Origin of the sequence: Shewanella sp. Isolate13, assembly GCF_022398325.1 — a bacterium.
Taxonomy (GTDB): domain Bacteria; phylum Pseudomonadota; class Gammaproteobacteria; order Enterobacterales; family Shewanellaceae; genus Shewanella.
Window position 1 is genome coordinate 1 of the sequence record NZ_JAKEVD010000014.1, and the last position, 110,232, is coordinate 110,232.

A 110,232-nucleotide genomic window follows, 5' to 3' on the forward strand; every position below is an offset into this window, starting at 1 on the left:
TGCCAGTGAGCTGGTTGAGATCGCAGAAGACAGTCCGCTGCATAACGGCGATCTGTTAGAGGGCACCAGCAGTGTTGATGGCGAGGTATCCCTCACGAGCTTTACTGTTGATGGTGTAACTTACAGCTTCAGCGACAGCGTGACCAGCCACACCGTGACTCTCGATGCCGGWACCCTCATCATCAATCAAGATGGCACCTATAGCTTTGACTCGGCGGACAACTGGAACGGAACAGTTCCGACTGTTRACTACACCGTGTCTGATGGCGACAGCACTGACGACTCAAGCCTGAATATTACCGTGACGCCGGCAAACGATGCGTTCACTGATGCCAGTGAGCTGGTTGAGATYGCAGAAGACAGTCCGCTGCATAACGGCGAYCTGTTAGAGGGCACCAGCAGTGTTGATGGYGAGGTATCCCTCACGAGCTTTACTGTTGATGGTGTAACTTACAGCTTCAGCGACAGCGTGACCAGCCACACCGTGACTCTCGATGCCGGAACCCTCATCATCAATCAAGATGGCACCTATAGCTTTGACTCGGCGGACAACTGGAACGGAACAGTTCCGACTGTTGACTACACCGTGTCTGATGGCGACAGCAGTGTTGATGGCGAGGTATCCCTCACGAGCTTTACTGTTGATGGTGTAACTTACAGCTTCAGCGACAGCGTGACCAGCCACACCGTGACTCTCGATGCCGGWACCCTCATCATCAATCAAGATGGCACCTATAGCTTTGACTCGGCGGACAACTGGAACGGAACGGTTCCGACTGTTGACTACACCGTGTCTGATGGCGACAGCACTGACGACTCAAGCCTGAATATYACCGTGACGCCGGCAAACGATGCGTTCACTGATGCCAGTGAGCTGGTTGAGATCGCAGAAGACAGTCCGCTGCATAACGGCGATCTGTTAGAGGGCACCAGCAGTGTTGATGGYGAGGTATCCCTCACGAGCTTTACTGTTGATGGTGTAACTTACAGCTTCAGCGACAGCGTGACCAGCCACACCGTGACTCTCGATGCCGGAACCCTCATCATCAATCAAGATGGCACCTATAGCTTTGACTCGGCGGACAACTGGAACGGAACGGTTCCGACTGTTGACTACACCGTGTCTGATGGCGACAGCACTGACGACTCAAGCAGAAGACAGTCCGCTGCATAACGGCGACCTGTTAGAGGGCACCAGCAGTGTTGATGGTGAGGTATCCCTCACGAGCTTTACTGTTGATGGTGTAACTTACAGCTTCAGCGACAGCGTGACCAGCCACACCGTGACTCTCGATGCCGGAACCCTCATCATCAATCAAGATGGCACCTATAGCTTTGACTCGGCGGACAACTGGAACGGAACRGTTCCGACTGTTRACTACACCGTGTCTGATGGCGACAGCACTGACGACTCAAGCCTGAATATTACCGTGACGCCGGCAAACGATGCGTTCACTGATGCCAGTGAGCTGGTTGAGATYRCAGAAGACAGTCCGCTGCATAACGGCGATCTGTTAGAGGGCACCAGCAGTGTTGATGGCGAGGTATCCCTCACGAGCTTTACTGTTGATGGTGTAACTTACAGCTTCAGCGACAGCGTGACCAGCCACACCGTGACTCTCGATGCCGGWACCCTCATCATCAATCAAGATGGCACCTATAGCTTTGACTCGGCGGACAACTGGAACGGAACGGTTCCGACTGTTGACTACACCGTGTCTGATGGCGACAGCACTGACGACTCAAGCCTGAATATCACCGCAGCAGTGTTGATGGCGAGGTATCCCTCACGAGCTTTACTGTTGATGGTGTAACTTACAGCTTCAGCGACAGCGTGACCAGCCACACCGTGACTCTCGATGCCGGAACCCTCATCATCAATCAAGATGGCACCTATAGCTTTGACTCGGCGGACAACTGGAACGGAACGGTTCCGACTGTTGACTACACCGTGTCTGATGGCGACAGCACTGACGACTCAAGCCTGAATATCACCGTGACGCCGGCAAAAGACTCTCCAACCATCAAGTCTGTCACCAACTCTCGAGTATCAGAAGAAAGGCTTGCTGATGGCATAGCGGACACAACAGGTAATACTGATACCACTGACTCTGTAACGGCAAGTGGCTCCATCAATATCGAAGATATCGATGGCGATAGCCTATCAGTTTCGCTCTCCGGGCCAGCAACGGCTATGACCTCAGGGGGAGAGATTATTAACTGGTCTTGGGATGCCGACACTGGAACCTTAACAGGTTCTATTGGTGTTGCTGGTACTGACTCCTATCAAGAAGTGATGACAGTAAAACTCACTGCTCCTGAAGGTAATGGAACTGGTGAATGGAGCTATGATGTGACACTGCTTGCCCCTGTCGATCATTTAGATCCAACATCGGAAGACAACCTGTCTTTAGATTTCGGCATCTCTGTCGATGATGGCAATGGTGGGACAACTGATGGTAGCTTCAACGTTATTATCGAAGATGATGCGCCAGAAGCACAAGTTAATAACCTTATTGCAGATAATGTTGCCAATATAGATGGTTACACTGGCACCCTGACGGTTAAAGGTGCAGACAACAATTATTCAGCGGATCTAACCGGTAATATCACAGGCTGGAGTGATGAGGTTGGTAGCGAACTCTATTTCGCCGACTCAGGACTCACCACTGGCGGTGAGACCATCTATTACTTTATCGACCCAGCGAATCCTGATGTGATGATTGCCTATACCAGCAGCATCTCTGCCGTGTATGGCGATGAGGGGGCTGAGCAATCAGTGGTGTTTACCCTGTCCGTTGACCCGAACTCAGGGGAGTATGTTCTCAATCTTGAGCAGCCTATCACTGAAGTGGTTTCTACAAATGCAAATCTCACAGATATTCCTGGTGGTAACGATGGCAATCTATATATCTACCTAACAGGCGAAGTGGAATACGCTTCAGAGACACCTACAGGGATTTTATGCAGTGTAACTGCAACATCTAATGGTGTGACCGCTACCGTCAATAATAGTAACAACGGTGTGGGTGTGGGCTCAAAGGGCGGCGATGGCGCAGGACAAGATATTGGTGACGGTGATAAGCTTATTTTATCATTCCAACAGCCGGTAGAGAGTGATTTAAGCATCGTTTTGGGTGGCAACGGCACCTCTATTTATGATGGCGTAGCGACATTTTCCGTAACTGGAAAGGCTGCCGATGGAAGTAACATAACCACGAGCTTCGATTGTAAGAGTGCAGACTTGGCAAGTAAGCTATCTGAGTTAGGGATAGTAGAAGTGAGTCAACTGACACTTTCAAAATCCGCTGATGGCAATGATTTTGTCTTAAAGTCCGTACATACTGAGGTTGTTACAACTAACACATCAGGTACAACACTGGATTTCACTGTCGATATCATTGATGGTGATGGCGATGTTGATAGCGATAATGATTTTAGTGTCACTCTAAATGCACCATCTGCACTGACTGCTTTAACACCGTATGGGTTTGCAAGTTTAGACGAAGCGACCCTACTGTCTGATGCCGCTGACAATGACACTGAAACGTTATTGTTTAAAGCGGGTGATTCAGAGATCAACAGCTTTAGCTTTGGCGATACGAGCAACATTGAAGTAGAAGGCATTCGCCAACCTATGAGCTGGCGTATCGAAGACGGTAAATTAATTGGCTCAATGAATGGCCGGGGCGATCTACTAAAGCTAACGCTAGATTGGAATGCTATTGCAGCCGGAGAGCAAGGCGCCGCTGTTCTTGATGCCGAGTTACTTGGTAAAATGCCTCATAATATTGATGTCGATAATCTGTTGATTACAGGGATTGAGGTCATTGCAGCAGATGCATCTGGAAGCAATGCGACTTCGAGCGTGACAGTAAGTGTTGCAGACAATAATTCAGCCCCATTAGCGACCGACGACTATTTTGGTGTTGGATTAAACAGCCATTACTACAGCTACAACGACGATACTGATGGCGGAAACCTATCTTCAGTTTCACAAGTGAGAGACTTCATTAATAGTAATCAAGCCGATGCAACATTCATTGCGACCACTCTCAATTACGCTTTGGGCAACGGCAACTTAGGAACAGGTAAGAGCCTACAAAACTTCTTAGGTGATGATGCTGCAAGTTTGAGTAATGATCCTGAAAATAGCTCTGACGCTATCTTGCATATGCAAGGCTCAGTACAATTGGATGCAGGAACCTATGGCTTAAAAGTCACTGCCGATGATGGTTATTCAGTACTTATCGATGGCGTCGTTGTCGCTGAAGTATCTCGAAATCAGTCTTCAAGCACCCGCGTTCCCGGTGATGATGGACATATCTATTTTGATATTACCGACCCTGGCGCTCACTCAATTGAAGTTATCTATTGGGATCAAGGCGGGGCGTACCAGCTTAATATTGAGCTAGGGGTGTTCGATGAAAACAATCAACAAATTGGCGATTACACCCCACTAGGCGATCAGATCATTGCTAACGGTGTGGTCGTTCTTGAAGATACCCCATTCACCTTCAGTGCTGATTCTATTCTTGCAAATGATACCGATCCTGATGGTGACGTACTGTCAATCATCAGCGTTGGCAATGCTCAAAATGGTACCGTAGAGCTAGATGCAGACGGTAATGTGGTATTCACTCCTGACACAGGCTATAGCGGTTCTGCAAGCTACGAATATACTGTACAAGATGAAGACGGTTTAACCGATACAGCGACAGTCTATTTCGATGTCACACCGACCCGAGACTATGGTTTCGTCGGCGGAACAGATGGCGATAACACCCTTCGAGGCACTGACGATCATGATGTTATTGTCAGTGACACCACTGGTATTCAGATCGTTCAAGGTGAGAACTATAATTTCGCCTTTATCCTCGATTCATCAGGCAGCATGGGTGGGAATGCAGTTAACACGGCAAAGAGCCAATTAATTGAAGTCTTTAAGTCACTACAAGCTGCTACCTCCGGTGCACACTCTGGCACCGTTAATATCGCTGTCATTGACTTTAGTACATCAGCAACCACAAGTATTTCTGTCAATATTCAAGACCTAGATATTGAAGCACTAATAAAAGGTGACGATGATGCCTGGAATGCAATAACCAGCGGTGGTCAAACTGATTATATTGATGCATTCGATGCAGCAGTGGATTGGTTTAATAGCAGCTTAGTGACTAATAATGCTGGCAATAACCTCACGTATTTCATCACCGATGGCGAACACAATGAAGGGGGCGACCCTGAAGCCGCATTTGATCTGTTGGCCGGTCTCTCTGACGTCGAAGCTGTGGGAATAAAAACCAGCATCGATGCGGATGATATCCTCCCTTATGACACCGATGGTGTCGTTAAGGCAAAAATTAGCGTAGGTAATTTGGCCAGTGTCATCTTAGGTTCAGAGCAACAGCTTATTCAAGGTGATGACGCGGTTAATGCTGGCGAAGGCAACGATATCATCTTTGGCGACTTGGTTTCATTTGATGGTATCGATGGCCAAGGCTATAGCGCGCTACAAGCCTTCGTTGCACAAGAAACCAGCCAACAAGCAACTGACGTTACGGTACAAGATATACATGATTTCATATCTAATAATACGCACCTATTTGGCACAAATAATGCCGAAGACGGCGCCGATACGTTAGAAGGCGGTGAAGGTAACGACATCCTATTCGGCCAAGGCGGTGATGATACCTTAATAGGTGGTCTTGATAACGACACCATGATTGGTGGCCTAGGATCCGATACCTTTAAATGGACTACCGATTCTGTTGATGGCACCGATACCACTGACCATATTACCGACTTTAACTTAGCTGAAGATAAGCTAGATTTAAGCGATATCTTGCAAGGTGATACTGTCAGTGAGCTCGCTCAACATCTGAGCTTTACTGATGAGAATGGTTCTACCAGCATCAATATTGATACCGATGGCAATGGCAGTTTTGATCAACATATCGTATTGGATGGCGTCGATTTAATTGGTCAATTCGGTAGTAATGAGGCCGACATTATTTCCGGTCTATTGGGCAACAACGGAGAAGGGCCACTTATCGTCAGTACGTCAACAGGAGAGCCTGTGACTCAGTCGGTAAATAGCCCAGATCCACTGGATGATCAATTGAGTCCAAATGCCTTTGCGATGCTGCCATAAATAAAGAAGCAACATAGTGACCTGTGGAAAAACGGGTCACTATGATCGATACTGAATAAATAATAATAAAATCTTAAGGATAAGCTTCCAAGGTGTCTGCTTCAGATTCTAAGAAGACTGAGCAATGGACAATTTCAGCCTCTCAAAGGGTGATGGTCGATCCGCTGCTAGACAGTTTAGTGTTACTCACCGAATATTTCGGTAGCCCATGCTCTAGCGACTCGCTGGCGGCAGGCTTGCCTATGCAGGGACATGTATTAACTCCGGAACTGCTACCTCAAGCTGCTAGTCGTGCAGGGCTGGCGGCTAAGTTGTCCCGTAAGGGATTAAACGAAATATCACCTATCTTGCTACCGTGTATTTTACTCTTAAAAGATAAAAAGGCCTGCCTACTAAGAGAGTTCGATATTGAGCAAGATAAAGCCGTTATTCAACTACCTGAAACTGGTGGTGAAGAAACACTATCGATTGAAGAGCTTGAAGCACTCTATGTTGGCTATCTGTTTTTAGTGAAACAAGAGTATCGCGGAGATATGGGCTTAGATGTTCATCTTCACGAGAATAAAGCCCATTGGTTACTGCAAACCATTAAAGACTCCGCCCCTATTTATCGCGATGCCCTTATTGCCTCGGTACTGGTGAACCTATTTGCACTAGTGTCACCGCTGTTTATTATGAACGTGTATGACAAAGTCGTACCGAATCTGGCATTCGATTCACTATGGGTGCTCGCCATAGGTGCAGGTATCGCCTATATATTCGACCTAATTATGCGTCAGCTTCGAAGTTACCTTATCGATGTGGCTGGCAAGAAAGTCGACATCATAGTCTCTTCGCGATTATTTGCTAAAGCCATAGGTATTCCACTAGAGAAGCGCTCACCCAGTGTAGGCGGCATGGCCAAGCAACTCGGTGAATTTGACAGTATTCGCGATATTCTCACGTCGGCAACCATAACCACTTTGGTGGACCTGCCCTTTGCCCTCTTCTTCCTGATGATTATCTATATCGTTGCGGGAGATCTCGCAGTCATTCCGCTTTTAGGTAGCATCATTATTATCGGCTACACCTTGATTATGCAGCCAAAACTCAAGGCTGCGATTGACGAGAGTAATAAGTTTTCTGGCCTAAAACATGGTCACCTGATTGAGTCGCTGGCCTCCATTGAATCCATCAAGTCCAGTGGCGCAGAGGGAGTGGTTCAAAAGAGCTGGCAGCAGATGATTGGCCATACAGCCAACTGGCAGCTGAAATGCAAAAAGATCACTACTTCAGTGACCAATATGGCCACATTCGTGGTGCAGGTCTCGGTTATTTTTGTGGTGATTTTAGGGGTATACCGCGTATCTGAAAACGAGATCTCCATGGGGGGGATTATCGCTGCGGTAATCCTTTCTAGCCGTGCAATATCTCCTATGGCACAGCTAGCAGGATTGATGACTCGTGGTAATCAAACCGCCAGCGCACTGCGTCAGTTAGACGAGCTAATGACTCAAGAAGATGAGTTTGAAAACAAAGGCCATCTCGTTAGTCGTCAACGATTGCTAGGCCAGATCACCGCCCATCATATCGGTTTTAGCTATCCCGGTTCTGAGCGCCCAGTGCTGCATCCTCTGTCGCTGAACATAGCTCCAGGAGAACGTGTAGCGATTATTGGCCGTAACGGCTCCGGTAAGAGTACTCTAGCCAAGTTGTTGGTCGGCTTGTTTCAGCCCACCAAGGGCAGTTTAACCTATGATGGTATCGACTCGGCTCAGATCCACCCAAGTGATTTAAGACGAAACTTCGGTTATCTACCGCAAGATATCACCCTGTTTCACGGCACCATTCGCGACAATATCTTATTTGGCACCCGCCAAGTCACCGAGCATCAATTGATCCGTGCGGTACAGCTATCTGGTGTGAATTTGTTTACCAATTTAGAGGCCGAGGGGTTAGATCAGCAAGTCGGTGAAGGTGGACGCGAGCTTTCTCGTGGCCAGCGCCAAACCATCGCCCTCGCCCGTGCCACATTGAATGACCCGCCAGTACTGTTAATGGATGAGCCCACTGCCAGTCTCGATGCCCGGGCAGAAAAGCAGTTTATTCACGCTATGCATAATGTAAGCAAAGACAGAACCTTATTGCTTATCACCCATAAGATGCATCTACTCAATCTTGTCGACCGTATCATTGTCCTTGATCGCGGCCATATTGTAGCCGATGGTCCGAAAGCAGAAGTCCTCAAGAAGCTAAATGAGGGGTTATTAGCGGGAGCGGCAAAGAGATGAGTAAGCACTTAACCACACATGATTTAGAAATGGTTGATGACGTCTACGGTGCGATGATGACGGATGCCCCCGCAAGCCATCGATTAATCATTTGGGCGCTAGCGGCCTTAGCAATAACCTTTCTTATTTGGGCCTACTTTGCCGAACTCGATCAAGTTACCACAGGCATGGGTAAGGTAATTCCCTCCTCTCAAGTACAGGTTATTCAAAGCCTAGACGGTGGTATTTTACAAGAGATGTACGTCCAAGAAGGCTTAATCGTCACTAAAGGTCAGCCCCTTGCTCGTATCGATGCCACACGCTTTCAGTCAGATTTCGCCCAACAAGAGCAGGAAGTAAATAGCCTAGTCGCTAATGTGGTTCGCTTACAGGCTGAACTTAACAGTATCACAATCTCAAATATCACCAATGATTGGCGCGAACAGGTCAAGATATCACCTCAACCTATGGTGTTTCCGTCTGAGCTTGAACAAAACGAGCCAGAGCTAACGAAAAGACAACGTGAAGAATATGCCGGCCGATTAGATAACTTAAGTAACCAACTCGAGATCCAAGCGAGGCAGATTCAGCAGCGTAATCAAGAGATCCAAGAATTAGCTTCCAAGATTAAGACGCTAACGACTAGCTTTCAGCTAGTCTCTCGAGAACTTGAGCTCACTCGACCATTGGCAGAAAAAGGCATCGTACCCGAGGTAGAGCTACTCAAGCTACAGCGAGTCGTTAACGATATTCAGGGCGAGTTAGCGTCGCTTCGCCTGCTCAGACCAAAAGTTAAATCCACCATGGATGAAGCTATTCTCAAGCGCCGTGAGTCAGTGCTTATTTATGCTGCTGATAGCCGTGCCCAACTTAATGAAATGCAAACAAAACTATCTCGCATGAATGAAGCGCAAGTCGGTGCACAGGATAAGGTTAGCAAGGCTGAAATCGTCTCACCGGTGAATGGGACGATAAAAACCGTCCATATTAATACGCTAGGTGGCGTTGTTCAGCCAGGTGTAGACATTATTGAAATAGTACCATCAGAAGACAAACTTTTAATTGAAACTAAGATTACCCCAAAAGATATCGCTTTCTTGCATCCAGGCCTGCCTGCAATAGTCAAAGTCACCGCTTACGACTTTACCCGCTATGGTGGCCTAAATGGCGTGGTTGAGCATATTAGTGCCGATACCACCCAAGATGAAGAGGGTAACAGCTTCTACATAGTAAAAGTGAGAACTGAGTTTTCCAGCTTAACAAAAGACGATGGAACTAAAATGCCTATCATCCCGGGAATGTTAACTTCGGTCGATGTGATTACAGGGCAAAGATCCGTTTTAGAGTACATACTTAATCCGATATTACGGGCTAAAGACACGGCGCTGAGGGAGCGTTAAGCCCGGTATTAAAAAACAACCAGGAGGGGTTATACATGGATAGCAGCACAGTACGGCAGCTAAAACGCAGTGCATTAGCACTTGCCGTTAGCGCGCTGATGATACCAGTAACAGCATCTAGCCAAACGCTAGAGCAGGCTGTGGCACACACACTGGACACAAATCCCGAGATCCGAATTGCATTTAACCGTTTTAAAGCGCGTGAAGAGCAAGTAAATCAGGCTGTTGCTGGTTACATGCCAACGGTTGATATCAATGCAGGTTATGGTTGGGAGCAAACCAACAGCCCATCAACTCGCAGGCGCGCCGGACAAGGCGATGTCGATAGTGATGGTGTCATTGAGCTAGAGCGTGGTGAAGCTGGTTTTAGTATCAAGCAGATGCTATTTGATGGTTTCTACACGAGTAGCGAAGTCGATAGATATAGCTTCGAGGCCAGCGCCGAACAGTGGGCACTGTTCGCCGCAGCCGAAGATATGGCACTCGAGGTATCTAAGGTATATATCAACTATATCCGCAGTGAGCAGGTCCTCACCTTAGCAGAGAAAAATCTGCAAAGTCATAAAGATATCTACGAACAAATTAAGCAGCGTACTGACTCAGGCCTTGGTTCAACAGCAGACCTATCTCAAATCACAGGTCGCCTAGCACGTGCAAACGCCAATGTGATTTCTGCACGCAATAACTTTTACGATGCTAAATCGCAGTTTGTTCGCATCGTTGAGCAGCAGCCAGAAGACATGATAGTGCCCGTACCTGATGCCGATATGCTGCCTGCCGATCTCAACGCCAGTATTATGATGGCTCAAGATAATCATCCAATTCTAAAATCTGCAGCGAGTGATATCTATGCCGCGGAGAATGAAAAGGACTCCGCCCAGTCAAACTACTACCCTAAGATCACTCTAGAGCTAGATGGTAACTGGAATAATAATCTCGATGGTGAAGACGGCTACTCAATCTTGCCAAGCAATAGCGTTGGCGGACATAACAACGACCTCGTTGCTATGGTGCGTTTAAAGTACAACCTCTTCGCAGGTGGTCGCGATCTCGCTCGTGAAAAAGAAGCCGCGTATAAAGTCGGCGAAGCTAAAGAGATCCGCCAACGCGCCCACAGACAGGTAGTTGAAGGTGTCAACTTAGCTTGGAATGCTTATGAGCTTCTGACACCGCAGAAAATGTATATTCGTGACCATGTTATTGCTGCAAAAGATACCCAAGTTGCTTATAGCCAACAGTTCAACTTAGGCCAGCGGACTCTGTTGGATCTGCTAGACACTGAAAACGAGCTATTTGAAGCGAGAAAGGATTACTTAGAATCTGAATATGATGAGATTATCGCTCAATATCGTGTATTGAATGCAACAGGACAACTACTTGAGTCATTGCGTGTCACTAGACCGGATGTCTGGAGCGGAGAGAGAGATTACGAGGGAGGAGTTCCACAATGAAAATCATTATAGCTATATTGAGTCTAGCGATTTTAAGTGGCTGCTCTATGCGCGATATCGCCACCATGGATGAGCCAACGGTACAAGTTCATGACCTGAACGATATCGATCGTGACGGCGTAATCGTTGCCAGAGAACGTTGTACAGAAACAGCCTTAGGTGCAACGATCGACAACTATGGTTGCGGTAAGATTAAGCCCATCAATGAACGTCAGGAACTGAAAATCCTGTTCGCAAATGACTCTTACTATATAGACCCTATGTATTACCCACAGGTCGAAGTGATCGCAACCTTTATGCGCGATTTCCCTAACACCCAAGCGGTTATTGAGGGGCATTGTAGTAAAACAGGGAGTCATGAGCATAACCAAGTTTTATCGCAAAACCGAGCCAATGCCGTCAGTTCTTTACTTGCCGAGCGCTTTGGTATTGATTCCAATAGGCTCAGTGCAGTAGGTTATAGCTTCGATCGTCCTATCGATCCGACACATACTGCGGCGGCACATAAAGTTAACCGCCGAGTAATTGCCGAGTTAACAGGTGATGACACTACTGCGGATATGAAGTGGCACATCTACACGGTAGACGAAGAAGTTAAGTAATAGAAGTACCGGAGCAGTATGTTTGGCAGGCTTTATCAATTAAAGAAAATAACAAAAGTCTGCCAATTAAAATTGACGGTGTTAGCGCTGTCCGTCTCTTGTCTCTATGCAGCTCCTGTTCAAAAGTTAGACTCGGTCCATATAACCCAAACTATCGAATCGCACTATGGCGAACGCGCGGGTAAAAGGATTAGAGCTTGGTTTAAGATGTTGGATGAAGCCAAGGATTTACAAGATAAAGATAAGATATTGATGGTTAATAACTTTTTTAACCTCTTTCATTTTGTCGATGATATAAAGCTTTGGGGAAATAAGAATTATTGGGCAACGCCCATGGAGTTTATCGGGGTCAGTGGTGGCGACTGTGAGGATTTCTCAATCGCCAAATACTTTACCCTGCTTCAGCTCGGTGTTTCTGAAGATAAATTACGCATAACCATGGTTAAAGCAACCAGCGTAAATCAATATCACATGGTACTCGCCTACTATGAAACGCCCTCCTCTATTCCTCTTGTTTTAGACAACCTTGATAAACAAATTAAGCCAGCAACACAGAGAAAAGATCTATTACCTGTCTACAGCTTTAATGGTCGACAACTGTGGCTAAACAAAGAGAAAGGACGAGGTGTTCTAGCAGGTTCCTCGTCAAAGCTTGCTAAATGGAATGACTTGAAACATCGCTTGGGTGTCGAGCGCCTTAATCAGCCCAAGATAAAACTGGAGTAGTTAAAAGATGACACTGTTTCGACAGATATACACATTACTGTTTGTGTTGTTTTTGTTGGTTGTTGCGAGTTTAGGCTATGTGCAGTTTAGCGAAACTCAAAGCTTCCTAACCAAGCAAATGGAATCCGATCTCAATAATACTAGCCACTCACTCGGTATTATGTTGGTGCCCGATCTAGAAGCTGGCGACATTGTCGGTGCAGAAACCCTGATCAATGTGATTTTCGAGGGCGGCTACTATCAGCAGGTAAAACTTACTTGGCTGGTCGATGGCAAGCAGCAGGTATGGGAAAATCCAGTGACAATTGAGGGGGTTCCCCAGTGGTTTATCGACCTAGGCCTATTCAAAACGATTAAGCGAGAGAGCACCATCACCTCTGGTTGGATCCAGCTTGCTCGCTTAGAGATCACCGCCCATCCAGGTTTCGGTTATCACGAGCTTTGGCGCACAATGACCAACGCCATCATCGTTTTTTCAATCCTGTTTTTAATTGCGATAATCTCTGCCCGTGTAGGTTTAACTTGGATTTTAAAGCCATTACACGATATCGCCGAACACGCTAAAGAGATAGCTAACCGTAAGTTTGGCCCCGACATGCAAGTACCTAAAACTGTCGAACTTAAGTCTGTAGTACAGGCATTTAACAGCATGTCAGATCAACTCAAACAGATCTTTAACTCACTCGATGAAGAAGTTGGAGAACTGAGAAAGAAAAACCTTGTCGATCAGGTCTCAGGCCTCCCTAACCGTCAATACATGATGGGCCGTTTGAACAGCTGGCTAAGCGAGCCCAAGAGCGGCGCACTTATGATGGCAAAGTTTGACTGGTTAGAAGAGGTACACAGTAAATACGGCTACCAGGTTCGCGACGAAACCATCAAGCTATTATCAGATAAAATGAAGCAACACTTAGACGGTGTGGCCACCTCGGTGATCACACGAATAGCGGCCTATGAATTTGCCTTTCTCATTACCAGCTCCGAGCATGAACTGACCAGTAAATACCTGCAAACTCTCATTCGTACCATTAACCAAGAGATCTCTAAAGCAGGCTGTAAACCAAACGAGCACTTCGCTATTGGTATTGCCGAGCGAACGGGTCAAATGACAGTTACAGACATCCTAGCGCAGGCGGATAACGCACTACAAAAATCACTGCAGGAGAATAAAGTTTTCCACTGGTTTGAGACAAGCGAAAAACAATTATTTACCCGAGAACAGTGGCGAGAACATTTAAGTAATGCGATTACCGACGGTAAATTTAAGTTTAAATGGCAGCCCATTTTGCTTAACCAAACTGAGTCCATTTTACAGCGAGAGCTATATTGCCAGTTAGAGATAAACGGCAAGATGGTACACGCAGGACAATTTATGCCCTATGTTGAACTACTCTCGTTGGGCAGCCTATTAGATAGATGCTTAATTAAGACTATCCACAGTAAAAAACTATTAGATAGAAACTTTGAGCCAGTAGCAGCTAATTTAACCTTCCAGAGCATTAGCGATAGAGAGTTTCACCAATGGCTCGACAAATTCCTGCGAACTTCGACGCTACGGGAACGCTTCTGTTTCGATATCCCCGAGGCCGCCGTTTACAGCGATCCAGAAGCCTGTCAGGCGCTTTGTGCCATTATTCGAGATAATGGTGCCCACTTCGGTATCGATCACTTCGGACGCCAGTTCGGCTCGATGACTTATCTGCAAAACATACGCCCTAGCTATGTTAAGTTAGATCAATCCTTTGCTTATTACGACGATAATGCTCACAGCAGCGAGTTATGCCGAGCACTCATAAATGTTGCTAAGGGCTTAGATATCGAAGTCATCGCCACAGGTGTTGAGGAAGAGGCACAGCTAAAACGTTTCGCGCTACTAAAGACTAACGCCTATATGGGCTTTATCTCTCCGCCTATCGCAGTCGAATAGCATCGAAAGTTAAAGCTAGAATAGATAAAGGTCTCTCAGGAGGCCTTTGTTATTTTTAGCCTCTAGATGTAAGGGATAGGAAAAGCTAAGACGGAAAAGCAAAGAAGGACCTAGGTGCTAGAAAAAGCAGGTTCTAGAAAGAGCAAAGACGAAAAAAGCTCAGATGGAAAGCGAAGAAACGACAAAGGTAGTGTTATTTTGCTTCTACTCTTCCTAGCAGGGCTTTAGCCCGCCCTCGCAGCGAAGCGTCCTAGGAGCTAGTACCACTCTTGGCCTTTTAAAAACAAAAAAGCCTCCCAATTTCTCGAGAGGCTTCATGTAAAAGTGGTCGCATGAACGAAAGAGTGAGGATTAGAACTCTTTTTCACACTATAAAACGAAAAAAGCCCCTTGATTTCTCAAGGGGCTTTTCGAAAAGTAGTCGGCCATGGTTTCATAAAAAGAAAGGATTCGAATCCATGACTATATATTTCAGATACAAAAAAGCCTCTCGATTTCTCGAGAGGCTTCATGTAAAAGTGGTCGCATGAACGAAAGAGTGAGGATTCGAACTCTTTATCAAGTTGTAAAAACGAAAAAAGCCTCTTGATTTCTCAAGAGGCTTTTCGAAAAGTAGTCGGCCATGGTTTCATAAAAAGAGAGGATTCGAATCCATGACTATATATTTCAGATACAAAAAAGCCTCTCGATTTCTCGAGAGGCTTCATGTAAAAGTGGTCGGTGATAGAGGATTCGAACCTCTGACCCTCTGGTCCCAAACCAGATGCGCTACCGGGCTGCGCTAATCACCGAAAATCTTTTATCTTACTTAACTTGCTAAATATCGAGTAAACTCGCTATTTATAAATATGGTCGGTGATAGAGGATTCGAACCTCTGACCCTCTGGTCCCAAACCAGATGCGCTACCGGGCTGCGCTAATCACCGAACGTTGAGGTTTAAAGAGACTCAATCTCTGTTAGGAAAATGGGGTGACTGATGGGACTTGAACCCACGACAACCGGAATCACAATCCGGGGCTCTACCAACTGAGCTACAATCACCACTGATATTTCCTACTAACAAAACCGCCGTTTCCATTCTGGTGCACCCAGAAGGATTCGAACCCTCGGCCTCACCCTCCGGAGGGGTGCGCTCTATCCAGCTGAGCTATGGGTGCCTTGCCTTGTTAGCGGGGCATATAGTAGGTTCAAAATGCCCTGCCGTCTACACCTGTTTTGCTTTTTTTATGGATTTTACGTTCGTTCGCTCAAGATTTGAGTGATTTGTACGGTTTTTTACCACAGAGCGTCAAAATAATGACTTGGATAGAGCCCTTTTTCATGTTATCAATACGTATTAGCTCAAATCCTAATCAGATTAAAAATTGCGATTGGCGGAACGACATGTTTAGGGAAGAAACATCTCAGTCAAAAAAGACATTGAGATTAAATAAACGGATTACTCGTCTAAAAGCCCTGGCGCTGAAATACAAGCGTGCCGAGATCACTCAAAATGCCCTGCTAGAGATCTCTAACTCAGCCTCGAGTGTAACGACACCAGCAGAGTTCTACTCATCACTGCATAGAACGATCAATAGGCTGATCCCTGCCGATAATTTTTTCATCGCGACACTCAACGCCAATACAGGCAGAATTGAAGTCCCCTTCTTTCAAGATGAAAAAGATGTACATCCGCAGGAGTTCTATCCCGATGAAGATCTTTCAGACACCTTATTCAGTGGCTTAACAGGCTATGTACTCAAAACCGAGCAAACACTCATCTGCGATGACGAAACGTACCACCGGCTCCTGCAAGCAAATGCCATCACCCCAAGAGGAAGTCATTGCCATCAATGGGTGGGAACTCCGATTAAAAGTGTCGATAGCACCATAGGTGTATTAGTTTTTCAAAGCTACGACAGTGACACAGTTTATGACGAGATAGAAATTGAGCTAATGAACTTCATTAGTCACCATATTTCAGGCGTGATTCAACGACTACAGAATCAAGAGCAGCTAGAGCAAGCGATCAACACCCGCACGAAAGAATTAAGTATCGCTTATAACAAGCTTAAGCAAGAGGTGTACGAGAGGCGTCGTGCCGAGCGTCTACAGAAATCACTATTTGAGATTGCAGACTTAGCAAACTCAAATATCGATAACCAAGAGTTCTACAGCGAAATCCACCGCGTCATTAGCCACCTACTGCCAGTCAATAACTGCTTTATCTCATTGCTTAATGAAACGCGAGATGCACTTACCTTTCCCTATTTCGTTTCTCAGTACGATCTCCCCTCGCCTAAACCTAGGGCTTTAAGTGATGGGTTAACAGAATATATTCTACTGAACAATAAACCTAAGCTGCTCAACCGTTGTGATATTAAGAGGCTCATTGAATCCGGCGATCTCTATTACGAAGCCCCTGAACTCAATGACACCCAAGAGATCAACCAATGGATAGGGGTTCCATTATTTATTCACGGTCAAATCTGTGGAGCCCTGACAATATACAGCTATAGCCATATCCAAAACTATCAAGAGAAAGACTTAGAGCTACTGACTTTCGTCTCGCAACACATCGCCACGGCAATTGAAAAGAAACAATCAGAAGAGTCATTGAAGCTAAGCAACGAGCTGTTAGAAGAGAAAGTCAACGAGCGAACGAAAGCACTGGCAAGTGTCAATCAAGATCTTGAGAAAGAGATTAACCAGCGTAAGCGTATCGAGCGCCAATTGGTCCATGATGCTAAACATGACAATCTAACCGGACTTCCCAACCGCTCGATGTTTATGGAACGCTTAACCCAAGCGATAAAACATATCCGCCGCCATAGTCTTGAAAGATTCGCGGTCCTGTTTATCGATATGGATAGATTTAAACTTCTGAACGACACCTTAGGGCATTTAGAAGGCGATCGCTTCTTAATTGAAACCGCAAAGCGCCTCAAACAGTGCATCCGCAACAATGATATGCTTGCCCGCCTTGGCGGTGACGAATTTGTCATCCTCCTCGACAGTATCAGTGGTCAACAGGATGCCGAAGATATCGCGGAAAGGGTACTTGCCGAGCTATCTAAGCCTTACCAACTTGCCAACCAGCAGTTTAAGTCCAGTGCCAGCATTGGCCTTGCGATGAGCGGCCAAAGCCGCTCAGATACTAGCGAGTCAATACTGCGTGATGCCGATACCGCCATGTACCAAGCAAAATCACAGGGTAAAGGCTGCTATGCCATATTCAATCACGGCGTAAATCAGCAACAAGTCAAAAATCTCAAGCTTGAAAATGAGCTGAAGAACGCACTCATTAAGAATGAGCTGCAACTCAGTTATTTGCCAATCATGGCACTCGACTCCGAACAGATCATTGCCTTTGAGCCAAGGTTATTCTGGCATCACCCAAGTTTAGGTAAGCTTAAACAGGCACAGCTAAATAATATAGCCGAGCACTGCCATATGGTCATTGAGCTGGACAACTACTTGTTAGAACAGGTCAACCAGAGCTTTCACAGCATGCAGCAGCAATACGGCAATCAATTTCAGCTACAAGTACCAATCTCGAGCCAACACTTAAATCATAAGCATGCATTAAGAGCCCTTAAAAACAGAATTAAGCAGTGTCGTTTCAACATCAGTAAGCTGACCCTGTTTTTTAATGAGAAGCAATTCGTACAGAATACCGATAATCATATTAGCGCTTTCGATAGCCTCAATAAGCTCGATGTAAAATTAGGCATTGAAGCCTATGGCAGTGCCTATAGCGCTATCAGCAGTTTGATCTTCCTGCCAATTCAGACCCTAAAGCTCGATCCAAGCTATGTCGCTCACCTAGAAAGCAAGCAGCACGTTAAGCTGGTAAAGGCCTACTTTAAAGCGGCTCAAGCCCTTGGCTTAGAAGTCTTTGCAGCTGGGATCAGCGATAGTAAACAATGCGAAACACTGCAGGAGATCGGGTTTACTAATGGCCAGGGTAGCGCACTAGGAAATGTGATCGAGCTAGAGCAGGAAAAAGACAGAGTGTGTGCCTAGCATCAAGAGGCACACACTTAAAGTTTAATCTAGCTCAGTCGCAGTCGTTCTAGGACTACTTATTCTTAAACATATCTCTTAAGTTGGCGATATTGGCCCTGCCCGATTGCTGACGCTGCTCTACGGTTTGCACCGGTTTACGGTTCTCCCAGATCAGGTCATCTTGAGGCAACTCCATTAAGAAGCGGCTCGGCTCACAACGTATGGTCTCACCAAACTGACGTCGTTCCCTGCAGATAATAAACCACAACTCTTTTTGCGCCCGAGTGATCCCCACATACGCTAGGCGACGCTCCTCTTCGACATTATCTTCATCGATACTGCTTTGGTGCGGTAAGATCCGCTCCTCAGCACCAACCATAAACACATAGGGGAACTCCAGTCCCTTAGAAGCATGCAAGGTCATGAGTTGCACCTGATCGCCACCCTCATCTTCACTATTACGCTCCATCATGTCCCGCAGTGTAAGACGGTTTACCACCTCAGGCAGGGTCATGCCCTCGTCTAACTCATCACCTTCTAGCATCTCGGTGACCCAGCGATACAGTTCAGAAATATTCTTCATCCGCATCTCGGCGGCTTTTGCGCTGGTACTGGTCTCATAGAGGTAGTCTTCGTAGTTAATCTTTCTAATTAACTGCTTAACCGCCTCGACAGGATCGCCGCGCTCGGCACAGTCACCCGTTTCCACCACGAACCGTCCAAATTGATACAAGGTCGACATGGCTGCCGGGGGCAATTCGTGATTCAGGTCAGCCTCAAAGATGGCGGCAAACATCGAGATCTGCTTCTTGTTGGCAAAGTTCCCCAAACGCTCAAGAGTCGCAGGACCAATTCCGCGCTTTGGCAGGTTCACGATGCGTAAGAAGGCATTATCATCATCGGGATTCACCACTAAGCGCAGGTAAGCCATGATGTCTTTGATCTCGGCGCGACCGAAGAAGGAGGTACCACCACTGAGCTTATAGGGGATACGGTTAGTCATCAGTGCCCGTTCGAGTAGACGTGACTGATGGTTACCTCGATACAGAATTGCATAATCGCCATAAGAGGTTCTGCCCACGAACTTGTGACGGATCATCTCTGCAACGACCCGCTCGGCTTCCTGCTCCTCGTTAGCTGCAATCAGCACCCGAATAGGCTCGCCGTAAGCAAGTTCACTGAACAGGGTCTTATCGTAAACGTGAGGGTTGTTAGCGATAAGAATGTTAGCGGCACGCAAGATGCGCTGGCTAGAGCGGTAGTTTTGCTCCAACTTAATCAGTTTCAACTTGGGGAAGTCTTTACCCAAGAGCACCAAGTTTTGTGGCTTAGCCCCGCGCCAAGAGTAGATAGACTGATCGTCATCACCTACCACGGTAAAGCGTGCACGCTCGCCCACCAGCAGTTTAACCATCTCATACTGACTAGTGTTAGTATCTTGATACTCGTCCACCAGCATATATTGAATCCGCGTCTGCCAACGGGTTCTCACCTCTTCGTTCTGTCTCAATAACAGAGTAGGCAATAAAATCAGATCATCGAAATCGAGCGCGTTGTATGCCTTCATATGTTGGGCATAACGCTGATACAAGAGGGCAAATAACTGCTGCTGCTCATCTTTGGCAATTTTGCGCGCCTGCTCTGGAATAACTAAGTCGCCCTTCCAGTTTGAGATAGTCGTTGCCAGTAATCTCAGCAGATCTTTATCTTCATCTAGCTCATCTTGAGTCAGCTCTTTTAATAGCGCTAACGTATCTTGATCATCAAACAGCGAGAAGCCAGGTTTTAAGCCAACCACTTTATGCTCACGTTTAATGATCTCCAACCCCAAGGTGTGAAATGTTGAAATCCACAAGCCTCGCGCTTCTTTACGCCCCATAGACTGCGACACGCGCTCTTTCATCTCGCGCGCCGCTTTGTTGGTGAAAGTTACCGCGGCAATATTGCGCGCTTTATAGCCGCATTTTTCCACCAGATAAGCGATCTTATTAATGATCACTCTGGTCTTGCCACTGCCTGCGCCTGCAAGAACTAAGCAGGGACCACTAACATAGTGGACGGCATCATTTTGTCCGGGATTGAGCTTCATGGATACGTTATAACCAAGGTATTAAGGAAGGCATTAAAACAGGAATGATAGCAGAAAGGCCTTAGCAAGCGGAAAAGTTATCGACAATATCTCTCCTTTAGTAATTAGCGACTATATTTATCAATAACTAACTCATTAGCTTAATGGTAAAGCACTGAAATTTTTAGCACGCCCTATTGCCAACGACTAGGCTGAACATTAAACTAATGAATGAACGTTCATTCACTTTAGATTCTATTATGCACAATAAGCACGATCTTATTCTTCGCGCCGCAGAAAAAATTATCGCTGCTGGCGGCATACAAGGCTTGTCTATGCAGCAAGTTGCTAATGAGGCAGGCGTGGCTGCGGGCACGATTTATCGCTATTTCAAAGATAAGAATGAGCTCATCTTAGAGCTCAGAAGGGATGTACTGGCTCAAGTCGCCAGCGCCATATTGGCCGATCATGACAAAGGTACGCTCGAGCAGAGATTTAAGCGGATCTGGATGAAAATGCATGACTACGGCAAGCAGCGCTCTCCAACCAATTTAAGCTACGAGCAGTACGCACACCTCCCCGAGAGTAATACCGAAGAGATCCGTGCTATCGAAATGCAACTCTTTGAGCCGTTACACCGACTCTTCGAAGAAGGTAAAGAGCAAGGCGTAATTCAACCTCTGCACCCTCGCGCCCTGTATGCCATCTCCATGGAACCTTCTATGGCTATGGCACGAGCAATCAGGCGCGGCCTCATAGAATACGACGCAAAAGATATCACGCTTGCCTGCGATATATGCTGGCGAGCAATTCTCATTCCAACCACACCGACAAACTAAAGGAGTTATCAGGACATGAAAAAGTGGACCCTGGTGATGATCATCATTGTAGTGCTGGCCTTCGGCTCAGTCATTGGCTTCAATCTGTTTATTAAAGGAAAAATTGCCGATGCTATTGCCAATATGCCCGAGCCCGTTGCACCAGTCACAGCTATCGATGTCAAAGAGAGTAAGTGGCAGCCAACCATTAACGCCATTGGATTTGTCGAGCCTAATCAAGGCGTGACCATAGCAAACGAGCTAGCAGGGGTGGTTTCTGCTATTCGCTTTGATAATGGTAGCCCTGTTGAAGCAGGCCAGATGTTGGTGGAACTTGACTCAAAAGTAGAGAAAGCCAACCTTAAGAGTAAGCAGGTACAGCTTCCAGCCGCCGAAGCGGACTTTAAGCGCCTAAGCAAACTCTACAAGCAAAATTCTATCTCTAAGCAAGATCTCGATAATAGCCAGTCTAAGTATTTAGCCTTGATGGCTGACATTGAGAGCTTGAGTGCCACCATAGGTCGCCGTGAGATCAAAGCTCCATTTGCAGGTCTCGTTGGTATTCGTAACGTCAACTTAGGTGAGTATTTACAAACGGGCACAGATATCGTCCGACTCGAAGATATCAGCACCATGAAGATCCGCTTTACCATTCCACAAACCCAGCTTTCTCGAATAGAGACGGGGCAAGTGGTACATGTCTATGTTGACGCTTACCCTACAGAGCCATTTGAAGGGACAATTGCGGCAATTGAACCCGCCGTATTCTATCAAAGTGGTCTAATTCAGGTGCAAGCTCAGATCCCAAACTCCCATGGGAAACTGCGTAGCGGTATGTTCGCCAAGGTCGATATTATGCTGCCAGAGTTAACCCAGCAGGTGGTGATACCACAAACTGCAATAAGCTTTACCCTTTACGGTGACTCTGTCTATGTGATTGAAGAAAAAACTGAAAATGGTGAGCAAGTTAAACGAGTTAAGCAAGTGAACGTCAAAGTGCTTGAACGCGACGATATCAATGCATTAGTTAGCGGCGGCATTCGTGCTGGCGACGCTATCGTCACCTCGGGTCAGGTTCGCTTAAGTAACAACAGTAAAGTCAAAGTGACTGAGGATGATGCATTAACCCCTCCAGCCACATTGCCACAGTTGTAAGCGGAGGGTTAGGCAATGCGCTTTACTGATATATTCATACGTAGGCCGGTACTCGCGGCCTCCATTAGTTTTCTGATATTACTTCTCGGCTTCTACGCCCTAAAAAGCATGCAGGTGCGTGAATACCCTGAGATGACCAATACCGTGGTAACGGTAAGCACTAGCTACTACGGTGCCGACTCCAACTTAATTCAAGGCTTTATTACTCAGCCCTTAGAGCAAGCACTAGCGCAAGCCGATAACGTTGACTTTATGACATCGGAAAGCTTTCTAGGTAGTTCTAAAATCAGCGTCTACATGAAGCTTAATACCGACCCTAACGGCGCCTTAGCCGACATTTTGGCTAAGGTGAACTCGGTACGCTCTCAGCTGCCAAAAGAAGCAGAAGACCCGACCGTTGAGATGTCGACAGGCTCACAAACATCTGCCCTCTATATCTCTTTTTATAGTGATCAGATTAACTCAAGCCAGATCACCGATTACTTAGAGCGAGTGGTTAAGCCAGAGCTATTTACTATCGATGGTGTTGCTAAAGTTAACCTCTATGGTGGTATCAAGTATGCCATGCGCATATGGTTAGATCCGGCCCGTATGGGGGCATTTAACCTATCATCAACCGATGTTATGAACGTACTGCAAGCCAACAACTATCAGTCTGCCGTTGGCCAGACCAATAACACCTTTACCCTGCTTAATGGCACTGCAGACACCCAAGTTGCCACCGTTGCAGAGCTAGAGAAATTGGTTATTGGCAGCAAAGATGGCTTAGTGGTTCGCCTAGGCGACATTGCGACGGTCAACCTAGAAAAGAGCCATGATGTATACCGAGCCTTAGCAGATGGAAAAGAGGCCGTTGTCGTTGGTCTAGACGTGACACCAACCGCGAACCCACTAATTGTCGCTGCCGATGCTCGTGCCATGATGCCTCAGATTGAACGTAACCTGCCAGTTTCGATAAAGGCTCGCATTTTGTATGATTCATCGCTGGCAATCGATGAGTCGATTAACGAGGTGATTAAGACAATCGGTGAAGCGGCGCTTATTGTAATCGTGGTTATCACCCTGTTCTTAGGTTCATTCCGCGCCGTAATCATCCCAATTGTCACCATTCCACTGTCGTTAGTCGGTGTGGCTATCATCATGCAGATGTTCGGCTTCACCCTCAACCTGATGACGCTACTAGCTATGGTTCTCGCCATCGGTCTAGTGGTGGATGATGCCATCGTGGTGGTGGAAAACGTCGATAGACATATCAAACTTGGTGAGACGCCATTTAGGGCGGCGATTATCGGTACCCGAGAAATTGCGGTTCCGGTTATCTCGATGACCATTACCTTAGCTGCTGTATATGCCCCTATTGCCTTGATGGGGGGGATCACTGGCTCCTTGTTTAAAGAGTTTGCCCTTACCTTAGCCGGAGCGGTATTTATCTCAGGGATCGTAGCGCTGACACTGTCACCTATGATGTGCTCTAAAATTCTTAAAGCACACTCTGAACCTAACCGTTTTGAGCGCGGTGTAGAGAACTTCTTAAACAACCTAACCAATCGCTACAACCGCATGCTGACAGCCGTTCTCGACAAGCGCCCAGTGGTCATCGCCTTTGCCGTTATCGTGTTTGCCTCACTGCCCGTGATGTTTAGCTTTATTCCATCAGAACTCGCCCCCAGTGAAGATAAGAGCGTGGTGATGATGATGGGAACCGCCCCATCGAGTGCGAACCTAGACTATATCCAAGCTAACATGACAATAGTGACAGATATGATCAGCGCTCAACCAGAAGCGGCTGCATCACTGGCTTTCGTCGGTGTACCTAATGCCAACCAAGCCTTCGGTATCGCACCGCTAGTCCCTTGGAGTGAGCGTGATAAGAGCCAGAAACAGATGCAGGAGTTCTTTGGTAAGGAGGTGAAGAATGTACCAGGGATGGCAGTCACTACCTTCCAGATGCCTGAACTGCCTGGTGCATCCAGCGGACTGCCAATTCAGTTCGTTATCACCAGTTCAAGCTCTTTCGAAAGCTTATTCCAGATAGGTTCCAGCGTACTCGAGAAAGTGCAGCAGAGCCCACTGTTCGTCTACTCTGAGGTCAACCTAAAGTTTGATTCTGGCTCAATGAAGATCCATATCAAGCGCGATTTGGCAGGTTCTTACGGCATTACCATGCAAGATATCGGTCTAACGCTAACAACGATGATGAGCGATGGCTACGTTAACCGCATCAACTTAGATGGCCGCTCCTATGAGGTGATCCCACAGGTTGAGCGTAAACTACGTGCCAACCCTGAAGCACTTGCAGGTTACTACCTCACAGCTGCCGATGGCCGTTCTATTCCCTTGTCTAGCCTAGTCGATATCGAGATAGTGTCAGAGCCTCGCTCACTGCCACACTTTAACCAGATGAGCGCCATCACCGTTGGTGGTGTTGCAGCGCCAGGTGTGGCCATTGGTGATGCGATTGCCTTCTTGAAGAATATCGGCGATAACGACCTGCCTAAGGGTTATAGCTATGACTTCCTAGGCGAAGCCCGTCAGTATGTCACTGAAGGTTCTGCGCTCTATGCTACCTTTGGTTTGGCACTGGCGATCATCTTCCTCGTGTTGGCAAGCCAATTTGAGAGCCTTAAGGATCCTTTGGTTATCTTAGTCTCGGTGCCGTTGGCCATCAGCGGTGCCTTGGTCGCCTTGGGCTGGACCCATGTTTTCGGTCTGTCATCGATGAACATCTACACCCAGGTCGGTCTCATCACCTTGGTGGGGCTTATCACTAAGCACGGGATCTTGATGTGTGAGGTGGCCAAAGAGGAGCAACTACATAATGCTCTAAGTAAGGCCGATGCGATTAAACATGCGGCAACCATTCGTCTGCGCCCAATCCTAATGACAACCGCAGCGATGATCGCAGGTTTGATCCCGCTACTTTTTGCTTCAGGAGCAGGTGCTGTGGCTCGATTTAATATCGGTCTTGTGATTGTATCGGGGCTAGCTATTGGTACCGTGTTTACCCTGTTCGTACTACCAGTTATCTACACCTACCTGGCTGAAAAGCACGAACCACTGCCAGTGTTTGATGAAGCATTAAATACGCCTGAACAACCGACTTCCCACGCTTAAACTTTAACCCAACCAAAAAGCCTGCAGTTATGCAGGCTTTTTTATTACATAATCTCCTGATATCGGCAATCGCACTTAACGGCGATTATTTTGGCAATATCGATTGCCTCAGGTACAATCAGGCCATAAGTAACGGAGCGGATACTGACCATGATTAACCCGAAGAAAATAGAAGAAGTCGCTAAGCAGTTAAGCGAGAATCTTCCTGGCGGATTAAAGCAATTTGCCGGCGAATTTGAAGAACGCAGTAAGCAAATTTTGCAAAACCAGCTACAAAAGCTAGACGTTGTATCTCGTGAAGAGTTCGAAGTGCAGCAGCACGTTCTAATCAAGACCCGCGAGAAGCTTGAAGCACTACAGGCACAAGTTGACGCCCTAGAAGCTAAATTAAACGCAGCTGACTAATTAGCGTTTTCTGCTGCGAACCAAAATCGTCCAATAAAAAAGAGCCCTTAAAAGGTGCTCTTTTTTATTGGCTACTTTTCATTAATGAGTGAATTAAGTTTAATTTACACTTCATGCTAGTGCTCTAGTATAGCCCAGCGCTGGCAGGTAACCTTGCCTAAACCATCTGTTTGTTAATCACCGACGGGTAGCTATTCACATACTGTTTTGAGGCCTGCTTTGAACACATATTCCTTTCCACCTCATCACACAAAAAGAGCTTTGCTTGCTGCGTGGTGCCTATTGCTAACCATTCCCGCCATCATTTACCTTGGCTCAATAACCCTATTTCCGACTATCGCCTTAGACGCAAATCTGGCTCAGGCGCTATATTGGCTAACGAGCACAGGCACCGCCCCTTATGGCATCGCAACGGGAATAATTATTTTAATGTTCTGCTACCGCCGGTTAACCAAGCCACAGTTTATGCAGCTAGTGCTCGCCGTTTCTATCAGCATGGCTGCAACCCTCAGCCTCAATCACTTTCTCAAACCTTACTTTGCCGAGCCACGCCCTAACGCCATGCTGTTAGAGCAGGAATACCTGCTTAACACCCAAGAGTTCTACCAACATAACAAGGCTGATAAGCGTGAGCTGATCGGCAGTGCCATTAACCAGTTAGAGGTCGCCAGACCCGATTTAAGCTTAAGCCCACAGCTCAAACGCCACTGGCAACACGAAGTGGGCTACGCCTTTCCCTCTGGTCACACTCTCTTTGCCGTTACCTTGGCATTAGCGGTAAGTTTCTATCTTCTGCTGGCAGGCCAAGTCATGATGCCACTCATGCTTCTTGGTTGGGCGATTACCATGGGCTTTAGCCGCATGTTGCTCGGTATGCATTGGCCGCAAGATGTATTGGCGTCTACAGCAATTGGTGGCAGCATCGCCTTTAGCAGCATCTACCTGACCCAAGCACTGTGGCCTACCATCGATAACCAGTTTATCTCTCGCCTTAAAACAGTCTGAGAAGTCGATAAATTAGACCCTACTCCTGAGTGGGGTTTATTAAGCGCCTCACTTGCGCTTGATATCAATTGCGGTATTCTGCCTGCAAAGAAACCGATATCTTAAAGAGAAGCATGGCTGAACTGCAATTAGACAAAATCGATCTGCATATCCTCAAATTGATGCAGCAACATGGAAAACTGTCCAACCAAGAGCTTGCCGAAAAAGTGGGGTTATCTCCCTCTCCCTGTTCTAGACGAGTAAAGTCATTGGAAGAGGCAGGCTATATTGCAGGTTATGCCACCCTGCTCAGCGCCGAGCATTTCGATCTTGCACTTACAGCCTATATCCAAGTCAGGTTAGAGAAACACGCTACCGATATTCTGGATGCATTCGAGGATAAGGTCAGCAGCTACGATGAAGTACAGGAGTGCTGCCTACTCACTGGTAGTGACGCCGATTACCAACTCAAGGTGCTAGTCAGAGACATGAAACACTTCAAGGTCTTCCTTCTCGATAAGCTGACCACCAACGATCACATCGCAGGTGTACGTTCCAGCTTCGTACTGAAACAAGTTAAAAGCCAAACCAGTATTCCACTGCCGATCTAGCAAGATTCAAACTTCATTCTGCAGTCAAGTTACTCTTAGCGGCATAACATGCCGCTCGTGCCTACCAACTAAGTCATAGCGTCTATAATCTGTGCATTCGGTCGCATTTTTGGCTTTTATCGCTAAATGATTTTATTGCGCATAGCCATTGATAAAAACCAGCCAACGCAACAAAGCATCACAACTAACACCAAAAACGACAAAACAACTCAAAATACACTTAAAATTACAAATAAAACTTCAGCAAAGGATATTTGCGCGCAAGTTTAAGGCGTTGACCTATCATTTTAAAGCACTAATATGCGCGCTCTTAATTGACAAAGCAGTACAGAAAGAGAGCTCAAATGAGTACAGTAAAACAGGGGCACTTCAGCTCTAGAATTGGCTTTATTATGGCGGCAGCGGGTTCAGCTGTCGGCGTCGGTAATATTTGGGGATTCCCCACTCAAGCAGCCACTCACGGCGGCGGTGCCTTTCTGCTGGTTTACCTGTTTCTGATCTTAGTACTCGGTTACCCAATGCTACTGGCGGAGCTTATGATTGGTCGCCACGGCCAAACAAATCCAGCCGATGCCATGGCCAAGATTGCCGCTAAACCACTTGCGAAGAAGATAGGTAAGGCGATCGGCTTTATCTCCATCGTTACCGCAACCTTAATCTGTACGTTTTACAGTATTTTATCAGGTTGGTTTGTCAGCTTTGCCATCGCCCCCGTTGCCGAATTAACCGGCCAAACCGGTGTCGCATCTTGGTTGATGGATTTCTCGTTATCGCGCAACCTTGTGTTCACCCTTATTTTCATCGCCATGGTGATATTGGTGATCCGTCAAGGCGTGCAGAAGGGGATCGAGCGTTGGTCAAAGCGTTTAATGCCGATGTTACTCGTGATCTTAGTGGCTGGTGTGGCATATATCTTGACTCAGCCGGGAGCGATGCAGGGACTAGAAGTATTGTTAGTGCCTGACTTTTCGCGGGTATTCGAAGCAGATGTATTGATTGGTGCCTTAGGACAAACCTTCTTCTCTTTAACCATTGGTACCGCAGCCATGATGGTTTACGGCGCCTATTTGAGCCAGAAGGAAGACTTGAGCAAGCTAACAGCCTACGTCACCTTGACCGATACCAGTGTGGCATTTTTAGCCGCGCTTATGGTGCTACCGGCCATGTATGTCGCGCAGCACAACGGCGTGCATATTTTTGCCGAAGATGGCAGTCTATTAAACTCTGACACCTTAGTGTTCACCGTACTGCCCGCACTATTCGATACCATCGGCGGCATCAGCCAATACCTGTTGGCCATCACTTTCTTCATCTTGATGACCATTGCAGGCTTAACCTCAGCTATCTCGATTGTTGAAGTGCCCACCAGCTACCTAGTGGAAAAGACCAACCTGAGTCGTGACAAAGCAACCCTGCTCGTGGGTAGCGTCATTGCAGCCTTGTCGATGCTGGTTGTGTTTAACTTCGAGACGCTATTTGGCCTGATGATCACCATGACCACCGAGCGCGCTCAACCCCTTATCGCGTTAGGGATCGCTATCTATTTAGGTTGGATCTGGAATCGCAACCAACTTATCAGTGCTATTGCCGCACAAGATAACGTTAATACAGACAGCCTATTTTGGAAGCTATGGCCTTGGTATGTGAAATATGTCTGCCCAGTGCTGATTATCATGATTATTGTGCAGCTAATTAGCTAACACGACTCTTTTCTCAGGGGCGACTATTTCGCCCCTTTTTCACCCTTCAAACTCTCTTTACAACACTCTTAACAGCAGTCTCAACAACGCTGCTCACAATAGCTCCCACAACTGTTATCACTATCGTTTCCATCACAAACAGTGAGACGAGTCACACCTACCTGTGACCCTTTGTCGCACCTTGATACAAATTGGTTTATCGCAACCGTAAAGCTCTGTAAAACAGCCTAAAAATAAATAACGATAAGCGATACCATGATGAACAAAAAAAGCATATTGACCATTCCTGTGGTCACTCTGGGGCTGATCTCTGCCCCAACTTTTGCCGAAACCAGTCAAAAAGATGAAAAATCAGAGCCAGTGGAACGCATCATTGTCACTGGCGAACTGATGAAAGATCCAACTAAGACCTATACCGATCCAAAAAAACCAAGACTGCCCTTGCCAGCCTATGATGGCGCAGGATTTCTTAAGACCATCCCCGGTTTCAGTATCGGCCGAAAAGGCGGCGCAGGTGGTGACCCAAGCCTGCGTGGCCTAGGTGGCTCACGTTTAAGCATTGTCGACGATGGCCAGCATGTTTACGGTACTTGCGGTGGCCGCATGGATCCACCCACAGCCTATATCTACCCAGAAGCCTATGACAACATCACGGTCATCAAAGGACCACAAACCGTTAAATATGGCCCTGTGGGCAGTGCCGGTACCGTGTTGTTCGAAAAAGATCGCCACAATTTCGATGAGCCAGGTGTGGATGGCCGCGCCAGCATGACCGCGGGTAGCTTTGGCCGCACCGATTACTTAGTCGAACTAAAAGCTGGTGACGAAAAGCATTACTTCGATATGGATGTTAACCAATCAAAAAGCGATCATTATAAAGATGGTGACGGTAACAAGGTGCAGTCGAGCTATGACCGCTCCAACTATAACTTTGCGCTGGGCTGGACGCCCTCAGAGCAGACCGTACTTGAGCTAGCCTATGGCAGTTCATCAGGGGAAGCTGAGTACGCCGACCGCGCCAATAAAGCCCGCGAGATCGCCAATGAAAACCTCACCTTCCTGCTGCAACATGAGTTTGATAGTGAGTGGCTAAATAACATCGAACTACAAGCCTACACCAACGAAAACGACCATATCATGGATCAATTCGACCAAGGCATAAACTCAGGAACTAACGTCAGACGCGGCACCTATGGTGGTCACCTATGGGCTGACTTTACCTTAGCCACAGACTGGACCTTAACAGCAGGTGTTGACCACATGGATAGCACACACGAAGGTCGCAGTATCAACCCTGCCGTCGATAATGGTTTAGACGACCTACTCAACAAGCCATTTAAAGACAACATGCGTTATCAGGCGACAGGCCTATTCTTAGAGTCCACCTACAACCTTTCAAGCGGTAAGTTACTTGCCGGTGCCCGCTATGACCATTGGAACACTGAACTCATGGTCGGTCAGAAAGGCGAGCGCAGTGACGATCTATTTAGCGGTTACGGTCGCTACGAACTCACCTCTGGTAACAGCCAATACTATGCTGGCGTTGGCCATGCCCAGCGTATGCCTGACTACTGGGAGATCATGAAGTCAGACATCAACAACCCGAGTCAAAAAGCATTCGATTTAGCACCAGAAAAAACTACCCAACTAGATATTGGTTGGATCTACGAAGCCGATGTCGCCATCTCGACCTCTCTGTATTACGGTGAGATCCGCGACTATATCTTGATTGACGTTAACCAAGGACCTGCGGCTACAGCCTATAACATCGATGCCACCGTCTATGGCGGTGAGATCGCGGCAACGATCCCGTTAACTGAACATTTCTCAAGTCAGACCAGCGTCAGCTACAGCCATGGTGAGAATGACACGGCGGGAACACCATTAGGCCAAATTCCACCGCTTGAAGGACGTATCACCCTAGACTATCAGTACAACCAGTGGACCGCAGGCCTACTATGGCGCTTAGTTGCCGCTCAAGATAGAGTCGCGATTGGCGAAGGTAACATCTCAGGCCAAGACTTAGGTGAAAGCAGCGGCTTCGGCACCCTCGCCTTCAACGCTAGCTGGAAACACAATGAAGCACTACTAGTCAGCTTCGGTGTAGAAAACCTATTCGATATCACCTATGCCGAGCACATTAGCCGCTCAGGTGCAGGCAACGATATTCCGGGTAGCTCACCTATGTTCCAAGTTAACGAGCCTGGCCGTACCGCTTGGGTTAAAGTCGATTACACTTTCTAAGCCATAAACCATTTGCCCCATAAAAAAGCCGCTCAATGAGCGGCTTTTTATTAGCAAGTATGGCTAAGCCAATACTTCCTCTAATGCTTTAAGGCACAAGGCCACATTTTCACGGCGTGCACCAAAGCCCATCAAGCCGATACGCCAAGCTTTGCCCGCGAGTGCGCCAAGACCCGCACCAATCTCTAGATTATAGTTTTCCAACAACTGTTTTCTGATCTTAGCGTCATCGATCCCCTCTGGAATATAAACTGCGTTCAACTGAGGTAAACGACACGCTTCAGCTACCACAAATTTAAGCCCTAACCGCTGCAAACCATGACGCAGAACTTGGTGCATATCCGCATGGCGCTGCCAAGCAAGCTCCAGCCCTTCGGCTGCTAATAAACGCAGCGACTCATGTAGAGCATAGAGGGCATTTACCGGAGCAGTATGATGGTAGCTACGCTTGCCATCGCTAGAAGCATCCCAATAACCCATGACTAAGGTTTGATCGAGGAACCAGCTTTGTACCGGCGTCTTGCGCGCCTTTAGCTTGGCAACCGCTGCAGGAGAGAAGGAAACAGGAGATAAACCTGGCACACAAGATAAGCACTTCTGGCTACCGGAATAGATTGCATCTATGCCCCACTCGTCCACCCTTAACTCGACGCCGCCTAAAGAGGTCACCGCATCGACTATCGATAAGCAGTCATATTGCTTAGCCAGAGCACACAAAGCCTTAGCATCTGACAGCGCTCCGGTGGAGGTCTCGGCGTGGACAAACGCGAGGAACTTAGCATCTGGATTGGCCGCCAACGCACTGGCAACCGCATCGGTATCGACCGCTTCTCCCCACTCGTTATCAACGATCACGGCAACGCCGCCAACACGCTCAACGTTTTGGCGCATCCGCTCACCAAACACGCCGTTGCGACACACAATCACCTTCTCACCGGGCTCAACGAGATTCACAAAGCAGGTTTCCATACCAGCACTGCCTGGAGCAGAGACCGCCATGGTCATCTCATTCTTAGTCTGAAATGCGTATTGGATTAGCGCCTTAAGCTCATCCATCATTTCGACAAATAGCGGATCTAAATGGCCGATGGTTGGCTTAGCTTGCGCTGCAAGCACTTCAGGGTATACATCAGAGGGACCTGGACCCATAAGGATCCGGCGTGGTGGGCAAAAAGGCTCAATAAAGGGTGCGGGTAACATGATATTTCCTCTAAAACTGGTCGCTTGGTATTAGGTTTTAATTCGACTGCCGCCATACTGCTATAACGAAAAATAGCATCAAGCCCCTACGTATTAGTCAGTCTGTGGTGAAATATTATTATTGTTATTCTATCTATGGGTTAAGTTAGCCTAACAGTATAAAAAACCAACTTCAGGCCATACTACAAAAAAAGCTCTGGGACTATCAACCAGATAGCTGATAAATCTTGTATCGACTCTCGATTCCAAGCAACACGGCCGCCATAAAAAAGGCAGCATCGAAAATCTCTGCTGCCTACTCTTCTTGTTAGTTCAATTTTACCTACCGACTAAGGTTACCTAAAAACAGCTGATAAGCAGGGCTATCGGTCTCCTCTTGATAGACAAACCCCAGCTCAGTTAAGAACTGCTTAAAGGCTAGATTATCGCCTTCTGGCACTTCGAATCCTGCCAGCACTCGACCATAAGCCGCGCCGTGATTGCGGTAATGGAACAGACTGATATTCCACTTACTCTGCAAGGTGGTTAAAAACTTAAACAGTGCACCAGGATGCTCTGGAAACTCAAAGCTAAACAAACGCTCCTCTATCGGCTCAGGCGGCTGACCACCAACCATATAGCGCACATGCAGTTTAGCAGTCTCATCATTAGACAGGTCTTGTACCCCAAAGCCTTCCGACTCCAGCTTGGCAATAATCTCATCGAGCTCGATTTGCCCCTGTGTGAGTCGAATTCCCGCAAACACCACGGCTTTATCGCGGCTACTAAAACGATAGTTAAACTCGGTCATCGCACGCTTCTCTAACAGCTCACAGAAACGCAGAAATACACCTGGGCGCTCCGGTACTTTTACCGCCAAAATCGCTTCTTTCTGCTCTCCGAGCTCACAGCGCTCAGACACATACCGCAGGCTATGGAAGTTGACATTAGCCCCACTCAAGATAGCAGCAACCTTCTGGCCTTTACCGCTACTGCCGATATACTTTTTTAAGCCTGCCAGCGATAGTGCGCCCGACGGTTCGGCAATCGCCCGCGTATCTTCGAAGATATCTTTCACCGCCGCGCAGATCTCATCTGAGCTCACTGTGATGACATCATCAACATATTCGCGGGCCAGCCTAAACGGCTCGGCGCCAATCTGCTTAACCGCCACACCATCGGCAAACAAGCCAACTTGCGGCAGAACCACGCGCTCATCGGCCTCAAGCGCAGCCTTTAAACAGGCGGAATCCTCCGGCTCGACGCCGATAATCTTCACCTGGGGCATCACCGCCTTATAATAAGCCGCCACCCCCGCAATCAGGCCTCCGCCGCCAACGGGCACGAAGACCACTTCAAGATCACGCTGCTGTTGCAGCATCTCTTGAGCCACCGTACCTTGCCCGGCAATCACAGCTTCATCGTCGAAAGGGGCAACATAGACTCGCCCCTCATCGCGCGCCAGACTCTGCGCGTGGGCATTGGCCTGATCGAAGGCTTGACCATGGAGCACCACCTCGCCGCCTAAGCGCCTAACCGCATCCACCTTAATGTCGGGCGTTGTTTCTGGCATCACGATAACCGCACTGATACCGCGGGCCGAGGCTGACATAGCAACGCCTTGGGCGTGATTTCCCGCCGAGGCGCAAACCACGCCACACTCACACTCTTCGACACTTAGCTCGGCAATCTTATTGTAAGCGCCGCGCAGCTTAAATGAGTGCACAGGCTGCAGATCTTCACGCTTTAAAAACACCTGACAGCCCAAGCGCCCCGACAGTTTATTCAGGCTCGATAACGGTGTGACTTTAGCCACATCATAAACTGACGACAGCAAGGTTTTCTGCAGATAATAATGGGCCAAATCCAGTTGTGATTGTGATGCTAGAGCCAACATAAACTACCTCTTAATCCCGTTAAATCGCTTAAACTAGCTTGCTAGTATCACGTACCGCGCCTTTATCGGCACTGGTTGCTAATAGCGCGTAGGCTTTAAGCGCCATCGATACTTGTCTTACGCGACCTAGTGGCTTCCACGCATCTTTACCTAACGCTTCCATCGCTGTACGACGAGCCGCTAACTCAAGATCACTGATCGCCAGCTTGATGGAACGTGCAGGGATATCAATTTCGATGCGATCGCCCGTTTGCACCAGACCAATGGTGCCACCCGCTGCCGCTTCTGGCGAAATATGACCAATAGACAAGCCAGATGTCCCCCCCGAGAAACGACCATCTGTGATCAGTGCGCATTGCGTGCCTAAACCACGGGACTTCAAGTAGCTGGTTGGATAGAGCATCTCTTGCATGCCTGGGCCACCTTTCGGGCCTTCGTAACGAATAACCACCACGTCACCTGCAACCACTTCACCACCTAAAATGCCCGCGACAGCGTCATCTTGGCTTTCATAAACACGAGCACTGCCGATAAAGGTATGGTTTGCTTCATCCACGCCAGCAGTCTTAACGATACAACCATCGAGGGCGACATTGCCCGATAGCACAGCAAGACCGCCCTCTTGACTAAAGGCGAACTCACGACTGCGAATACAACCCTGTTTACGATCGTTGTCGACACTGTCCCAGCGGCAATCTTGGCTAAAGGCCTTAGTCGTAGGAATACCTGCAGGTCCCGCAGAGAAGAACTTATGCACCGAGGCGTCATCACTCTGCACGATATCGAATCTTGCTAGTACATCGGCGAGGTTGCTGCCGGCAACATGGTACACATCATTATGAAGTAAGTTAGCGCGGTCTAGCTCACCCAAAATCCCCATCACGCCACCCGCGCGGTGAACGTCTTCCATATGATATTTAGGGGTGGAAGGCGCCACCTTACAAAGGTGCGGTACAAGACGTGATAGACGGTCGATATCATCCATGGTGAAATCGACTTCGGCCTCTTGAGCTGCGGCAAGCAGATGCAGCACGGTATTACTCGAGCCACCCATGGCGATATCCAGCGTTATGGCATTTTCAAAGGCTTTAAAGTTCGCGATGTTGCGCGGCAGTGCTGACTCGTCATCCTGTTGGTAATAGCGAGTAGTTAAGTCCATGATGCGGCGACCCGCCTCAAGGAAGAGTTCGCGGCGATCGGCGTGGGTAGCCAGCATAGATCCGTTACCCGGCAGCGATAGGCCTAGCGCCTCGGTTAAACAGTTCATCGAGTTAGCGGTGAACATGCCCGAACATGAGCCACAAGTTGGACAGGCGCTACGCTCAATCTGTTCGCTATCGGCGTCGGATACGCGCTCATCGGCGCCTGCCACCATGGCATCGACTAAGTCCAACTTAATCAGCTTGTCTGAAAGCTTAGTTTTACCCGCCTCCATCGGCCCACCCGAGACAAAGATGACTGGGATATTGAGTCGCAAAGATGCCATCAACATGCCGGGAGTGATTTTGTCGCAGTTAGAAATACACACTAATGCATCGGCGCAGTGGGCATTGACCATATACTCTACGCTATCGGCAATAAGCTCGCGCGATGGTAGGCTGTAGAGCATACCGCCGTGGCCCATGGCGATACCGTCGTCTACTGCTATGGTATTAAATTCTTTAGCAATGCCACCAGCCTCTTCGATAGCACCAGCAACCAAGGAGCCCATATCTTTGAGGTGCACATGACCTGGCACAAATTGGGTGAAAGAGTTGGCGATAGCAATGATCGGCTTACCGAAGTCGTTATCTTTCACACCCGTTGCACGCCAAAGCGCACGCGCTCCCGCCATGTTACGGCCTTCGGTACTGGTTGCTGAACGTAGTTTTGGCATTGCTTTCATCCTTTGTTTTATAAAGAAGGCTCTAGGTTCTAGGTTCTAGGTTCTAGGTTCTAGGTTCTAGGTTCTAGGTTCTAGGTTCTAGGTTCTAGGTTCTAGGTTCTAGGTTCTAGGTTCTAGGTTCTAGGTTCTAGGTTCTAGCATCAAACTAGCCCCCCTAGCCTTCAATTTTCTAATTTTTAATCTGAGATATCGTTCTCAGCTTTGATGTTTCGTCTTAATCTGTTCCGTCTTAGCTCGTGATTTGCCTAGGAACTTTCTTAGCTTTTCCTAGAATCGAGAACCTGCCGTTAGCTTTCCAACGTCTCCAACCATCCCCACTTATCTTGGGTTTCGCCACTAAATAGGCCGAAGAAACTCTGCTGAATTTCTTTGGTGATCTCGCCGCGCTTGCCACTGCCGATCTCGATACGATCGACACTGCGTACCGGCACGATCTCGGCTGCGGTACCCGTCATAAAGATCTCATCGGCAAGATAGAGGAATTCACGTGACATCGGCTCTTCAACTACCTGATAACCTTTGTCTCGAGCAAGGGTAATAATCGTGTCTCGAGTCAGCCCCATCAGAATAGCGGCTGTTGCCGGAGGTGTGTAGATCTTGTTCTTTTTAATCACAAAAATATTGGCACCAGCGGCTTCACTGACTAAACCGTTAGTATCTAAGGCGATGCCCTCATCGAAGCCATTGCGCTTGGCTTCGGTGGAGATCTGTAGCGAAGAGAGGTAATTGCCCCCCGCTTTGGCTCCTGTTGGAATGGTATTCGGCGCGAGGCGATTCCAAGAGGTCACAGCCACGTCAACCCCTGCATCCATGCTCGTTTCACCTAAATAGGCTCCCCATGGAAATGCCGCGACTAACAGGTCACATTGCGCATCTTGTGGTGGCGTGATCCCCATCCCCACATCGCCATAAAAGGCCAAGGGGCGGATATAGGCACTCTTTAAGCTATTGGCTAATGTGGCATCACGACACGCCTGCATCACATCATCGAAGCTATACGGGATAGGCATACGGTAAATTTTGGCTGAATCAAACAGGCGCTGAACGTGCTCGGTTAAACGAAACCCCGCCGGGCCTCGGTGGGTGTCATAAACACGGATGCCTTCAAAAACGGACGTGCCATAGTGCAGCGCGTGAGACATGACATGAACCTTAGCATCACCCCAAGGCATCATTGCACCATTGAACCAAATTAACTCTGCTGTTTTAGCGGCCATATTCTCACCCTTTCTGTTGTACTAATTCTGCTGTGGGACTGCTGAGTAATAGTTGGCAGTCGATCACATCGATAAGCTTATTGATTTGATTGGTTAGCAAGCCGATTTCGCGCTCGCTCTGCACCAGCATGTCGATGCTAGTGCTGTTATTACTGTTGAGCTGCATGCTCAAGTTAGCGATCTTAAAACCACGATGACGAACAACGCGTAGCACTCGCTCTAGCACTTCAGGTCTTTGCTGCACGTTTAACGCTAATGAGTAATTGTTCATATCCTTGCTCTCCATCTCGTTTTATCGCTATTGCTCTAATGTTGTTTCTTAAACACGCAGGTGGGTGTGGTTAAGTTTGCTTGTCCATCTCTTCCATCATCTCTTGGTTCGATGCCCCTGGTGGTACGAGCGGCCAGACGTTATGGGCATCGTCAATCGATACATGTAGTAAAAACGGTCCTTCGCTATTGAGCAGCTCATCTAGGCCGGCCTCGACATCACAAGCCTTATAGATATTGCGTCCTGGGATATCGAACGCCGATGCCATCTTGACAAAATCTGGGTTGTCAGAAAGATCGGTTTCACTATAACGCTCTTCAAAAAACAGCTGTTGCCACTGCTTCACCATGCCCAGCTTTTGATTATCGATAAGCAGAATTTTAACCGGCAGACGCCTACGCTTAATGGTGGTCAGCTCCTGAACATTCATCATGAAAGAGCCATCGCCTGACACAGCCACAACTGTGGCATCTGGGCGTGCGACTTTAGCGCCAATTGCCGCCGGCAGACCGAACCCCATGGTGCCAAGCCCTGCGCTTGATAGATGATCTTCGGGGCGATTAAAAAACATATGTTGAGCAACCCACATCTGATGCTGGCCCACATCACAGGCCACAACGCTGTCTTGGGGCAGCTTATGAGCGAGACGATTTAACATAGCGGGGGCATAAATTAGCTCACCGGGACGGTCATAACGCCACTGATGCTGCTGTTTCATCTGGGCGACCTTGGCTTGCCATGGGGCAAATTGTTCACCTAAATTTTGATGTAAGGCCGGCAAGATCTGACGCAGATCGCCAGCGATAGCCACCTCAGGCAGGCGTAATTTACCTAACTCGGCAGCATCGATATCCAGATGAATCACCTTGGCATTCTCGGCAAAGCTAGTTAAGCGTCCAGTGACTCTATCGTCAAAACGTGCACCAACCACAATAAGCAGATCGCACTCTTGCACAGCTAAATTAGCCGCTTTTGAGCCGTGCATGCCTAGCATACCCAAGTAGCCTGGCGTATCGGGGGCGATAGAGCCTAACCCCTTGAGAGTGGCAACCGATGGAATACCTGAGACCTTGATGAAGTCACGTAACTGGTCAACGGCACTTGCCATGCCCACACCACCACCAACGTAGAGCATAGGCTGCTGAGATTGGCTAATAAGCTCGCGAGCAGCGTTTATCTGCTTGGGTGTATGCTCTGGCTCTGGCGTTACCGCTTGTAGTGGCGTCTTGTATTCGAGCATAGCGATCTGAACATCTTTAGGGATATCGACCAAAACAGGGCCAGGACGACCCGAGGCGGCGATCTCAAAGGCTTTGTAGAGCGTAGGAACAAGCTCATCGACATGGGTCACCATAAAACTGTGCTTAGTGCATGAGAGTGACATGCCCAAAACATCGATCTCTTGAAAGGCATCGGTACCGATAACGGCTGTAGAAACTTGGCCTGTAATCGCAACCACGGGCACAGAATCGAGCAGCGCATCGGCCAGTGATGTCACCAAATTTGTAGCGCCGGGGCCTGAGGTGGCAAAACACACTCCAGTTTGACCACTGGCTCTGGCATAACCGACTGCAGCAAATGCGGCGCCCTGCTCATGACGGCTTAGCAGGTGCTCTACTGAACTGCCATAGATCGCATCGTAGATAGGCATTATCGCACCGCCTGGGTAGCCAAATACGGTTGTCACGCCATGGGCAGCAATCGCTTTGATGACGGCGTCTGCACCTCGTATCATCTGCCCTGGTTCCATCTGCCCCTGCTCCATCTGCCCTTGTTCCATAAATCAGCGCTCCACTACAATTAACTTATTTCATAAGGACTTAGATTAGATTTCCACTATCTCTAGGCCCTTAAACGAAAAAACCCCCGTTCCTTTCGGAGCGGGGGTTTTTGCAATCTTAAACCTAGGTTAGGTGTGTCGATTCAATATGCGCAGCCCCCGCTGTGATTTAATAATCACGACGGTAATAATCACAATAATGAGCTGGGCAGCTTGGTTGAACATATTCGACTTGGTTCCTAATCAGATTCTTTGCTTAAATTCGGTATCGCCTAAAACACGACCATTAACAAGTACCACAAAGCCTATAAAAAACACAATAAAAACTTTCTAACATCAAAATTTATCATCTAGTCTATGCGGTTTAGGCCGTGACCAGTAGCAAAAATGTATGATGCTCTGCCTGACTTTATTACTGCTATTAAGGTGTTAATCCTTAATGGTTTATCGAAAGTGCTTTTTCTAAAAACGTGACTGTCTCAAATTTCAATTTATTTAGCCTAAGGCTTAAACAAAACCCTGTCTAAGCCCGGCTAACATAGATGTAAAAACTAAATTACTTCTCTTCTACGATGCGCTTCATTTCTGTCATATAACCACGTAGTTCGGCACCAATCTCTTCCACTGCTGTGCCGCGAATAGCCGCATTCACTTCGATTAAACGGACATTATCGACGCCATTACTCGCATCCTGTAAGCCACCGCCTAGGTACTCGGCAGACATGTTTGCTACATAGTCTTTCAGTAATGGCAGCGCTGCATGGTTAAACAGGTAACAGCCATACTCAGCGGTGTCTGAAATCACCACGTTCATCTCGTATAAGCGCTTACGTGCAATGGTGTTGGCAATAAGCGGCGTCTCGTGCAGAGACTCGTAGTAAGCCGACTCTTCGATGATGCCCGCGGCAACCATAGTATCGAAAGCAAGCTCTACACCCGCCTTAATCATAGCTACTAGGAAGATGCCCTTATCGAAGTAAGTTTGCTCATCGATATGCTCTTCGCAACCTGGCGCATTTTCAAAACCAGTGTCATTGGTTTCGCTGCGCCACTTGAGTAGGTTTGCATCGTCGTTAGCCCAGTCTTGCATCATGGTCTTAGAGAACTCGCCACCAATAATGTCATCCATATGCTTTTCGAACAGTGGCTTAAGGATAACCTTCAACTCTTCGGCCATATCAAACGCCTTGATCTTGGCTGGATTGGATAGGCGATCCATCATATGGGTGATACCGCCATGCTTAAGCGCTTCGGTCGTTGTCTCCCAGCCTTGCTGAATAAGCTTGGCCGCGTAGCCAGGTTCAATCCCATCGGCAACCATCTTCTCATAACCTAGGATGGCACCCGTTTGCAGCATGCCACAAAGGATGGTTTGCTCACCCATTAGATCTGACTTCACTTCGGCAATGAAAGAGGAATGCAGTACGCCGGCGCGATCGCCACCTGTGGCACTTGCATAAGCCTTAGCGATATCGAAACCTTCACCCTTAGGATCATTTTCTGGGTGAACTGCAATCAGTGTTGGTACACCGAAGCCACGCTTATACTCTTCACGGACTTCAGTACCCGGACACTTAGGTGCCACCATAATTACCGTAATATCAGGACGAACCTGCATGCCCTCTTCTACGATGTTGAAACCATGAGAGTAAGACAGAGTTGCACCTTGCTTCATTAACGGCATCACCGTGTTAACGGCATTGGTATGCTGCTTGTCAGGCGTTAGGTTTAGCACCAAATCTGCATCAGGGATCAGCTCTTCGATAGTGCCAACACGGAAACCATTTCCGGTTGCTTTCTGGTAAGAATCACGCTTTTCGCTAATCGCCTGTTCACGCAGTGCAAAAGAGATATTTAGACCCGAGTCACGCATATTCAAGCCTTGGTTAAGACCCTGAGCGCCACAGCCAAGAATGACGATGTTCCAGCCCTTGATGAAGTTACAGCCTTCGCTAAACTCACTACGATCCATGAAGCGGCATTGAGCCAGCTGTTGCAATTGTTGACGCAAATTCAGAGAGTTAAAATAGTTAGCCATCTGATATACCACCTTGATTCTGGACAGTTAAACGGGCTGACTCTTGGCCGAGTCACGCTGTGATTGAAATCACTATAGCGCAAGCTTTCTATTGCTTAAAATGATATATTCGAAACGTCACGTTGCATTTTTTGCGATATAAACTCAATAAGTCACGGCGACACGGAGAATGCGACTTGGATATTCGAACCATAAAACTCTACCTGCATTTGGCAGACAGTTTGCATTTTGCGAGAACCGCCCAGGCGATGCATGTCAGTCCCTCCACCTTGAGCCGAGCCATGCAGAGGCTAGAAGAGGAGGTAGGTGCCCAGCTGTTTCAACGTGACAACCGCAGCGTGAGCCTTACCAGCGCAGGGGTCGAGTACCGCCACTTTGCCGAGTCAACACTAGAGCAGTGGGGCAAGCTGAAAACCAAGATCGATCCCAAGCAGGACTTTCTCCGGGGAAGGCTAAATCTATATTGCTCGGTAACCGCAGCCTATAGTCATCTTCCAGGACTATTGGATCGCTTTAGACGTGAGCATCCGCTGGTTGAAATCGCCCTCACCACAGGGGACGCCGCCAATGCAGTCAATGAGGTGCGCAACAATCGCGCCGATATCGCCATCGCCGCGCTACCGGATCCGTTTCCCGACAACCTGCATTTCGCCAAAATCGATGACGTACCGCTGTCTATCATCGCGCCAACATTCAGATGTCAGGTGCAAGAGCTACTGACTGAGTCATATATTCCTTGGGATAGATTGCCCTTTATCGTGCCAGAGCACGGGCCCGGTCGAAAACGAATCGATAACTGGTTTAAGTCTTTGGGGTTGATCCCCAATATTTATGCTCAAGTTTCGGGACAAGAGGCGATCGCCTCTATGGTGGCGCTGGGCTGCGGTGTGAGTATTACCCCAGAAGTAGTGATCAACAACAGCCCGGTACGAGACCGAATTCAACTGCTGACCTCGCCTATCGAGATCCCGCCCTTTGAATTAGGCTGTTGCTGTAAAAGCAAACGAAGACAAGAACCCGTTATCGAAGCTTTTCTGCAGGCGATTTAATTAATCTTTGAAGCTCGCGTTTATACGATCGATATCCAGTTATATCGAACTAGGCTGGGTTCTTTTCTTTAAAAGCGATAAACCACGAAGCGCTCACTCCTCTGTGGTCCATTTTTATCTTTTGAAATCTGTTGTGGCTAGTCTTTTCGATTGTCACGCACGCCATCGATAATCAGGTTGCGTAGCCAGCTATGACTCGGATCCAGATTAAAGTGCTTATGCCAGACTAACACATAGGCTCCGGGCTCCACATGTACAGGCACATCGAGGCAGACCAAATCATAGTTAACCATCATCTGCTGGATATATTTTCGCGGCGCACACAGGATCAGATCACTGTTTTCACACAAGTCCATCGCGCAATTAAAGTCGGTCATATTGACCGCGATATCGCGCTGTAGGTGCTCTAAACGCAGTACGTCATCAAGCAGCCACTGCTCCAAACCACCAAAGGCCACCTGCAGATGACGATACTTTAGAAAAGTCTCTAAGTTCCATGGCTCCTTCAGCGCGGGGTGATCGCTTCTTAGAAGACACACAGGGTAATCACGAATAAGCTCTGTCGCACCAAGCTCTTCCGGTAAGTTGTTCATATGCAGTAAGGAGCGCTTATCCCACTCTCGACAGATGATGCCCATATCGATTTCACAGCGTAGTAGCATATCCATGCTGGTGTGTGACCAAGTGTGGCCGTTAATGCTCACCTGAGGCGCAGCTTTTAACAGCTTAGGCATAAAATGTGGGTAAGTGAGCGAGTAGGCCGTTTCGACAATATGCATGCGAAAACGACGCTGACTCTCGGCAGGATCAAAGGTACTAGGACGGGTAAATTGATCGAGCTTTTGCAGTACCTCTCGTAGCTCAGGAGCTAACTGCAAGGCTCTAGGCGTGGCTTTCAATCCATAGGCCGTACGCTCGAACAGTTGGTCATCGAAGGTTTCTCTCAATTTGCTCAGCTGCTTACTCACCGCCGACTGACTCAAGTGCAACCTCGACGCAGCCGCCGTCACACTCTGCTCTTCGAGCAGCACTTCTAACACTCTGAGTAAATTGAAATCCAACTGTTTCACAATCAACCTTCTAGGGATAGCGTACGTTATGCTCCTTATAATAAAGGCTTTGCGGACTAACGCTATTGATATTAACGTCATTATTTTGAGAAAAAGCAGTAGCGGTTCAACGGGGAAATGAACTAGCAAGCTGAATAACATCAAAGCACAAAACTACACTTATCCAGTTTAAATAGAGCACACAGGATAAGCGCAGCTTTAGATTGCTAAAAAATAATACTACATATTGAAGTTTCTGATGGTCGTCGACAGGTCGCCAGTACTGCTTTCAACCTCCTGGTTTAGAGTATTGGTCACGGTGATCAAATCATAAGATTCTGACACCTTACAGTTGACCATCTGCACATTGGTGTTAACCTCGTTACAGACATACACTTGCTCTTCGATGGCTACTGCAATCTGCTGATTACGCTCTACGATACCTTCAATCAGCTCCTCGAGTTCATTGATCTTACTCAGTGATGTATTGATGATGTCGACGGTTTTACTCGATTTGTCATTACCCACCTCAAGCGATTTAACCGCCACCTGACTATTACTCTGGATCTGTTCAATCGCGGTCTGGATCTCTGTAGTCGCGACCTGAGTGCGCTGGGCTAAGGTACGCACTTCATCAGATACCACCGCAAAACCGCGCCCAGAATCCCCGGCCCTGGCCGCTTCAATCGCCGCGTTAAGCGCGAGTAAGTTGGTTTGCTCTGCAATACCGTTGATCACATCGATCACCGAGCTAATCTGCTGGGTCTGCTTATCGAGCGATACGACTGTACTGGATATTGAGGCCAGTTCATCGACGAGTTCTAGCATCGACTTATTGACCTGATTAATACACTCCAAGTTATCCGACATTGTCGTTTGAGTCTGCATGGTCGCTTCGGCCGTGCCCTGAGCATTTTGGGAGATCTCAGTCGATGCCGCCTGCATCTCATTGACGGCGGTGGCCACCATTTCGATCTCTGTTTTTTGGGTGTTGAGGTGCTCGGTGACTTTATGATTATTCTCGGTGGCTAGCTTGGCGTTATCTAGGGTCTTGTCACAGGCCTCCATCACCGAGATATTAACGCGACCAATCAATGCCTTGACGTGTTGCTTACGCATCTTCATCGCCAGCTCGATCTCAGACAAATCATTCACCTTCCCGGTGTAGATCAACTCCATCAAGGGGTTATTAAAGTCTTTACGCGCCTCTTTAGCCAATCGCTCCAAAGGGCGTGTTAACAGGTAACTCGCCAAGGTTGCCAGTAGGAAAAAACAGGCCATCGCAATGGCGGTATTTTGGCTAAACATAGCAACTGCGTATGAGATAAGCGCCGCGATACCGTAACAAAACGCGCTGCGCTGCCAGAGTCTGGTTCTCAGCCCTATGCTCAATTGAAAGGGCTTTTTATCGTTTGATAGCTGTTTATAGATAGCTTCGGCTCGAGTGACGTGAATACGATCTGGCTTAAAACGAACAGATTGCAACTCGATGATTTCACCATTACTTTTTATCGGAGAGGCAAACGCATCAACCCAGTAATACCCTCCCCCTTTACGACGGTTCTTCACCATGCCCATCCAATGATTACCGGATTGCAGATGCCCCCACAGATCCTTAAAGGCTGCCTTTGGCATATCGGGATGTCTAACCACATTATGGGGCAGGCCGATGAGTTCGCCATCTGCAAAGCCGGCCACTTCAGAGAAATGTGGACTGGCGTATTTGATATGGCTAGAAGGAGAGGTAATCGAGATTAAATTGTAATTGGCGGGATACTGGTACTCTTCGTCCATAATATAATCCTTTACGTAATGGCGTATAAAAACTTACCGTTCAGTGTAGACTCAATATTCACACTCCATAAAAATAATGACTGAATTTTTTTCAGCTACTCTAAAGAACCAACGGCCGATAAAGCACTAACATGCTCATTTAACAGGTATAACTTTTGCCTAAACAGCCCAATAAACTCTGCTAATCTATCTGACTATAACAGGCGACACGCCTCAACTCTGGGCGAAAAACAGTTACAAAAATGCCTTTCATTAAGAAAGGCATTTGGGGTCAATCAATTCGAAATATCGATTTACAATTAATCGTTGTCGGCTTCGATTTCACGAGCGATGTTTTGACCGTTAATCACCACACCTTCAACTTCGATGCGTTGCTGGTTTAACGTGTCGAAACGAATACCGTCTTCATACTCAGTGTTAGCATCAACAATAACCGTCATGTTGCTAGCTAAGCCTTGAATAACAAAGCTCTTTGCCGTTGCATCAGATGAAGTGACATTACCTTCAACTTCAAACTCTTTCCAGTTACCAACGTTATCATTGTCGTTACCCGTTGAGTTATCATCATCGAACTCCACTTCGGTAGCCACTTGTTGTGCACCTTGCTTCACTGAGGTCACTTCAACTAACACACCCTGTTTTAGATCGGCCTTAAAGCCGTCTTCAAACTTAGTTTGCGCATTAACAACAAAGCGGCCTTGGTAGTTAAGCTCGAACGCCGTTTGTTGCGCATCAACCCAAGTCACGATACCTTCAACTTCGGTGTCATTAGCCAGATCGCTATAATCTTCTACTTCAACGCTGGTCGCTTCAAGTGTATTCACGTTCATCGTGCCTTCCACTTCAACCCACTGGCCGTTTTCAAGTTTACCCTCAACTTCTAGCGCACCCGAGTAATCAACATGCAATGCAGCGCCAAGTTTAAAGCTCATCGCACTTTCATCTAAGCTAGATAGACGACCTTCCACTTCGTAATGGTTAATTAGATCATCATTTTCAAACTTGACCACTGACAGCACCTTGTAGCCCGCATCCGCTGTCGGCAATGAAGACACCATCACCCAGTCACCCACTTCGATTTCGTTAGATAACTTATAAGTTAAGGTCACGCCGTTTACATCGAAGGTACCCGCTGCCAAATCGATTGCAGTCACTTTACCTGTGATTGTTGGCTCTAGGTTAACTTGCACAGCAGCCGCTTTTTGCTGACCACCGATCTGCACCATCATGTTAGGCTGCAAATCGTTAATATTCAGTTTCACGTCACCGTAAGAAACACCCGCAACGTCATAGCTATAGCCATTTACAACGACTTTATTCTGCGTCGTATTGACCGAGTCAATTGTGCCTTTAACCGCTGTCGGAGCCGTAACAACACCACCGTTACCGTTGTCGTTGCCATTACCATTGTCAGAACTGTCGCTTCCACCGCCACAAGCAGTTAAAATCAGAGCAAGTGTTGAAACTAAAGCTACTTTTTTCATCTAAATACCCTTAATTAAAGAGATGATTATCGAATTTAGCTGTATGTTAAAACTTGGCCCGTGAAGCGATCGTGAAGAAAGATAAAATAATCTATGAAAGTTCTAATTGTTGATGACAGCCATAACCTAGCCGAAACAATCGCCGACTATTTGGAACTCGAAGGCATGGTAATCGATTGCGCTTATCACGGTGAAGCGGCGATAAACTTGGTGTCTGAAAATAGTTACGATGTGATTATTATGGATGTCATGATGCCTAAACTTGATGGCATCACCGCAGTGCGTAAACTGCGTGAAGAGCTGTATTGCAACACGCCCATTTTATTCTTGACCGCTAAAGATAGCCTAGATGATAAGGTGGCCGCCTTTAAGGCTGGAGGCGATGACTATCTACTCAAGCCCTTTGCCATGGAGGAACTGAGCCTGCGCCTACACGCACTCAGTAATCGCGGCCCACGGCAAGATATCGGTACCTTGTCATTTGCCGATGTCAAGATTAACACCCAGACGAATATCGTCACCCGAGCCGAACAATCGATTAAACTCAGTCGCATTCAGTTAAAAATATTAAAGGTACTGATCAAACGTGCTCCTAGTGTCGTCAGCCGCCAAGATGTCTGCGATGCCGTCTGGGGAGATGAAGCACCACCGAGCGATGCCCTTCGTAGCCATATCTACGGCCTACGAACCGCACTAGACAAAGGCTTCGAACATTCACGATTAGAGACAATTCATGGACAAGGTTACCGCCTCAAAGCATAAGCACTTCCCAAGCATCTACCGAAAGATCCGTTGGAGTTTCGGTTTGATGACCTTTGCCATGTTCAGCCTATTCTGGTCTTTAATTTATATCGCCGAGAACCAAATTGAGAAGATTAGTCTTAACCATTGGCTAGATACCGAGGTGTATCGTTACAAGCAAGACTATAAGATTTATGGTGATAAAACCGTATTGCCTAATACCAATGAGTTTAAAACTTATTGGAGCGAACAGGAGATGCCACATTGGCTCAAAGCTTATACATCACCGGGTCTTTATGAGGAATTAAGAGGTGAAGAAGATAAGCACTTTATTGTTAGCCTTCACCCTTCTGGTAAAGGCTTAATGTATGTCGTATTTCAAGATGATGCCGATGACTACCTTGATGAATATGAGGAGCACTTACACGACTATATTTTGATCTTAGGCCTACTCATTGGCCTCATAATGACGCTATATAGTTTGTACTTTATCCGTACACTGTCGAAACCTCTGACCATCATCGAGCGCAAGATAAGTCATATGTCGCCTGACGACCCACCCTTTGGTGTTGATACAAAATTTGTCGAAACCCGCAATATCGAACAGACACTGTTAGATAGTCGCAACGATATCAACGGCTTCTTTCAACGTGAAAAGGAGTTCAGTCACTTTGCCTCCCATGAGCTTAGAACCCCGATTACCGTGGTCAAAGGCTCGGCCGAGTTACTGGCTAAAATTCCCGATCAGCACCCACTTGCTGTCAATGCGGTTAAGCGTCTACAGCGGGCCAGCGACGAGATGCAGGTGCTTACCGAAACCTTTCTGTTATTGGGTAAAGAGTCGATTGGCCAGCGTTACTTTGCCGATGTCTGTCTCGAAGAGGCGCTGCGCAAACAGCTTTCCGAGATGAAAGAGCTTTTTGCAAGGCAAGATACCTGTTACCGCCTAAGCGTGAACGATGCCGAACTCATCCATGCGCCACAGAGCTTTATCGCCATCGTGCTTAACAATGTCATCAAGAATGCCTTCAGTTATAGCGTCGGCGATATCGACATAGTACTCACAGGGCAAACCTTGACCATTACCAACCGTCACGAGGGTAATGAGACTTACAATGCGGGGTATGGTGTCGGCTTAGTGATTGTCGAGCGGATCTGTGAACGCATGGGGTGGGGTTATCACCCTCATGATAATGGGGTTGAGTTTTGTACCACTATGGTGTTTTCTGCTAACGGGGTAACCCTTTAGCGATTCCCTTTTTTAGTGGTATTAGGGTTGGTTCGCCAAATTTGCGAACCTTTCTAATTGTCAGCTATCAGTTGCACTGAATTATCTTTCAGCACCAGTGGTTCCAATGGCCTGCGGTCGGCGTATGTGCAGAAGTTAGGGGTTCCATTGCGTGAAACTAACGCGGGCTTTCAATCTAAAGCGGTGAACCTTGCAGGTCGGCTTCTTATGAGGCATCAAACCAACTTCCAACATCAGTGGTTCCAATGGCCTGCGGTCGGCGTATGTGCAGACACTGCCGTGACACGCAGCAAGTCCATCCCTGGAAGCTCGGCCATGACGTCCATGTCATGGACGGTCACGGCCGTATCTACACCAAGTTAGAAAAGCGAAACAGTTTGGCTTTCAGCGTATGTTTGAAGTGGGGAAAGCTAAAGCCGAGAACCTTTAGCTTCATAATCACTTGAAGCATCAAACCAACTTCCAGCTTCACGGGTTCCAATGGCCTGCGGCCAGCGCATGTGCAGACACTGCTGAAGCACGCTTTACGCCATCCCTGGCCGCTCTGCGGTTTCATCCCTGAAACCGAAGGCTTCAGCCGTATCTACACCAAGTTAGAAAAGCGCAATGCCTAGCTTTCAACGTTAGCCATAGAAAGAGCGAAACCAACATCAACACAGAGCATACAGAAAACACCAGTTCCCCATCGGAGTTGCCGAAGTACGTTGAAGACTCCTTGTAAACCAAAGTCCGTAATGCCCACACGGATGTGGGCATAGCTTTCGCGGGGCAGGATGCCCCATCGGAAGCGTTAGGTTATTTCGAATAAGTACGAGGGAGACAACTTCGTCGGGGCGCTGAGGGTTTCTTCTTATGGAATAAAGAGTTGGGGACAAGCGCTTTCCCCCTTGGCTCGACTCTTAACAACAGAAAGGGGCGAAGCGCCACGACTTTGGTCAGGCGTAGCCTGACGACGTTAATATCAAACGAAGTTTGATTGCTAATAACAAGTCACCGTTTGTTACGTTAAGCAAACCAGCAAACTTTAGCTAAACTAAAACAAAGTAAGCAAAACAAAGGGAAAAATGGATTTCCCTATCCAAAGAACCCATTCATAAAACAAAAGGATTTGTTTATGCCCATCGCCTGTGTCGCCACCCGTGCTAGCCACGGTGTCCAAGCCCCTGCAGTTACCGTCGAAGTCCACTTAAGCACCGGACTACCTGCATTCAACCTAGTTGGGCTGCCCGAAGCCTCAGTCAAAGAGGCGAAAGAGCGGGTGAGAAGCGCGCTGATCAACGCTGGTTTCGAATTCCCTATGCGCCGCATTACGGTTAATCTCGCGCCTGCGGACTTGCCCAAACAAGGGGGGCGCTACGATCTGCCTATCGCTATTGGCATACTCGCCGCCTCGAAACAGATCCCGCTCAAGTCCATTGAGCAACACGAATTTGTCGGAGAACTGGCGCTGTCAGGTCACGTGCGCTACTGCCAAGGACTGATCCCGGTGATTGTCGAAGCGAGCAAGCACGGCAGCACCTTAGTCTTGCCGATTGATAACCGTGAAGATGCAGAATTAGTCGGTTTCGAAAAAGTCTGCTTCGCCAGCCATCTACAATCGCTGGCGGCCTATCTGCACGGTCAGTCACAGCTGCCGAGTATCGACCTAAACCTTGAATGGTTATCTCAGGAGCAAAGCCCTCAAGAGTCTTGCTTAAGCGAGGTGATAGGCCAATATCAGGCTAAGCAGGCATTAGAGATCGCTGCGGCGGGCAATCACAACTTATTACTGCTTGGCCCGCCAGGTACCGGCAAAACCATGCTCGCCAGTCGAATGATGCAGCTTCTGCCTAAGTTAAATTATGACGAGGCGTTAGAGGTCGCCGCAATTCACTCTGTCGCGGGCAATAGCATCAAACCCGATAGCTTCAATCGGCGCCCATTCAGGAGTCCACACCACACCTGTTCGGCGGTGTCATTGGTGGGCGGCGGCGCACAACCTAAACCGGGAGAGATCTCATTGGCCCACAGAGGTGTGCTGTTTCTCGACGAGGTGGCCGAGTTTCCCAGAAAGGTGCTTGACTGTTTACGCGAGCCAATGGAAACCGGCGAGGTCAGTATCTCCCGCGCGGCAGCAAAACTCACCTTTGCCAGTCGCTTCCAACTTATCGCCGCCATGAATCCCAGCCCCTGTGGCGATGCCGATAACGCTAGAGCCAGCAATGAGCAGATCCAACGCTATCTCAGCAAACTGTCGGGGCCCTTTCTGGATCGTTTCGACCTCACCATCGATGTGCCTAAGCTACCGATAGGCGCGCTCAATGGCCAAAACACTAACGCCGAGACCAGCGATACCATAGCTAGGCGAGTACAACATGCCCGAGAATGGCAATTCGCTCGCTCAGGCGTGCTCAACAGTGAGCTAACAGGTAAACAGCTTAAACAGGACGCCAAGTTTAGCGGCGATGATTTAGTCTTTTTAGAGCAGAGCGTACATCGACTCGGCTTGTCGGTGCGCAGCTACCATCGAATTCAGCGAGTCGCCCGTACCATAGCCGATCTACAACAGGAAGAGAGTGTCAGCCGTGCCCATATCGCCCAAGCACTTGGCTATCGCGCTATGGATCGACTACTCGCTTCACTCTCGAGACAGTGATGACGGTCAGGTTATTACATAAGAATCCCCGACTCCTGTTCACACCCTCAACACGGTCAGTTAAGTCACGGATTTTATTGCATTTATTAACAACTTGGGCATGAATAGGCTGGGCTATTTCAATGCGATGACTCTCGACCGTGAAATTAGGTAAGATATGGTTAAATTAAATAACTGTTACTCTTTAAACAAATAAGTTGAATCCAACCCCATATTCCAGTAAATTCCGCCAGCTTTGTTAACCAGATGACGTTGAAGTAGCAAACATTTATTTACTTCAATCATACCTAGCCGCTTTTTTATAGCATTCACGCCAACAAGGTTGGCTTTCCATGCGCACTCTTAAAGATTGGAATGGGTGACTCCCCTGCCCAACCTGTTAACAGTGGACTACGGGCTATCATCTATTATTCAAAATTTTCTAATAGTTATTGATTAAGGCCATGCCAAGTAAGCTCAAATATAACCGTAAACATGCAATCAAGTCTGTCATTGCTGGCGTTGCTTTTATTACTTTATTGGTAATGTCCCTCAGCCTAAGCCATTACTGGTTAACACATCAGTTAACCAGTGTAGCCGTGCAGATTGATCAGAAATACCAGCAGAGACATCTAGCGGCTAAAGCGCAGATGCAGGAAGTACAGGCAATGCTTCAAGAGGAGCAAGAGAACCACTGCTCTGAAGAGACCATAGGTTTACTTAAAAACAAGCTATTTAAACAAAACGATCAACCCGTGCCTTGGGTTAGGTTTAATGACGATAATTACATCTGCTCAGCTATCGGCCGCTGGCCAGTTCCTGCAGGCGGACATGTCATTAGCCGTGGCATCGACGGCAATGGATTGGTCAGAGGCGATGACGCCCGCACCTTCAATAAACAAAGAACCATCTACGCCAGCGTGATAGACGGTGCGACAAAAGTGTTCGTGCCAGTGCAATCAGCGGAAGCCATTTATAAAGTGCTCGCCAAGTGCCAAATGTGTGGTGGAATTAAAGTTAAAGTTAATGGTCAAGATTGGATAAGCCAAAATGCCGATGGCAATCCGTTTGCGAGCGTCAGCTATCAAGCCAAAAACTCTGAATTTAACTACACCTTAATCGCTAACGAAAGTGCAAGAAATCAGCTGTGGTTAACTGTGTTTCTATTACTATTACTACCAATGGCACTTTTAGCCGGTATTGGTTATCTGTTTCGTGAGCCAGTACTTAAGCTTTATTGGCACCGCCGCTTCGTATCAGCCCTAAAAAAAGAAGCCTTTTACTTGGCTTATCAGCCTATTGTTGATACTAAAAGTAACCAGGTATTCGGTGTTGAAACCCTGCTCAGATGGCGTAATAAAAATGGAAAGTGCCGAGAAACAAGCAGCTACATCAAGGTTCTGGAACAGGATTCTGTGATGCCGCAGCTAACAAAGTGGATGATAAGAACTGCACTGAGTGAATTAAAATCATTACTGAGAAGTAATAAGATAGCGAGATGCAGTATCAACGTCAGCGCCTATCAAATAGAGCAGCAAGATTTACTGCCATATCTACAGCTACTGGCTAATAAAGGGTATCCGGTCGATCAGTTATGCTTTGAACTCACCGAGCGCCAACCTATTCAGTCGTGGCAAGCAGTACGTGAATTTATCGCTGGCTGCAAGCAATTAGGCTGTTGCATCAAACTCGATGATGTCGGTGTGGGTTATGGCGGTGGCTTACTCATCCAGCAGTTAGAGTTTGACGGCCTGAAGATTAATAAAGCCTTCACTAAACTGGTCTTGAGTGAACATCATCAACCTTTCCTAATTAGCTCCTATGTTGCGATAGCAAAAGAGATAAACATTAGCCTCGTCGCAGAAGGAGTTGAAACCCTAGAACAGGCTAATTATCTCAAAGAATTAGGTGTTTACCTGCATCAAGGCTGGCTCTATTCCAAGGCACTGGCAGCAACGGAACTCAGAGCTTACCTGCTCAACAGTTAGCCCCTAAAGTTGAAACGACAACGAGCCTTAGCTTGATACTGATTAGTATCAAGCTAAGGCTTGGCATTTATGGCTGATATTTATTTAAAACAAGCTATAACCACCCGCTCTCATGCTCACTAACAAACTTTCTCAAAGCACCGAAAAGCCGATCCGTTAACTATCAAAATTTAACATCTAGATTGAGACGAGACCTGACAACGAGTACTATAGGTCTCCAATTTTTTTCTTGAGGTTCTGGATGGGCGCGATGCTGTCACGTATTAGGGGAAGCTTAGCCTTTTTCTGCTATTTTCTTAACACGCTCTTTTGGGTCACTCCCATATTAATTGTGAGTCTTTTTAAGCTCATTCCTTTAGCTATGACGCGTAAAGCCTGCACCTACTTTCTCGACTTTTGCGCCAGCGCTTGGATCAGTGTCAATGGCGCCGTGGAAAAGCTACTGCATCCCATCAAATTAACCGTTGAAGGTGATACTCAGTTGTCTACCAAAGAGTGGTATATGGTTATCGCTAACCACCAGTCTTGGGTAGATATTCTAATCTTGCAGCGAGTGTTGAATCGCAAGATCCCCTTCTTAAAGTTTTTCTTAAAGCAGGAACTGATCTTCGTTCCCGTTCTCGGACTCGCTTGGTGGGCACTGGATTTTCCCTTTATGCGTCGCTACAGCACGGCCCAGTTAAAGAGAAACCCTAAACTCCGCGGCAAGGATATAGAGATCACTCGTAAAGCCTGCGCCAAATTTAAAAGTAAGCCCGTTAGCGTGATGAACTTTGTTGAGGGGACTCGCTTTCATCCGGGTAAACACAGCAAACAGAACTCTCCTTTCAATCACCTACTCAAACCTAAAGCTGGTGGTATGGCCTTTGCGCTTTCTGCTATGGGTGAGCATATCCATAAGCTGGTTAATATCTCCATCTACTACCCAGGTAAAGTACCTAGCTATTGGGAGTACATTAGCGGTCAAGTCGATGAGGTAAGAGTGCATATCGAAGTTAGCGATATTGGTGACGAATTGCGCGGAGACTACATCAAAGACCGTCAATTTAAGATCCGCTTCCAAGAGCAGCTAAACCAAATCTGGCAGCAAAAAGATCAAGTACTGACCCAATTAGCACAAGCTGAAAACACCCGAGAAGAGGCATAAGCGCACGATGTTGAACTTTTTACCCGGACCTGTCTTATATTTCTTAAGCACCCTGTTATTGATCATTAATACCGTGGTGTGGGCCTCACTGATTATCATTGGGGGGATATTTAAACTTCTTTTGCCAATAACCCTAGTTCGTAACGGCTTAACCCATGTTATGAACCGCTTTATGTGGGCCTGGGCTACCTGCAATGGTGGGATATTATATCTACTTGCCGATATCGAGTGGGATGTTGAAGGGCTGGAAAACCTAGATAAGCACAGCTGGTATCTACTGATCAGTAACCACCTCAGTGGCTTTGATATTGCCGCCCAGACATATGTCCTGCGTAATCATATTCCTATGCTTAAGTTCTTCCTCAAGAAAGAGCTACTCTATGTGCCCTTCTTAGGCTTAGGTTGCTGGTCACTGGATATGCCCTTTATGACCCGTACCAGTCCGGCAAAACTGAAGAAGAACCCTAAGCTCAAAGGCAAAGACTTAAAGACCACTCGTCGCGCCTGTGAGAAGTTTCGTAATATGCCAACTTCGATCATCAACTATGTTGAAGGCAGTCGCTTTACCGAAGAGAAACGCATTCGCCAAGACTCGCCTTATCGCTACCTATTACGCCCTAAGGCCGGTGGTATAGCCTTTGCACTCTCCGCCATGGGTGAACAGTTTACCAACCTGCTCGACGTCACTCTGGTTTATCCTGAAGCCATAAAAAAGGATGCCTTAGATGAGGTGATGCATGGCCGTATGAAGAAGATAGTCGTGCGAGTGAAGGTGCTTCCAGTACCTAAGGTAGACAACAAGCGCTACTTTGCTGAAGCGGCCTACCGCGTTGAGTTCCAACGCTGGCTAAATGAGATCTGGGAACAGAAAGATGAAGAGATCCACCAGCTTATGCTTAAGCATAATGTTCCGAGTGAGCATCTAATCGAGAAGCCAAGCGCCTCGAATCAATAATAAGGTGCTCCTTCCTCTGAATAGGCAGATCTTCCTGCCTATTCATTTCACCTTTAAGCTGCAACATTTAAACTTACGTCAAATAAATTACATTCACTGCAAACAGTTCAAAAACCTAAGAAACAACCAATATTAAGCAACTTTAACCAGCATTAAAACAAAACACCAAACTACATTCCAACCTCAATAAACCCTACAGCATATCCCCCAGCCAAAGATTCTGGTGCGTCAATATCTTGACTAGACTTACCTCACCCAAAAGGATAGCTTTACCGCCCAAGATTTACATAACAACAATAAGTGTATCAGAATGCATCAACCACTAAAATTAGCCTATGGCTTTTTCGCTGCCCTCTTAATATTGACTAGCATGGGCTGTGCAAATCAAGATATCAGTCACCTAAATAAGACACCACTGCAACTTAGCGGTAGTGAGATGGCTCGCTTCTGGGTGACAAAAGACACCCTCATCAGCTGGCAGCAGATATTACCCCAGTCAACTGCCGAAACGGCGCAAGGTAAATCAAGCTATAGGGTCTCCTTTGTGATCAACACCTCCGGAGAGATGCAGCAGGTCAGCATGGAAAACACCAGCGATGGTACTAAAATCCCTGAAGATGAGCTCACTGGAGCAAGCGAGTATCAGTTTCACCCGACCGCACAAAACATTAATCGCCAAGCGGTGATGATTAACACCGTCATCACGCTTTAACAGCAATCATAAAAAAGGCTCCATAAGGAGCCTTTAGCATTCAACTAACAGAGTTAAAGCGCTTAAATCTGCACACGCTTCACGTGTTGCACCCAACCTTCTGGCCCTTGAATATGGCCCTTCTGGATCTCAGTTAATACCTTATAGATCCGCTTAGTGTGCTCACCCACTTCGCCATCTCCAACGGTAACCACGCGGTTATCTTCAAAGATATAAGAGCCTACTGGCGATACTACGGCCGCAGTACCAAAACCGCCCGCCTCGATGATCTCACCAGACTCGATATCGCTAATAAACTGATCCAACATCACCGTCTCTTGGCGTACTTCGCAGCCCAGTAACTCACCCAAATCGAGAATAGACTGTGAGGTAATCGACTTTAAGATGGTGTCGGTAAATTTTGGAATAATAATCGTACCGTCTTTCAGCACGTGGAAGTGGTTCATCGCCCCTACTTCCTCGATCTGCTTATTGTTAGCATCCAAATACAGCACCTGCGCGGCGCCATATTCGGCAGCAGCCTTACCCGCCTTTAGCGATGCCGCGTAGTTGCCCGCAGCCTTAGAAGCCCCCGTGCCGCCGGAAACCGCACGGTGGAAACGCTCACTGATCAACAGGCGAATCGCCTTATCGAAGCCATCGCTATAATAAGGGCCACTAGGGCTTAGCATCACACAGAAGGTGTATTGCTCGCTCGGGCTTACAGATAAACGGTCTTCAGTGGCAAAGATAAACGGGCGAATATAGAGACAGGCGCCCTCTTGCATCGGGAACCATAAACGGTCGACATCGATCAAGGCATTGATGGCATCAATCTGCATCTGTTCTGGGATAGCTGGAATACAAAGAATATCTGCAGAACGGTTTAAGCGTTCGGCATTCTTATCAATACGAAAGGTATAGATCTCGCCGTCTTCATGTTGAAAGGCTTTAGCACCTTCAAACACTGACTGACCATAATGCAAGGCGATAGCACCTGGAGCCACCTGAAATGGACCATAAGGAACAACTCTTGGATCACACCACTGCCCATCGCGATAATCCATCAAAAACATATGATCGGTTCTGAGGTTACCAAATCCCACATTGCTTGTAGGGTTAAACTGTTCGCTACGGCGCTCTAACGCAGGTTTTAAATTATAAGTTATTTGCATTGTATACCACCTTGATTACTGACTGAGCAGCCTATCAGTGGTCATAAAAAAGTCAAGCAAAACGCCGGATTACCACCTATTGATCAATTATATTATCGATATAATCAATGGTCTTGCTGTTTACAATCAGATAGCTTGCCGATGGCTAAACAGGTTTCACAACTGCGAATATTTCCATGTCCTTTATCTAGAAACTCTCGGATGCGTATAGATAGTGCTTGCATCATTTCCCGGGTAATAGGCTGACGCCATTGATAATGGTTCATTATACAGCTGATATGTCGGTAACCTGTTTCATCGTCATTAACTAAGTACTGCTCTTCCATCAACCTGCTTTCGTAGGAAGATGTGGCACCAGCAAGAAAAAAATACAACGCCTGACTCAGGTTATCTATTTCAACTTGTGTCGCTTGTAACTCACCTTGTTCAACCGCTTCTTCTAAAGGACGTTTTATTCGACTCCAAAAAAGATTCACTCTATTTCTCAGAACTTCAATCTTATCTGGACTTGCAAGTTGCCAAAACATGCTATTAATGGAAACAACCCGCAAAATGTTAAAAATTGGGCTGCGCTTCACAACTTCAAATGTAAATAAAATAGAAAGAACTGCTCGTTCATGAATATTTAAATCTGGATTTTCTCTTACAAAAGTAGGTATTTGACTGGATGTTGTATTTCTTAAAAATAGACAAACTAATACATCTTCTTTAGATTCAAAATATTTATATAAGGTATTCGTTGAACAACCCGCACCTTTAGCTATCTGCGCGAACCTAAATGAAACAACCCCTTGACTATCAATCAGTTGCTCCGCAACATCTAATAATTGGTTGCAGCGAATAGCATCCAAATTATTGCTAGGACATTGCATAATCGCCCCTTATTTTTTACTAATTAGATTAAATACTACGGTGATATGTCGAATTAGATACTTAAAAGAAACATTTTCTTGAGGCTCTGCACAAAAAACTTTCTCCTCCAATATAAAGTGTGATTTCGCGCATGCTTAGTTACATCCTCAAAGCATATTGTTAACCCAAGTTAATTGGAGGCTACAAAATGCAAACAAGACGTTCATTTTTAAAATTTGGTGCTGGAGCTGCCGCTGTCGGCGCATTAGCACCATTATCAGTTAGTGCGAATTCATCAGATGTAAAATGGGATGAAGCACATGAAATTGTCATCGTAGGTTCTGGATTCGCAGGACTAGCTGCCGCAGTTGAAGCTGGAAAACTCGGTGCCAAGGATATTGTGGTATTTGAAAAACTCGGTGTTTATGGCGGTAACTCTACACTAAATGCTGGCCAAGCCTGCTTCGCCAATACCGATTTACAAAAAAAGTTAGGTATTGAAGATAGTGCCGAACTCATGGTGCAAGACCAACTTGCTTCAGGCCGAGGCTATGCCAGTGAAGAGCTATTACGTCATAGCGCTGAACTCGGCCCCTACATTTATCAATTAACCAAAGACTGCGGTTGTGTTTATCGCGATCACATTATTAATACCGGTGGCACTAGTGCGACTCGCAGTCACCAAGTCGTAGAACGCTCTGGCGCTGGCTTTATCCGTCCAATGTTAAAAACAGCACGTAGTTACGGGGTAAAAACTAAGATCCGTCATAAGTTCGAGCACCTTATCACGGATAAAGATGGCACAGTACTTGGCATCCAAATCCGTAAAGACTACCACTTTGGCCATGAAGACTCTGGCAAGCTCATTAATGTAAAAGCAGAAAAGGGCGTACTCATTGCGACCGGTGGTTTTGGTGCCAATGTGTCATTTCGTCAAGCACTAGACCCCACATTAGGCAGCGAAGTCGGTTGCACTAATGCTCGCGGCGCAACTGGTGATGGTCTGATTGCCATGCTAGCCGAAGGCGCTATGCCAGTACATCTAAGCTTTATTCAATCTGGCCCCTGGGCATCTCCAGACGAAGGTGGCTTTGGCTACGGCGCAGGTTTCTCACTGTATAACTTCCCACATTCAATCGCGATTGATCGTAATACTGGTATGCGCTTTATGAATGAAACTGCTGACCGTAAAACTCGCGCAGACTTAGAAGTTCAACGCCGAGATAAAGATGGAAATCCTAACCCTGCATTACTCATTGCCCCTAAGCATGAAGCACAAAAAGACCCATCAATGGAAAATGTGCTCAAGTACAACGTAGCTTGGGAATTTGACAACGTTGAAGCTATCGCTAAGCACTTCAACCTACCAGAGAAAGCACTGAAAAAGCAGATAGAAGACTGGAACACCTACGTGAAAGCTGGCGAAGATCCGCAGTTTGGCAAACGCATGAACATGAGCACAGGTATCTACCTAACCGCGCCATTCATTGTGCAGCGTTTATGGCCAAAAGTGCATTACTGCCAAGGCGGTATTCAAATCAACACTAAAGCAGAAGTGATAGCAGCGAAAAACGGTCTTCCTATTCCAAAACTATACGCTGCAGGTGAAGTATCAGGCGGTGTACATGGTGTGAGTCGCCTCGGTGGCTGTTCAACACCCGAATGCATGGCCTTTGGTGTCACTGCCGCCCGTTCGATGATGAAAGCATAAGGAAACCAACATGAAACTAATCAACACCTTACTTGTGCTTACTGTAAGCAGCGTTATCGCACTATCGGCACAAGCTAGAGACAAACGAGATTATCACGAAATGGTTTATGAGCAGGGTTGTAAAACTTGCCATGACCAAGGAATGAAGGCCTTCCCTTCTGACAACTCTTGCTTGCAATGCCATGACATGGCGGAAGTGGCAGAGCTAACCAAACGAGAAGGCCACGAAGCCAAACAAAACCCACACGACAGCATGCACTACGGACAAGAAGCGCCATGTATGGAATGCCACGGGGAGCATACCAAGAAGCAAGCTATCTGTATGGATTGTCACAACTTCGATTATCCAAAGTTTAAGTAAGCAAATTAACTCAATAAAACATCAAAACATGGGGAAATAATGATGAAAAAACTACTCGCCGTATCGGCAGTTCTCGTCACAGGTTGCGCTGTCGCTGCAGACAAACCAGCTGATAAGCCTTGGCACAATGAAAAGCCAACATTATCGACAATTAACGCACCAACAAAGGTGATGCCAATGGTCTGTAAGCAAGAACAAGCCATGGCCTATCTAAAAGAGCTACAAAGTGGTGAAAAAGATATCTTCACCGTTAAGTCTAATGATCATGGCGGTAAAGGTGCTAATGAATCAGGCTGGCTGACATGGCGAGTAGATGATCCAAGCAACCTGATCCCTTGTCCTGCAGGCGGTGCTGCTGACTCTGAAGTGGGAATGTGTTGGAAAGAACTTAACGATGAACCTACAGTCATTGGTTTAGTACGAGTTGCGCCAGGTACAGCAGCTCCACACTACCACCGCGAAATGGAGTGTTACTACGGATTAAGCGGTCAGGGCTTAACCTGGGCACAAGAGCGGATGCAACCATTTGGCCCAGGTGATTATATTGAGATCCCAAGTAAAGCAATGCACTACACGCCAAACACCTATGACGACCAAGATCTTATCTACATGTACTGGTTCCCACTAGATGGCAAGTTTTCAACTTTTAAATACCAGTGGCCACAAGACGTTGGACCTGGTGAGCAATTAATGTTTGATTTCATTCCATACACCAACTCTAAGCTTGTTCGTTCAGGTAATGGTGGATATGGCTGGGATGTTGTTCAAAAGTCAAAATAACCTTCTTTAACCTTTAACGAAGAGAGGGGCTAACGCAAATTAGCCCCGATACAACATTATGCATAGAACAGTCATCATCCTGCTTAGCATACTCTTTTGTGGCAACGCTTTAGCTGAGGAAGCCGTTTCTATTCTGTGGAGCCAACTTGCTCCCGGCGGAACTGAATTGCCTGTAGAGTCCAATGTCAATTTAGCCTTAGACGGCAAAAATGTGATTATTCCAGGCTTCATTGTGCCGTTAGACGGCCAAGGCAAAAGTCACAGTAAAAACTTTTTACTAACACCACAGCAAGGTGCCTGTTTTCATAAGCCACCTTCACCGCCAAATCAGTTAATCCACGTGGTATTTGATGAACCTGTTGCTGTACCCAGTGCAGAACAACCTATCTATATATTGGGCAAACTCAGTATTAAAAGCGCTCAATCAGGGTTTGCCAAAACAGGCTATTACCTGCAAGGCATTGATGCTATCCCATACCCTGTTCAAGTGGCTTCATCAACAGACCATCAACACTAAGACGTAAATCATAAGTATCTGCAACCATGATACTGGTAAGAATGAAAATCAAGGAAAGCTCATGAACAAGACACACTTTACACTGTCAGCCCTAGCGACAGCGGCAGTGTTATCCACTTTAGCAACACCAGCACTCGCTGAAAACCCAGAAAACGGCATCAATGTCGGCGGAGCTGTTCGAGTCAATTACGCCTATAAAGACTACAGTGAAAGCTCCAAAGATAAAGCAGGTGACTTTAGCTTTGATATGGCAGCAATAAAATTTAACGGTAAGCTAGATGACTGGGGGCTTGCAGCAGAATATCGTTTTACCTCAAGTACTGATTACATCAAGTACGGTTATGGCTTTTATGACATTAATCCCAAGTGGCAATTACAATTTGGTATTAATAAAGTGCCTTTTGGTAACCCTGAATTTATTTCTAACAGCTTTTGGTTTGGTCTACCTTATTATCTCGGCTTTGAAGATGATCACGACATCGGCATCAAGGCGGTATACCAAAGCAACGGTTGGCATACCGACTTAGCTTTCTATAAAAATCCAGAATACGCAGCATCTGAGAATAAGCGTTACGCGACGGATCTATACTCAGGTACCATCAATGGTACTGAGTATCACAACGAAGAAACCAACCAAGTAAACCTGCGTCAAACCTATACTGTTGAGAACAAAGGTGGCTCAATCACCTTAGGCGGCTCTGCGCAATTTGGACAAATTTACAATAGCAAAACCGGAAACAATGGTGACCGCTATGCGTTAGCACTGCACATAGACAGCAGCTACAACGGCTGGAATCTACAGCTACAAGCATTGCAATATGAATATGACGCTGCTGATGCAGTTGATCCCAATAAAATTGGCGTCTCGGTGGTGAGTTGGCAATACGAAATCGCCACAAAAGGGCAGTCTTATAGCGCTAATGTTGCCAAAACAATTGATACTGACTGGGGCAGTGTTAAATGCTATAACGATTTTGGTTTAATGACCCCTGATGTGGCCGACGAAACTTACGACAATAGTATGCAAAACGTCACAGGATGTGCGATTTCTGCAGGTCCAACCTACACCATGATTGACTTTATCATGGGCAAAAATATGACCTTCTCTACAGCCAGCAACGATCATGTCGGCCTGCCAGAAGTCGGCGATGACTGGGACAATCGCGTCAATATCAACTTTGGATACTACTTTTAGACGACTACTCTCCCTGCTAATGGTTGGGCAGTCAATTACAATGCTCCAGTAATTAACTGCCAACCTGATTTTTTAGGGTCACAGAGGATGCCCATCTCATATATCACATCAATACTTCAGACCCAGCTCTCTTAATCTAAGAGGGCTTTTTTATTATGTCTGTGCTGGTAAAAATTTAAGCCGCACACTCCCTCTTACGCAAACAAACGGAATCGCTATCTAGCGAAGAGCATGCCAATGCGCTACAAGCACTACAGCTCATATGGTCGCGATAATGTTTATCGAAGAAGCTTGAGCTTCTTCGCTCCAGTGAATCAAACAGCTCTGGGGTGAGTGGCTTAGTCCACTTGTACTGTCCCATTAAGCGTGCCAGATGGCGGTAACAGGTCTCACGACGGTTTGATAAGTACTCAGGGGCAATCAACTGGCTTTCGAACTGGGTAAGCGAGCCAGTGAGGTAGAAGGTGATCCCCTGCACTAACTCTTTAACTTGCAGCGGCGTGGCCTCAAGCTCGCCTTTTGCTACCGCTTCATTGAGTGAGTCGGTAAACCAGCCCCAAAACGCATTGATACGCTTCTTAAAGCGATCCACTTTCTCATCGCTGGCGAGCTGCCACACCATGGTGTTGACCGAAACTGAGCGCAGAGTAAAGAAGCTTTTACTGCGCTTGATAGTTTCAAATGTAAACAGAATGGGTAACAGCACTTTTTCTTGGGCAGTTAAATCGGGATATTTGTTAATAAATATTGGCAAGTGGTTAGAGGTCGCACTGCGTAAAAATAGGCAGACTAATACATCCTCTTTACGCTCAAAAAATTTATACAAGGTGCCAGTGGAACATCCCACCTCTTTTGCGAGTTGCGAGAACTTAAATGACACTATGCCTTGAGACTCAATAAGCTGCTCGGCGGCATCGAGTATCTGATTGCAGCGCATCATGGGCAACGCTTCTGTGGGACATTTCATCTATTACAAGCCTAGTTTTACAGTTGAACCGATTATGCGCTTCTAACAATTGCAGATTATAGATATCTCTTTCCTAATCGGGATTCACTTCACGCTAATACCACTTTATTAGTAGGCTTTGTGAATTACGTCATATAAACATTAGCGCAATAACTTGTAACCCAATATCGATTCCATTCACATTTTCTTGCTTCTCATTTCGGCCAGTATTTTGAGAGAAAATTTATTCGAGAGCTGCCTCACGAATAAATTTGTCACTGAAAAAATGGCGTGACTTAGTTCACCTTTAGCAACTGAACTTGCGTTTATCGTTACCGCATTCCCTATTAGAGGATTACAAGAAAATGCAAGGTAGAAGAAACTTTTTAAAACTCAGTGCCGGTGCTGCCGTTGGTAGTTTAGCGGCAACCTTACCCGGTACAGTACAAGCTAAAAGCTGTGGCGAGATTAATTGGGACGAAAGCGTCGATGTGATTGTCGTTGGCTCTGGTTTTGCTGGCCTTTCTGCGGCGCTAAATGCTAAGCGCCAAAGACTGGGTTCTGTACTTGTTTTAGAAAAGATGCAGGTGATTGGTGGTAACTCGGCAATCAACGGCGGCTGGCTGGCGATCCCTAAGAACCCTATCCAGCTAGCACAAGGCGTCAACGACGACTCACCAGAAGAGTTAGTCAAAGATCAGATTATCTCTGGTCGCGGCATGCAAAACGAACCTGCGCTACGCCAAATCGCTAACCGCTCTCTAGATGCCTACGATCTTTGTATCGATACCGGCGTTAAATTCCGTGATGGTTTTAACATTCAGGTAGGCGGTCACAACAAGGCTCGCGCGATTCGTACCCAACACGGTACTGGCGGTGACATCACCACCAAACTATATGAAGCTGGCGTAAAAGAGGGCGTTGATTACCGCCTACAACACTATATCGAAGACTTCATCATGGACGGTCAGCAGATCATCGGCGTTAAGGTTCGTAAGAACTACCGCTTCCCAGATCTAAACACTGGCACCACTCTTTTTGTTAAAGCAAACAAAGCAGTAGTACTGGCTAACGGCGGTTTCGCTCGCAACATGAAGCTACGTGAAGCAGTTGATCCATCGCTCGATCCAACGCTCGATTGCACCAACGCAATGGGCGCGACAGGCGAAGTGACCCTAACCGCAATGGCTCACGGCGCGCTGCCTGTACATATGAACCTAATCCAAACGGGCCACTGGGGCTCACCAGATGAAGGTGGATTCGGTTGGTCAAACGCCTTGCTATCTATCGGCTGGCACCAAGGTGTGGCGATCAGCGTCCTAAACGGTAAGCGTTTTATGGACGAGCGTGCAGACCGTAAGACCTGCTCTGAAGCGATTATGAAGAACCGTAACGCCGACGGTAGCCCAGCTTACCCTGTGGTGTTCTTCAACTACAACAACTACGCCAATGACGACCGTGTTGTGCGCGCCCTTCGCGACAAGATGGCTTGGAAAGTTGACTCACTCGATGAGATCGCAGCTAAGTTCGATATCCCAGCTGCTGAGCTTAAGCGCAGCATCAAAGAATACAACAAGCACGTTAATGACCGTCAAGACCCGCTATTCAACCGCAAGATGGATACGGCAGAAACGCTAACGGGCCCATTCGTCGTATCACGCATTTGGCCGAAAGTGCACTACTGCATGGGTGGTCTAAAAACCGATCTAGGCGCTCGTGTAATCGATGGCCGCTCTATGGAACCTATCAAGAATCTATACGCCATTGGTGAAGTAACAGGTGGCATCCACGGTGAAGCCCGTTTGAGCTCTACATCCTGCCTAGAGTGTCTAGTCATGGGTATCGTAGTGTCTGAAACCATCAAAGCCGATCTTTAAGGAGCCGTCAAATGAACAAGTTATTACTAAGCGCACTACTTGGCCTAGCGCTATCTAGCAATGTGATGGCTGGCGAGCTAGTCAAGATGAAAGGCAAGACTGAAGGCCGCATCAACCACGAGTTTATCTACCAAGATGGCTGCCAAACCTGCCACCAAGGCTCTGGTAAGAAGAATGCGACCGATGCGGCATGCGTTGAGTGTCATGGCGACATCAACAGCATCCCTGTCGATGAAAGCAAATTGGCGATCCCTGAGGCACACCCTCATAAATCGCTGCATTACAACCAAGGCGCAAGTTGCCTAGCGTGTCATGCCGAGCACGAAAAGAAAGCACCCGTCTGTACAGAGTGCCACCGTACTTGGTTTGAAGAGATGTAATGTGACTGATTAATTTACAAATCTAAAAATAGAAATAGGGAATGATGATGAAAAATACCACTAAGTTTATGTTGTCGATGGTGGCTACAGCAATCGCACTTTCAGGCTCAGCGGCTTTTGCTGCAGAGCAAACTGAAGACGGCATCAAGCTAGGCGGCGCGGTACGTGTTAACTACGCTTACCGAGACTATGACCAAGCCAATAAAGATAAAGGCGGTGACTTTTATTTCGATATGGCGGCAATCAAATTTGATGGCAAACACGGTGACTGGGGATTATCGGCCGAGTACCGCTTTACCTCAGGCACTGACTACATCAAATACGGTTACGCATACTACGATGTAAACCCTGATTGGCAACTACAGTTTGGTATTAACAAGGTGCCATTTGGTAACCGCGACTTCATCTCAAACAGCTACTGGTTTGGCATTCCTTATTACTTAGGTTTTGAAGATGATCATGACACAGGTATCAAGGCCGTTTACGAAAAGAACGGCTGGCATACTGACTTAGCCTTCTACAAGAGTGCTGAATACGGTCCATCTGAGAACAAGCGTTACTCTACCGACCTATACAGCGGTACCATAGCCGCAAGCGGTATCGAGTACTTCAACGAAGAGACCAACCAGTTCAACCTGCGCCAGACTTACACCGCGGAACACGAAGGCGGTCAAACGACTCTTGGTGGTTCGGTGCAGTATGGTCAGATCTATAACAGCAATACAGGCAACAACGGTGACCGTTACGCCGTCGCGCTTCACTTAGATAGCAGCTATAAAGGCTGGAACTTACAGTTGCAAGCTATGCAGTACGAATACGATGCCGCAGACGCCGTTGATGCGAACAAGATCGCGGTATCGGTTGTGAGCTGGCAGTACGAGATCGCCTCTAAGGGTCAGTCTTATAGCGCTAACATCGCTAAGACATTCGCCACCGATTGGGGCAGTGTTAAGTGTTATAACGATTTTGGTCTGATGACACCTGATGTTGACGATGCTAGCTATGACAACAGCATGCAAAACGTGACGGGCTGTGCGATTTCTGCAGGCCCAACTTACACCATGGTCGATTTCGTTATGGGTAAGAACATGACCTTCTCTACCGCTAACAACGACCACGTGGGTCTACCAGAAATGGGCGACAGTTGGGATAAGCGCGTTAACATTAACTTCGGTTACTACTTCTAATAGTTGCTTAACTTTCAGCTATTAGGTTAACGCTTACCGATGACTCGAGCACAGGATCACGCATAGGGTCATTAGCAGGCCTAACAAGGTTAACTCGCGTTACCGACAGAAGCGAAGCTGCTCTCACTTCGCTTCTGTCACTCCCTTTAAATTTTAGATTCTCCCAATAACTGGACTAGGTACAGCATCCCTGCTTGCTGCCGCCTCGTTGGATCACGCCCTTTCTATACAAAATAGCATGAGGGCTTTTTTACTCTTCCCTACAAGAACTAACTATGAAATCGATGACTAGAGTCTCTATTTGTATCTGTTTATTTGGCGCTGTTTCGCAGTCATCCATGGCCAGTGAATACCATTTCGGTGGATTCCTAAAAGCCAATGCTCGCTATGTAGATGGCAACATCGCCTTTCAAGATAGCTGGACCGGCGGTGGTCGCGTCACCAATTCGGCAAAAAGAACCCAATTTAGCGCCGCCGAAAGCCGCTTCAATGTCGGGATCACTCACGGCAATGTCACTGGCTTCGCAGAGATCGATTTCTCTGGCTCGGCTCAAGGAAATGCGGCCTTTTCTAACTCCTATAGCCCACGCTTAAGGCATGCCTATATCAATTATAACGATTTCACTGCAGGACAAACCTGGTCGACTATGGTCAACACCAGCGCCTTTGCGGAAACCGCAGACTTAGGTGGGCCATTAGTTGGCCAAGCGATGGTGCGTCAGGCTTTAGTGCGTTACAACACCGAGAATTGGCAGTTTGCGCTTGAAAACCCTTATACCTATGGCACTCAAGCAGGCAGTACTGACGCCGATAAAAAGTGGGTCGATACCAGTAATGACTATATCCCAGATGCGGTGATTAGATTCGATCAACAAGGCGACTGGGGCAACGTGTCGGTATCTAGCCTGTTTCGCTATTTAGATCCTCAGGATACGGCACAATTTGGCGCAGGAGTCTCACTGGCAGCCAAACTGAAAACTGTGGGGAAAGATGATATTCGCCTGCAAGTTCACTATGGCAATTTAGGCCGTTATGTGGGCACTGATGCGGCTAGGGATATGATCGATGGCGAGATAGAAACCACCACATCTGCCATGTTTGCCTATCGCCACTTCTGGACAGAGCGCACTCGCTCCAGTCTGTTCTACGGCCACACCATCACCGAAGAGGAACAGAGCAATCGCTTTCATGCGGGAGTGAATCTATTCACCAATCTCACCCCGGCATTGGCGTTAGGTTTTGAACTCGGTCGTTACCAGATTGATGATGGAGTCAGCCCCTATGAAGATGGCACGGCACCGCAAGGCGCATCAAATTACGCTCAGTTGAGCCTGCAATTTCACATCTAAATAAAACAGCAAAAGAAAGATTATTCGCGACCGAGTTCACGAATAAGTTTGCTGCTTAAAATGCTGCGTGATCCATTTCAACTTTACGCAGCCCCTATCACTTTATTGTTAGCTCAAGCCCGTTAAAACGAGCACAATATCGCAGCTTTAGCTGCATAAGCTAAAAAAACAGGAAGAGAATGATGAAACTAAAAATGATGTTCGGTATCGCCGCACTAACTTCGACAGCAGCATTTGCTCAGGGCCCACAGTGTGACCACGCTCAACTGCCATACCAGCAGATGACACCAGTCCCATACGACAGCACGCCATATTCACCACAAGACACTATGCCAGAGCAGTGTAGCAATCCAGAAGTTGAAGCCTATATCGCAGCATGGGAAGCGGGTGAGATTGATTTCACAACCATCCAGGCAAACGACAGCATCGCTAAAGATCAACGCTTCTGTAAGACCCTTGATGATGACGGTAACGTACTAGAAGTTAAAGACTGTGACCGTAACAAGTCTCCTGTTGGTTACATCTGGAAAGAGCTTTCAGATAGCCCAGTGGTTATCGGGATCACCGACGGTGGTAAATCTGACCACGCGCCACACTTCCATGGTCAGCCAGAGTGTTACTACGTAGTAAACGGTGAAGGCCAAACCCTTGCCGATAACCAGTTCAAGAAGCTAGGCACAGGCCAGTACTTCTACATTCCTGGCGCGACTATCCACAACACACCTATCATGTCTGACAAAGGCCTAGGTGTGATGTACTGGTACCCGAACAACGCGCATTTCAACGGCTTCAAGTACTACTGGCGCAAAGACGTTAAGAACCTACGCGTAGCAGAAGAAGCATTCGACCGTGTTGATGAGATCCGTAAGCGTGACCTAAACTTAGGCCCATACGGCACTAACGAAGCTATCTTCAAGAAATAAGTCCTAAGCTTAATAAATAAGCAAATTCGTTAACTAAAAAAGGGCTCATATGAGCCCTTTTGTTTTTCATTCACTTTCTATTTTAAAACGCTTCGTTGACGTTAAAGTAGAAGCCGCTGTCACCATCGCCCCACGCCATATCGAGCCTTAGATTCACTCGGGGTTTAACCTCGAATCGATAGCCTATGCCGCCATTAGGCAGAATTTTATTGCCATCGAGCTCACTAATATCATCGGCAATCACACCCGCCCCGCCCCAGAACACCATGCCGTGACGCCCTGGCAGATTTAAGCGATACTCAATCTGACTCATCAACATCTGCTTATCGCGATAACGCCCAGATGTATAGCCTCGAAGTAGATCGCCACCACCGGCTTTAGAAAGCTGATCCCATGGCACCTCACCACTAGTGAACCGCCCTCGCACCTGCCAGGCTAAGATATCTTCGCCACGCCCAGTCTGCATATACTCGCTGTATAGCGCGTTATAAACATCGAAGTCGGTTTTACTGCCCAAGTATTGGCGATAGAAGGTCGCATCTATCTCTAAGATCCGCCCCGACTGCGGGTTTAATACATTGTCTCGACTGTCGTGATTGAGCAGCAGATTCACACCGACGCTGCGAGAACTCTCATCGAGTATGCCGGTATCGACATCCGAGTCTAACAGGTTAATTTTGCTAGCATCGGCGTAGCTAAAATCGAAACCGATCCCCACGAAGCTAGTCGGGCTCATCCGCTGCAGCAGCATAGGGTTAACCGAGATGATACGCTGGTTAAACTCGACCCGATTCCCGTCTTGATGATTTGTATCGTAACCCACCCCATAGAAGACATCGGGCGCATCATAGACTTCAGCGTTCAGGTAAAAACGCTGCCGATCTTGATTGATAAAGGTCTTATTGGCCACCGCCACGCCCAATGCGCCATTAGTCGAGGCGAGACCGTTAATGACTAAGGATGATAACTGACTCACCTCATCATCGGGGTCATATTGGTATAAGCCCACCGCCGAGATCCCAACACCTAAATCCATCTCAGGGTTATAAAATGGCCCCGGCAGGTAGCTAAAATCGATCAGCTTGTCGGGATCAAATTCACCATCGGCGCCTAAGGTTTGCAAGAAATCTTCTAGCCAGCCTTGAGACGTCTTGTCATCTTGCTCTTCATCTGTCACCTGCGCAACTTCAGCCGCCTTATCGACATCAATGTCTTGATCAACAACCTCCTTCGCCAATGCAGGCGTGGAGATACAAGCCAGTGCAAGCGTACATCGAGTAAACCAAGAACCCAGAACCGTTTTGCTCGATCTAGCTGTCATTACTTCTCCTGTGCTGTCACGGGGTTGTCTACATCATCTCGCTGCTGGTGCTGTCGCAGCTCAACCTCATCTTGCGCCTGGTTATATTGGCTAATTTGATAGAAATCGGCCTGAGTGAAACCGTCCTGCCACAGCTCTGCGGGAATATGTTTGAAGCTATCTCTGAATTTGTCGCTAACAATCAGCTTCTGCTTCGCAATAGCATCGATATCGATCCCATGGGTAGCGTTACTCAAAGAGAGATGATGCGTCTGCTGAGACAACTCAAATATCTCCTCCACCTCACTCCACTTACTATGGGACTGAGCCATAGCTTTAGGCACTAGATAAGGCGACTGCTGATCGCCTAACTTATAGTGGCGTTTGAGTAACATAAACTTGCTCGGCAATGGCTGCTGCGAGTCCCACCAGTGACCATCAGTCACATCAAAAAGTGCGTTAGTCTGCTTAATTGAAACTGGCTGTAACCAGTTAAGCGTGGCCGATAACCATTGGGTCATATGCTGGTTATACAGCTCTTTATTCATCGCCAAGTTATTGTTAATTAGCGCCAAGGCGATTTTTGCCCCCAGCATGTTGGAGTAGAGATCTTCTGGCGAATAGGCTGACACGGTTTCGGACCATGGCGCCCAGCTGCGATAGCCATGCCACTGGGCGATTTCATGGGCTTCGGCCATAAAGTAGGCCAGCCTTACCGAAATAGCAGCGGCGACCTCCCAGCGCTGCCTTGCGGTTAAGCTTGATATATCAAACTCACTGAGCTCTATGGTTCTCGGACCAATCTCATCTGGGAGCTTAATGGTTTGTAGCTCACCAAGCTTTGGGTAGATACGGTAAAACAGTGCGATGGCATTGTCGGCCGTGTCGCGCACATGGGCCAGATCGATAAAGCCCCCTTGTAGGGTATACATCTGGCCGTTATTTTCAGTACCGCGACTGCCATTTGGCGCATCTTTTTGATAGCTAAAGGTGCCCGCTTCATAGGCATGAGGCCCCACGCTATCGACGGCTAAGGTGTTGGCATAGCGGAAAAAAGGCACTGGAACGGGCCCTATCGTCACCTTTTGAGCGTTACCAAAGGCGCAGCAAGGGCGCACCGCCTTAGGGATCTGCACTAATGGCAGCTCTTGCAGCTCTATCGCGTGCAAAAGGTTTATGTCGGGTTCGTTGTCGAGAGCCGCGCCAATGGCAACCTCACTGGGCAAGGCTCGCACCTGCCAATCGCTACTACCACAGCCACTCAGTACAAAAATAGCCATAGCCCCCACGGCGCCATGGCTGAATAAACGACTCATCATTGTACAAATGCCTTAATGGTTTGACTGACAATCTCAGGATAGTCGTTGCTGATCCCATGAGCCCCTTGTGGAATGACCACGATAGGTGCCGTCAGGTAATCGGCGAGTTGCACACCCGATGCTAGCGGAAAGACCTTGTCATTCTCCCCCCAGATCAACACGCTAGGAGGTAGGGAGTCGACCACTATATTGGCAGCGATTCGATCTCTGTCTGCGGGAAGTCCCTCGATAAGCATTCGCTTCTCGTCGAGATAACCCGCAAAGTATTTGTCATAAATACTCGAGTCGATAAAACCCGGGTACCAAGGAAAATCGACGAAGGTGGCATCGAGTAAGCGTCGCATCTGTTTTGCTGTTTCAGGCACAAAAATCTCACTAGGATCATCGACCTCAAAACGTTGATTCATCTGCAGCAAATCATTGTCAGAAAACAGCACTCCGGGGCTTGCCAGCAATACCGCTTTCTCGACCTTAGGCTCATTAATCATCAGATCAAAAGTAACAAAACCGCCATAGGAGATTCCAACCACATTCACCTTTTCCAGCTGCAACGCTTGGATCAACTGCATTACCGCCTGCGACTGAGTCGCTAAACTTGGGGTAGCCTGACTCACAGACTCTCCAAACCAGGCGAGATCGGGGGCAATAACTCGGTAGTCTTGACTGAGCTCCAGCATCACCTGCTGCCAACTGGTTACTGCAGTACCACCAAAGCCGTGGATAAGCAGCACAGCCTTACCTTGTCCCGCCTGCCAATAATTAAGTTCACCGCCCTCTTGCAGAACCAGCTTATGCTGCTCAAACCCTGCTGTTTGCAACTGCTGTTTCTCTCGAGAGTCGATAATATCGACCGCGGAGCAGCCGCTCAGAAATAACGTCAAAAGTAATAGGTAAATATGGCGCATATTCTCCCCTAAGATTCTGTATAAGTTGTCAGTTAAAATCTGTATCCTAGCCCCATCATGAAGCTGTTACGGGTACCGACACCGAACTCCATTAACAGATCAATATTCTTGGTGATCCCAACCTGACTACCAATGAGACCGTTCCACTTATCTTCAAGGTGCTGATTGACCTCAAACTTGGCATTACCAACTGGAATACCGATATCCCGTAGATAGCCGCTGAAGGTCTGCTCCACGTTTTGGTACATGGCACCAACCCAGAGTTGCACGTCATGATTGTTGTACTTGGTGCGATAGCCCACACGCGGCGACACCACAATAGAGCTGATCTCACCATCGAGAATATTCAGACGCGTGTTGGTGTAGTTCACATCCAGTAAGGCAAACCAATTGTCGATACCCCCAACGATCGTGCCACCCACACCATAGGTGGTGCCCTTAAAGTCCAATACAAAGTCGAATGCCGGACTGGTAGCGGTGCAAGGGTTGAACTTGCAATAAAGTGGTGGCAATAGCTCGGTTAAGTCAGCCTCTAATTTTACGTTTGCAACACTGCTGCCCTTGGTATGACCGATGACACCGTAGAGGTTTAAGAAGGGCAGCACCCACATATCGCCTCTTAGGGTCAGGGTTTCAGAGGTCTGTTTAGCCTTGCTGCCTTTGATGCTTAAAATGTCATCTAAACCACCCAGCCCCGAGAAGCCTACCGAGTCGACCACGAGAGGCTGATCCATACTCATGTAGTTCAACGTAAAGCCATATGGCTTTGGCAACTCATGACCTAAATCGATCGCTTCCTGTGCCCAAATTGGAAAGGTTCTATCGTAACGTGCTTGTTGCGGCTCTCGCTCGATCGACTCAGATTCAAATTCCGATTCAGCCTGAACAGGAGACAAGAAAAACAGCAGCGAAAGTGCTGTCAAAATAGATGTAATTTTAAGCATGTATAGATTGAACCTTAAAAATAAAAGATTTGATGTCGACTATCTAAAGAGAGTTTATCGCTGAACACACTGGCAGGAGATAAATAACTTATGGTTAATTATTACCCACCAAGCTGAATTCAATCTGAAACAGACTCTGGCAACAGCACGAATTAGAGTAAATACTCAAAAAAGATCATAACCTGTTCGCCAACTAAAGACTAATCGAGAGGTTAACCTGAGAAAATTTTCCGCAAACACAGCGCGAAAGAACCTGCTAATCGTCGGCTAAATGGGAAAAATCCCCCCCATGTTCCGAATCGACTAAGGTAAATGTTTTAGGGCTGATCTGCCGCTGCAACACGATATCCACCATGGTGGTTTGGTCAGCTTGCAGTAACACTTGCACCTGTTCCCCACCGGAATGAAACTCGCCACTACGGTAATAACAGACGCCGTTATTTGGCCTAGGATCGACACGAAGACCTATCTTTCCCTCACTCACCTTGGCTAACTTATTCGCATCGAAATAGAAGGTAACCACGTGGTTATTGCTATGGTTGCGCTGCTTATCCAGCATAAAACCTTTAGCAAACTGACCGGGAACGAACTCGGCGCCCGAGAGCAAGATGATATCGAAATCCTCTACTGCCAGCCCAGTATCATCGATGACTCGCACCACCAGCATACAGGTACGCTGCTTGCGCTTAACTGAATGACTCTCTGCCATCTGCTGGCACAGCCTTTGATATTGCAGTGGCTCAGTGACCTTTAAGCATTGAAGGATGCGCTGCACGACTGGTTTCTTCGCGGCGTTTTTGCTTGTCACCGAGCCCATAATGCCCTTCCTGTTTCCACTATGGCTGGCATTATTGATCACTTCGAAGGCGGTTTGCTGTCTAGGGGTGGAGTGGTTAGTTAACTGCAGTGCTGAGATCCTGCGGCCATCGAAGCTGGTGCGGGAGTGCGCCGTTTGCTCTAACAGCAGATGACTAAAGTTCAGGTTCGCCGAGGCTACCCTCACCACACCGTCAGACCCTTTCTCTGCAGTATAGCTATTGAGGTAATCATAAAATTGGCTGTCTATCGCCTCTCCCGTTAAAACAAACGGCAAGGGTCCTTCGAGGGTAAACTCTTTAAGCCAGTGCAGGTTTAGCTGATGCTGCCCATCGCTACCAAGCTCTAACCAATCCAAGATCCGCTGACCCGGCTCAACACCTGAGAAAAAGCTGTTAATGCGCCCCACTCTCGACTTACCTAGTTGAGCCAGCGCTGAGCCATGGTTTGCCGGGGCAAGCATAATTAAGTGCGTTAGTGGACAGTCGCTAATCTTGTCTGCGCCGAAAAACATCTGCAGCCACTGACGCATCACAGGTGCGCCAGTGGAGTGGGTGATCACTGCAAATGGCTTATCCCCAAGCAGATCGACTCGCGCATCATTAAAGGCTTTGGCGATATCACTCAAGCGAACTTCATCATCGAAGCTAATATAGCGCCCTAGATGAATATGGCGAATAGAGAGGGCTACCTCGGGATCCATCAGCTTAACGATCGCTTGGGGCAGCTGAGCATAAGTGTCTGTATTGGTAACACTCCATCCATGAACAAAGACCAATTCCATCATCACCTCGACAGCGAGCAACTTACCATTTGATGACAAATCGCTTCGACTTATTTATATAGTACAAATCACCTAATCAATAACTTTCAACAGCTTAGCAAATAGTGTTTAGTATCTATATAGCAAAATACTCAACATCAGCGATCGTTAATATCATTCAGTTATTATTCAGCTAGTCCCCCCTATGATGTCTCCAACGAAACGCAAGACCTAAACAATTTTACTAGTGTGGGAGCACAGCATGAAAACTAAATCACTTATCTTAGCATCTGTAATGGCAACGGCAATCTCGGCACCAACTATGGCTGCAGACTGGTTCATTGGTGGCGGTGTTGGCGCACAGCAAAACACTTATAAAGGGTCTTACGAGCCTGAACTACAAAACCCAATTGAGGGCGGCTCTCAGACTCAGCATCTAAAAGAGACCGAAAATAACGTTATCTATGAAGTGAGAGCTGGTGTTTATCTAAATGATGCTAACCGTGTTTACGGTACGTACTCTTACAACTCAGATGACTTTAGCCGTCAGCAAAGCTTCTTAATGTCTTATGACTACCTAGTGGGTCTAGGCGACAGCAACAAACTTAACTGGTTTATTGGTGCGACTGCGGGTATGAACCACATCAGCCCAGAAGCCAGCACACTAGACTCAAAAAACCGCTTCGTCTGGGGTGGTCAAACGGGTCTAATGTATAAGATTAACGACAAGGTGAGCACCGAAATTGGCTACCGCTACCTTAAGCAAGATTATGATGTAAGTGCACCAGGCCCAACACCATACAGCGGCGCTGTTGTTGGCTCAGAAAGCGCATCACTAAACGATAGCCAGCAGCTTTACCTATCTGTTGACTACCGCTTCTAAGCGAATCGCTTTTAAGAGAAACGGTTAAAACAATAAAGCCGCCAACTCATTGAGTTGGCGGCTTTATTGCTTCTATCGCTGCAGCGATTGCTCGGCTAACCGTGTGTGCGAGTATAACGCTTATGGTAAGCAGCCAACATGGTGACTGCTGCTGCAATAACCACTAACCATGCCAAGAGTGTGGCAACACCTAAGTTAATCAACTGGAAACCGATGAGTGAACTCAAGGCGGCGATAATAGCAAAGGGCAACTGGGTGATGACGTGATCATGGGGCGCGCAGCCAGAGCTAGTGGCGCTGATCACACTGGTGTCGGATATGGGGGAGCAATGATCGCCAAATACGGAGCCGGCCATTACCGCACTCAACGCGGGTAATAACAGTTGAGGCTCGACCGTTAAGGCGACTTCTGCGCCAATCGGGATCATAATGGCGAATGTGCCCCAACTCGATCCCGTAGTGAAAGCCATAATGGCGCACAGTAAAAATGTGCCTGAGACCAGCATCTGTTTTGATAAAAACAGCTCGGCCCAACCAGCCAATAACTTGGCAACCCCGAGATCGCTAATCACCGCGCCTATCATCCAAGTAAATAGCAAAATCGCGATGGCGAAGCCGATACTACGCACCCCAGAAGCCAGATCGCCCAACAACAAGCGCACACTACGACCACCGAACTTGAGCATAAAAATGGCCAACAAGGTTGCCAGCAAGCAGGCATTACGCATTGCCGTACCGATATCGGCCGCAGCAATCCAATCACTTAAGCTATCACCCTGTGCATTGCTGGCTCCAGAGTACAAGGTCAAACCGATAGAGGCTATAAGTAGCGTCGCCATAGGCAAGCCTAATAGCCAAGGGTTGCCAGCATCGACATCCTCACTGTTTTGCTCGAAAGCGAAATCAGAATGAAAGCCGATACCAAACCAAGCGATTAACAAAGAAAGCAGCACCACAGTTATCGCATAAAAGTTTATCTTGGCCATTTCGACAAACGACTCTAGTGGCGTGAGAGGTAATAGACTGATGCCCGCCAGAATGGCCATCACATAGGGTCCCCAGCTAGAGAAAGGCAACAACGCACATAGCGGAGAAGCATTCGAGTCGACTAGATAGGCAATCTGTTCCCGAGGCACCTTGTATCTCTGGCTAAGAGGCTGGCAAACATGACCGACTGCCAAACAGCTAAAGATGCCATCGATAAATACTACCCACCCCAGTAGCACGATACCTATCCGAGCCTGACGGCCGCTCTTTATTCTGTGATATAACCAATCGGCAAACTGCTTTACCGCACCTCCCCGCGCTAACAGCTGGGTCATCATCCCCAGCAGCATCATGGCCGCCAATACATTCAAGTGCCAAGCTTGCCATTGACCATCACGGTAGAATTGTAGCCAAGCACGATCGGCCATATATGAGGCTGATTGAACCAAACTAAAATCCGATAAGATCAGTGCACCAGAGACAATTCCAATGCCCAAGGCCACTAAGGTCTTGCGGAGTAAAAGGGCCAAAGTCAGTGTTAGCAGCAGCGGAACGAGGACGAGGAAATTGCTGGTCATGGCCACGATTCAATAAGAAATAATTAGAAGAATACTAACGACTTAGCAACAAGTGCAAAAAAAAACTATTTTTAACAAATTTATCGGCTATTTTTTCTTCATTTAGCATAATTAACTATTCACCAATACCGCGTCGCTGCTAGAATCGGAGCTATCATCTCGCTATCAAAGGGACTCGCCATGAGCCTAGAACTATTATCGAAATTGGAAACAAAAATCCAAGCCGCACTGGAAACTATCGAGCTACTAAAAATGGAGCTTGAGGAAGAGAAGCAGACTAGCAGCAGTCTGTCTGAGCAGAACCAACAGCTACAGCAGGAACTTAACTCTTGGAATGAGAAAGTGACTGGTCTAGTTGGTCTACTCAACGAAGAAGTAAACTAATAAATTATCAAACGCTATGCAGTTTGCATCTCGTTATTCTGAGACTCAATTAACTCATTGAGCTCTAAAATAGCCTGCTTAACTTTAGGCAGGCTTTTTCTTGGCAGTAAAAACCTCCCCTTATCAAACTCTAGTCGACCTAGATCTTTAACCCAGATCACCCCAGACAAAAAAATTCGCGCGTGTTTAACAATCAGTTTGGGTGCATAGACAGGAAAAACTCTCATAATACCTCCCGATAGCGGCTTCGCTTGTTGTTATTTATTTTTGTTGGACATGTTTTGTACCACGAGAGTTGCATTTTTTTTAGCAAATAAATGTAAAAGTTTTAATCAAATTGCACATAAAAGAAGAATCCCTATGGCAATCAAATGCATAACTAAAATGGACAATCGCTATTTTTTTCAAACCTGAACTTTCAAGAAAACAGCGCATAACTCTCTATGACAAGATGCCAGACACAACTCCCTTCCTACGCAATCCCTGCGTTCAGGGATAAGTACTTCCGTGTACAAATACCAAGGCTACCCGTCCATGGGCCTTGGCATAAGTGTTCCAGACACAAAAAAGGAGCCTATAGGCTCCTTTTTTAGCTATCGCTATAGATTACTTCTGCGTTGCTAGGTAATAAGCGATATCCAGTAGTTCTTGGTAAGACTTGATAGCCCCCGTCTCAACGCGGTACTTACCATTAACCACCAATGCTGGTACGCCTGCAATCTTGGCATTTTCAGTATCACGCTTCATCTTAGACATCTGTGCGTTAACCATAAATGACTTAGCTGCCGCGTCGAATGCCTTAGGATCTACACCGTTAACAACGAAAAGCGCCTTGATATCGTCAAGACTGGTGAAGTGCTGTTTCTTATCTTGAATAGCAGAGAACAGCGCATGCTCCATCTTCTCTTCAATCTTTAACTGGTGTGCGATAGCAAACGCGCGAGACATCTCTACGCCCATCTCACGACCGATAAACTCAACGTGGTTTTGCTTAAACGTTACCCCATCAGGAAGTGTCGCTTTGATCTTAGGCACCTGCTCTTTAGCAAAGGTGTAGCAGTGTGGGCAGTAGAAAGAGAAGAACTCAGCAATCTCTGGCTTAGCCGTACCTGGGCCTTCGTTAATAACGGTGTAATGTACGCCTTCTTCGTATTGAGCCGCCATTGCAGCCATAGGCGCCATCAATAGTGCAAATGCAACTAATAAAGCTTTTTTCATCTAACTTCCCCTCGATGCAAATCGTGCATCACGCTAATAATTTGGATATAACATAATGTGCTTTGGAGTTGACCTCAAGCGCAAAAGTTCATTTTACTGTTACAAAATAAGTGCCTTCAGTGATTTTAATACTGAGGAATTAAGCTTAATGGGGGCTCATCCAACGCCGCTAATTGCTCTTTAAAGGCTAAAATTTGCTGCTCCCAATATTTATCCTCAGCAAACCAAGGGAAGCTCATCGGAAACGCCGGATCGCCCCAGCGGCGACTGAGCCAAGCGTTGTAATGCAGCATTCGCATCGCTCTAAGTGGCTCTATTAGTTTCAGCTCACGACTATCGAACTCACAGAACTCCTCGTAGCCTTCGAGTAAGACTTCTAGTTGCAGCAGCTGCTGCGGCCTGTCTCCAGCCAGCATCATCCAGATATCTTGCACCGCAGGTCCCATCTTGGCGTCATCAAGATCGACAAAGCCTGGGCCCTCTGGCGTCCACAAAATATTACTTGGGTGCAGATCCCCATGGAGCCTGATTGAGCGGTGACTCTCCGGTAGCCACAGCGACGATGCTTTTTCTAAGATCTGCTCTACCACGGTAAAGTACGGCAGCTCAAGACTCGCTGGAATGTGTCCCGATGACTTAAGCCAGCTTAATGACTCCTCGCCCAGCAATTTAGGTGACATCACGTCACGATATTTAAAGTCGGCCTGCCCAGAGTATTGATGGATGCGACCGATAAAACGCCCCACCTGCTCAAGCTGATCAAGATTATCAACCTCAAAAGCACGCCCGCCTATGGAAGGAAAAAGTGCAAACCTAAAGCCTTGGTATTCATGTAACGACTTACCATCGATAATCACAGGTGTCGCAATGGGTACCTCCTGCTCCGCAAGCGCAGCTGAGAAGTCATGCTCCTCCTGAATTTGTGCATTCGTCCAGCGCTCTGGCCGATAAAACTTCACCACATAACGTTGGCCCCGATCGCAGCGGAACTGATAAACACGGTTCTCATAGCTATTAAGTGCTAACAGGCCCGTTTCAGGATAGATCCCTAACGTTTCAATGGCGGTTAAAATGAGATCAGGCGTCAAGGCTTGATAGTGAAAAGCCGAGCTTGCGTCTTGCTCCATTGCCGCTTTAGGTGGATCGATATTCATTTCATTATGCTCAATTGCGAAGGCCACCGAAGAGAGGGCCAAGGTTCAAACTCAAAAATTGATTCTGCTTATCCGCGCTGGTTATTACAGGTAAGGCTTCATCAGCTCAGCAAGATAAACTAGGACGTCATATTCATCTTCTCTGTCGGTGGATAACCAACAGATATCGCCATAAAACTCATAGTGTAGCTGTAGGTGAGTGCCTTCAAACTCCAGCAACCACTGATGACGATCGGCCCCCCATTGCTTCTCTACTACCCGACAATCGAGCGCTTTGGCAAAGGGCTCGGCAAACAGTTCAAACTGCTCAAAATCGATATCAGCCTGTACCGCTAAGCTTAAGGTTTCTCGGTCTAATTTTATCGAAGTTAATTGCATTCTTTTACTCTTATTATTCTTTGCTATCGACAAACACTCATCTGCCAGTTAACTACTACAAGACATGATTAAGCCTTGTCCCCAATCCGGTGGACGCTTGGCCAAATCGTCAAAGTTAGGCTGCTCATCGAAGGGGTTTTGTAGTACTCGTTGCAGTTGCTGCAGCGGTGCTAAGTTGCCTTCCTCTACGCCAATTATCGCCTCTTGGGCTAAATAATTGCGCAAAATATATTTCGGATTGACGCGATTACGCGCCGCTTGCCATTGCTCGACGTCCTTAACATTTCCCAGTCTAGCTTGATAAAGCTGATACCAAGTATCGAAAGCGCTAGGATCGACAAAGTCATCCCGTAAAGCACTGTGGCTTGAGTTAGGATCTAACTGGCCGAACCTGCGCCAAGTATTGGTATGGTCTAACTGATTGCGCTCCATCAAACTAGTGAAGCCGCCAATGAGCGCCAAGTCATGATCATCCTGTTCGGTTCCAGCTTCACAAGCCATTAAGCCTAACTTAGCGCGCATCAGCACTAGATAATGTTTAACCAACTCTACTTGATACTGATTTAACGCCTCAATCAAATCGTCGGACGCGATAATGGGCGATAACGCCTGCGCCAGTCGTTGTAAATTCCACAAACCGATACCCGGCTGTTGTCCGAAAGCATAGCGCCCCTCAGGATCGGAATGGTTACAGATGAAGTCTTCTTTAAAGGTATCTAAAAAAGCGAATGGGCCAAAATCAAAGGTATCACCGAGAATCGACATATTATCGGTATTCATCACTCCATGAGCAAAGCCTATCGCCTGCCAGTGAGCAATCATTTTAGCCGTATCGGCCACCACTCGCGCAAACCATGCTTTATAACCCGCAGCATCACAACTTAAGTCTGGGTAATGCTGAGCCAGAGTGAAATCCAGTAATTGCTTAAGTTTTACAGGCGTCCCACGCTCGCTATGACAAAAGAACTCAAAATGACCAAAGCGAATGTGGCTCTTAGCGAGTCGAACTGTAATTGCAGCCGTCTCTTGAGTCTCACGCCATACAGGAAGATCTGAACCGATAACCGCTAATGCCCGAGTGGTAGGAATATGCAGATGATGCAGGGCTTCTGAGATTAGAAACTCACGCACGGCGGAGCGCATCACCGCACGGCCATCACCGTGGCGTGAATAGGGCGTGGGGCCAGCACCTTTTAATGCGACATCCCAAGCACCTTGTGGCCCTAGCGCCTCACCTAGAATGATTGAGCGACCATCGCCAAGTTGCGGTGAATAACCACCAAACTGATGGCCACTGTAGACCTGGGCATAGTAGCTTGCGCCATCAATATGAGCGTTACCCGACAACCCCAGCAGCAACTCATCTGTGGGTTGGGTCAAACCGACTACCCCTGCCGCATCGTCACTCCAGGCGAGCCAATGTGGATTGCTAATCCCCACAGGGAACACTTGGGAATAATAACCAACCAGCTGCTCGAAGAAGTCTTGCTTAAATCGCATGCTATTTTGAGGAGATGACATTTTGGCAGCTGAGTGACTGACCATCGGCCTCACACTGATAACCACAGACATAGTGACCACCGACATCGCCACCTAGACGGATAAGCCCTAGTCCTTTTGAGTGGCACTGCTCGATCGTTGCATAGTAGCCGCTAATAAAGCTGGCAGACTGCTCAACACTTGGCTGGGTTTGACTATCGGGATAATACAATAGCGTCCACTCGGGAGATTGAGTACAAGCAACCAAGCCGATTGATGCCACCCCGAACAAACATAACGAACGAAAACTCATATAACACTTCCTACTAAATAAAAAAGGCGAAGCCCAAAATTCAACTCTGGGTTTCGCCTCTTCGATAACCACTATACTTATTCTACACAGCTTAGTGATCGATTGCCTTTAACTGTTAACGCTATTTATTGGCTTTTGCCTTCGCTTTGTCGATACGGGTAATTCGCCCTTCGAAGCCAGTCACTGTGCCATCGGTCAGGCCATACTCAATAGCTGTCTTACAAATTGATATAGCGCCGTCGAACTCGCCATTATCATTAAGCAGGGTCGACAAGTGCATCATTGCGGTTCCCTTCACTTCGGCGTCTGGGTTTTCGGCCTTAAGACCCTTAACATAGGCCGCAAACACCTCTAGATAGCTTTGAGAAAGCGTTGCACCATATTGTACATATTCAGTTTGCTTACGCTGCTTATAGCACTCGGCAATTGCCGCTGAAATCGCTAGGTGTTGCGCAGGGGCATCGCTAGCTTGATCAAATTCGTTAACGGCCTTAGCTAGCTTGGGGCTGGCCCATGATAGATCGACAGCTTCAGTCTTAGCTTCTTGCTTAGGCTCAGGTTCGGCCTCTGGTTCTCGCTCAGCTAAAGGCTTAGGCTGAACTTCTGTCTGAGGCTCTTCTATAGGCTGAGGCTCAACAACGGGCTCGGCTTTAGCGGCAGCCTCAGGTTTCACTTCTGGCTCTGGCTCTGGCTCTGGCTCTGGCTCTGGCTCTGGCTCTGGCTTCGCAACAACTTCAGCAACGACTTTTTCTTGATCAACCTTAGGCTCAAAACTCACACCTTCGACCGTAGGGGTAGAGACCTCCTCGGTTGCTTCTGGGGTGATATCTTTGATCTGCGTCTCAGGCACATCTTGTACCTCTTCTGACTGCTTAGCTGCTTGTTCTTTCTCTGCTTGTGCCGCCTTTTGAGTGCGTCTATAGAGATAAACACCTATTACAATCAGCAGTATAATGGCTATTTCTTTCATTGTTTCCACCATAGGTTGGCCACGAACACATCCGTCATACGCTTATATAGCGACACGAATGAGTAAAAATCAAACATTATTAGTAATGCATTCTCTCTCTTAAAATCAAGTATTTATATCTCTTTTTTAATCGGGTATCAAAAATATTCGTATTTTTTGAGTGTTTAAAAGCATTCATAATGCTAAGCGATTAAACTTTTAACAGCATTAGAAGCTGATAACTCTTCAAGAGGTAAAGGCTTTGCTAGGTAATAGCCTTGGACCAAATCAACGCCACAACTTTCTATAAATTCATACTCTTGTTGTGTTTCCACGCCTTCAGCAACGACTTTACAATTTGCGACATCTCCCAATTTAGCCACCAGTTTATAGATCTCTTTTCCCTTATTTGTGGTCGCATCTAACAACAAAGACCTGTCTATTTTTACTTTATTGAACGGATACTTAAGCAAGTGAGGAAATGACGCATATCCGGAGCCAAAATCATCCATTGTGATAGCAATATTTTTTTCCTGAAGCTCCGTCATGACCCGAGTTAAGAACACTTTGTCGCTTAATATCGCCTCCTCTGTGATCTCTATTTCTATCTTTGATGGGCAAATAGAGTAATGAGCTAACCGTGCTAACAGATGCTCGACAAAGTCTGCTTGTTCGATGGAAGCAACCGATACGTTAATAGCGACACGCCCACCAACAGGCAGATCCATTTTCTGCATATCAGTTAATACTAGTTCAATGACCAGCTTATCCAGTAATGGCATCGCCTCGAGTAACTGGAAATCTAAGATAAACTCTGGAGAGCATAGTGCTCCTTTGTCATCAACATAGCGAATTAGTGCTTCATAGTTGTACTGTTCTTTACTCTGAATTGACTGAACTTTTTGATAAAACATGACAAGCTTGCCCTGCCTTAAAATCTTCGCCATACGTTTCTGCGCCAATGACTTTGTAATGCTGTCATGGGTTGAGTTTCTCACGCTTCGCAGCACGTGCTTAAAAATCGAACCTTCCGCAGCGGCATAACGAGTATTTGGATCGACCGATATTAGGTGTTTACCAACATAAGCAAGATAAAAAGGTCGATAGATAAAAATACCGATAACGATGACAACGATTTGCAAGATCGCCCCATCTAACTGCTCTCCCATTGCAAAATAGCCGCTAAAAATGGGGGGGGTCATCCAGTTAACAATAGTGACTACAGGAGATACCACTCCTAATGCGATACTGGCGTATACGATAACGAAACTGACGAGCGGCACTAAAATAAACGGAATGATCAGTATTGGGTTAAATAATACCGGCAGACCAAATAACAAAACCTCATTAATATTAAACATCACCATAGGTATGGCGACTATAGCCAGCATTTTGTGATTGTATCTTCGACTAAAAATAAGCACACAGAGTAACAAGCTTATGCAGTTTCCTGAGCCGCCCATAGACAAAAATGCATCGTAGAACCCCTGACTAATAACATTTATCGAGGCCTCTCCAGCACGCCAAGCCTCAATATTAGCTAAGGTATCGGCATAGATCTGCTGCTTAATCGCAAACAGCATATTGTGTCCATTGATCCCCACCGCGCCCAAAAAACCAAGAAACGTTTGATATATCAAGCCGCCAGTGAAAGTAAGCGGGTCTAGTCCCGTCGATGCGACTATGGCCTCAAGATAACTACCTGTATGTGCCACAAGTTGTGACAGCACTAAGGCTAAAATTGAGAAACAAAAGATATGAACTATGTATTTCATTAATCTTGAAGCAAACTCAAACGAGTTGGGATCTAAAAGACGAATAGGGAAATACAGGTAATATAGATAAGTTATAACCGCACTCAGCAACGCCAATAAGGGGTTATTTGGCAATGTATAGCTGGTTGAGAGATCTAAATGCCCTATCGAAAGAATATAAAAAAGCACTAAGGCATAGATAATAAAAATCGCACTCGATGCATTAGTTTTTTGTGAAAGATAATAACTCGCAACAACACAGAAGGCTGTTGGGTAGAGATTAATTAAGATGTTGGAGATATAAAACAGTAGCTCTGAAGCATAATTTATCTCCATCACTCTGAATGCATGCCCTAAAAGCATGGCTAGCGAATTAGCAAGAGTTATCGGCAATAGCAATAAAGCAATTGCAGCAAGATCTGATAAATAAAGTTTAGATCGCTGGCTCCAATTTGAAACTCTGGCAGAGACATAGCGTAGCATCATGAGTAAAAGCCTTGGGCTCCAAAAAAAAGTTGCGTAAGATATTTCATTTGAAATGTATTGTCACGTTTAAATCTGCTGATACCGCAAAGTGAACAAACCACCTAAATAGCCGTTGTTTGTTTACCCATTAAAACCGAACTCCAACGCCTAATTTATAACGGGCTTCACCTTCGGCACTAAATACTGGGTAATCGCCTTTCAGCTCAGGCTTAACCTCAGCCGAGTCCGGTGCAACACCAAGTTGAACGCTGTCTGCTTCAAATAAATTGATGATCTCGAAAGTTATGGCGAGATGCTCAGTTATGCTGTAAGTGCTGCTAAAATCGACTGTGCCATAGGCTTGATGCTGACGATTACCATAATATCCAGGAAGCTCGCGGATCATATACTCACTGCGCCAGTTATAAGCTAAGCGCGCAGAGAACTCATCCATTTCATAGTAACCAACTAAGTTAACCGTATGTCTAGATGAATCGGAAAACACGCTGACTTGATCTGGATAATAATCAGCAGGAGCACTCGAGTCGGCATAGGTATAGTTTGCGGCATAACCTAAGCCATTTTCGAAACCGTTTTGTAGCTGTAATTCAACACCTTGTATCAGTCCCCCCGAACCATTTTTCTTAGTGGATACAGTCCAACTATCCTCACCCGAGTCAGGATCTATAATGCCGATGCTTTGATCTAGCAGTTGCTCGGAGGTAATGAACGAACTGATATCCTTAATAAAGTATGTTGCAGAAAGTAGCCCCTCTGGAGCGAAGTACCATTCAATGCCAAGATCCGCTTGCGCAGCCTTAAAGGGGTTTAGGCCGATATTGCCTCTATCAACCACCTCGTTACCTGGAACGCCATCGGCGTAACCTGATAGTGCAGAGGCCGCAAACATATCGTCATAGTTAGGGCGAGAAATTACCTTAGATGCTGAAGCGCGAATAATCACATCCTCAGATACGTCATAGGCGATATTGAAACTGGGTAATAAATCACTATAACTTGAACTAGATCTACTCAAATCATCGGCGTAAGTCCCATCTGAGTTGAGCTGGTAATAGTCAGAATCGACATCGGTGGAAATATAACGCAGCCCGACATTCCCCCTAATGCGGTCCACCGAGAAGCTAGCCATCAAATACAGAGCCAAGTTTTCTTCATTAATCGTACCGTAACCTGACTTGTACACCTGCCCGTCACTACTGAAGTGCGTTACCGCCGCTTTAGCATCATTTAGCATGGCGTCTAAAATGGGTTTTGGCAGGGTAAATCCCCCTCCAGATGAAACCGTACCTGAGTAATAGTGCGAGGCATTTTTAGCAACAACCTCTGGATTAACAATCCCCTCGAAAGACTCCTGCTTTACATCATGGTTTGCCCAGCTGATCCCAGTTTTTATCGCGGTGATAGCACCTATATCAACAGGCACTGTGATATCAAATTTAACGTAGGTTTCTTCATCGGAATTAGGCTGTTTTCGCAGCGACCAAGCTTCTGGTGCGAGCGCACCGTTAAAGTCCTCCGCCCCAAATACCTTATTAGCGATATCGATGCTTATCACCTCACCCGTGGCATCGTAAGTCCCTGCAAAGTCGCTCGGCTGCCCAAGCCAGAATCCATAGTTAGCCGTAGTATTGGTTCCGCCGTCAGATTTTGTATTACCCACTAGGCCTTCTAAGGTGTAGTTGTCGGTTTCATATTTAAAATCTAAATCTAGGGTATTTGAATCCATGCTGGCTTCGCGTATCCAAGTTTGTCCCCAACCAGGGCTTGAATCGCTAGCATCACGACGATAGAAAATACAGGTTCCAGCATCATTCCACTGTTCACAGGCAGCCTCTTTATCGTCTGGAAACATAAGAAATAGCGAAGTATTCGCGTTGTTTGCCTGCATATCGAGACGCATGATGTTTAAGCCAAGCTCTAAGCTATCAGTTGGGCGATACTGCAGGGCTGCATTAACCGCCGAGCGTTCACGTTGCTGCTCGAACGTTGTCGGAACAATCTCACCCCAGCCTATGTTGGATTCGATGGCATTACGCTGATATCGAGTACTCGCATCGGCAAAAGCAAGCAATACGCCAATACTTTCTTGAGTATTTTTCCAGCTGTATAGCCCTGAAAACTCAGGATCGATCTCTTCAGAAATAGTACCGTAGTCTTGCTTGTGGCTAAAAAACAGTGAGTTGGCATCCAGATCGAAAGGTTTGCGGGTATTAATAATGACGGTTCCGCCGACCCCGCCTTCCGCGATATCGGCTTGTGAGGATTTATAAACCTCAATATCCCCCACCATCTCAGGCGGAAGTAACGAATAGTTAAAGCTACGATCGGTTGTTTGCTGATCGAACCAACCCGTCGATGCCACTGTGTGCCCATTTAGTAAGGTGCTTGTCAGCTGATTTGATGCACCTCGAATAGCAACCTGCTGGCCTTGACCAAATTGACGGTTAACGGCAATCCCCGAAATGCGACCGAGAGATTCCCCCACATCGCTATCAGGAAATTTACCAATATCCTCAGCCGTAACGGCATCCACGACCGCATCTGAAAATCTTTTTGTATTGATAGAAGCCGTCATTGAAGCCCGAATACCACGAACTTCAATTCTTTCCATCGATTGCTCGGTGATAAGGTTATTTTGCTCCGAGGTTATCTCTGCAGAAGCAGGCACTGCGAAACTCAATAACAAAGCAAGTTTGCTCGCTAGAAAACAGGTTTTAAAATCAGGCAGTCTTATTCCACTTATCTTCAATATGGAACTTGTCTTAATATCTATCATCTACTTGTGATGCCACATATGGTTTAGCTTTGGCGCTCAGTTTTGCGCCCCCCTGGAGAGACGACCAAGTTGGCTGCGAAATTAAACGAGTCATTGTGTTTGTTGCTGGCTTACAAGCTACTTTTGAAAAGTGGCATTGGAAGTTAGTTTTGTGTCTATCTTTAGCGTTAGGTACCACAGATATGAAGAGAAGAGGGAGTCCCCAATAGCTCGTTGAATGGGTAAAGTTTCACCGTTGCACGCTGCGGCGGATTTTAAGTCAGCACCAATCAATCTGACAAGCGTAATTTGTTATGCTGAAGACTAATTTCACCTGAAGTATTAAAATTTGAACCTATTCAGTAACAATTAAAGCGACTGAGTCGATAAGCACTATTTTGTGCACACCTTCAAACTTTCGCCCTTATATTTTGTCACTAAAAGATAACCCACTTATTATGGAAATAACCCAGTAAGTTACTAAGGTATCTCATGGCATTTGAACAACTGCTCAGCGGCAAACTTCTCAGAGAGTTTCAGACAATTTCAGCGATGGTGAAGATCTACTGTAAGGCTCACCATAAAGAGTCTGACTCTCACCCTTGCGAAGAGTGTAAAAGCTTTATCGAATATGCTCATACTCGACTAGACAGATGCCCCTACGGTCAGGAAAAGCCAACCTGTAATAAATGCCCTGTGCATTGCTACAAACCCCATATGAAAGCCAAGGCTCGAGAAATAATGATCTTTGCTGGCCCAAGAATGCTATTACCTCACCCAATAATGGCTATTCGTCATCTACTATCTGAACGTCATCCCGCTCCTGGTAAGCCACCCGAGGCAAGTTCTAATCGCCACCAGCGCATGAAAGCTTCCATAAAGAATTAATCTGTCTCGTCCAAGCTCAAAGTCGGCCTTGGACGGGATAAATATCCCGCTAGATAAAAATCAGCTTCTATAACGCTGATCAGTTCAACTCCAGATCTGTAACTTGCTTGTGTATTTGAAATTCACTACTAGACTTTTGAAAAGTAAAAGGACTTATTCAAAGCTGGACGTCTAATTTCGCTAAGTAACGAATACGGCATGGAGGCTGAAAATTTGATCAAAGAAATCCTACTCGTCGAAGACAATAAGGTCATGCAGCTGCTGATGACTAAAATGCTATCTTCACGGGGCTACCGAGTCATTACTGCCTTTAATGGTATCGATGCTCTTGCTCAACTCGATAAGCACCCCTCTATCCAGCTAGTTCTCAGTGATTGGATGATGCCCGGCTTAAACGGTATCGAGCTTTGTTATCGCTTAAAATCTCCCGAATATGGTCGCTATATATTTTTCGTTTTACTCTCAGGCCGTGATGACAAAGAATCTATAGTCGAAGGGATTAATGCCGGAGCCGATGACTTTGTCGCCAAAGATACCAATATTAACGAACTCGATGCTCGCCTAAAGGCGGGGCTCAGAAATCTAGAACTACACAACCAGCTTATAACCAAAAATACTGAACTCGACCGCGCCTATGCCACCATTAAGGAAGATCTAGAGTCAGCCAACTTATTGATCCACCGTATGCTCCCTAGCCAAACGTCTTTCCATGGCGTTGAGCTACACTACACTCATATTCCTAGCGCCCAGATAGGGGGCGATATGCTAGGTTGTATGCAGCTAGATGAAGATCATATCGCCATCTACCTGTTTGATGTGTCAGGGCACGGGGTCACATCGGCATTAATGTCTTTCGCCATCCAACAAAGTATCAGCTCCAACTCCGCCAGCAACTCCAATGTAAAGCGTAGAAAAGACACCGATCCCTTTTATAGCCTCAGGGATCCAAGTGAAGTATTAGCTAGACTCAACCGGAGTTATATCAACCAAGATAGTAATGACCTCTATTTCACTATGGTTTATGCAGTGCTTAATACTAAAAGCGGGCTATTAAACTATGCCTTCGCGGGGCACCCGCCGATGATCTGGCTACAAAAACAGCTACGACAATGTCACTTCATTCAACAGGAGAGCTATGTGGCAGGCATGTTCGACTTCGCCGATTACCAAACTGAACAGGTACAACTCAATAGTGGCGACCGCATATATCTCTACTCTGACGGCATCACTGAAGCCGAATCCAGCGACAGCCAGCAATATTCTGAACAAGGTTTAAAGCGACTGGTTCAAGAGTTAACCGAGCAGCCTGTAAACAAACAAACCGATACCATAGTGGAAGTACTCAAGAGCTGGTCTGGCACGACACAATTTGATGATGACATCAGCTTATTAGTATTTGAATGGAATGGAACTTAACCGAGGAAGCAGTATGCAATTCGACATTATAGAGAAAGGCCAATACACAGTGATCCAAGTAAAAGAGGCGAGGTTTGACGCTAAGCTAGCTCCCTCTTTTCGTGAAGAACTCGAAAAAATACAAGGTAATATCCGCGAACATTTGGTTCTGGATTTCGGTGACGTTCGCTTTATGGATAGCAGTGGGCTAGGAGCCGTGATGGGCGCCTACAAGATGCTGCCCAACACCAAGATTAGTATCGTGAATCCACAAAAGCCCATCTTAGACCTACTCAAGCTGACTCGAATAGATAAGCTGATATTAAGTCACCCTACGATAGAAGATGCTCTAGCTCCCACCACTTAAAAGGACTATGTGATGAAAGGAATGATACTCGCCACAGGGAAAGGCACGCCCATTAAACCTATCTCCTATGCAATACCAAAACCTATGGTAGCCATTTTAGGCAAAACCATGATGGGCCACTATGGCTATACCCAGCTTATAGCGGACTGCCAGTACGTGCATATTCTAAAAAATCGTAATGTATCGCGCCCCCTAAGCAGCATTGCTAGTATGGATAAGATCTATATGTCGACACCTATCCCCCACGATACTTTGACACCATTAGAGCAAGCAAAATAGGGAGAAGTGACGTGAATACGAGGAAGTTTCATAAACAATACTCTAGCTGTTTGCAGGCATCTCGCACTGTGGCCTCCGATATTCTTCCTTTTTGGCAATCGCTAGGCTTAGATGTTACGGTTATCGGACAGATGGAGCTATGCCTAGTCGAAATCGTCAACAACGTCTTTGAGCATGCCTACTCAAACCTTGAAGGCGCCAAGTTTGAGATCACCTCTTATCTAAATAACACAAGAGAATTGATTATTGAGGTCTCAGACTACGGCGATTCGATGCCGCTCAGTATCCTTAAAGATCTCCCTAAGATGGACTTTATTGAACCATTGTCGACCGAGCCCAATACTTGGTTACAAAGCCGCAGAGGACTGAAAATCATTCAGCAGCTTTCTGACAAGATAGAGTACAACTCAAACGAGAATCGAAACACCTTCAAACTGCAGCGACAAACAAGGTAAAGTGACACTTGCCCCACGAACAGAAAAAGACACCCTAGGCAGCAAGCGAGTGCTCACTTTAAATGGCTAGATTAATAATCAAAGGAGAGCTTAATGATTAAAATAGATGAATTAACGGCGCTCTGTGACGGCGACGATTCAGTGCTAAATATGCTACTCAACCTCTATATCGAGGAGTATGGCCAGAGTGACAGCATTATTAAGCAAAGATATAACACAGAGGATATCGATGGCTTATTTCAGATCACTCATGAGTTGAAAGGTATGTTCAGTAATCTCTGTGCTCAAGACGCGGTAAGCTTGGCACAAATTGTCGAGTCTAGTTCGCAAACAGGCTGCATTCCCGATGAGACAGCAATTAATAATCTTTGTGATGAAATCCGCAATATTAACCAACAGATCCAAGCGCTATTACAATAATCGCCTTGCTAACCCGTTATTCCCCCCATGTGATCAAAATACAAAGTTTACGGCAAGGGTAACTAAATCTACGTCAGGGCTTTCAGCGTAAACCTGCGGTGATGTGACAAACTGAGCCCGGTTACCCTCCTCTTGAGAGAAGATCATCTGGTACTCTAGATTGAATGAAATGCTCGAAGTCGCATCATATCTAACCCCTGCCGTCACGGCCTTAGATTTGCGTAGCTGATGACTTTCGCCGTAGGTTAAATAAGGAGATAAGTCATCAAAGGCATAGATCGCCGAGGCATACCAGTTGGTTTGTAATCTGTCGAACTCCACCTCCGCCATCCATAGCCAAGACTCATAACTGTACTCGGCCCCCAGAGTATAAATATCCAGTTTTTCCTGCTCAATCGAAGGTTGCTGCCTATATTTGGCCTGCATAAAGCCGCTATGGATTCGATAGTTAAACCCGACTAAGTCTACATAGATCCCCACCATATATTCGGTATCAAATGTCAGTAAACTCTCTCCCAACTCCACCTTATTCACCCTATCAAAACCGTAATAGGGCGACACGGTTAACAGGAGTTCATCGGAAATATCATAATCCCAAGAAACAGACAGACCATCATAAAATGTAAAACCTAAAATGCTGTCATACACCTCCTGAGGAGGTCGGCTCCAAGGATAGGCTTGGCCAACATAATAGTATTCGGAGACGAGAAACAAGGGCAAACGCAAGCGACCCGCTCTCACCTCAAAATCATCAAACTCATATGAAAGATAGGCCCACTCAAGCTCAGGATCGCTCCACTCATCTTGGGTACGCTTAACCACCTGCCCTGACGCACTTAAGCTATCAAGTAGATCTACATCCAGCTGCAAACCAAATATAGTGTCACAGTCATAACAGGTATCATCGGTGATCTCCCGACTAATAAACAGCGGAGTACGATTATCTGTCTTACTGATAGCGGTCGAACCAAATCCACTGAGAGAAATGTTATCAGTAAGCTCAATACTCGCCTGTGCGATAGGTAGAAATATAATTAAAGATAATGCGATAAAGCATGTTCGGCGACATAACATGACTACTCTCCCTGAGGCACGGTTATCAAGATATTGACTTCTTCAGGCACTGATTCGATAGGCGCATAAGCGATGCCGTTAGGGTTATCATTAAGCCATTTTAAAATCTGTTTAATGTCATCACTGTCAAGCTCATCAGGCGGGGAGCCTCTTCCCGAAAATGCAAGCCCCGCCCAATAGCCGTTCATCTGCGAAACAGATTTGCCGAGTAGCATCTTATAAAATTCTTCTCTATGAATGGATGTTTCAGGAAGGTCTACTAGGACAATTTTCAAGCTGCCCGATATTTTCTTACTCTTACCACGATAAAGCATTCTCGCCTTGCTCTTACTCAAAGGGGGTAAGTCATCATTAAGGCTAAAAATAGCAAACTCAACATCGTCGTTTTCATCATCGATGACTTCTACAGCTTGGAGGGATAAAGAGATACAGCAAAGCAGTAACGCTATTAAGAGCTGAAAATAGATAGGCCTAACTCGCACGTTTAATCCCTTAAACATTAAAACCCTCAATCCTAGATAGTTTTATACTATGCTGAATATAGTCAAGGCTAAGTTAAACTACAAGAACGGCGATAACTTGTTCAATTCATGGAGTAGAAATGAGCATATTCAATCATGCTTCAATAAAAATACGGATGTTAGCCTTGGTGCTATTACCGCTCATTTTTGCCTCTTTTTTATCGGCATTAGAGGTTAAAAAACAAAGAGAGAATGTTCAGGCTTTAAATACCCTAAACAGTAAAGTCAGCTTTCTCGAGTCTCTATCCCAACTAAACAAGCTTACCAATCAAGCAAGGGAGCAGTTATTCAAACACAACACTAAGGTGACGCTCGCTCCCTTAGCCTCTTCGCTCAGCAGAATATCGCAGCAACTACCTCAAACATTCACCGCCAACAACAGAATAGAGATGGAGTCTTGGGTAACTAACACCAATAACGCCTTAAAAGAATTGGCAGAAGTGAATGCTGATGAGCTCGCAGACTGGTCGACTTGGTTTAATGAGCTACAGGTTCAAGCAATAAACAGCCTAGAGAAAGACAGCTCTGGATTCAACTATGATATAAATCAACAGCTTGAAATATTATACCAACTGCAATGGCTGTCTTTATGGTCGACAGAAGAGAAATGGTTAATCAATCTATTACTGCAAGACCGCGATGATAGTGAACTGCTGAGCCAGTTAAACTCCATCACAGAGCGCCAACAACTTTACGTGGAGCGCTTTATAGATATTAACGCCAAACCTGAACAGGTCTCGCTCTTACTCAGTACTTTTTCAGATAAAGCATTCGAGCAGAGTTATCAATTAAGAAGTCATATTTTAAATAAGCAAACTTTAGCCAACACTCCCAATATCAGTTTGGCAGCCTTCAACCAGCGACTCGATTTAATCCAATATGTTGTGAGTAGTTTTTCCACTAAACTCAGCAGCAACATTCATGGCGAGATCGCCCAGTCAAAAAATCTAATTTGGCTATTTTGCGTAGCCCTGGTTGTCTCTCTAGTCATCATCGCCATCATAGGTGCCAACCTATACCGACGCATAATCAACTACCTAAGCCATGTGATTAGCACCATGTCACACATCGAAGAGACTCACGACTATTCCTACAAAGTTAGCGAAGAGGGTAACGATGAGTTAAGCCTATTTTCTAAAACGCTCAACAAGCTCATCAATGAGCGTAGTCAGAATGAACTCAAAATATTACAAGCGAAACAGGAAGCTGAAAAAGCCAATCAGGCGAAGAGTTCCTTTTTGGCTAATATGTCTCATGAGATCCGCACCCCGCTTAACGGCATTATTGGCATGTCCGATATTATGACGGGCACAAAGCTAACGCCAACTCAGAGTGAGTACCTGCAAACCATCGAGACCTCTTCCCAAACGTTACTCATTCTGATCAATGACATACTCGATCTATCTAAGATTGAGTCAGGTAACCTCTCTATCGCTAATACCGACGCCGACATTACCGAGTTAGTTTACGATACCTTAACCATAGTAGTGGCAAAGATCGCCGAGAAAAACCTGACATTAGAAGTCGAGATAGATAACGATACCCCATACCTTATCTCTCTCGATGAACACCGTATGAAGCAGGTACTGGTCAACTTACTCTCTAACGCGGTGAAATTTACCCATAAAGGAGGGGTTAAGGTGGTCATATCCTGTTGCAATGCTGCAGGCTATTGCGACCTACTCATTAGTGTGCACGATAGCGGTATCGGTATTGTAAAAGAGAAACAGCAACATATATTCTCTCCATTCACTCAAGAAGATAACACAACAACTAGAGAGTTTGGCGGCACAGGGCTTGGCCTTGCGATTTGTAAGCAACTCATCACATTAATGGGTGGAGAGATCAGCTTAATCTCAGACAAAGGAAAAGGTTCCTGCTTCTCCATTAAACTCAGAACTGCAATTATCACTCAGGAAAAACCTGTATCAAGCCAGTTCGAAGGTTTAACTGCTGCGCTTATTTCTAGTAACTCAGAGCTCAGTGAGCGACTTGATAGAGAATGTCAGCAACAAGGCTTTAATCTCAACTTTCACTATCGTTCCTGCTTCGATCTGTTACAGGAAAATCAAACATTTGATCTGCTGTTTATTGACAGTTTGTCTTCGACCAGAGACAGCATTGTGGCCTTGCCAGGGCTGCTAAGGCAGAGGGATATTTCTACAATTGCCCTCAATACGCCAACTGAGAAGCGAGATTTAGATAATATCGATGCGACAGTAACCCTCCCCTTACTAGGCAACCGCTTTAAAAATGCAGTCCACAATGGGCTAGAGAATCGAAAATTACGACAGAAACAAGACTCAAACAGTGTCAACAATCATCACAAGCTCACAGAAGAGCCTGAAACAATGAAGGTTGTGGTACTGATAGTCGAAGACAACTTAGTAAACCAAAAAGTGGCATCATTACTTGTTAAACAGGCGGGTTTCGATTGTATTATCGCCAATAACGGCCAAGAGGCGTTAGATTTCATCAGTTCAGGGGAGGCTTTTCACGCCATTTTAATGGACTGCATGATGCCCGTTATGGACGGCTTTACTGCAACGGAAAAAATTCGAGAATGGGAGAGGCTACATTCCCAGCCTAGACTGCCTATCATAGCGCTAACCGCCAGCGTGCTCGATCAAGATATTGAAAGGTGCTATCAATCAGGCATGGATGACTACCTTGCAAAACCGTTCAAAAAAGAAGCCTTGCTGCACAAACTTAGATCCGTCTCCAAGCTTGCCAGTTAAGCTTGTCGCCATCGATGTCGATGTCGATGTCACCGCCTCCGCCAGCAAGCCCTTCGCTACTGCTGACGTTAAACAATTATTCTTTTTCACTTATAACCTGAGTGTCAGAAGGTATGACGATTAGTTGGCATGTTCAAAAATTCAACACTTGCATCCAAAGCAACATTAGGTTGAAATGAGTTTGGCATGAATGAATTTAGTGAGTTTTTCTCTCAAGGCTATTGGTGGTTCTCATTGCTTGGCGGTATTCACTGTCTAGGCCTAGGCTTGTATATCCGTTATATCTACCATGAAAAAAATGGCACTAATAAGCTTCTTGGAGACATCTTCAGCCTTATGGCGCTGTATTTTTTTACCGGTCTACTGACCAGTGACAATGCACCCGCCCCCATATACCTGCTATTTATATTAATCATCCCAGTCTACTTCCTGGTAATGCCGCTGCTCTATCTTTATTGCGATCGCAGCTTGCATGAGAGCGAACGGCCAATCGGCTTTTCACGTCACTTTTATCCAGCACTTACCATAGCAATTCTTGTGATTCTAACCACAGGGTACCGAGTACTATTCGCCAACCATTGGCCTGATATCGGTTGGCCACAAGCCGCAGGGATCACTAATCTCAGCTTGTTAGCCATGCTGTTACCAGCCCTGCTCTTTATCCAAACAGGGATCTATTTTTACTACATCATCAAGATGCTTAGCCGCTACCCCAGCAGAACATCACGACTGCACCAAGACAGTCTTAAAGACATCAAATTCCGCTGGCTACTGGTGTTAACGCTAGCCCTAATGAGCAATTGGCTTATCAGGGCTGTGCTCATCATTCTGCCCTTTTACTTGGGTGATCAGGCCATAATTATCAATCAGGCGGCCACTAAACTGACCTTGCTACTAACCGTTTATCTACTCGCTATCTACGGACTCAAACAGATCACCCGAGCCGCCTTTCTGCGCGGAAAACTCGCCCAGCAATTACCACAAAGAAAGCCGATGCAAGCCAGTCAGCAGTTATTGAGCTCTGAAGAACTCGCCTACCTGCAGCAGTTGATGAAAGAAGATGAACGAGAAAATAGCCAGAAAGAGTAAACGCCGCAATCCTTACTAATGGTACGGCGCAATAAAGCCACATAGCTTATGCCTTACAGCCCTGTAAAAAGATTTTGATCGCTTGCGACGAATACTGCTTAATCTCTTCTTCAGAGGGTACCCCCAACCCTAAGACCACATCTTGATAATAATCACCACGTAAGAGGCCTATCAATTGGCTGCTTGCTTGAGCGGGGTTTTCAATATTCAACTTTCCCTGAGTGGCCTGAACTTGTAGGTAATCACTCAAGAGTTGATAAAAACGATGGGGACCACGCGATAAGAAAAAGTCCACCAGCTCTTTGTCCCGACGAGACTCAGTCACAATAATCCGATAAATGTCGATAATTTGCTTAGAACATAAAGCTTTTAAGTACTCGTAACCAAACTGATTAAGTTGCTCGGTCAAATCCGCTTCGGCATAAAACTGAAAGACACTCCCCACCTGTTCGGTACAGCGAGTCACTACTTGGATCAAAATCCCACGCTTACAGCCAAAATAACTATAAAGGGTCTGTTTCGAGCCGCCGCACACCTCGATGATTTGATCTAAACTGGTTTCGGCATAACCCTGCTCAAAAAAAAGCTGAGTCGCGACATCGATAATTTTTTGTTGTTTCTTTAGCGTAGATGGACGCATTCAAGTACCTCTCCTGTATGGGCCTAATTAGAACAGGTCTGTATTATTCATGCAATTTAAGCCAAGGAAGCAATCATCATCCTTAGCGCTTATTTGCGATCCCAAAGGATCTTTTTCTAGCCTTGATTAAAATTTAACTTGATCTAGTTATAGCAAATAACTTATCGTACCGTCCAGTACAGTACGATAAGTTGTAAAGATATCATGAACTCCAAAATCAAAGCCGCCATTATCACCCTTGCATTGATTGCCACTGTTGGCATGACAGCTAATACTTTTATCAGTAATGGTGATACCGAAAAAACCAATAATGCCTATGTTCATGGCGAGATCACCCAGATCAGCGCCGAAGCATCGGGTCGCATCACTAAGATCTTCGTTACCGATAACCAGATGGTTGAAGCGGGAGAGCTGCTAGCTGTCATCGATCCTCGAGACTATACCGCCCGCCGAGATCAGGCTAAAGCCACATTAGCCATGACCACAGCCTCACTCGATAGCAATAAAAGTCGCACCGCTTTGCAACACGTCAATATTGATGAAACAGCAGCCCATTTAGAGGTCGCCAAGGCGACTCATGACTTCGAGCAGAAGGAACTCGTTCGATATGCCAAATTAGTCAAAACCGATGCGGTCAGCAAAACCCAGCATGATGCGCAAGCAAACAAAACCCGTATTGCCAGTGCCAACCTTGAAGCGGCTAAGTTTAAGCTATCGGCAGCCAAGCAACAGCTTATTAACCTAGAGAGTGAACGCACCCAAATACTTGCCCAACAACAGCAAGCACAAGCCAGCTTATCGTTAGCCGAGCTCGCGCTACAAGACACCCAGATCTTAGCCCCAATCTCTGGTCGTGTTGGCAACCGTGCGCTACAACTTGGTAAGTTCGTCAACGCTGGCTCTGGCGTATTGGCCATAGTGCCAACCGATGAGTTATGGATAGAAGCCAACTTTAAAGAAACCCAGCTAACAAACATTCAGCCAGGGCAAGCCGTTGACGTCGTGCTGGATATGTTCCCAGACTCACCACTTAAAGGTACTGTAAGTAGCACCTCACCATCAACAGGTGCACAGTTCAGCCTACTGCCGCCAGACAATGCTACCGGTAACTTCGTTAAGGTGGTGCAACGGGTACCAGTAAAGATCAAATTAACTATCCCACAAGCACTAAAAGGTCGAGTGGTTCCGGGCTTGTCTGCAGAAGTTAGCGTCAACACCGATAGCATAAAAAGTTAATAGTCACTCACCATTAGTGCCTGCATTAAACCATTCATTTACCCAGAGCAGATGTTATGAACCACCGCCTAGAGCTCATCCTTCTCGTCACACTAGCCATGATCCCGTTTGGCATCACCTCGGCTATCTACAATGCTGCCGCTAGCGAAATTGCTGGCGGACTAAGCTTGTCCGCCGATGACGCCTCTTGGCTCAATATTGCCTATATATTGGCGCAATTACTGACCCTTCCTTTGGCCTCATGGTTAAGTTACCGCATTGGCGCCAAATCACTTCTCACCTTAGGTGCAGGACTTGGCTTTATCGCAAGCTTATTGCTGGGCTTTAGCGCTAGTGTCGCTGGGCATTTTGTGGCTTGGGCGGTTACAGGTATTGCAGCAAGCAGTATGTTAGTAGCGGTACAGGTTCTGGTACTACGCAACCTGTCGCTAAAAGATATCACCATTGCTGAAGGCGCCATGATGCTGATGACCACCCTGTTACCTATGGGGGTCTATCCTTGGCTTATTGCCGAGCTGGCCGAAAATGGCTTGTGGCAGCTTATCTTCGCGGCGCAAGCGAGCCTGTACCTGCTCATTTTAGCTTGGTTATGGTTACGCCCTCTCGACTATACCGACACTAGACAGCAGCTAAGATTTAATCTATTGCAAGCGATAATCATGAGCGCAGCCATTACTGGCATCACCCTAGTTTTAATGCGCGGCCAATACTATAACTGGTTTGATAATTCAGGTTTTACCCAGTTTACTCTGGCCGCTGCAGCATTAATGCTGTTATGCGTATCTGTTACTGCCAAGCAACTGGGCAAGGGTGAATATATTCGTAGCGATGTACTTAGCCCCTTAAAAAATAAGGTTTCGATGTATAATGCGGCCCTTGCAGGCTTTGCCGTACTTGGCACTTCTATGCTCATCAGCGTCTATCTTGGCAGCGTGTTGCATTACAGCCATAGCGAGCAAGCTTGGTTACAGCTACCCGCGTTTGCCAGCATGTTCGTTGGCTTATTGATCAGTATTTGGATCTGTAATCACCCAAGGCTCAAGCCCGATGCCGTGGTCCCCATTGGTGTGCTGATGATCTTACTATCGAGCGTTTCACTATCAACCAGCAGCGTAAGCAGTGGTGCAAGCGATATGTTGCCAGCGATAATCCTGCGCGGACTAGGCGTTGGCCTGCTGAATGTCACTGTATCTATCTCGATTTTATCTAGCTTTAAAAAAGAACATATTCCTCAAGGTGTAAGTTACTTCTACCTGTTTAGAACCTTAGGAGGCCTAATGGGCATGGCACTATTTTCGCGAATGATGAGCGTTGAGTCCAGTAGCACAATGAGTATATTAGGTGAGAACTTCAATCAAATGAGCAGCAGCTTTATCCATTACCAAACCGCCATGACACAAGTGCTAAACCAAGGCATGTTACAGGCCACACCCGAGCGAGTGGCGAGTTTACTTTCAAGCCAACTACAACTACAAACGGCAGCCGTTGCTGGGGGCAATAATTTCCAATGGTTTATCCTCTCGCTGTTTGTGCTTGCTCCTGTGCTGATTATAGGAAAAAAGCTAGCTGCAAAGTCAGCTGAAGATCCAGCCCAAAACTAATAAATGTCTGCTTTTGACTGACCGCAAACAAACATAATTGATTGAATATTTTTCATAGCCAACTGCATAAAAGTTGCGCTAGTGTATTAGCCCTTATTTCAAGAAAACATCAAACAATAACAATAAATAACTTATTGAAGGTTAGGGATTAATACATGAAACAAGCACACAAGCTATCTTTACTTGCTGCCGCGCTGTTCGGCAGCAGCTTCTCCGCCATGGCTGCAGATAGAACTCACGACATCACCATAGATGACTTCTTCGATATCGGTAACATGGGCGCGGTAACACTCAGCCCTAATGGCAAACACGCTGTCTGGCTTGAATCTCGCTGGGATAAGGAGCTGGATAAGAGCCAGCGTGACCTGTGGCTAATCGAAATAAAATCTCAGCAGTCAAAACGCATGACCTTCACCAACGAGAGTGAGTCTAGCCCACAGTGGAGCCCCGATGGTGAGTACGTCTATTACCTTGGTAAAGTCAAACAGGAAGGGGCAAAAGCCCCTTTCAACGGCAAGACTCAGGTCTTTCGCCTATCGGTTAATAACGGCGATAGCCAGCCAATGACCAAGGAAGCCGAAGGCGTGGCAGGATTTGAGCTTAGCCACGATGGTAAGAGCCTGTACTTTTTAGCCACCAAAACCACAACCGATGAAGATCAATGGGCATCGATGCGAGCCAGCCACAGCGCGCCTAAATATGGTCATGGAGAGCAAAAAACCAATCCGCTATATCAACTCGATCTCGAACATTTTAAGCAAAAGCTACTCCTCGATGATGACAAAGTGGTTTGGGAGTTTAAAGTCAGCCAAGATGGCAGCAAGATCGCCCGCATCACCACAACAGACAATGAGCTGGTATTCTTAGAAGGTTGGTCAGACGTTGAGGTCTTCGATACCAAAACCCAACAAAATAGTGTACTCGCGGATACCCAGTGGCGTGATCATGCTCCCTCGCCTTATGGCTGGCTGCTCGGACTGGCGTGGCAAGAAAATAACACTGAGTTAGCCTTTAGAATCGACTATGACGGCCATCCTGGCCAGCTGTTTATCGCCGATGTAAATGCCTCAGATAAGCCTTCATTAGAGGTGACTCGTCCCGGCGATGTCACCCTCACATCAAGCGATCTGACTTGGCGGCCAAACAGTGATGAGATCTGTTATCGCGGCGCCGATCATGGCCGCGTCAAACTCTTCTGTACTGAGATCGATGGTGGTGAGCAGGGTGATACCCGCATCGTGATCCCAGGCGACATGGTTATCGGCAGCTATAGCTTTAGCCAGAACGGCCAGTCCGTTGCTTTTAGCCACAACGGTTTAGATCACTTCTCCGATATGTTTACCGCCGATGCCAACAGTAGCCTTGCCAAGGCTAAGCGACTAACCAATATCAACCCACAAGTCGATAGCTGGAAGTTACCACAAGTCTCCATCGTCAAGTGGACAGCACCAGATGGCTCAGTGGTCGAGGGCATACTGGATCTACCGGCGGGCTATAAAAAGGAAGACGGGCCACTCCCCTTAATCGTGCAAATTCATGGCGGCCCGACTGCAGCAACGCCTTACGCGCTGCAACACAGATCATACGGCCGCTCAACCTTTACCGCCAACGGTTGGGCGCTGCTCTCGCCTAACTATCGCGGCTCTACAGGCTATGGCGATAAGTTCTTAACTGACTTGGTTGGCCGAGAGCATGATATCGAAGTCAAAGATATCATGGCCGGTGTCGATCAGCTGATAGCGGACGGCATCATCGATGGCGACAAGATGGCTGTTATGGGTTGGAGTAATGGTGGCTACCTGACCAATGCGCTCATTAGCACCAATAATCGTTTCAAAGCAGCAAGCTCTGGCGCAGGCGTGTTCGATCAACGCCTGCAGTGGATCCTCGAAGATACCCCAGGCCATGTGGTTAACTTTATGGAAGGCCTGCCTTGGGAAAAGCCTGAAGCCTATAACCACGGTTCTTCGCTGACTTATGCAGATAAGATCAAGACCCCGACCTTGATCCATATCGGTGAAGGCGACCAACGTGTACCACTTGGTCATGCTCAGGGTTTATATCGTGCGCTGCACCACTACCTCAATGTTCCTGTGGAGTTGGTGGTCTATCCTGGTGAAGGCCACGGTCTGAGCAAATACCAACATCGTAAAGCTAAGATGGAGTGGGATCAGAAATGGTTCAATCACTATGTATTAGGCCAAGAAGTTAAATAAGCCATCTGTTTAGAGTCGCAGCAAACCTATAAAAGCGCCTATCGGCGCTTTTATTTTACCTTTTACATAGATAACCCCGGTTACAATTCTGGCATTCACTTTCTGTTCAGTAAGGGTATGCTAAGGTTTAGCTAGTTTTTTACAGGGGAAGAATCGAATGACAGGTTTTATCAAACGAATCAGTGCCACTTTCTGCATACTCACCAGCATGATGTTTGCACCACAAGCGTTAGCCGAGGACGGTTACGCTCAGGCCAAGAGCACTTTCCAGCAAGCGAGCGAAACGCAAAAATTCTTCAATAACGCATACGGCTATGCGCTTTTCCCAACCGTGGGTAAAGGTGGTATCGGTATAGGTGCAGCCTACGGTAAGGGGCGAGTCTATCGTGGTGGTAACTATACTGGTGACACCAGCTTAACCCAGGTCTCCTTTGGGTTTCAGCTCGGTGGCCAAGCCTATAGCGAGATAATCTTCTTCAAAGATGAGGCTGCATACAGAGACTTTACCAGTGGCAGCTTCGAGTTCGGCGCTCAAGCCTCCGCAGTCGCCATCAATATTGGCGCTAATGCCCAAGCTGGTACAACGGGGAACTCTGCAGGTGCGGGTAAAGGCGCAGCTAAAGCAGCTTATATCAATGGTATGGCGGTATTTACCGTAGCCAAGGGCGGCTTGATGTTTGAAGCGGCACTTGCAGGGCAATCGTTTACTTTTGAAGAGAAGTAAGGAACAAGAAGGTTCTAGGCTTGGGTATTAGAGGTTCTAGGCTATAGGTTCTAGGCTTGAGTATTAGAGGTTCTAGGTTCTAGGTTCTAGGTTCTAGGTTCTAGGTTCTAGGTTCTAGGTTCTAGCAATTAAAAACTAGAACCTAGACACATCAAAGCTGAGCCCGCTATTTATGACCCCAAGGTACAGGTGGCAAATCGACAGGCTTAGTCAGATCGAAATCCACTCTAAAATCGCGGTTTTCTCGGGTTAAGCGATAGGTAAACTCCTGTGGTTTAACATACATATGCCACACATTCGTCACCGACACATCTAAGCCATTTTCTCTAAAATTATTAATCGAGTAAGCATCCACTGGGAAGGATTGCTCAGTCGCGCTGCCCATATCCGCAGTCATGCCGCCGTACATGGTCACCTTATCTTCACTACCGTCTTTATGACGATGATCGTGAGCAAGGTGCAAACCATAAGGGGTCTTAGTGATCACCCAAGTGCGGGAGTGGTCATCCCCCACATGAAAGGGAACTTTCAGCTCGGTATCACTACATTCACGTACATGCATGACGAGCTTCTTACCGCTAAAGGCTGAATCGGCACTATTACCTGCAGTCACTGTACCTTCAAATGCCTTACCACAATGGGCTGCTAGATTATCAAAAAATGCACTCTGCTCAGAGGTGACAGCCATAGCCGGTAGTGCAAAGCTTGTCACTGCTAACAGTGCGATTTGTGAGTATTTTATTGTTTTCATTATTATCTCCAATGATGGGGAATTTACCCTACCATAAACAGATAAATTTTAGCTGAAGTGATTTGAGATTTAACCGAGTAGAAAAGTCCCCTCAGCGAAAACAATGCCGAGGGGAAAGATTGCAGGATGATACGAATTGAGTGTGATCAAGGCGATGATCCTGCAAACGCCACACAGGAGCTACCGCCAGCGCTGACAAACACAGAAAAATCTACTGAGCTTGCCAGAGACACCTAACGGTAATACCTCAACAGCCCCACTATCGCCTCTCAATGTGGCTGCTGTAAGTTTTGGATATATCTTCGCCTCCTTCATAGCGCGTCTCTATAAAAGGAGGCATTGTAAATACGGATTACGCCTCTCTACACGGATAGGGATCCTATAACGGCAGTTAGCGTTTCTCTGCTAATAGCCAGTCATCATTCAGCATACTCACGGTTTGCTTACGCTTTCTCCACGCGGATAGGGATCCCGTGACGGCAGTTAGCGTTTCTCTGCCAATAGCCAGTCATCATTCAGCATATTCGCGGTTTGCTTACGCTTTCTCCACGCGGATAGGGATCCCATGACGGCAGTTAGCGTTTCTCTGCCAATAGCCAGTCATCATTCAGCATACTCGCGGTTTGCTTACTCTTTTTTCACGCGGATAGGGATCCCGTGACGGCAGTTAGCGTTTCTCTGCCAATAGCCAGTCATCATTCAGCATACTCGCGGTTTGCTTACGCTTTTTCTACACGAATTGGGATCCCGTGACGACAATTTGCCCCCGTCCAGTAATCGTTTAACATGCTCGCAGTTTGCTTACGGGTAGGATCTGAAGGGATCATTTGATTGATCGCCACTCCCCCCGCTCGCTCTTTGAGAGCCGCTAACTTCTCGCCATTGATGATCCTGTCGTCACCGCCAAAGCCTTGTGAGTGACCAAATCCGTGGGATACACATACTGCGCCCGGTGCAACACCAAAGTCTGTTTGCAATAGACCAGTAGCGGGTTTTCCATTCGCTGTGATGAGTTTGACCCTATCACCATCTGTTAACCCCTGCTGTTTGGCTGTATCTTCATGCATGTAAACAAAGTTAGTTGGACTGATCTCAGCAATACGTTTATAGGCCACCGCATAATTTGAGCGCACCGTTGCCTTATAGCTAGAAAATAGCAATGGGTACTCGGACGCAGGCCAATGACTCTCCCAACTATCGCCATTCCAGAATCTATGTTCGTGATAGGTAATGTTTCCCGGATAGTGTTCACCTGAATACGCATGACGCAACTGCGCTACCGCCTCATGATATAGCTGCAGACACTTAGGCGCTGCGCCTTTAACAAAGTCTCCTTCATAACGCTCATCGGCAACATAGTAGCCACCACGGGATAATAGTGCTTCAACCTCGCGAGCTTCCGTCGCAGTCAATCTTGGCGTAAGCGGCTTCATGGCATAATCCAATCCAGCCCACTGTCTGTCTTCTGCTGTCACTATCGGCAGGTTTTCACACTGAGATGCCACGTTTGCTAGGTATTTTGCGTGCCAATCTTCGAAGCAAAGCAGATCCGCTTTGCTACCATCAGCATGGGCAATCGCGCCCTTACCAAATCCAGGGAGCTGCATATCCAGCGCAATATCAACGAGTAACTGCTCCATACAAACATGCTGACCCGCGGCATTCTTCACGGTTCTTGGAGTAACAAGTGGGGCAGCAGCCACCACCCCTAGCATATGTGAGCCCCACATACGATCGGCAGCATACTCTTCAAGCATTGAGCGATCAGGAATGAAATAGTCGGCGTAGCGGTTTGTCTCATTCATATGACAATCGATACCGATAATCAAAGGCAAACGCTTAGGATCGGCAATACTAGCAACCACCTCTTGGCTAATCGATGCAGCGCTGTAAAGGAAGTTATTGCGCCAATTGAACAGCACCTTAGCTTGGTAGGGATCGTTATTAGCGTGACTCGTCCATTGCTCTGCCGCATTCATTGCCGGTAACACCTCATGCCAAGGTGTACTCGCCGGGTAGGGGTTTTCGCCTTTAGCGACCTTCTGCTTATATTCCGTTGATGACTCATAGGCGCCATCTCGGCAGGCATTCACCACACCATCTAGGCTGACACCATTATCGATATTCGCCAGATCGTAACGGCCTTCCATGCCGCCAATTGGGCCATTACCGTAAATAGCGCCACCTTTAGCATCGTGACTGCCCACCAAGGTATTCAGGGTTGCCCAGATCCAGCCCATCACAAAACCATCCGATGAGTTAGTACCACCATTGCCTGCCACACAGGCTTTACGACCATATTGACCTAAATCTTTAGCCACTTGACGCATCGCATCAACACTAATCCCCGACTTAGCCGCGTACTCTTGCATGCTGGTGCGCTGCGCTTCTTCTCGTAATAGATAAAGCGACGACGCTAACTTCACCCTACGACCCGACTTATCTTTTATGGTCTTACTGATAAATAACTCAGCCTTGTCGCCAGACTCTGCCGCCACCAAGGTATCACTTCCAGCTTTAACAATAATGGCTTCATCACCACCTAAGCCAAAGTCTTTCGCCTTAGCGAAACGGCGGTAATCAGGGTGTTTAGGATCGACAACCACCAAGTGGCCAGCATTGGTATAATTAAGCTCGCCCGCAGCTTTGGCCGCTTTCTCACTCGCGCCTTCAAGATGAACCTTGTTAAACCAGCCCTCCTCCAGCATGGTGCGGATAACCCCAAAGGCGAATGCCGCATCTTGCCCAGGTTTTACCGCTAACCAAGTCGCATTGGTATCGGCAGCCACTGTCGTGCGAAGTAACGGATCGACACATACATATTTAAACTCTCTATCAACCCGACTATCGGCCAATCCACGGCCAACACGGTTAAGGCTGACACCTGAAGAACCCGGGCTCGTTCCCATAAATAGGCCATATTCGACATTTTCCCAGTCAACATCGTTGAGCCACTCTTCAAAGCCTGCTGCCATGCCTAAGCTATAGCCTGTCGCCTGCGCCGCACCGCAATAGGCATGCTTAGTACCTAAGTTGCTTGTCCCCCATGATTGCTGCATAAAGCGCGCATAGAAACTGCCGCGCAGGGTATCTTCGGCGCAATAGGTTGCAAACAGGTGGTTAGCGGCGCTACCAAATTCAGGAAAGCCAGGCTTAACTAGCTTATCGAGCTGGCGCAGACTACGCAGCCCTTCAACATGGCCTTCACCAAACAGATCACCGCCTTGTAAAATCTCTTGCAGTGCCTGTTCATAACTAATCGTTACCCAGCGGCCTTCGCCACGCTTGCCGTCACGTTTAAGTACCTGAGTGACTCGGCGCTCATCATCGACTGAATCGGCGCAACTGGCACCTTTGGCGCAAGTCGTTGCACGATTTTTAAGGCCGTTCTCACCCGCTAATGCGATATAACTCTGCTTCACACAGGTGTCGATTGGCAGTGGTGAACCAGAGTTATTTTCACAATATGGATTGCCGCCCACTTTTAATACTTTGTCATTCTTCTCATCCACCCTTACTCGCAAGCCACAGATGTTGTAGCAACTAAAACAGCGTGAATAAGCGGTGCGCACACCCGGTGTTAGCTGCCAATCACCATTAGCATCTTGCTGGCATTCCGCTGGGATCGGGTGGCCAAAGCAGCTTACATCTTGGCTGCGTGCAGGGTGTATTGGCTGCGTTTTTTCACCACAGCCCACTGTGGCAGCCGCAACTGAGACAACGCCCGCTTGGGTTAAAAATTTACGTCTATCCATTATTAGCTCCTAGCGTTGCCATTCGAGGAAATTAAGTGACAAGATCTGTTTATCTTTCGGCTGTTCCGGTAAGCCGATATAGAAGATATTTGGCTTAGTGCCAGCGTCGGCCAACATGGCGTACACCTTATTGTCGCGTACCAATTGAGAAACCTTGCTAGCAGGATCATTAAGATCACCAAAGTTGCGGGCTTCACCAATGCAAGTCTCAACACAAGCGGGCAATAAGCCTGCTGATACGCGGTGAATACAGAAGTTACATTTCTCTGGTGGTGAATTAAGGGTTTCATCTTTACGTCTGGCTCCGTAAGGACAGGCATCGACACAAAGCTGACAATGAATACACTCATCATGATTAATCACCACAATGCCATCTTCCTTACGCTTATAGGTCGCCTCAACGGGACAAACATACACACAAGCAGGGTTATCACACTGGTTACACTGGTTTGGTACTGCCAATGTGGCTAAGCCCGTTTCGGTTTCAATCGCAGCCTGATTGACTCGGGTACGACAACGCCCCGCATCAGTTTGGTTTTCCATCGCACAGGAAACGGTACAAGATAGACAGCCTGTGCAACGGCGAACATCAAACACCATCGCCAACCGTTTACCTGGAGTTTTAGCTTGAAGTTGAGCACTGGGGATCAATGTTAACATTGCACCACCAGCAGCCATTTTTAAAATGGATCGTCTATCCAACATAATTATTCCTTATTATGAATACAGCAAATATTACTGGCATCACGTACAAAAACCTTATATTTAAAATACACTCAAAAATATAAAGTTATAAACAAAGGCGTAATTTAAAAAACGAATATCAACGAAAGATCACAAT

General features: G+C 46.8%; 85 protein-coding genes, 4 tRNA genes and 1 pseudogene. 51 read left to right on the plus strand and 39 right to left on the minus strand.

Annotation, left to right across the window (positions count from 1 at the left end; genetic code table 11):
- The 10 genes and pseudogenes from L1D44_RS10790 to L1D44_RS10835 all read left to right on the plus strand — a co-directional run.
- Positions 1–1,174: cadherin-like domain-containing protein (locus L1D44_RS10790; RefSeq protein ID WP_239890529.1), on the plus strand; the 1,174-nt coding region annotated here is incomplete at its 5' end.
- On the plus strand, positions 1,110–1,814 hold the full coding sequence (locus L1D44_RS10795; RefSeq protein WP_239890531.1) for a cadherin-like domain-containing protein: 705 nt from the start codon (positions 1,110–1,112) through the stop codon (positions 1,812–1,814). The genes L1D44_RS10790 and L1D44_RS10795, both read left to right, overlap by 65 nt.
- Before the next feature lie 14 nt (positions 1,815–1,828).
- Positions 1,829–2,020: pseudogene (locus tag L1D44_RS21850) on the plus strand (cadherin-like domain-containing protein); the annotation flags it as partial.
- A 699-nt stretch (positions 2,021–2,719) separates the two neighbouring features.
- A complete protein-coding gene (locus L1D44_RS10800; RefSeq protein WP_345773635.1) occupies positions 2,720–6,154 on the plus strand; it encodes a cadherin-like domain-containing protein in 3,435 nt (1,144 codons plus the stop codon).
- 92 nt (positions 6,155–6,246) lie between these two features.
- Positions 6,247–8,424 carry a type I secretion system permease/ATPase gene (locus L1D44_RS10810; protein ID WP_239890533.1) on the plus strand — a complete coding sequence of 726 codons (2,178 nt, stop codon included), beginning with the start codon at positions 6,247–6,249 and terminating at the stop codon, positions 8,422–8,424.
- Entirely contained in the window at positions 8,421–9,803 is a 1,383-nt protein-coding gene (locus L1D44_RS10815) for an HlyD family type I secretion periplasmic adaptor subunit (protein ID WP_239890535.1), read from the plus strand. Before L1D44_RS10810 ends, L1D44_RS10815 begins: the two co-directional genes overlap by 4 nt.
- Before the next feature lie 35 nt (positions 9,804–9,838).
- A complete protein-coding gene (locus L1D44_RS10820) occupies positions 9,839–11,254 on the plus strand; it encodes a TolC family outer membrane protein (RefSeq protein ID WP_239890537.1) in 1,416 nt (471 codons plus the stop codon).
- Positions 11,251–11,856, plus strand: coding sequence for an OmpA family protein (locus L1D44_RS10825; protein WP_220768307.1), 606 nt, complete (start codon positions 11,251–11,253; stop codon positions 11,854–11,856). The genes L1D44_RS10820 and L1D44_RS10825 overlap by 4 nt, the downstream gene beginning before the upstream one ends.
- 18 nt (positions 11,857–11,874) lie before the next feature.
- A complete protein-coding gene (locus tag L1D44_RS10830) occupies positions 11,875–12,582 on the plus strand; it encodes a transglutaminase-like cysteine peptidase (RefSeq protein WP_239890539.1) in 708 nt (235 codons plus the stop codon).
- Positions 12,583–12,589: 7 nt separating this feature from the next.
- Positions 12,590–14,509, plus strand: a complete 1,920-nt coding sequence (locus L1D44_RS10835) for an EAL domain-containing protein (protein ID WP_239890541.1) — start codon at positions 12,590–12,592, stop codon at positions 14,507–14,509.
- A gap of 714 nt (positions 14,510–15,223) precedes the next feature.
- Here L1D44_RS10835 and L1D44_RS10840 read toward each other — a convergent pair.
- The 4 genes from L1D44_RS10840 to L1D44_RS10855 form a co-directional block, all read right to left on the minus strand.
- Positions 15,224–15,300: transfer RNA gene (locus L1D44_RS10840), tRNA-Pro, on the minus strand.
- Between the two features lie 58 nt (positions 15,301–15,358).
- A tRNA-Pro gene (locus L1D44_RS10845) sits at positions 15,359–15,435 on the minus strand.
- Positions 15,436–15,475: 40 nt separating this feature from the next.
- Positions 15,476–15,551, minus strand: a tRNA-His gene (locus tag L1D44_RS10850).
- Between the two features lie 39 nt (positions 15,552–15,590).
- Positions 15,591–15,667 (minus strand) — tRNA-Arg (locus L1D44_RS10855).
- Positions 15,668–15,893: 226 nt separating this feature from the next.
- On the opposite strand from L1D44_RS10855, the gene L1D44_RS10860 reads away from it, so the two are divergent.
- A complete protein-coding gene (locus L1D44_RS10860) occupies positions 15,894–18,515 on the plus strand; it encodes a diguanylate cyclase (protein ID WP_239890543.1) in 2,622 nt (873 codons plus the stop codon).
- Positions 18,516–18,570: 55 nt separating this feature from the next.
- On the opposite strand, the gene rep is transcribed toward L1D44_RS10860, so the two are convergent.
- Positions 18,571–20,586 carry a DNA helicase Rep gene (rep, locus tag L1D44_RS10865; protein ID WP_239890545.1) on the minus strand — a complete coding sequence of 672 codons (2,016 nt, stop codon included), beginning with the start codon at positions 20,584–20,586 and terminating at the stop codon, positions 18,571–18,573.
- A gap of 239 nt (positions 20,587–20,825) precedes the next feature.
- Between rep and L1D44_RS10870 the strand changes: the two genes are divergently transcribed.
- The 8 genes from L1D44_RS10870 to L1D44_RS10905 all read left to right on the plus strand — a co-directional run bounded on the left by L1D44_RS10870 (position 20,826) and on the right by L1D44_RS10905 (position 31,596).
- The gene (locus L1D44_RS10870; protein ID WP_239890547.1) at positions 20,826–21,404 is read left to right on the plus strand and encodes a TetR/AcrR family transcriptional regulator; all 579 of its coding nucleotides are present in this window, start codon (positions 20,826–20,828) and stop codon (positions 21,402–21,404) included.
- Between the two features lie 15 nt (positions 21,405–21,419).
- Positions 21,420–22,538, plus strand: a complete 1,119-nt coding sequence (locus L1D44_RS10875) for an efflux RND transporter periplasmic adaptor subunit (RefSeq protein ID WP_239890549.1) — start codon at positions 21,420–21,422, stop codon at positions 22,536–22,538.
- Between the two features lie 15 nt (positions 22,539–22,553).
- Positions 22,554–25,652 (plus strand): multidrug efflux RND transporter permease subunit, encoded by a 3,099-nt coding sequence (locus tag L1D44_RS10880; RefSeq protein ID WP_239890551.1) that lies wholly within the window; start codon positions 22,554–22,556, stop codon positions 25,650–25,652.
- Between the two features lie 150 nt (positions 25,653–25,802).
- The gene (locus tag L1D44_RS10885; protein ID WP_239890553.1) at positions 25,803–26,057 is read left to right on the plus strand and encodes an accessory factor UbiK family protein; all 255 of its coding nucleotides are present in this window, start codon (positions 25,803–25,805) and stop codon (positions 26,055–26,057) included.
- 282 nt (positions 26,058–26,339) lie between these two features.
- A complete protein-coding gene (locus L1D44_RS10890) occupies positions 26,340–27,062 on the plus strand; it encodes a phosphatase PAP2 family protein (RefSeq protein WP_239890555.1) in 723 nt (240 codons plus the stop codon).
- A 113-nt stretch (positions 27,063–27,175) separates the two neighbouring features.
- A complete protein-coding gene (locus tag L1D44_RS10895; RefSeq protein ID WP_239890557.1) occupies positions 27,176–27,652 on the plus strand; it encodes an Lrp/AsnC family transcriptional regulator in 477 nt (158 codons plus the stop codon).
- Between the two features lie 344 nt (positions 27,653–27,996).
- Positions 27,997–29,352, plus strand: coding sequence for a sodium-dependent transporter (locus tag L1D44_RS10900; protein ID WP_239890558.1), 1,356 nt, complete (start codon positions 27,997–27,999; stop codon positions 29,350–29,352).
- A 255-nt stretch (positions 29,353–29,607) separates the two neighbouring features.
- Positions 29,608–31,596: a TonB-dependent copper receptor gene (locus L1D44_RS10905; protein WP_239890560.1), complete on the plus strand. Its 1,989-nt coding sequence runs from the start codon at positions 29,608–29,610 to the stop codon at positions 31,594–31,596.
- 63 nt (positions 31,597–31,659) lie between these two features.
- Here the strand turns inward: L1D44_RS10905 and L1D44_RS10910 are convergent, their stop codons facing one another.
- From L1D44_RS10910 to ilvC, 7 genes are all read right to left on the minus strand, one after another.
- Positions 31,660–32,796 carry an alanine--glyoxylate aminotransferase family protein gene (locus L1D44_RS10910; RefSeq protein ID WP_239890562.1) on the minus strand — a complete coding sequence of 379 codons (1,137 nt, stop codon included), beginning with the start codon at positions 32,794–32,796 and terminating at the stop codon, positions 31,660–31,662.
- Positions 32,797–33,118: 322 nt separating this feature from the next.
- Positions 33,119–34,672 carry a threonine ammonia-lyase, biosynthetic gene (gene ilvA, locus L1D44_RS10915; RefSeq protein ID WP_239890564.1) on the minus strand — a complete coding sequence of 518 codons (1,554 nt, stop codon included), beginning with the start codon at positions 34,670–34,672 and terminating at the stop codon, positions 33,119–33,121.
- A 28-nt stretch (positions 34,673–34,700) separates the two neighbouring features.
- Positions 34,701–36,548, minus strand: coding sequence for a dihydroxy-acid dehydratase (gene ilvD, locus L1D44_RS10920; protein WP_239890566.1), 1,848 nt, complete (start codon positions 36,546–36,548; stop codon positions 34,701–34,703).
- Positions 36,549–36,844: 296 nt separating this feature from the next.
- A complete protein-coding gene (locus L1D44_RS10925) occupies positions 36,845–37,774 on the minus strand; it encodes a branched-chain amino acid transaminase (protein WP_239890568.1) in 930 nt (309 codons plus the stop codon).
- 4 nt (positions 37,775–37,778) lie between these two features.
- Positions 37,779–38,045, minus strand: a complete 267-nt coding sequence (gene ilvM, locus L1D44_RS10930; RefSeq protein WP_220768291.1) for an acetolactate synthase 2 small subunit — start codon at positions 38,043–38,045, stop codon at positions 37,779–37,781.
- 70 nt (positions 38,046–38,115) lie between these two features.
- Positions 38,116–39,795: an acetolactate synthase 2 catalytic subunit gene (gene ilvG, locus L1D44_RS10935; RefSeq protein ID WP_239890667.1), complete on the minus strand. Its 1,680-nt coding sequence runs from the start codon at positions 39,793–39,795 to the stop codon at positions 38,116–38,118.
- 586 nt (positions 39,796–40,381) lie between these two features.
- Positions 40,382–41,863 carry a ketol-acid reductoisomerase gene (gene ilvC, locus L1D44_RS10940; protein WP_220768290.1) on the minus strand — a complete coding sequence of 494 codons (1,482 nt, stop codon included), beginning with the start codon at positions 41,861–41,863 and terminating at the stop codon, positions 40,382–40,384.
- A gap of 176 nt (positions 41,864–42,039) precedes the next feature.
- On the opposite strand from ilvC, the gene ilvY reads away from it, so the two are divergent.
- Complete coding sequence (gene ilvY, locus L1D44_RS10945) at positions 42,040–42,912, plus strand: HTH-type transcriptional activator IlvY (protein WP_239890570.1); 873 nt, start codon at positions 42,040–42,042, stop codon at positions 42,910–42,912.
- 137 nt (positions 42,913–43,049) lie between these two features.
- On the opposite strand, the gene L1D44_RS10950 is transcribed toward ilvY, so the two are convergent.
- From L1D44_RS10950 to L1D44_RS10960, 3 genes are all read right to left on the minus strand, one after another.
- Entirely contained in the window at positions 43,050–43,985 is a 936-nt protein-coding gene (locus L1D44_RS10950) for a LysR family transcriptional regulator (RefSeq protein ID WP_239890668.1), read from the minus strand.
- A 216-nt stretch (positions 43,986–44,201) separates the two neighbouring features.
- Positions 44,202–45,755, minus strand: a complete 1,554-nt coding sequence (locus tag L1D44_RS10955; protein ID WP_239890572.1) for a PAS domain-containing methyl-accepting chemotaxis protein — start codon at positions 45,753–45,755, stop codon at positions 44,202–44,204.
- A gap of 299 nt (positions 45,756–46,054) precedes the next feature.
- Positions 46,055–47,239 carry a DUF5666 domain-containing protein gene (locus L1D44_RS10960; RefSeq protein ID WP_239890574.1) on the minus strand — a complete coding sequence of 395 codons (1,185 nt, stop codon included), beginning with the start codon at positions 47,237–47,239 and terminating at the stop codon, positions 46,055–46,057.
- 93 nt (positions 47,240–47,332) lie between these two features.
- Here L1D44_RS10960 and L1D44_RS10965 point away from each other — a divergent pair, with 93 nt between their 5' ends.
- The 7 genes from L1D44_RS10965 to L1D44_RS10995 all read left to right on the plus strand — a co-directional run bounded on the left by L1D44_RS10965 (position 47,333) and on the right by L1D44_RS10995 (position 56,645).
- Positions 47,333–48,001: a response regulator transcription factor gene (locus L1D44_RS10965; protein ID WP_239890576.1), complete on the plus strand. Its 669-nt coding sequence runs from the start codon at positions 47,333–47,335 to the stop codon at positions 47,999–48,001.
- Entirely contained in the window at positions 47,973–49,229 is a 1,257-nt protein-coding gene (locus L1D44_RS10970) for a HAMP domain-containing sensor histidine kinase (RefSeq protein ID WP_239890578.1), read from the plus strand. Before L1D44_RS10965 ends, L1D44_RS10970 begins: the two co-directional genes overlap by 29 nt.
- Before the next feature lie 1,114 nt (positions 49,230–50,343).
- Positions 50,344–51,864, plus strand: a complete 1,521-nt coding sequence (locus L1D44_RS10975; protein WP_239890581.1) for a YifB family Mg chelatase-like AAA ATPase — start codon at positions 50,344–50,346, stop codon at positions 51,862–51,864.
- Between the two features lie 443 nt (positions 51,865–52,307).
- Positions 52,308–53,831, plus strand: coding sequence for an EAL domain-containing protein (locus L1D44_RS10980; protein ID WP_239890583.1), 1,524 nt, complete (start codon positions 52,308–52,310; stop codon positions 53,829–53,831).
- 241 nt (positions 53,832–54,072) lie between these two features.
- Complete coding sequence (locus L1D44_RS10985) at positions 54,073–54,978, plus strand: acyltransferase (protein WP_239890584.1); 906 nt, start codon at positions 54,073–54,075, stop codon at positions 54,976–54,978.
- 7 nt (positions 54,979–54,985) lie between these two features.
- Complete coding sequence (locus L1D44_RS10990) at positions 54,986–55,933, plus strand: acyltransferase (RefSeq protein ID WP_239890586.1); 948 nt, start codon at positions 54,986–54,988, stop codon at positions 55,931–55,933.
- A gap of 310 nt (positions 55,934–56,243) precedes the next feature.
- Positions 56,244–56,645 (plus strand): hypothetical protein, encoded by a 402-nt coding sequence (locus L1D44_RS10995; RefSeq protein ID WP_239890588.1) that lies wholly within the window; start codon positions 56,244–56,246, stop codon positions 56,643–56,645.
- Positions 56,646–56,707: 62 nt separating this feature from the next.
- Here L1D44_RS10995 and L1D44_RS11000 read toward each other — a convergent pair whose 3' ends face one another.
- Together L1D44_RS11000 and L1D44_RS11005 are read right to left on the minus strand one after the other, a co-directional pair.
- Entirely contained in the window at positions 56,708–57,799 is a 1,092-nt protein-coding gene (locus tag L1D44_RS11000; RefSeq protein ID WP_239890590.1) for a branched-chain amino acid aminotransferase, read from the minus strand.
- A gap of 104 nt (positions 57,800–57,903) precedes the next feature.
- On the minus strand, positions 57,904–58,671 hold the full coding sequence (locus L1D44_RS11005; protein ID WP_239890592.1) for a TetR/AcrR family transcriptional regulator: 768 nt from the start codon (positions 58,669–58,671) through the stop codon (positions 57,904–57,906).
- Between the two features lie 188 nt (positions 58,672–58,859).
- Between L1D44_RS11005 and L1D44_RS11010 the strand changes: the two genes are divergently transcribed.
- From L1D44_RS11010 to L1D44_RS11030, 5 genes are all read left to right on the plus strand, one after another.
- On the plus strand, positions 58,860–60,362 hold the full coding sequence (locus L1D44_RS11010; protein WP_239890594.1) for a flavocytochrome c: 1,503 nt from the start codon (positions 58,860–58,862) through the stop codon (positions 60,360–60,362).
- Positions 60,363–60,372: 10 nt separating this feature from the next.
- Positions 60,373–60,723, plus strand: coding sequence for a cytochrome c3 family protein (locus L1D44_RS11015; RefSeq protein ID WP_239890596.1), 351 nt, complete (start codon positions 60,373–60,375; stop codon positions 60,721–60,723).
- A gap of 39 nt (positions 60,724–60,762) precedes the next feature.
- On the plus strand, positions 60,763–61,503 hold the full coding sequence (locus L1D44_RS11020) for a cupin domain-containing protein (RefSeq protein ID WP_239890598.1): 741 nt from the start codon (positions 60,763–60,765) through the stop codon (positions 61,501–61,503).
- A 58-nt stretch (positions 61,504–61,561) separates the two neighbouring features.
- On the plus strand, positions 61,562–62,020 hold the full coding sequence (locus L1D44_RS11025; RefSeq protein ID WP_239890600.1) for a DUF3299 domain-containing protein: 459 nt from the start codon (positions 61,562–61,564) through the stop codon (positions 62,018–62,020).
- A 61-nt stretch (positions 62,021–62,081) separates the two neighbouring features.
- Positions 62,082–63,215: an OprO/OprP family phosphate-selective porin gene (locus tag L1D44_RS11030; RefSeq protein WP_239890602.1), complete on the plus strand. Its 1,134-nt coding sequence runs from the start codon at positions 62,082–62,084 to the stop codon at positions 63,213–63,215.
- 175 nt (positions 63,216–63,390) lie between these two features.
- Here L1D44_RS11030 and L1D44_RS11035 read toward each other — a convergent pair whose 3' ends face one another.
- Positions 63,391–64,182, minus strand: coding sequence for a TetR/AcrR family transcriptional regulator (locus L1D44_RS11035; protein WP_239890604.1), 792 nt, complete (start codon positions 64,180–64,182; stop codon positions 63,391–63,393).
- A 344-nt stretch (positions 64,183–64,526) separates the two neighbouring features.
- Here L1D44_RS11035 and L1D44_RS11040 point away from each other — a divergent pair, with 344 nt between their 5' ends.
- From L1D44_RS11040 to L1D44_RS11060, 5 genes are all read left to right on the plus strand, one after another.
- Entirely contained in the window at positions 64,527–66,038 is a 1,512-nt protein-coding gene (locus tag L1D44_RS11040; protein ID WP_239890605.1) for a flavocytochrome c, read from the plus strand.
- A gap of 11 nt (positions 66,039–66,049) precedes the next feature.
- A complete protein-coding gene (locus L1D44_RS11045; RefSeq protein WP_202723249.1) occupies positions 66,050–66,418 on the plus strand; it encodes a cytochrome c3 family protein in 369 nt (122 codons plus the stop codon).
- 44 nt (positions 66,419–66,462) lie between these two features.
- Entirely contained in the window at positions 66,463–67,605 is a 1,143-nt protein-coding gene (locus L1D44_RS11050) for an OprO/OprP family phosphate-selective porin (protein WP_220768313.1), read from the plus strand.
- Between the two features lie 275 nt (positions 67,606–67,880).
- Entirely contained in the window at positions 67,881–68,954 is a 1,074-nt protein-coding gene (locus tag L1D44_RS11055) for a DcaP family trimeric outer membrane transporter (protein ID WP_239890607.1), read from the plus strand.
- A 179-nt stretch (positions 68,955–69,133) separates the two neighbouring features.
- Positions 69,134–69,877, plus strand: a complete 744-nt coding sequence (locus tag L1D44_RS11060; RefSeq protein WP_220768274.1) for a cupin domain-containing protein — start codon at positions 69,134–69,136, stop codon at positions 69,875–69,877.
- Between the two features lie 82 nt (positions 69,878–69,959).
- Here the strand turns inward: L1D44_RS11060 and L1D44_RS11065 are convergent, their stop codons facing one another.
- The 5 genes from L1D44_RS11065 to L1D44_RS11085 all read right to left on the minus strand — a co-directional run bounded on the left by L1D44_RS11065 (position 69,960) and on the right by L1D44_RS11085 (position 75,984).
- A complete protein-coding gene (locus L1D44_RS11065; RefSeq protein WP_239890609.1) occupies positions 69,960–71,198 on the minus strand; it encodes a BamA/TamA family outer membrane protein in 1,239 nt (412 codons plus the stop codon).
- Positions 71,198–72,496, minus strand: a complete 1,299-nt coding sequence (locus L1D44_RS11070; RefSeq protein ID WP_239890611.1) for a DUF4056 domain-containing protein — start codon at positions 72,494–72,496, stop codon at positions 71,198–71,200. The genes L1D44_RS11065 and L1D44_RS11070 overlap by 1 nt, the downstream gene beginning before the upstream one ends.
- Positions 72,493–73,401: an alpha/beta hydrolase gene (locus L1D44_RS11075; RefSeq protein WP_239890613.1), complete on the minus strand. Its 909-nt coding sequence runs from the start codon at positions 73,399–73,401 to the stop codon at positions 72,493–72,495. The genes L1D44_RS11070 and L1D44_RS11075 overlap by 4 nt, the downstream gene beginning before the upstream one ends.
- Positions 73,402–73,433: 32 nt before the next feature.
- On the minus strand, positions 73,434–74,345 hold the full coding sequence (locus tag L1D44_RS11080) for a virulence protein (RefSeq protein WP_239890615.1): 912 nt from the start codon (positions 74,343–74,345) through the stop codon (positions 73,434–73,436).
- A 256-nt stretch (positions 74,346–74,601) separates the two neighbouring features.
- Positions 74,602–75,984: an alpha/beta hydrolase gene (locus tag L1D44_RS11085; RefSeq protein ID WP_345773634.1), complete on the minus strand. Its 1,383-nt coding sequence runs from the start codon at positions 75,982–75,984 to the stop codon at positions 74,602–74,604.
- A 202-nt stretch (positions 75,985–76,186) separates the two neighbouring features.
- Between L1D44_RS11085 and L1D44_RS11090 the strand changes: the two genes are divergently transcribed.
- Entirely contained in the window at positions 76,187–76,807 is a 621-nt protein-coding gene (locus L1D44_RS11090) for an outer membrane beta-barrel protein (RefSeq protein WP_202723256.1), read from the plus strand.
- A 95-nt stretch (positions 76,808–76,902) separates the two neighbouring features.
- On the opposite strand, the gene L1D44_RS11095 is transcribed toward L1D44_RS11090, so the two are convergent.
- Complete coding sequence (locus tag L1D44_RS11095; RefSeq protein WP_239890617.1) at positions 76,903–78,372, minus strand: Na+/H+ antiporter NhaC family protein; 1,470 nt, start codon at positions 78,370–78,372, stop codon at positions 76,903–76,905.
- Positions 78,373–78,552: 180 nt separating this feature from the next.
- Between L1D44_RS11095 and zapB the strand changes: the two genes are divergently transcribed.
- Entirely contained in the window at positions 78,553–78,756 is a 204-nt protein-coding gene (zapB, locus tag L1D44_RS11100; protein WP_202723258.1) for a cell division protein ZapB, read from the plus strand.
- A 14-nt stretch (positions 78,757–78,770) separates the two neighbouring features.
- On the opposite strand, the gene L1D44_RS11105 is transcribed toward zapB, so the two are convergent.
- The 9 genes from L1D44_RS11105 to L1D44_RS11145 all read right to left on the minus strand — a co-directional run bounded on the left by L1D44_RS11105 (position 78,771) and on the right by L1D44_RS11145 (position 89,263).
- Complete coding sequence (locus L1D44_RS11105) at positions 78,771–78,983, minus strand: DUF1107 domain-containing protein (RefSeq protein WP_239890619.1); 213 nt, start codon at positions 78,981–78,983, stop codon at positions 78,771–78,773.
- A 379-nt stretch (positions 78,984–79,362) separates the two neighbouring features.
- Positions 79,363–79,974, minus strand: coding sequence for a thiol:disulfide interchange protein DsbA/DsbL (locus L1D44_RS11110; RefSeq protein WP_239890620.1), 612 nt, complete (start codon positions 79,972–79,974; stop codon positions 79,363–79,365).
- A gap of 125 nt (positions 79,975–80,099) precedes the next feature.
- On the minus strand, positions 80,100–81,128 hold the full coding sequence (locus L1D44_RS11115; protein WP_239890621.1) for a serine/threonine protein kinase: 1,029 nt from the start codon (positions 81,126–81,128) through the stop codon (positions 80,100–80,102).
- Positions 81,129–81,212: 84 nt separating this feature from the next.
- The gene (locus tag L1D44_RS11120; protein ID WP_239890623.1) at positions 81,213–81,506 is read right to left on the minus strand and encodes a DUF3630 family protein; all 294 of its coding nucleotides are present in this window, start codon (positions 81,504–81,506) and stop codon (positions 81,213–81,215) included.
- 48 nt (positions 81,507–81,554) lie between these two features.
- Complete coding sequence (locus tag L1D44_RS11125; protein WP_239890672.1) at positions 81,555–83,006, minus strand: YdiU family protein; 1,452 nt, start codon at positions 83,004–83,006, stop codon at positions 81,555–81,557.
- A 1-nt stretch (position 83,007) separates the two neighbouring features.
- Entirely contained in the window at positions 83,008–83,298 is a 291-nt protein-coding gene (locus L1D44_RS11130) for a hypothetical protein (RefSeq protein WP_239890624.1), read from the minus strand.
- 121 nt (positions 83,299–83,419) lie between these two features.
- Positions 83,420–84,268, minus strand: a complete 849-nt coding sequence (locus L1D44_RS11135) for a hypothetical protein (RefSeq protein WP_239890626.1) — start codon at positions 84,266–84,268, stop codon at positions 83,420–83,422.
- A gap of 182 nt (positions 84,269–84,450) precedes the next feature.
- Complete coding sequence (locus tag L1D44_RS11140) at positions 84,451–86,487, minus strand: EAL domain-containing protein (RefSeq protein WP_239890628.1); 2,037 nt, start codon at positions 86,485–86,487, stop codon at positions 84,451–84,453.
- A gap of 127 nt (positions 86,488–86,614) precedes the next feature.
- Positions 86,615–89,263 carry a TonB-dependent receptor gene (locus L1D44_RS11145; protein ID WP_239890630.1) on the minus strand — a complete coding sequence of 883 codons (2,649 nt, stop codon included), beginning with the start codon at positions 89,261–89,263 and terminating at the stop codon, positions 86,615–86,617.
- A gap of 471 nt (positions 89,264–89,734) precedes the next feature.
- On the opposite strand from L1D44_RS11145, the gene L1D44_RS11150 reads away from it, so the two are divergent.
- The 6 genes from L1D44_RS11150 (at position 89,735) to L1D44_RS11175 (ending at position 93,046) form a co-directional block, all read left to right on the plus strand.
- Entirely contained in the window at positions 89,735–90,130 is a 396-nt protein-coding gene (locus L1D44_RS11150; RefSeq protein ID WP_239890632.1) for a nitrous oxide-stimulated promoter family protein, read from the plus strand.
- A 213-nt stretch (positions 90,131–90,343) separates the two neighbouring features.
- A complete protein-coding gene (locus L1D44_RS11155) occupies positions 90,344–91,546 on the plus strand; it encodes a fused response regulator/phosphatase (protein WP_239890634.1) in 1,203 nt (400 codons plus the stop codon).
- Positions 91,547–91,559: 13 nt separating this feature from the next.
- Complete coding sequence (locus tag L1D44_RS11160; protein WP_239890636.1) at positions 91,560–91,892, plus strand: STAS domain-containing protein; 333 nt, start codon at positions 91,560–91,562, stop codon at positions 91,890–91,892.
- Positions 91,893–91,904: 12 nt separating this feature from the next.
- A complete protein-coding gene (locus tag L1D44_RS11165) occupies positions 91,905–92,171 on the plus strand; it encodes a sugar phosphate nucleotidyltransferase (RefSeq protein WP_239890638.1) in 267 nt (88 codons plus the stop codon).
- 11 nt (positions 92,172–92,182) lie between these two features.
- Positions 92,183–92,626, plus strand: a complete 444-nt coding sequence (locus tag L1D44_RS11170) for an ATP-binding protein (protein WP_239890639.1) — start codon at positions 92,183–92,185, stop codon at positions 92,624–92,626.
- 93 nt (positions 92,627–92,719) lie between these two features.
- The gene (locus L1D44_RS11175; RefSeq protein WP_239890641.1) at positions 92,720–93,046 is read left to right on the plus strand and encodes an Hpt domain-containing protein; all 327 of its coding nucleotides are present in this window, start codon (positions 92,720–92,722) and stop codon (positions 93,044–93,046) included.
- Positions 93,047–93,079: 33 nt separating this feature from the next.
- Here the strand turns inward: L1D44_RS11175 and L1D44_RS11180 are convergent, their stop codons facing one another.
- Together L1D44_RS11180 and L1D44_RS11185 are read right to left on the minus strand one after the other, a co-directional pair.
- Positions 93,080–94,120, minus strand: coding sequence for a porin (locus L1D44_RS11180; protein ID WP_239890643.1), 1,041 nt, complete (start codon positions 94,118–94,120; stop codon positions 93,080–93,082).
- A gap of 2 nt (positions 94,121–94,122) precedes the next feature.
- Positions 94,123–94,620 (minus strand): hypothetical protein, encoded by a 498-nt coding sequence (locus L1D44_RS11185; protein WP_239890645.1) that lies wholly within the window; start codon positions 94,618–94,620, stop codon positions 94,123–94,125.
- A gap of 101 nt (positions 94,621–94,721) precedes the next feature.
- On the opposite strand from L1D44_RS11185, the gene L1D44_RS11190 reads away from it, so the two are divergent.
- Both L1D44_RS11190 and L1D44_RS11195 read left to right on the plus strand, forming a co-directional pair.
- Positions 94,722–97,379 (plus strand): ATP-binding protein, encoded by a 2,658-nt coding sequence (locus tag L1D44_RS11190; protein ID WP_239890647.1) that lies wholly within the window; start codon positions 94,722–94,724, stop codon positions 97,377–97,379.
- A 186-nt stretch (positions 97,380–97,565) separates the two neighbouring features.
- A complete protein-coding gene (locus L1D44_RS11195) occupies positions 97,566–98,468 on the plus strand; it encodes a hypothetical protein (RefSeq protein WP_239890649.1) in 903 nt (300 codons plus the stop codon).
- 46 nt (positions 98,469–98,514) lie between these two features.
- Here the strand turns inward: L1D44_RS11195 and L1D44_RS11200 are convergent, their stop codons facing one another.
- The gene (locus L1D44_RS11200; RefSeq protein WP_239890651.1) at positions 98,515–99,108 is read right to left on the minus strand and encodes a TetR/AcrR family transcriptional regulator; all 594 of its coding nucleotides are present in this window, start codon (positions 99,106–99,108) and stop codon (positions 98,515–98,517) included.
- A 204-nt stretch (positions 99,109–99,312) separates the two neighbouring features.
- Between L1D44_RS11200 and L1D44_RS11205 the strand changes: the two genes are divergently transcribed.
- From L1D44_RS11205 to L1D44_RS11220, 4 genes are all read left to right on the plus strand, one after another.
- A complete protein-coding gene (locus L1D44_RS11205; protein ID WP_239890653.1) occupies positions 99,313–100,344 on the plus strand; it encodes an HlyD family secretion protein in 1,032 nt (343 codons plus the stop codon).
- Positions 100,345–100,400: 56 nt separating this feature from the next.
- Positions 100,401–101,945, plus strand: coding sequence for an MFS transporter (locus L1D44_RS11210; protein ID WP_239890655.1), 1,545 nt, complete (start codon positions 100,401–100,403; stop codon positions 101,943–101,945).
- Positions 101,946–102,100: 155 nt separating this feature from the next.
- A complete protein-coding gene (locus L1D44_RS11215) occupies positions 102,101–104,161 on the plus strand; it encodes a S9 family peptidase (protein ID WP_239890657.1) in 2,061 nt (686 codons plus the stop codon).
- A 157-nt stretch (positions 104,162–104,318) separates the two neighbouring features.
- Positions 104,319–104,885, plus strand: a complete 567-nt coding sequence (locus tag L1D44_RS11220; protein ID WP_239890659.1) for a lipid-binding SYLF domain-containing protein — start codon at positions 104,319–104,321, stop codon at positions 104,883–104,885.
- A 166-nt stretch (positions 104,886–105,051) separates the two neighbouring features.
- Here L1D44_RS11220 and L1D44_RS11225 read toward each other — a convergent pair whose 3' ends face one another.
- The 3 genes from L1D44_RS11225 to L1D44_RS11235 form a co-directional block, all read right to left on the minus strand.
- Entirely contained in the window at positions 105,052–105,636 is a 585-nt protein-coding gene (locus L1D44_RS11225; RefSeq protein WP_220768246.1) for a hypothetical protein, read from the minus strand.
- 719 nt (positions 105,637–106,355) lie between these two features.
- A complete protein-coding gene (locus tag L1D44_RS11230) occupies positions 106,356–109,391 on the minus strand; it encodes a molybdopterin-dependent oxidoreductase (RefSeq protein ID WP_239890661.1) in 3,036 nt (1,011 codons plus the stop codon).
- 9 nt (positions 109,392–109,400) lie between these two features.
- The gene (locus L1D44_RS11235; protein ID WP_239890663.1) at positions 109,401–110,096 is read right to left on the minus strand and encodes a 4Fe-4S dicluster domain-containing protein; all 696 of its coding nucleotides are present in this window, start codon (positions 110,094–110,096) and stop codon (positions 109,401–109,403) included.
- Positions 110,097–110,232: the final 136 nt, after the last annotated feature.

What these genes read in the sequence shown, in the direction of transcription:
- L1D44_RS10800 (WP_345773635.1), top strand. Translation starts at nt 2,720, where the DNA reads ATGATTGCCTATACCAGCAGCATCTCTGCCGTGTATGGCGATGAGGGG.
- L1D44_RS10815 (WP_239890535.1), top strand. Translation starts at nt 8,421, where the DNA reads ATGAGTAAGCACTTAACCACACATGATTTAGAAATGGTTGATGACGTC.
- L1D44_RS10820 (WP_239890537.1), top strand. Translation starts at nt 9,839, where the DNA reads ATGGATAGCAGCACAGTACGGCAGCTAAAACGCAGTGCATTAGCACTT.
- L1D44_RS10825 (WP_220768307.1), top strand. Translation starts at nt 11,251, where the DNA reads ATGAAAATCATTATAGCTATATTGAGTCTAGCGATTTTAAGTGGCTGC.
- L1D44_RS10830 (WP_239890539.1), top strand. Translation starts at nt 11,875, where the DNA reads ATGTTTGGCAGGCTTTATCAATTAAAGAAAATAACAAAAGTCTGCCAA.
- L1D44_RS10835 (WP_239890541.1), top strand. Translation starts at nt 12,590, where the DNA reads ATGACACTGTTTCGACAGATATACACATTACTGTTTGTGTTGTTTTTG.
- L1D44_RS10860 (WP_239890543.1), top strand. Translation starts at nt 15,894, where the DNA reads ATGTTTAGGGAAGAAACATCTCAGTCAAAAAAGACATTGAGATTAAAT.
- rep (WP_239890545.1), bottom strand. Translation starts at nt 20,586, where the DNA reads ATGAAGCTCAATCCCGGACAAAATGATGCCGTCCACTATGTTAGTGGT.
- L1D44_RS10870 (WP_239890547.1), top strand. Translation starts at nt 20,826, where the DNA reads ATGCACAATAAGCACGATCTTATTCTTCGCGCCGCAGAAAAAATTATC.
- L1D44_RS10875 (WP_239890549.1), top strand. Translation starts at nt 21,420, where the DNA reads ATGAAAAAGTGGACCCTGGTGATGATCATCATTGTAGTGCTGGCCTTC.
- L1D44_RS10880 (WP_239890551.1), top strand. Translation starts at nt 22,554, where the DNA reads ATGCGCTTTACTGATATATTCATACGTAGGCCGGTACTCGCGGCCTCC.
- L1D44_RS10885 (WP_239890553.1), top strand. Translation starts at nt 25,803, where the DNA reads ATGATTAACCCGAAGAAAATAGAAGAAGTCGCTAAGCAGTTAAGCGAG.
- L1D44_RS10895 (WP_239890557.1), top strand. Translation starts at nt 27,176, where the DNA reads ATGGCTGAACTGCAATTAGACAAAATCGATCTGCATATCCTCAAATTG.
- L1D44_RS10900 (WP_239890558.1), top strand. Translation starts at nt 27,997, where the DNA reads ATGAGTACAGTAAAACAGGGGCACTTCAGCTCTAGAATTGGCTTTATT.
- L1D44_RS10905 (WP_239890560.1), top strand. Translation starts at nt 29,608, where the DNA reads ATGATGAACAAAAAAAGCATATTGACCATTCCTGTGGTCACTCTGGGG.
- L1D44_RS10910 (WP_239890562.1), bottom strand. Translation starts at nt 32,796, where the DNA reads ATGTTACCCGCACCCTTTATTGAGCCTTTTTGCCCACCACGCCGGATC.
- ilvA (WP_239890564.1), bottom strand. Translation starts at nt 34,672, where the DNA reads ATGTTGGCTCTAGCATCACAATCACAACTGGATTTGGCCCATTATTAT.
- ilvD (WP_239890566.1), bottom strand. Translation starts at nt 36,548, where the DNA reads ATGCCAAAACTACGTTCAGCAACCAGTACCGAAGGCCGTAACATGGCG.
- L1D44_RS10925 (WP_239890568.1), bottom strand. Translation starts at nt 37,774, where the DNA reads ATGGCCGCTAAAACAGCAGAGTTAATTTGGTTCAATGGTGCAATGATG.
- ilvM (WP_220768291.1), bottom strand. Translation starts at nt 38,045, where the DNA reads ATGAACAATTACTCATTAGCGTTAAACGTGCAGCAAAGACCTGAAGTG.
- ilvG (WP_239890667.1), bottom strand. Translation starts at nt 39,795, where the DNA reads ATGGAACCAGGGCAGATGATACGAGGTGCAGACGCCGTCATCAAAGCG.
- ilvC (WP_220768290.1), bottom strand. Translation starts at nt 41,863, where the DNA reads ATGGCTAACTATTTTAACTCTCTGAATTTGCGTCAACAATTGCAACAG.
- L1D44_RS10955 (WP_239890572.1), bottom strand. Translation starts at nt 45,755, where the DNA reads ATGGACGAAGAGTACCAGTATCCCGCCAATTACAATTTAATCTCGATT.
- L1D44_RS10960 (WP_239890574.1), bottom strand. Translation starts at nt 47,239, where the DNA reads ATGAAAAAAGTAGCTTTAGTTTCAACACTTGCTCTGATTTTAACTGCT.
- L1D44_RS10965 (WP_239890576.1), top strand. Translation starts at nt 47,333, where the DNA reads ATGAAAGTTCTAATTGTTGATGACAGCCATAACCTAGCCGAAACAATC.
- L1D44_RS10970 (WP_239890578.1), top strand. Translation starts at nt 47,973, where the DNA reads ATGGACAAGGTTACCGCCTCAAAGCATAAGCACTTCCCAAGCATCTAC.
- L1D44_RS10975 (WP_239890581.1), top strand. Translation starts at nt 50,344, where the DNA reads ATGCCCATCGCCTGTGTCGCCACCCGTGCTAGCCACGGTGTCCAAGCC.
- L1D44_RS10980 (WP_239890583.1), top strand. Translation starts at nt 52,308, where the DNA reads ATGCCAAGTAAGCTCAAATATAACCGTAAACATGCAATCAAGTCTGTC.
- L1D44_RS10985 (WP_239890584.1), top strand. Translation starts at nt 54,073, where the DNA reads ATGGGCGCGATGCTGTCACGTATTAGGGGAAGCTTAGCCTTTTTCTGC.
- L1D44_RS10990 (WP_239890586.1), top strand. Translation starts at nt 54,986, where the DNA reads ATGTTGAACTTTTTACCCGGACCTGTCTTATATTTCTTAAGCACCCTG.
- L1D44_RS10995 (WP_239890588.1), top strand. Translation starts at nt 56,244, where the DNA reads ATGCATCAACCACTAAAATTAGCCTATGGCTTTTTCGCTGCCCTCTTA.
- L1D44_RS11000 (WP_239890590.1), bottom strand. Translation starts at nt 57,799, where the DNA reads ATGCAAATAACTTATAATTTAAAACCTGCGTTAGAGCGCCGTAGCGAA.
- L1D44_RS11005 (WP_239890592.1), bottom strand. Translation starts at nt 58,671, where the DNA reads ATGCAATGTCCTAGCAATAATTTGGATGCTATTCGCTGCAACCAATTA.
- L1D44_RS11010 (WP_239890594.1), top strand. Translation starts at nt 58,860, where the DNA reads ATGCAAACAAGACGTTCATTTTTAAAATTTGGTGCTGGAGCTGCCGCT.
- L1D44_RS11015 (WP_239890596.1), top strand. Translation starts at nt 60,373, where the DNA reads ATGAAACTAATCAACACCTTACTTGTGCTTACTGTAAGCAGCGTTATC.
- L1D44_RS11020 (WP_239890598.1), top strand. Translation starts at nt 60,763, where the DNA reads ATGATGAAAAAACTACTCGCCGTATCGGCAGTTCTCGTCACAGGTTGC.
- L1D44_RS11025 (WP_239890600.1), top strand. Translation starts at nt 61,562, where the DNA reads ATGCATAGAACAGTCATCATCCTGCTTAGCATACTCTTTTGTGGCAAC.
- L1D44_RS11030 (WP_239890602.1), top strand. Translation starts at nt 62,082, where the DNA reads ATGAACAAGACACACTTTACACTGTCAGCCCTAGCGACAGCGGCAGTG.
- L1D44_RS11035 (WP_239890604.1), bottom strand. Translation starts at nt 64,182, where the DNA reads ATGAAATGTCCCACAGAAGCGTTGCCCATGATGCGCTGCAATCAGATA.
- L1D44_RS11040 (WP_239890605.1), top strand. Translation starts at nt 64,527, where the DNA reads ATGCAAGGTAGAAGAAACTTTTTAAAACTCAGTGCCGGTGCTGCCGTT.
- L1D44_RS11045 (WP_202723249.1), top strand. Translation starts at nt 66,050, where the DNA reads ATGAACAAGTTATTACTAAGCGCACTACTTGGCCTAGCGCTATCTAGC.
- L1D44_RS11050 (WP_220768313.1), top strand. Translation starts at nt 66,463, where the DNA reads ATGATGAAAAATACCACTAAGTTTATGTTGTCGATGGTGGCTACAGCA.
- L1D44_RS11055 (WP_239890607.1), top strand. Translation starts at nt 67,881, where the DNA reads ATGAAATCGATGACTAGAGTCTCTATTTGTATCTGTTTATTTGGCGCT.
- L1D44_RS11060 (WP_220768274.1), top strand. Translation starts at nt 69,134, where the DNA reads ATGATGAAACTAAAAATGATGTTCGGTATCGCCGCACTAACTTCGACA.
- L1D44_RS11065 (WP_239890609.1), bottom strand. Translation starts at nt 71,198, where the DNA reads ATGACAGCTAGATCGAGCAAAACGGTTCTGGGTTCTTGGTTTACTCGA.
- L1D44_RS11070 (WP_239890611.1), bottom strand. Translation starts at nt 72,496, where the DNA reads ATGATGAGTCGTTTATTCAGCCATGGCGCCGTGGGGGCTATGGCTATT.
- L1D44_RS11075 (WP_239890613.1), bottom strand. Translation starts at nt 73,401, where the DNA reads ATGCGCCATATTTACCTATTACTTTTGACGTTATTTCTGAGCGGCTGC.
- L1D44_RS11080 (WP_239890615.1), bottom strand. Translation starts at nt 74,345, where the DNA reads ATGCTTAAAATTACATCTATTTTGACAGCACTTTCGCTGCTGTTTTTC.
- L1D44_RS11090 (WP_202723256.1), top strand. Translation starts at nt 76,187, where the DNA reads ATGAAAACTAAATCACTTATCTTAGCATCTGTAATGGCAACGGCAATC.
- L1D44_RS11095 (WP_239890617.1), bottom strand. Translation starts at nt 78,372, where the DNA reads ATGACCAGCAATTTCCTCGTCCTCGTTCCGCTGCTGCTAACACTGACT.
- zapB (WP_202723258.1), top strand. Translation starts at nt 78,553, where the DNA reads ATGAGCCTAGAACTATTATCGAAATTGGAAACAAAAATCCAAGCCGCA.
- L1D44_RS11105 (WP_239890619.1), bottom strand. Translation starts at nt 78,983, where the DNA reads ATGAGAGTTTTTCCTGTCTATGCACCCAAACTGATTGTTAAACACGCG.
- L1D44_RS11110 (WP_239890620.1), bottom strand. Translation starts at nt 79,974, where the DNA reads ATGAAAAAAGCTTTATTAGTTGCATTTGCACTATTGATGGCGCCTATG.
- L1D44_RS11115 (WP_239890621.1), bottom strand. Translation starts at nt 81,128, where the DNA reads ATGAATATCGATCCACCTAAAGCGGCAATGGAGCAAGACGCAAGCTCG.
- L1D44_RS11120 (WP_239890623.1), bottom strand. Translation starts at nt 81,506, where the DNA reads ATGCAATTAACTTCGATAAAATTAGACCGAGAAACCTTAAGCTTAGCG.
- L1D44_RS11125 (WP_239890672.1), bottom strand. Translation starts at nt 83,006, where the DNA reads ATGCGATTTAAGCAAGACTTCTTCGAGCAGCTGGTTGGTTATTATTCC.
- L1D44_RS11130 (WP_239890624.1), bottom strand. Translation starts at nt 83,298, where the DNA reads ATGAGTTTTCGTTCGTTATGTTTGTTCGGGGTGGCATCAATCGGCTTG.
- L1D44_RS11135 (WP_239890626.1), bottom strand. Translation starts at nt 84,268, where the DNA reads ATGAAAGAAATAGCCATTATACTGCTGATTGTAATAGGTGTTTATCTC.
- L1D44_RS11140 (WP_239890628.1), bottom strand. Translation starts at nt 86,487, where the DNA reads ATGATGCTACGCTATGTCTCTGCCAGAGTTTCAAATTGGAGCCAGCGA.
- L1D44_RS11145 (WP_239890630.1), bottom strand. Translation starts at nt 89,263, where the DNA reads ATGATAGATATTAAGACAAGTTCCATATTGAAGATAAGTGGAATAAGA.
- L1D44_RS11150 (WP_239890632.1), top strand. Translation starts at nt 89,735, where the DNA reads ATGGCATTTGAACAACTGCTCAGCGGCAAACTTCTCAGAGAGTTTCAG.
- L1D44_RS11160 (WP_239890636.1), top strand. Translation starts at nt 91,560, where the DNA reads ATGCAATTCGACATTATAGAGAAAGGCCAATACACAGTGATCCAAGTA.
- L1D44_RS11165 (WP_239890638.1), top strand. Translation starts at nt 91,905, where the DNA reads ATGAAAGGAATGATACTCGCCACAGGGAAAGGCACGCCCATTAAACCT.
- L1D44_RS11175 (WP_239890641.1), top strand. Translation starts at nt 92,720, where the DNA reads ATGATTAAAATAGATGAATTAACGGCGCTCTGTGACGGCGACGATTCA.
- L1D44_RS11180 (WP_239890643.1), bottom strand. Translation starts at nt 94,120, where the DNA reads ATGTTATGTCGCCGAACATGCTTTATCGCATTATCTTTAATTATATTT.
- L1D44_RS11185 (WP_239890645.1), bottom strand. Translation starts at nt 94,620, where the DNA reads ATGTTTAAGGGATTAAACGTGCGAGTTAGGCCTATCTATTTTCAGCTC.
- L1D44_RS11190 (WP_239890647.1), top strand. Translation starts at nt 94,722, where the DNA reads ATGAGCATATTCAATCATGCTTCAATAAAAATACGGATGTTAGCCTTG.
- L1D44_RS11195 (WP_239890649.1), top strand. Translation starts at nt 97,566, where the DNA reads ATGAATGAATTTAGTGAGTTTTTCTCTCAAGGCTATTGGTGGTTCTCA.
- L1D44_RS11200 (WP_239890651.1), bottom strand. Translation starts at nt 99,108, where the DNA reads ATGCGTCCATCTACGCTAAAGAAACAACAAAAAATTATCGATGTCGCG.
- L1D44_RS11205 (WP_239890653.1), top strand. Translation starts at nt 99,313, where the DNA reads ATGAACTCCAAAATCAAAGCCGCCATTATCACCCTTGCATTGATTGCC.
- L1D44_RS11210 (WP_239890655.1), top strand. Translation starts at nt 100,401, where the DNA reads ATGAACCACCGCCTAGAGCTCATCCTTCTCGTCACACTAGCCATGATC.
- L1D44_RS11215 (WP_239890657.1), top strand. Translation starts at nt 102,101, where the DNA reads ATGAAACAAGCACACAAGCTATCTTTACTTGCTGCCGCGCTGTTCGGC.
- L1D44_RS11220 (WP_239890659.1), top strand. Translation starts at nt 104,319, where the DNA reads ATGACAGGTTTTATCAAACGAATCAGTGCCACTTTCTGCATACTCACC.
- L1D44_RS11225 (WP_220768246.1), bottom strand. Translation starts at nt 105,636, where the DNA reads ATGAAAACAATAAAATACTCACAAATCGCACTGTTAGCAGTGACAAGC.
- L1D44_RS11230 (WP_239890661.1), bottom strand. Translation starts at nt 109,391, where the DNA reads ATGGATAGACGTAAATTTTTAACCCAAGCGGGCGTTGTCTCAGTTGCG.
- L1D44_RS11235 (WP_239890663.1), bottom strand. Translation starts at nt 110,096, where the DNA reads ATGTTGGATAGACGATCCATTTTAAAAATGGCTGCTGGTGGTGCAATG.